Raw genomic sequence first — 115,343 nt, 5'->3', positions numbered from 1 at the left:
ATAATGGAGAAATGGCTATTAAGAAAACTGAGCAATTGCTTCCTGATGTTTTAATTGTTGATTTGAATATGTCAGCTCCAGATGGCATAACTGTGACAGAAAAAGTAGTTTCAAGATATCCCAATATTCCAACAATAATCATAAGTGATAGAAGAGACTTAGAATATTTTAAAAAGGCTATGCAGGCCGGGGCTAAGGACTATTTAGTTAAACCATTTCTTGATGAAGAACTTACTGATTGTATTAGAAGAGTATATCATAATGAAAAAAAGAAATTGGCAGCTTTAGAAAATTCTAAAATTCTAAATGTTAAGCATAAACATAAAGCACCTCAAATCGTTACGGTATTTGGGACTAAGGGTGGTGCAGGGAAAACAACTTTATCAGTAAATTTGGCTATTCAAATAGCAAAGGAGACCATGAAAAAAGTTGTATTAGTAGATTTAGATTTGCAGTTTGGTGATGTAGCTGTATTTCTAAATATTTTACCAAAGAAAAGCATTTCTGAATTAGTGCAAGAGAGAAATAAAATTGATATTGACCTATTAGAAAGCTATTTAATCCCCCATCTATCTGGAATAAAAATATTACCTGCTCCAATTAGACCTGAGGATTCAGAACTAATAAATGCAGAAAATGTGCTCGAGATATTAACAGTACTTAGAAATCATTATGATTACGTGATAATAGATACTCCTCCTTTTTTTCATGAAACTACTTTAGGTGCCTTGGATATTTCAAATCAGATAGTTTTAATTATGTCTATGGATCTACCTGCAATTAAAAATATGAAGTTAAGCTTGGATCTTTTAGATACATTACATTATAAAGATAAAACAAAGTTGGTTTTAAATAGGGCTTCTGAAGATTTTGGGATTACTCCTCGGGATGTTGAGAATACGTTAGAGTTTAATTTAGCAAATCTTATGCCTAGCGATGGTAAACTAGTTGTAAAAGCTGCTAACAGAGGGGTTCCATTTATTATGAACAAAACAAATTCAAAGATTAGTAAGGCAATAGAGGATATCGCTAAAATGGTTATTGAGGACTACGGTTATCAAAAAGACTTAGAAGCTTCTAAGTCAAAACGATCTTTATTTAAGTTTTTTGGATAGGGGTGGAGTAGATGTCTTTATTACAGCGTATAGAAAAGCAAAAATTGCCAGACACACTATTATTAGATAAAGAGAAGAAATTAAATAAAGATGAAAAAAAGGATAAATATGAGGATTTAAAAATTAGAATTCATAAAGAAGTAATTGATGAGATGGATAAGGAGATTAAAAAGAACAATTATTCTGACGATTTGTTGGAGGACAATGTCAGGGATTTGGTTAAAACTATTTTAGATAGAGATGCTGGTTTTCTGCCATATTCGGAACGTCAAAGCATTGCATTAGAAATTATAAACGAAGTAATTGGATTGGGGCCCTTAGAGTCTCTAATTAATGACGAAACTATATCGGAAATTATGGTAAATAGTCCAAAACAAGTATATGTAGAAAAAAAAGGAAAATTAGTTTTAACTGACATAGTGTTTAGGGATAACAAACATGTGATGCATATAATTGATAAAATTGTGTCACCTATAGGAAGAAGAATTGATGAAAGTATGCCTATGGTAGATGCAAGATTACCAGATGGTTCCAGGGTAAATGCGATTATACCACCACTAGCTTTAAAAGGCCCAAGTATTACAATTAGAAAATTTTCTAAAGATCCATTAAGGATCCAGGATTTGATTAAATTTGGCACGTTAACACCAAATATGGCCCGTTTTTTAGAGGCCTGCGTTAAATCAAAACTAAATATTGTAATTTCAGGTGGTACAGGGAGTGGTAAAACAACTGCATTAAATGTCCTTTCTTCTTTTATTCCTAATGACGAAAGAATAGTAACTGTAGAGGATGCGGCTGAGCTACAGTTAAATCAAGATCATGTAATAACTCTTGAGACTAGAGCAGCAAATATTGAAGGTAAAGGTGCAATTACAATGAGGGATTTAGTTAAAAACTCTTTGAGAATGCGCCCAGATAGAATAGTAGTAGGTGAGGTACGCTCCGGGGAAGCCTTAGATATGCTTCAGGCTATGAACACAGGACATGATGGTTCATTAACTACTGGACATGCAAATACCCCTAGAGATATGTTATCTAGATTGGAAACTATGGTTTTAATGTCAGGTATGGAGCTTCCGGTAAGGGCTATAAGGGAGCAAATTGCGTCAGCGATTGATGTTATAGTTCAACAGAGTAGACTAAGAGATGGTTCAAGAAAAATCACACATATTACAGAAGTGGTTGGAATGGAAGGAGACACAATCGTCCTTCAGGATATATTTATGTTTATTCAAAATGGCATAGATACTAAAGGAAATATTGTTGGTCAACATAGAGCTACAGGAATTGTGCCAAAGTTTCTAACAAAGCTAGATGAAGAGGGAGTAAAGCTACCAAGAGAAATATTTTTACCATCTTAAATAGAAAAGGGGGAGAATATGGAACCAATTATTTCAACTTTAGTTTTTATGACAGTACTATTGTCTCTATTAGGACTTTACTTAAGTATTGGAAGTAAAAAAAGCCCTATAGCATTACGGTTAAAAAACTATTCGGAGCTCCATAAAAATGCCTTTATCGAGGAATCAAAGGAGAATCAAAAAATAAGTAAAAAGAACATCTTGCGTATTATTGGTAAATTCTTTGTTACAGTAACCTTGACTAAAAAACTAGAAAATCAACTGTTAAAGGCTGAAATTCCTATGAGAGGCGAAGAGTTTTTAGGGTTAAACATTTTAGGTTTAATCTTTAGTGTAATTATTGGGGGCGTTATACTTGGAGGGGTAGGTCCTATTTTGATATTATCTATTCTATGTGTTTCAGTTCCTCAAGTAATTATACAGAGAAAAAGACGAACTAGAGCTGAAAAGATAAATCTTCAAATTGGAGATTGCTTAACGGTTATGGCTAATTCTTTAAGAGCAGGGTATAGTTTTCAACAAGCTATAGACTTAGTAGGTAAAGAAATGAATGGCCCTTTAGCAAATGAGTTAAGAAAAACAAATAGAGAAATAAATTTAGGAACTACAATAGATGATGCACTAATTAATTTAACAAAAAGGGCAGAGAGTGAAGATTTAGAATTGCTTATCACCGCTGTGTTAATTCAAAGACAAATAGGTGGGAATCTCGCAGAAATTCTAGATAATATCTCATTTACAATAAGGGAGAGAATTAGAATTAAAGGTGAAATTAAAACACTTACAGCACAGGGACGAATATCAGGACTAATTATTGGATTAATGCCACCTATTTTATTTGCTATCTTAATGCTTATAAACCCGTCATATATGAATGTAATGGTAAAATCTAGAGTAGGTTTAATGATACTATTTGGTGGGTTACTTTCTGAGATAGTTGGAGTTATTTTAATTAAAAGAGTTGTTGATATTGAAGTATAGGAGTGAGGATAAATGCTACTAATAACAATTTCAGTTTTTATTTTTATCTCGAGTTTAGTCTATTTATTATTAGTATTACTCTATAAAGATAAGATTAATATGAATACACGATTAGAACGTCTAAAAGTTTATAGTTCTTCTAAAAACTCTACCTATGATGAGGAATTACAAAAATCCTTTGCAGACAGGATTGTTAAACCCGTTATAAGCTGGTTGGCGAATATAACTCAGCGAGTTGTACCTATTAGAAAAAAAGATATACTAGAGAAAAAGCTAATGCTGGCTGGTAATCCATGGGATTTAACTTCAAGTGAGTTTCTGACACTTTATTATGGGTTTACAACTATTTTAGTTATTTGTGTATTTATACTAGCTTATTTAAGTAAAACTGATTTAATCAATCAAGTATTAAGTGTCTTATGGGGGCTAGTGTTTAGTCGTGTAATATTTGATTTATTCATTAGAATTAAAATTAAAAACAGGCAGGGGGATATGTCTAAAGAGCTACCAGATGTATTAGATCTTTTAACGGTTAGTGTGGAATCAGGATTAGGGTTTGACGCGGCAATTCAGAAAGTTGTAAAGAAAACAAAAGGACCAATTTCCTATGAATTTAGCAAAACACTCCAGGAGATAAAGATGGGTAAAACTAGAAGAGATGCTCTTAAAGATTTAGGAGATAGAACTGGAGTTGAGGATTTGAATACTTTTATTGGTGCGATCATACAAGCCGACCAATTAGGAGTAAGTATTGGTAATGTTCTAAGAATTCAGTCTAAACAAATGAGGCAGATTAGAAAGCAAAGGATAGAAGAGAAAGCAATGAAAGCTCCTATAAAGATGCTTCTTCCGATGGTATTTTTTATATTTCCAACATTATTTTTAGTACTTTTAGGGCCAGCTGCAATACAATTAATAGAAAGTTTGGGGTAGTAGATATGGAAAAGACAAAATATAAAATATTAAATAGCAGAAATGGCGAAATATTAGCAAGTAAAGTGGTATTAGCAGACACCTTTTGGCTACGACTAAAAGGACTTATAGGTAGAGACAATATTGAAGATGAAGAGGCTCTAATTCTATACCCTTGCTCTGAAATCCATTGCTATGGAATGAAATTTAACATTGACATTATTTTTTTAGATAAGGATAAGAAAGTAATTAGCTGTATAGATAATATAATACCTGGTTCAAGGGCAAGGGTTAAAGATGCGAAGTATGCCATAGAATTTAAGGCAGGGTTAGTAAAGAAAAAACAAGTAAAGAAAGAGGATATACTTGTTTTTGAAGAGTGTTTATTTTAATATATAAAGTAATATGAATTAAGCAAACCGCTAATATTGTATTTTGCCGATAATCTATGTAATAAGGTTTTAGCTTTTGAGAAATCCCCTTTGGCTATTAGTGTTTTGAGTAGTACTTTTTCTTTATACATGATTACATCTTCTAAATAGCAGTCAATAAGATTTAAAGCATTAATTAGACTTTCTTTTTTGACAGGAAGAGCTAATGCTTCGTCTATTAGTTCGTATAGTTTTAAGACCTCTCCATTATCTACAACCATAATACAATTCGAATAAACAGATTGACTTCGTTCAAGTACTGTAAATTTATATTTATTCCAGATTTTATTTATATCTACGAAATTTGAATTTACACAATTAATACATTTAATTGCTGATAGATCCTTATCTTTAACTTCTAGCATGATGTCTGGAGAAAAGGATAGTACTTCATTATAAAACTTAATAAAGTTAGATGTATCAACGAAGTCGGAGTGAGCACCGACTTTTTTGTTTTGCGCCATATCCGAATAGTGTAGTTTCATGGATCCATCTAAATTACTCCAGGTTTTACTAACTTTATGTAAAATTTCAGTTAGGTTCGTAGATAAAGATGGGTTTAAGTTGTGGTGGAGATTATCAAAAATAACTGGTATACCTATGCTATCACTTAATTGTAAAACATCAGAAATATTATAGGACCGCTCATCGTTTTCAATAACCAATCTTTTTTTTGAGGAGCTCGATAACAATTTAAAGTTTTGTTTAAATCGCATAAGGGACTCTTGTTTGTTATTATATACTCCTCCAACGTGTATTATTATTTTACAGCTGTAGTCTACGTTCAATGAGTCTAGAAAAGTACAGTGGTATTCTATGTCCTTAATTGATTTTATAACAGTTTGCTGGTCCGGAGAGTTTAATACAGTGTACTGGCCAGGATGCATGGATACTCTAATGCTATTATTTTTAATGAATTTTTCAATTTCAAGCAGCTCATCCTTAAAAGCCTTTGTCCAATTTATAGTATTAATTTCATGGCTCCCAAAGGGAATAATATCAGAACTTATTCTAAATAGGTAAATTCTATTGTCTATGTTGTATTTTAATATTTTATTTAAGTCCAAAAGATTCGACCTACTAGTTTCTAAAAACTTATCAACTGTAAAATTTTTTAAAATAAATCTTCTATTAGTTTTATAATTAACACCAAGAGAAATACAAGCATAGCCTATTTTCATACAAAACACCTCTTTATTTACATATGAACATAGTATATACAGATTTAATTATATTTAACGCTAAGAATCATATAGGATATTTCTCTTATTATGAACTCCCGCAGGTTTGAAGATTCTCAAGTATTAATCGTATATTATAGCTTTCCCTTGTTCCCTTAGTTTTTTTAAAGTTGTAAGCATATTGTTTATCTCTTCATCGGAATGTCTTTCCCATGAACCTAATTCAGCTACTATTTTTAAAGGAGATTTAGACCTATATGATCGTGTAGGATTACCAGGAAATCTTTTGTCAGTTAAGTTCGGATCATTTTCGAAATCTTCTAACGGTTCGACAATATAAATCCTTTCCTTTAAGTCAGATGTTGCTAATTCAGCACCCCATTTAGCCGCATCTAATGTTGCAGTAAAGTATATATAGTTGGACTTTTTATCTTGGTAATTTGATAAGTGTTGTGGTACTAATAGATCTCCAATTTTTAGTTCTGCTTTAGTACCATGAAAGAAAGGTCCATTATCTAACACATCCTGTTTGTTATGCATATTGATCCACCTCTTATTTTAGTTTATGTATAACATTATAGTGTAGAAATTATAAGAAAAGTAGTCTCGAAATAATATGTAAATAATGGTATAATATTAGTAGAGAGTGTTTTGAACGGCAATTACCAATTCAATTAGTGATTTATGCACATTCTTATCCAGATGCGCAATTGATCACACTTATTGTAGTTGCACACTTATAAATAGACTTTTAATAAGTTGAAGGTGTAGTAATTTGAGAAAACTTAAGAGGAATCCCAGAACACCTTATTTTATAGTAATGGATTCTACTGTGTTGTGATGTGAAACTTTTAAATCATAGTGAGATATTGTATTTCTTTCTCACATTCTTATAAACTGCTCTCTTTTTTCTCTATTAGGTTCTTGTTTAATTCTGTATGCATCGATATTATGAAAAGTAATATCAGAATCTTCATCAATACCTGCACCTGCTACCATATGAAAACTTCTACTTACCACCCTAGCTCTACTTTTGCAGGGATTTCGCAACTCATAAATTGACACGTTACCAATTCCACTCATAAGATATATCATTAGAGTTGAGTGGTGGATTCACTATCACAAATGAAATTGAAAGTATAGTAATTATAAGAATTGAAATTAATATAGTAACTTAATTATAGTTAATCGACTATATTAACAGAGTAATTATATCTAACTTTTCAGACTATATATAGTAACAATATTTTCTTATTTTAGCTATATCACACTTAATTGTTTAAAAGAAAATGAATTTATTTTCTTAAAATAAATAAAAAAGAAGTCCTGCATTATTGCAAGACTTCTCGTTAACCACCTAAGGTTATATCTTGTTCGCTATACCATTTTAAAGCATCATGCACATGTTGTTCTTTAAAGTCAGGCCAATATTCATCTACTACGAAGAAATCCGCATATACAGATTGAACGGGTAGAAATCCACTAAGACGTCTTCTACCACCCCATCTAATAATTAAATCAATTCTTGAAATATCATTAGAATTAATATATTTATAACAGTTTAGCTTGGAGTTATTTGTTTCTTCATTAAGCTTAGCTAAGTCCCATTGCCAACCGTAGTTAACTAGGAAGTTGACTTTAATACTCCCTTTACCAAAGGTTTTACGCTCCCTAAAAGGTAGCAGTTCCTTAGGAAACATAGGGGAGTCTGAGTTTCCTAAAACTAATAAAGCAGCATCCTCTTTTGCTAACATTTGAACTGCCTTAATGCATGCGTTAGTAAATGCCAGTCGCTGAACTGTTGGACGCTTTGTATTATCTACAGTAAAGCCATAGTATGTAATTTCTTTAACACCCAATTCTTTACATATACGAAACATGTCCATACCAGGGTCTAGTCCTAAATCATAGCCTTTTTCTTTTGTTAGACCTTGGTTTTCGGCCCATCTTCTATTGCCATCAGGTATAATGCCGATGTGATTAGGTATTCGCATTACTTATCCTCCTAAAAATTAAAATATATTTCTATTATTGACATATATTTCATTAAGATACATATCAATAGAAAATTTAATAATTAATACTAATAAGAATATTAAAAAAATTGTTGAAATAATACGGTAAAAGTCTTAGAATATATTATAATTAGGTTTAAAACTATTATAATTATTATAGGACAGGGGACTTTATTTTATGAACTTATCTAGCAGGATTATATCTATGCAGGAATCACCAATAAGAAAGCTAGCACCATATGCTGTTGCTGCTAAAAAAAGTGGAAAAAAGATTTATCATTTAAATATTGGACAGCCAGACATACTAACACCGCCCGCCTTTATGGAAACTGTAACAAACTACAGTGAAAAAGTACTTGCGTATTCGCCATCGGAAGGAATACCGGAGCTAATCCAATCAATTATTCAATACTACAAAGGATACGAAATCGATTTCGAAGAAGACGAAATATTAATTACAAATGGGGGATCTGAAGCACTACAATTTTCTATTATCGCCATAGCAGATGCTGGTGATGAGATTTTAGTTCCTGAACCTTTCTATGCCAATTATAATAGCTTCTGTTCTGCAGTAGACGTTAATATAGTGCCGGTTACCTGTAGAGCTGAGGAAGGATTTCATTTGCCACTAAAAAGCTATATAGAAGGTTTCATAACTCCCAAAACGAAGGCTATAATGGTATCACACCCTGGAAATCCAACGGGGGTAGTATATACTAAGGAAGAAGTAAAATTATTGTGTGAAATAGCTATAGAGCATAATCTTTTTATTATTTCTGATGAAGTTTACAGGGAATTTGTTTATGATGGTTTAGAATTCTTCAGTTTTGCAAATGTGAAGGAAACAGAAGATAGAGTAGTTATAATTGATAGTATTTCTAAAAGATTTAGTGCATGTGGGGCTAGAATAGGGTGTATAGCCAGTAAAAATAAGCAACTAATAGCACAAATATTAAAGCTTTGTCAAAGTCGTTTGTGTGCACCAACACTTATGCAAATAGGAGCTATACAACTTTACAATACACAAGAGAACTATTTTAAATCAGTAAATAAGGAATATGAAAAGAGAAGAGATATTATTTATCAATCTTTGAATAATATACCTAATGTAATATGCAGAAAACCTACAGGTGCATTTTATGTAATAGCAAAGCTACCTATAGAAGATGCAGAAGACTTTTCAATTTTTCTTTTAAAGGACTTTAGTATTAACAATGAAACAGTAATGCTGGCACCAGCCAAAGGCTTCTACTCAACACCAGGATTAGGGAATGATGAGGTTAGAATTGCATATATATTAAAGGAAGAAGACTTAATTAGTGCTATGGAAATACTCAACAAGGGTTTGATTCAGTATTTAAATAATAAAAACATGTTACCTAAATAGGAAACATGTTTTTTAACATTTATTATAGAATAATTACATTTTTTTATAGAAAAATGTCTTTATAGGGGCTAGATTGTATCTATTAGGTAATATGATTTGTTCTGTACTTCCAACAAAAAGAATGCCATCCTTTACTAAGGAATCATGGAATTTATGATAAATTTCATGCTTAGCTTCTTCAGTAAAATAAATCATAACATTTCTACAAATTATTAAATCACAATTTTTTGGGTACGTATCCTTTAATAAATTGTGCTGCTCAAATGTAACTCTACTCTTAATACTTTCACTTATTTTATAGCTATCGCTTACTTGAGTAAAGTATTTATCAATATGTACTTTGGGTAGGTTCGCAACACTCTTTGCAGTATAGAGGCCTACTTTTGCCTTATTTATTGCACCTAAATCAATATCCGTAGCTATAATATTAATTTGATTCAAAGGTAGAAATTTTGTTAATAGCATAACTAAAGAATAAGGCTCTTCTCCAGTTGAGCAGGCTGCACTCCATATTTTAATATTTGATTTATTTTTTAATAGAATCGGGAATACTTCAGCTTCTAGAACATCCCACTGTTGAGGATTACGATAAAACTCAGATACGTTTATAGTAAGGTAATTTATAAACTCATCAAATATCTTTGAATTAGTAAATGCATTAAAATAGTTATCGAAATCATTAAATCCATTTCTTTGCATTAGAGACTCAATTCTTCTTTTCATTTGACGTTCTTTATAGGAAGATAAATCAATCCCCGTTTTTTTGTATACCTTCTGTTTAAAAATTTCATATCCGTCCATAAAATCTCCCCTTTTGAACATGGTTTTATTGTATAAATCAATTATAGCATAAAAAAATAAAGAGTCTAGGACTCTTTATTTCTTTATAACATCACCTATAGTAACTGATGTATCATCATTATTATATTCAATTTTTTCTTCAACAGGTTCGTTAGCTGCAGTAATACTTAAGCTTATACGTTTATCTGTTGTATTAATGTCTAGTACCTTTACTTTAACTGATTCACCAACTTTTAATCTATCTGATGGCTTAGCAATATGGTCTGTACTAATTTGAGAAATATGAACTAGTCCATCTAATCCAGGCTTAAGTTCAATAAATGCACCGAAGTCTGCTAGTCTAACAACTTTACCTGTTACAATATCGCCTACGTTAAGTTCATTTTGGATATTGTCCCATGGTGCTACTAGCGTGCTTTTAATACTTAAAGAAATTTTATCTTTTTCTTTATCAAAATCTAGTACTTCAACTTTAACTTGGTCACCAATTTTTAAAATTTCAGATGGATGTTTAACTCTTCCCCAAGATAATTCAGAGATATGAACTAAACCGTCAAGTCCGCCTAAATCAATAAAAGCACCAAAGTTAGTTATTTGTCTAACAGTACCTAATAAAACCTTGCCTTTTTCTAAAGTACTATAAATTTCTTTTTTATTCTTTTTGTTTTCTTCTTCTAATACTGCTTTTCTTGTTAAAACTACTTTATTTTTCTTTCTATCTATCTCAGTTACTTTTGTGTTAAAAGTTTTTCCTACAAATTCATCAAGATTTGAAACATATCTATCAGATAATTGACTTGCTGGGATAAAACATCTTACATTTCTTGCTATAGCAATAACTCCACCTCTTACAGCTTCAGTTACTTTTGCTTCAACTATAGATTGAGATTCTTGTATTTTTTGAAGGTCTTCCCATCCTTTTTCTGCATCCACTCTTTTTTTAGAAAGTAAGATGTTTCCTTCCCCATCATCACTTTTAATTACATAAACTCTTATTTCATCACCTGGTTTAACTAATTCTCTTGGGTCTACAGAATCGTCATTTGAAATTTCATCCCTTGGAATAACACCGTCAGATTTATAACCTATATTTACAGCTATTTCATTAGCAGTTACGTTAATAACCTTTCCTGTTATTATTTCTCCACGACGAGGAACACGCATAGATTTTTCTATTTCCTCCATAAAGCTTTCCATTTCGTTAATCATGAGATTGCCTCCTTATTATAATAAATATGTAACTTACACATAAATTAACATACTTATAAATTTACTATATTTCTTTTAATATTTCAACAATATCTTTTATTATCCAGCTAGGTGCAGAGGCACCAGCTGTTACACCAATAACATTATATTTTTTTAACTGATCTATTGGAAGTTCATCCTTTGACTGAATAAGAAAGGCAGCGTCTGGATTAATACTATGACAAATTTCCAATAACTTCTTAGTGTTAGAGCTATGATTATCTCCAATTACTACCATTGCATCTACTTCTTTAGCTAAGTTTCTCGTAGAATCTTGTCTACGCTTTGTTGCTGTGCAGATAGTATCGAACTTTTTAATATCATTAGTTTTATTTTCTAAGTCTTTACTTATCTCACAAAACAGTTCAATTGGCATTGTAGTTTGGGATACTAAACATATCTTATCTATAAATGAAATATTTTTTGTCTGGTCAATAGAGTTTATTATAATTGCCTCGTTATTGCACCATCCATTAATACCAATAACTTCAGGATGATCTGGACTTCCAACTATAATTATAGTATAACCTATTAAATAATAATCTTTTACTATATTTTGAATTCTTTTAACATAAGGGCATGTAGTATCTACGATTTCTAAGCCTTTTAATTTGGCTTTTTCATAAACTTCCTCAGGAACACCATGGGAGCGAATGATAATAATACCATTACTAATATCATCTAAGTCATCAACCGCTTTAATGCCTTTTTTTTCTAACTCATTTACTACATGGGTATTATGAATTAATGGTCCTAAGGTATATAATCTCTTATCTATATTTTCTTCATTCATTTTAGAAAAAACAGTGTTAATTGCCTTTTCAACTCCAAAACAAAATCCCGAATGCTCAGCTAATATAACTTTCATATGTCCTCCTTAAAATACAACTTTTACAGTATTCGATAAAAAAATAATAAATCCTTCAATTTTTAATAGTATTGTTAGAATTTTAATAAATTTTATTACAGTAATAATTATATCTAATTACTAAGTATTAAACAAATAATGATATAATATAAATATGTTAAATGTTAAAGGGGAGGAATAATATATGATTTTGAAAGAACTTTTCGAAAAGGGTGTAGATTTCCAAACATTTATTAATCTTGATGGGGATATTAACAGGGACTTAATCCTTAACACATATAATAATATTATTATAGATGGTACATTAATTAATTCTATTAAGCTTATTAAGAAAAGAATAAATGTATTAAGTTTTGCTGAAATATGGTGTCCTGATTGCAAGATAAACGTACCCTGCCTTTTTAAGTTAACAGAAATTAATTCTAATATACAGATGAGAATTGTCCCTAGAGAAGGGAATGAAGAAGTGATGGAAAAATATAAATATGAAGGTAAGATAAGAATACCAACTTTTGTGGTGTTAGATGAGGAATTTAATGAGTTAGGTGCCTTTATAGAAACACCTAAAACACTAAAGAGGGTAATTAATACAGGTAATGAACTACAAGTTATTATAGCTAAGCGGAAGTATAATAAAGGGGGATACTCAATAGATACTATTGAGGAAGTATTAAGTATAATAGTATAAAGAAAAAACTAACCGATTTTAAAGAACAAATCGGTTAGTTAGGACTTATTTAGCTAAATAATATTTCTAAAGAAAATGTGAATTATTATAAATACGAAAAGTAAAGGAATTAAAGTCTTATGTAGTTTCAACCAAGTTTTACTAAAAAGTATTTTTTTTCTTCCGAAAGTAGTAATGCATCCCATAAAAATTACCGTAAAGAGTACTAAAGTGCCCGTATGTAGTCGTATAGTTCCTAATGCCATAAAACCATGAATTAGTCCTATTAGTACAATAGTAAAGCCTAGAAGAGGATGATAATTTCGAGCACTTTTATAAAGGGCTAATAACTCTGGTTTTCGTTTTTTTAGATACATTCTTTTAAGTGGATATATAAGTACCATAAAAATAATTAGTACTGAATTTAGCCAACCTAGAGCGTCTACCATATAAAGCCTCCTTTCAGGTAATAAATAGTTATTTAAAGGGCTAAGATTAATTATTTTGAAAGAATAATTTAGCAAACAATGTAACAGAGGTAACTACATTAATACATATTCAAAAGAAAACTTTTTTATGGCTACATTAGTAAAAAACAGTCAATTATTTTTATTCTAAAAATATGACATAAAAGTAATAGTGCTGCATGCCAATAGACAAAATTTTACATATGTGTTATTATAGTAACGGATTTAAAAAATGGGGGGGAATATAATGTTTAACAAGAGAAAAATGTTATCATTATTTGTTGCTTTACTAATGATAACAACTGTATTAGTTGGGTGTGGGAGCAAAAGCACTAGCGGTGTCGTGAAAACTCCAAAAGAGATGGTATATGATGCTTTTATGAATGATTTAGATGTTAAAACACAAGAATTCAAAGTAGATATGTCAATGAGTTTAAGTGGTACAAATGTTAATGATCCTCAGTTTGACTTTATTTCAAATATGCTTAATAACTCAAGAATTGTACTAAATGGTAAAACTGATACTGCTGCGAAAAAAGCTGAAATTAATGCAAATGTAAACATTGGTGGAATGTCATTTGAAGGTAAAATGTTTATTAATGATAGAGTTATTGCTCTAAATGTTCCAATTCTTGGTATGATGATGAATGATCCTAGATTAGCGACAGGATATGTTGTTATAGACTCTGATAAATTAATGGAAGAGCTTGGTCAAGAACAGGTGGATTTATTCGGAAATGATGAGGAAATGGTTAAGCTTGCAACAAAAATAGTTGAAATGTATTTAGATTTACTTGAAGAAAGTATGTTTAAAAATAATGGAAAAAAAGAAATAACTATTGCAAATTCAAATACTAATGCAACTGAAATTGATATTAATATTGGAGAAACCGAATTAAAAGATATTTTCACAAATGCATATACAATGATAAATGATCCTGAATTTGCTGACCTTTTATTTGAACTAGTAACTATTTCAAATCCATATATGACAAGAGCTGAGTTTGATAATGACTTAAACTCATTGAGAAGAGAAATAGACCAAAATTTTGACGGTGATTTCGATAAAGTATTTGAACAAATCAAAGAAGTTATCGATTTCGATAACACTTCTATAAAGATGAGTTTATATATTAATGATAAATCGAATATTGTTAAAGCGGTTTCTGATATTTCATTAAATTTTAGGGACAATGAAACATCTGTTTTATTTGATTTATTTGTTGAAACTGACGCATGGAATATAAATCAACCTTTAACTATAGAAATACCAGAATTAAATGAAACAAATAGTGTAGATTTTTATGAGTTGCTTTTTATGTACTTAGGAAATGTATACTACTAGACTAAATTTATATAGGGACTGGTTAACGCCAGTCTTTTTTTTATAGTAAATCTATTTATGAGGTGGGTAAATGCATCAAATTTTATTAATTGCAATGAAAGATATGAAAAGAGACGGGTTAAGGGCATATAAAAAGCTTTTGTTAGTTACTTTTGCAAGTCTAATCACAATAGTTTCTATTTCAAATGGTCTTAGTTTCCTTTTTAAAGAGGGATTATTTATAAATAAAGCTAATGTGGTTGTAGTAAATGAAGATGCACATCCTCTATCAAACCTTTTACTGCATCAAGTATCTGAGGATCAAAATATAAAAAACATTTTAGATATATTAGTTCTTCAGAATGTTGAAGAAGCTGAAAAAACTGTGGAAAATAATAATGCGATGGCAGCAATAATTATACCCAAGGGCTTTATAAATAGTTTAGAGGTTGGAAGGAATTATCCTGTACAGCTGATAACTAATAGTGCAAGTCCGGTTCAGTCAAAAGTAATTGAATCCTTACTTAATAGTTATATGAAAAGTGTATCAGCTGGTCAAAGTGCTGTAAATGCAGTGTGGGATTACTATGGAATGACAGACATGTCATATGAAGAGAAATCTAAAAAAATTGACTCAGTAATAAATGATATTACATTTAGAGTCTATTTAGCCAGAAGTAATGTATTGAATAAGGAAACTATATTGAGTATTAATAATATATCATCTATGGAATTTTATCTTTTTTCTGTTTTAGTACTTTTAACAATGTTTATTGCAATAACAGGTGGAAAAGAGGTAATCTATGAACGGAATAATTTAGTTTTTAAGAGATTACGCTTAGGTGGTGTTAGTGGATTCAAATATTTATTAGGAAAATATATATATTTATTTTGTAAAATATTGATCCAATCTTCCTTTATTTTAATAATTACATTGTTTATATTAAATACAAATATTAACAAAGAATTTCTATTATTAATTTTGTTATTTGTTCTAGTAAACTGTTCAGTTATTTCCTTAGGTTTATTTGCATCATTGTATATAGGCTCTGAAGATAAATATGTTACTATGGGTAATTCATTTATTTTAATTATGGCAATTATAGGTGGTAGCTTCATACCTACAATATATTTACCTGATAATATAACAATACTATCTAGATATACACCTAATTATTGGGCTTTGAATGGGTTTATAGGGATATTTACAAATAATCAGAAGGATGTTCATACATCTTTAATGGTACTAGCATTAGTAACTATTATGTTCTTCATTGCTTCTATTACGACATTGACATATAAGGAAAGGTGTGGAAAAAGTTGAAAGCTCTACTTATTGCGAAACTAAGAATTAAGCTAATACTAAAATCACCTAGAAATATAGTCTCTCTATTTCTTTTTCCTTTAATATTGATATATTTAATTTCATATATTTATAGCCCTAATACTGTAAGCACAGTTCCGATAGCAGTTGTTGATAAGGATATTAGTGGATATTCTAAAATTTTGATTTCTCTTATTAAAGAAAATGATGTTATTTCTGTTTTGGAAACAAATGAAGAAAATGCTAGAGAACTAATAAGAAAAAATAAAATTGAGGGAGCATATATTATTGAACATGGGTTTGAAGAACTAATTAAAGGAGATAAATATCCTAAAATAACAGTGCTAAAGTCAGGAGCTGCCATAGGTGCAGATACAATTAGTGAAATAATTGCTAGTGGTGTTGTTAGATTATTGAGTAATGCTAGAGCAGCTAATATAGTTGTAAGTGAATATGAATGGAGAGGTATAACATATCTTAGTAAAGATGTACTGTGGCAAAATGTTTTTGATACTTCTGAGTCTTATTGGTATCCGGAACAACTAATGAAACTTAAACATAGGCAAATTAATGGTGCTGTTGAAATTGGTGGGGATAGTCTAGGGAATATGGGATTAGGCTCAGGATATATTGGTATAATTATAACTTTCCTAGTATTATCATTAGGGTATATATTTACAACAATAGTAACAGAAAAAAGAGAGGGAACTTTAATAAGACTATATTTATCCCTAAGTGAAATGGAAATTATACTAGGCTATCTATTATCAATGATGTTCTTTTTAATTGTTCAAATTTTAATTTTACATTTAATTTTTAGTAAGGTATTTAATATCTTCTATGGTATTCCGATTTACTCCTTTTTTATTATAATGCTTTTATATAGCATCTATATTTCGTCTATAGTAATGACTATAGCAATTAGGATGAATATTACAGAGAGTTTAAATAGTTATTATTCAATAGTAGTTATTCTAACATCAATTGTTGGAGGATGTTTTTGGCCAGTAGAACTTCTTTCCCGTCCATTTCAGTACATAGCTCTATTTACTCCTCAAGGTCTATTTTTATACATTATTAAACTTACTAGAATCGGGGCTTATTTTGAGGTAATAGCATATTCCCTATTAATAATTACTATTAGCATTCTACTTATTCGTTATAGCGCTAAAAAGCTTTCTATAATTATTCAAGGTGAAATATAATGTTTAAACTGCTATAATTATTATAATTTATTAAAGATAACGTCTAGCTTAAGGAGGAAGCTCATTTAATGATATTAATAAAATCAATAAAAACAGGATTTATAAAAGGGATAGAAACTACTTGGATGTTAGGAAAAGTGGTAGTCCCTGTATACTTAATAGTTACAATATTGAAATATACACCTGTAATTGATTGGATTACTATTCTGTTTACACCACTTATGACCCTATTCAATTTACCAGGTGAGGCAGCTATAATTCTGGTCCTAGGGAATGTTTTAAATATTTATGCAGCTATAGGTGCAATAAGTGCAATTAATCTAAGTACCATGGAAGTGACTGTAATCTCAATAATGCTTTCTTTCTCACATTCACTATTAATCGAGACGGCAGTTACTAAAAAATTAGGTATAGGGGTAAAAAAGGTTGTTTTAATAAGAGTTGGGCTAGCCGTGATATCAGGGATAGTTGTAGGTCAATTAGGAGGACTATTATGATTATTGAAATTTTAAAAGAAGGTATTATAGGAAGCTTTAACTCAGTTTACTCTATAGCAATGATTGTATTTCCAATTATGATAGGACTCCAAATATTGAAGGATTTTAAGGTTTTAGATAAAATAGCAAATATGTTTAGATTTGTGACAAAGCTATTTAATATTTCTGTAGATGCAGTATTTCCACTATTAGTTGGGGTCATTTTTGGTATTTCCTATGGAGCAGGAGTTATTATTCAAAGTTCTAAAGAAGGAGATATATCCTATAGAGATTTATTTTTAATATCTGTATTTCTAATTACTTGTCATGCTGTTATAGAGGATACTCTAATTTTCGTTGCAGTGGGTGCTAACGGCTATTTTTTATTAGGGGTCAGACTTATTTCAGCAATTTTATTAACTTATGTATTGGCTAAAAGAAAAATAGAGGATGAAGAGAATAGCATACAAAAGGAAGAATGCATAGTTATAAATGAATAATATGTGAATAATTCACAAATACTATATTGTCAAAAAGTATTTACATACAAAAAAAATTATTATATAATTTCATTTATGGGATTTGATTTGTCCCATAAATATATGTGCTGATGTAGCTCAGGCGGTAGAGCACTTCCTTGGTAAGGAAGAGGTTCGTGGGTTCAAGTCCCATCATCAGCTCCAATAAAATTCTCTAAAATGCGCCTTTTGATGAAGAGTATCATGGGGTGCATTTGCTATTTTTTGCTTACTAATCATACGTTAATTTAATTATACATGAGTTATGCAGTTGACTCCATATACTGGGAATTTTGCACAGTAAACCAACCTAACAATAAATTCTTCGGCCAAAATTTATCAATAAGTCTTGCAAATTGCCTAACTTCTGTGTCAAAATGTACTTGTATAGTTTGAAAGCATTGCTGTGCTTTTATAACGATACGGTATGTGGCGTTGAAAAAGTTTCGGACCATTTCGCCGTGGGTGAAGCCTTCTTCAGCGCCTTTATTATTGAGTTCCCATCTTGCATAGACAAGTAAAGTTTCTGCTGTAAAAATGAGCTCAATATGGGCGTAATGATGACTTTCCGACGTTGAGTGGCAAGAATTCAACCCCAGTTCTTGTTTTGCAGTTCTAAAAAAAACCTCAATGCTCCAACGCTTAATATATGCATCTAAAGCTTCTTCAGGATTATCGACCCTATTACTAATCAAAAGGTAAGCCCCACGATATGTAGCTGCAACCTCTTTGTTTTTCTCAAATTCATCCTTCATCATTTCAGTATCTTCTTTGAGTCTTGTAGCTACAACTGCTGCAATAGGCGTATAACGATACTTAGTTACTACTTTACCCTGCTTTCCAACTAAACGGTAGGGTAACTTGATATAAATATTAGGTATGGATATAGCACTTACTTTATCTTTGGCACCACTAATAAGAAGTTTGAAAAAAACTTCTTTAATAAGCATTGAAGGCTTTACAGGGATAAAGCGTTCTCGGCCTGTAATATTCTCAATTTCTTTTCGATAAAGTGCTGTATTACGTTTTGCCTTAGTAACCCAATCATATTGATGATCTGTGAGCCAATTAAAAAAGTCTTTGCATAAAAACCAGCGGTCCATGGCAACCCATAGTACCCCTGTGTAAATCCGGCGAATATCCATTAGCATTTCTTTTGAAAGATCTATTTTTGTCTGTTTTTCATCGCTATTTTCTACCTTACGCCAAATACGCCAAAACAATGGATATTTAAGTCCGTTCTTTAATACAACAGTTGTAGCAACTATATTCATACACCAGATATTTATTTTAATGGAGCTATCATATAACCAACAAAGGAAAGGGATTTTCTTTCCATGGGCATGAGCCACCTTTGTATCATCAAGTACAATAACATCTCCTTCAGTAAATGCAGTTTCTTCTTCTTGTTGTAGTCTTTGTACTCTTTTAAAACTAAATAAACCCCAATTATAATCAGTTGTAAAAAAGCGGCTAAAGGTATATTGAGCCATTTTAAGATTCCGAAACATCGGTTGTAATAAGCTATCCTTAGTAGCATAATCAGAAATACGTGAGACAGAATTTTTATTAGCAATAAGTCCTACCACATAAGCAAAAGCAATAAGCCAAGTGGGTACACCATTACGTTTTACAATACCCGATTGCGTAAGCAGAAGTGAAAAATCAAATTTATCCCAAATTGCTTTTAAAACTGGCGTTCCGCCCCCATTTCCTTGTTGTAAATTTCTATATTTCGGTTTCCCAAGAGTCATATTTATCACCCATTCATCAAGAGTAATGGCTATTAATACCATTCACTTTGATTATTGGGGCGGGTTTAAAAAGTCAAGTCTTTTTTGCTATTTCAAGACATATAAAACAAAAATATTTTTTAGTATATTATAATATACGATACATCAGTCTTATTTACATTTATTTACACGAACTGCATAACTCATGAATTATATACAAATATACCAATATATACCGATTTGTATCGACAAAATACGACAGATTTCTTAACTATTTTGATGTAAAATGTTGCTAAACTAGTTAATATTTAATATACTTAAAGTACACGATGAAAATAGCAAACTTATTGAAAGATAGGGACGCAAAGCCTTGGGTCTAAGGGTTATATTAGCCTATGATTGCCAGGTTGCCAAAACGTAAACAAAACTTTATTTAATATAAAATTTGTTTTGATATTTGGCACTGATTACAGTGCTTCTTTTTATAGTTAACTTAAATTTGATTGTACAACTCTACTAATAAGGGGAAAGAGCTATGTCAAAAGTTAATAACCTAAAAAACAGCACCGTAAATAAGAATAAATTAATATATTGGCCATTACTGATAGGGGTTATAGCTATTTTAACTGTAAGTTTAGCCAGTTATTTTATAAGCAAAAACCTACTAATTAAGCAATTAGAACAAGATGGTATAAATATGGCTAAGATAACCACTAAGAAAATAAGTAGTGGTATTTTATCAGTTGAAATAATTAATAATTTAATAGATGATAAAATTAAATTATCAGGAAAAACTGTTCTAAAAAATAGAGAAAATTTAAGTAATGAGCTCTTAATAAAGATTGCTGAGGATTTTAACATAGATGAAATAAATTGGTATAGCCCTCAGGGGAGTGTAGTATACTCAAACTTAAAAGAACACATCGGTTGGACTCCCCCAGCAGATCATAATGTACAATATTTTAAAAGTAGTGATGATTTAGAATTAGTTGAAGAAATAAGAGCCTGTACTATAATAGGAAATCATTTTAAATATGGATACTTTAAAGATAGTGAAGGAGCATTTGCTCAGGTAGGGATTATAGCTAGTAAAATTCAGGAGCTCACAAATTCATTTAGCTATCAGCAAATAGTAGATAGCTTAGCTAATGAAGATACGGTTCTTTATGCCCTTATATTAGACAAAAATTTAAAAGCTATAGCTGACTCTGATTATGAGGATATAGGACTTATATATGAAAATGATGAGGAATACATAAATGCACTTGATGGCAAACTTTCAGGGGTAATATGGCATTATGATAGAATAGGTCAAAATGTATTAGAAATTGCTGCTCCTATTTATAGGGGAAATGATATTATTGGTATTTTAGGTATAGGTTTATCTATGGAAAATGTTTATTCTTCCATATATTTTATCATATTAAGCTTTACAATTATTACAGTTATAATGGTATTGTTTTTTTATTGGATTCAAAAAAGAAATGTAATACAACCTATAAGACAATTAGACGAGAATATTAAGCAAATAGATATAGAAAACAATCTAGACTATATATTGCCATTACCAGAACGAGATACTTTTATTGGTCTATTCTCAACAATTAATAATTTAATTTATAGGGTTAATAAGTCTTTTCACCAATTAAAGGAGAAGGAAGAATATATAAGTCATATAGCCTATCACGACCCACTAACAAACCTACCTAATAGAAGGCTGTTTACAGAAAAACTGGAAAGTGAGTTAAACAGTAATAGAAGTGGTGCGGTAATGATATTAGATATTGATAATTTTAAAGGGATTAATGATACTTTGGGTCATATTTTCGGTGATAAGGTTTTACAAAAGGTAGCGGATAATCTTTTGGAAATAAAAGAAGAAAATATCTATTTATCTAAATTTGGTGGTGATGAATTTTTAATCCTTTTAACCGGTGAAGATGATATTACTAAAATAGAAAATTATGTTATAAGAATTATGGCTGCCGTAAGTACTAAGCTAGAAATAGAAGGTCACGATATTTACTTAACCTGTAGTCTAGGGGTTACTTTATATCCTATAAATAGTAATAATGTTGATCAGTTGATTATGAACGCTGATATGGCCTTATATAGCGTAAAAAGTACCGGTAAAAATAACTACATGTTCTTTAGTGAAGAGATGGTAGATAAAGTAAATCAAAAAATTACAGTTGAAAATATCCTTCGAAAGGCATTGAAAGACAATGGGTTTAAGCTTTTATATCAACCCCAAGTATGCACATTTACAGGAAATATAGTTGGATTTGAAGCACTACTAAGAATTAAAGATGAAAATGTATCCCCTGGGCAGTTTATTCCAGTAGCAGAAGAAACTCGAATGATTATTGAGATTGGAAGGTGGATAACCGAAGAGGTAATAAATCAAATTAATTCTTGGAAAATTAAAGGTCTAGATATTAAACCTATAGCAATAAATTTCTCAGCGGTACAATTAGATGATGAAGATTATTTCATATTTTTAAAGAATAAGCTAGAAGAAAACCGTATAGAAGCTAAATACATTGAAATTGAAATAACTGAAAGTCTATTTATGGAAAGAAAAGATAAGACAATAGAATTTTTAAAACAACTAAGGTCTCTAGGGGTTAAGATCGCATTGGATGATTTTGGTACTGGCTATTCATCTTTAAGTTATCTTACATTTTTACCTGTAGATAAACTTAAAATTGATAAAACTTTAAGCGATAGATACCTAGAACTAAATAATTCTAAAGTAATTGAAGGAGTAATTTCTTTAGCTCATAGCCTAGATTTAGAGGTAGTAGCAGAAGGAATAGAAGATTTAGAGCAATATAATCAGTTACAAATAAGCAAATGTAATTATATTCAAGGTTATTTATTTAGTAGGCCATTAGAAGTCGAAGCAGTTGAAAAAATATATTATGATAACCTTTTAGAAAAAATTAATTATTCAAGATAGTGTTAACTATAAAGAAAAGTAGTTGCTATTGGGGGGTAGCAACTACTTTTCAAAAACTTTAAATATGAATTTATGTTTGGTATTTAATAGTATAAACATTTTTAATTTATTCATTCTGTAAAATAAAAAAATTATAAATAAACATTAGGGTATCTATCAGTAAAGAATCAATATTTAGTATTTTTGAATAAAAACTAAATTTGATAACAAACTAATATAGTCAACAAATAGTTTTGTATCAAATTAATACGTAATAATCTTATTCACAAAATAAAAAACTTGTCTTTTTGTTAGTTATTTTGATAAAATTATAGTACATATTTCCTATTAATTGGATTAGGAATTTTTAAAATTTTTAGAATAGTAAATAAACTCACGGATCTCTATTGAAATTAAAGGGTTTGAAGGTTATAATAAAATATAGTGAAAATTTAACATGAAAAGTTGGGGACATTAAATGAAAGATAAATATATAGTTTATTTTATAAGTAAAACGAAGAAAAAGATGACAAAGTATATAGAAGAAAAATTGTATGAGTATGAAATTCATGATATGGTTCCATCCTATGGTAATATTTTAAGAGCCTTATATGAGAATAATGGGAAACTGAATATGAAAGAGATTGGTCAGTTAGTTGGTAAAGATAAATCTACTGTTACTGCTCTGGTTAATAAATTAATTAAGTTAGGATATATTAGAAAAGATGAATGTCAAGAAGATAGACGTATTTCCTATATTACCCTTTCTAAAAAAGGTAGAGAAATTCAAGGCAAATTCGAGCAGATATCGGCGGACGTTTCTGCCACTGCATATAAAGGCTTTACTCCAGAAGAAAAAGAAACCTTCTTAAGGCTTTTAAAAAAATTAAATAATAATTTTGGAACATCAAAATAGACCACCAGTTGTACTGGTGGTTTTTTAAAATATCAAAGATTAAAAATTCGTTTCTGGCGAGGTGATCAAATGCAGATTAAGGAAATAATGAGCAGTAAAGTTATGTACCTTAAAGATAGCAATACAATAGAAGATGCAATGAAACTGTTTGCTAAAGAGGATATAGATGTAATTTTTATTAATAGTGATAATAGTTTTAATTATGTTACGAAAAAAGATTTAATAAGCTTTATACTAAAGGGCTGCTCGAATAAAACTCTGTTATTAAATGTAAATTACAATGATTATGAGAAAGTGAATGAAAACACTAATATTAGGAAAATCAACAAAATAGAGAAAGAGTACATAGCTGTTATAGACAATAAGGGAAAGCCTATAGGAATAGTAAAGAAGGATGAAGTAAATAGGGTGAAACAGATGAAAATCCTTTCTTTTGAACTAGATGCAGTCATAGAATCATCCTATGATGGTATATATATAACTGATGGACAAGCGAATACATTAAAGGTAAATAAAGCATATGAAAGAATAACCGGTATTAATAGAAAAGAAATGTTAGGCAAAAATATGAAAGAGTTAGTAAAAAAGGGATATATTTCACAATCTGTTACCCTACTAGTCTTAAAAAGACAGGCAGTAACAACGATAGAGCAGGAATTTAGTACTAGAAAAAAAGTTCTTGCAACTGGTACCCCAATTTTTGATGAAGAAGGCAATATTTTAATGGTGGTAACTAATATAAGAGATGTAACAGAATTGGTAGAGCTTAGGAGTCAATTAGAAATTAATAGAGAGTTAACTGAAAAATATTACTCAACTATTGAAGAAATGAAGAAACAGATTACGAAGACTGATCATATGATTGCAGAGGATGAAAAGATTTTAGAATTACTTGAAATTGCTAAACGGGTTTCTCAGGTAGATATTACAGTTCTATTATTAGGTGAAACTGGAGTAGGTAAGGAAGAGGTAGCTAGATTTATACATCAAAATAGCAAGAGAAGAGATAAGCAGCTTATAAAGGTTAACTGTGGGGCAATACCAGAGACATTAATTGAATCTGAGTTGTTCGGGTATGAAAAGGGAGCATTTACAGGTGCAAATAAAGAGGGTAAAAGAGGTTTGTTTGAATTAGCGGAGGGTGGCACTCTTTTATTAGATGAAATAGGTGAATTGCCATTAGATCTACAAGTTAAACTACTTAGAGCATTGCAAGAACAAGAGATAGTTAGAATAGGTGGAGTTAAACCTATCAAAATAAATGTAAGAATTTTGGCCGCCACTAATAGAAATTTAGAAAAAATGGTTAAAGAAAATCTCTTTAGAGAGGACCTATATTATAGGTTAAATGTAATACCCCTACATATCCCACCACTAAGGCAACGAAAGAAAGATATTGTACCGTTAATTTATTTTTTTACTGATAAAATAAATAAAAAATATAATTTACATAAAAGATTCTCATCAGAAGCATTTCATAAGCTTATAAATTATGATTGGCCAGGGAATGTGAGAGAACTTCGAAATATTGTAGAGAGAACAGCTGTAATAACCTCAACAGATGAAATACAAGGCAGTGACTTGCCAGAAAAGATTTCTATATCCAGTGGTTATGTTGATGTCGATATTCATGATGAAATAGTTCCATTAAAAGATATTGTAGGGAAAATTGAAAAAAAGCTAATAGAAAGGGCTTTCGAAAAGTTTGGGAATGTTAGAGATGCAGCAAAGGCATTAGGGATTGACGCTTCAACATATGTAAGAAAAAGAAAGAAGTATCAAAAAAACACGTCGTTGCATAAATACAATTAGTTGCATTTTTACAACAACCTGACTAAACCGTTAAAACACAATGTACAAGTTGAAAATATTAAATATAAAAAAAGATTCGTTGCAAATATGCGGCGGGTCTTTTTGGTTATAAAAGTGTAATAAAAGTTCAGTGCATTAATATTATTTAATCTTCAACGTTTAAGTTTTATTCAGAATTTAAAATTAGTTGGCATAGTACTTGCTTTAATTAAGGTATAAGAAAATAGTTGTATTTTCATAAAAACTAAATATTTAATAATAAATATAAATATTGAAAGGAATGATTTAAATGCCATTAATGACTAAAGAGCAGTATATTGAAAGTATTAGAAAGCTAAAGCTTAAAGTTTATATGTTTGGTAAATTAGTTGAAAATCCTGTAGATGATCCAATTATTAGACCTTCACTAAATTCAGTTGCTATGACCTATGAACTAGCCCTAGACCCTATGTACGAAGATTTAATGACCGTAAAATCTAGTTTGAATGGGGAGAAAATTAATAGATTTACTCATGTACATCAAAGTGCTGATGACCTAGTGAAAAAGATTAAGATGCTTAGGCTATTAGGACAAAAAACAGCAGCCTGTTTCCAACGTTGTGTTGGTATGGATGCTTTTAATGCAGTGTTCAGCACGACATATGAGGTTGATGAAGTATATAATACTAGATATCATGAAAACTTTAAAAATTTCTTACAATATGTTCAGGAAAATGATTTAACAGTTGATGGAGCAATGACAGACCCTAAAGGAAATAGAGGTTTAGCCCCAAGCAAACAGGCAGATCCAGATTTGTTTTTAAGGGTTGTTGAAAGACGAGAGGATGGGATTGTAGTTAGGGGTGCTAAGGCACATCAAACTGGAATTGTTAATTCCCATGAAGTTCTAGTTATGCCAACCATAGCTATGGGACCGGAAGATAAGGATTGGGCTGTTTCCTTTGCAGTTCCAACTAATTCGGAAGGCATATTTATGATATACGGAAGACAATCTTGCGATACTAGAAAGCTAGAGGGTGGAGATATAGATGTAGGTAATAAGACATTTGGTGGACACGAAGCTTTAGTTGTATTTGATGATGTCTTTGTTCCTAATGATAGAATCTTTTTAAATGGGGAAACAGATCTATCTGGAATTTTGGTTGAAAGATTCGCTGGGTATCATAGACAGAGCTATGGTGGATGTAAAGTTGGAGTAGGAGATGTTTTAATAGGTGCTGCGGCTGTTGCTGCTGAGTATAACGGGGCAGATAAAGCCTCTCATATAAAAGATAAATTAATTGAGATGACACATTTAAATGAAACTCTCTATTGCTGTGGAATTGCTTGTTCTTCCGAAGGTCATGAAACAAAAGCAGGTAATTATCAAATAGACCTATTATTAGCTAATGTTTGCAAACAAAATGTAACTAGGTTTCCATATGAAATAGCTAGAATTGCAGAAGATATTGCTGGAGGTTTAATGGTAACTATGCCGTCAGAGGCTGATTTTAAAGATCCTACATTGGGTAAATATATAGATAAATACTTTAGAGGTGTTGATGGTACGCCAACTGAGCATCGTCTAAGAATATTAAGATTAATAGAAAACATTACTCTTGGTTCAGCGGCTGTTGGATATAGAACTGAATCATTACATGGGGCAGGCTCACCTCAGGCTCAGAGAGTAATGATAGCAAGACAAGGTAATTTAAAACATAAAAAACAGTTAGCTAAAAAAATTGCAGGCATTAACTAAGGAGGTTCCGTCGTGTTAGAGATGGTTAAAAGTGTTCTGGAAACTAAAATTAGACCGGAATTAATGAAACACTATGGTGATATTGAATTGGTAGATGTAAATGATGGCGTGGTTACAGTTAAATTACTTGGAAGTTGTAGTCATTGTCCTTCTGCCGTATTTACAATGGAAGACTTAGTTGAATCAACACTTAAAGATAGTATCCCAGAAGTTAAAGAAGTAGTTTTAGATAACTCAGTGAGTGATGAATTGATAGAAGAAGTACTAAATATTATAAGAAAAAATAGATAGGAGATTTCTCTTGAAAATTGGCATTAAATATTGTGGTGGCTGTAATCCAATGTATGATAGAAATGCTTTGTATGAAGCAGTTAAAGTTAAGTATAGTAATATATATACCTTTCATTCTGCTAATTCAAATAATGGTTTTGATTATATTTGGATAATATCAGGATGTAAACGGCAGTGTGTAAATGTAGAAGAAATCAAAGATCGCGGTTATAGGTATATTATTTCCACGGAATTTGATATACAGTTATTTTTCAATGGTTTTAAATGACATATAATACTTATATCCCCCATGTAAGTATTAGTATATAATTTTTTAAGTAACTTCCCTTTGGAAGCAATTTTCTACGATAAGTAGTAAAGTTGCTTTTTTATTTTATATCACCGAAAAAATAGATACACATAAAATATACTGACAATATAGGAAAACAAAAAAATACAACACTTAATATAGTAGGCAGGTGTAAAAGTTGACTATTACAAGAATAAAAAATTTAGTTAGCATTGTTATAACAAATTATAATAACGGAAGATATATTGAGGAATGTTTAAATAGCATTTTAAATCAAACATATAAAGAGATTGAAATTATAGTGATTGATGATGGATCAACAGACTCTTCTGAACATATTATTAAAAAATGGGAAAAGGAAAATTTAAGTAGGTTTCATAGGAAAGATATACTATATTATATTAAGTTGCCTAGAAATATTGGATTTGCAGGTGCGTTAAATCTTGGTTTTTTTATGGCAAAAGGTGAGTTTATTGCAGTACAGGATGCTGATGATATTTCACACGAAAAACGTATTGAAAAGCAAGTTAATTTTCTAAGTAAAAATAAGAATATTGCTGTTGTAGGAACTAATTATGTAGCATTTGAGGATGGGAATTTTAATAAGCAAACGAAAAATCTATGGCTTAAATATGGACTCAATAATATAAAGGAAAGCTATAGTAGAGGTAATCATTGTGTATGTCATGGTACTATTTTATTTCGTGCTGAAATTTTTGACAAGTTAGGTGGCCCGACAAGAAGGCTTGTAGGGGCTGAGGATTATGAGGTTATTTCTAAATTTATAGGTGAGGGTGTTGATAATATTCAAGAGGTATTATACTACTATAGAGCACATCCAAAACAACGTTCTAAAAAATTTTATAGTAAAAAAAAACTAAAAAATTATCAACATAAGGATATACGAGTATTGATGATATTAGATGGTATGGATGTGGGTGGTACAGAAACATATGTATTAACCTTATCAAAATACTTAGTCAAAATGGGTGCAAATGTAGTTATAGCTGGGAGAAATGGTAATCTTTATGGGGATTTTAAAAAAATTGGATGTCCCATATATCTACTAAAAAAAGAGAGGGAATCTTTTGAAAAACAAATTAGGAGTATTATAGAAAGCAAGAACATCAATATAGTGCATTTGCATCATCCAACTTCAGGTTTAGCAACTTTAAATTTATTAGGTAAAATTAAAATTCCAAGTATTTTTACTATACATGGTCTTTACTATAAGCATTTAATGCCACATTTAAAAAAATGTTCAAAGGTAATTAGTGTTAGTGAACCTGTAAAGAAATATTTATTAAACCACAATGTCAATTCTACTCTAATACCTAATGGCATTGATACAATGGAATTCTATCCTGAAAGTAATAGTACATTAAGGAATGAATTAAATATACCCTTAGATGCTTTTGTTATTTTATATGTAAGTCGCTTAGCATGGGGAAAATTGATTGCATGTAAAAAACTCATGCATGTATGTAACGAGCTAAGAAAAATCACTAAACGAGACGTACATTTGGTTGTTGTCGGTACAGGTCAAAATATGAATACTGTAGAAAATCTGTCTAAGCAAATTTGTTTTAGTTCTAATAGAAAATTTATACACCTGTTAGGTGAGAGATTAGATTTAAGAAATTGTTATACTGGTAGTGATTGTGTAGTCGGAGCGGGTAGAGTTGCATTAGAAGCTATGTTCTGTGGTAAACCTGTAGTAGCCATGGGGAACCATGGTTATTTTGGATTAGTAGAGCCTAAGGTTTTTAACGAAGCCTGGTTAAATTATTTTGGTGATCATAATTCCTGTGATGATTACAATACAAATAGATTACTTAAATGCCTGAAATTAATTATATCATCAAAGGAAAACTTATTATTTATAGGAGAATCCAGTCGTAAATGGGTTGCAGAAAAGTTTGATATAAAAAATATTGCTGATGATATATTAAAAGAGTATATATCCATAATTAAGTGATTAGTAAAGTTTTGCGTATCCTGTAAGAAGCACATAATAAATAATTAAGCATAGTATGTAGTGCAAAAAGATAAAGGGGAGATAAATGAACGTACAAAGAGGTCATATACCACCAAAACCACCTGTAAGTCCATGTCCACAGTTGCCAGGAATTGTATTAAGAATTTTCATTCCAGCGGGAGCAGTAATTAATCTTTTAAACCTTATAGTGCTAACATCACCTAGTGGAATATGCTTAATTATAAGACTACCATTACTAGGTGGCGGAAATTTCAATTTTGCAAGCATTCTAAACTCAGTGTAGCAGGCTGAGGGTAGTGTAGAAGTAGTTCAAGAATAAACATAGGTGGCTCGAGAAGCCACCTATTTATTTTTGGCATTAATATAATGATTTTGGTGTTCTATTTGTCACTCTTATATTGGGACAGCATAGTATGTAGTGCAAAAGAGAAAGGGGGAGAAAAATGAGAGTTCAAAAAGGTTATATACCACCAAAACCTGTAAGTCCATGCCCACAGTTGCCAGGAACAATATTAAGAATTTTCATTCCAGCGGGAGCAGTAATTAATCTGTTAAACCTTATAGAGCTAACATCACCTAGTGGAATATGCTTAATTATAAGACTACCATTACTAGGTGGCGGAAATTTCAATTTTGCAAGCATTCTAAACTCAGTGCAGCAGGCTGGGGGTAGTGTAGAAGTAGTTCAAGAATAATCAAAGGTGGTTCATACGAACCACCTTTAAATGCTAATAGGGTTTTAGATTAATTTTTATAATTGAAAATTTAAGAAAAAAGCTACTTTCTTCATATGTAACCTTTAGATTAAGTCAACATAGTATGTAGTGCAAAAGAGAAAGGGGGAGAAAAAATGAGAGTACCAGTAGGATCACCATTACCACCAAGTCATTGCCCTAAACCATGTCCACAGCTACCAGGAACGGTTCTTCGTATATTTATTCCAGCTGGAGCTGTAATTAATTTATTAAATTTAATTGAACTTACATCACCAAGTGGTATATGTCTAATTATTAGGCTACCATTTTTATGTGGGAGTTTTAAAGTTGCAGATATAGTTAATTCCGTTCAAAAAGCAGGAGGTACTGTTGAAGTACTATAGTAAGTTAGGATTAATTTAGTGGTTCTTGTTTAAGAACCACTTTTTTATAAATTATCTGTTTCTATAACTATTTATTGTGACATAATATTATTAAACTGAGAAATGAGGGATATTGATGAAAATCTCCTATACACTTAATGAAGAGGACCAATGGTACTATTTAAAATATATTTTAAAACACCATCCAGTTATGAGAAGAAGTTATATTTTTAATTTTATATTTACTATTTTGACCCCACCCTTATTATTAGGATTAATATTCATTGCAAATTTAATTACTGATGTATACAAGTTAATATTTTTATTTATTTTTACAGAGTTAGTATTGATATATTGGTATGTCACTTATCCTAAAAGACAATTAAATAAGTTGCTTAAAACCGGGCTTAGCTTACTGGGAAAATATGACATGGAGATTTCCTCTGAGGGTATAAGAGAAATTAAGATAAAAAAAGAAGTATTTGTTCCGTGGGATAATGTAAAAACCATTACACAGGATGTAAATAGTATATACATTTTTACAAGTGATACAGCTGGATATATTATTCCTAAAAGAGATTTTTCTGAAAGTGAGGCAACTGAATTACTTACTAAATTAAATACTATGTATAATAATAGCATTATCTGAATTAATAAAGCCCACTATTAGTGGGCTGAAATCCTATGCTTCCTGCAGATGTGTACTACTTAACTCCTCTAGATTCCCCGTAAGTTCTTTAAGCTGTTTATTAGCTTTATACCCTTTAAATATTGAGTACAGAGCCATTACGTGGAAAATAATACTTACATAATCCATTATAAAAACTAATAATAAAGTATCTAAGCCGTATAGGATAAACCCTACTATAAAGCTCCAGTTTCGACCTTTATTAGCAAATACCCCTAGAAGAACATATAATCCAATAATTATTAGATTTATTATAAGGCCGATAATAGTTACTGCACCACCTAATTCCAGCGATAGGTCATATGCAATATAATCTATTATTTGAGTAATACTTAGCCCAGCTACGAAACTCCAATCACTACTGAAAAGCATTAGAAGACTATTTATTAAAGATAATCCTGCAATCCAATAAAACCATCCTGCACCATTCTTTAGTGTGTCTTCGATTCTAAGCTTTTCTTCGATTAATTTCTCATTATTCAATTAAATTCCTCCTTGTATAATAATGATATAGCTATTATGGCTATACATAGTTAATCTTTTCAATATATTCAAGTAACTGAAGAAGGTATTCCTCCTTCATCAGAAGTTACTTATTAGTTATCATGTCTGACGGTTTCCAGATAGACCACCAGTTGTTTCATAAGGTATAATCTTCAAGGATAGGATTCCTCCTTGGGAAGTCAGTTTCTACTGACCCATACCTATGATTTAGTCAATTAGTCCATTCAATGAGGTTTTATGATTCGGCTGGTTGGGAGCCTCAGGCTATACCCGTATAACTCGCAAGGCTGTGTACTCATTAGATGGAAATGGATTCCTATCGGAAAGGAGCTTTTACTCATGTCAAATATTTTATTTGAAAACTTATTTATTTCGGTTGGTATTAATGTTGGTGCAGACTTCAGCTTTATGTCTATCGCACTTCCTAATCAAACCTTTGTAGCAAAACATTTTAAGATCCTACATTCTGACCTCAATTCCTTAAGCCTAGCTGTTTCTAAAATAAAAGAAGCAGAAGAGCTGTATTCCTTAGAAAGTCGCATCTTTCTGGAATCCACGGGAATTTATCATTACCCACTCTTCTGCTATCTTCGTGATAAGGTTTTAACTGCTCAGTTATCAATCCTATCATCACTAAGAATAGCACAAACATTAACATTAGAAAAGTGCATAATGACCGTTTTGATTTAAAAAAGGCTGCCTTAGTTGGTCTAAAGCCTGATTTAAAGGTATCTCTTATGCCATCTGACCTAGCCCTCAATTTAAGGAATCTTTCAAGAGAGTATTATGACCTGATGGATAACCGCTCTGCTTATGTGAATAAGTTAAACGGTGAACTGCGAATGGTATTTCCACAGTATTTAAAAATATTTTCTAAAATAACTACAAATACATCTCTAACCTTATTGGAAAACTATACATCTCCTGACGCATTTCTAAATGCCTCTAAAGATGAGATTATTAATTCCATACGTTCTACAGCTAGGTTTGGGCTTACATATGATACTAATAAGTATAATGACATAATTAAGGCCGCAAACGATGCCAATTCCTTTGGTTATTCCCTAAGCAGTAACTTTACACGCATTCGCTTATATATTCGCATCATCAGAAACTATGATGATGAAATATCATCCATTCTTTCTGATATGCATGAATTGGTTGATGCTAATGAAACTACTGATTTTGTAAAGCAAATCCATCTGATTGAGTCTTACAAAGGAGCTGGTTTTCTATCTGCTGTAAGCTTGATGGGCGAAATTGGAGATTTCTCCGCTTTTCGCTCACCTAAGCAACTTTTTGCTTGCTTTGGCTTGGATCCTGCTGTAAAACAATCCGGAAAGTTTGAAGGCTCTAAAATCACTATGTCAAAACGAGGTTCCCGTATTGCCAGAAGGGTACTTCATACAATGGCCTTAATTAGTATCAGTAAGAACCGAGATGGTTCAGCAAAAAATCCAGTGTTACGTGATTACTATTTAAAGAAATGTCAGTCGAAGCCTAAAAAGGTCGCCCTTGGTGCAGTTATGCACAAAGTCTGTAACATTGTATTTGCAATACTTCGTGATGAAAAAGAATTAAAATCATCACACCAGATGAACATCAAAAGAGTTACTTAAAAGCTAAATGCGATAAAGCTGCATAAAGTAAATCCATAGCCTTCCTTCCGCTTTTTGAGATAGTCTCAAAAGGCTATTAATTTTACCCTTTTTTAAGTTGAAAGAGTTGAAGAAATATCAAATATTTTTAGAATTTAACTATTGACATTTCTTAGCTGGACTATCAAAAATAATACATATAAATTTTATATCAAAAGCAATATATTATTAAGACATCAATAAATGGTAAAGATATATGTATGAAATAAAATTTTTATCTAAAGAGATAAATTGCTATGCTATAATACTTATATGCACAAATTTTTTACAAAACTTGGAGGGATAAAAATGAATTATGTAGAGTCTTCTAGATTAATAAAAAGTGAGGATTTAAATCATCATGGTACTTTATTTGCAGGCAGAATGGCAGAGTGGTTTGTTGAAAGTTCATTTTTTGGTGCTGCTAAAATAAAAGGTGAAGCTAACTTAGTATGTGCACAAATTCACGACATAAGATACCTTTTACCAGTTCATAGTGGTGAAATAATTACTTTTGCTTCTAAAGTAATTAAAGTTGGTGCAACTAGTATGTTTGTTTACGCTAAGGTTTTAAATATGAATGGTGATAAAGTGTTAGAGGGGATTGTGAGATTTGTTTCTGTTGATGAAAATGAGAATAAAATACCTCATAATATAACTTTGGATGAACCAGAAACAGATGAAGATAAGGAATTAATTAAAATGATTAAATAATATTGTTAAGTGTTTTAACTTTTTTACATATAGAATGAATGTGTTTAGGTGGTGTTGAGGTTGAATATTATTAGTTATAGCGCGATCATAGGTGGATTTCTTGGATTGTTTATAATAATGAAATGGAAAGATAATCAAAAGTAATTAAACCTGAATTATTCATGAGAAAAATTTAATACAACTTCTAATTCAAAAATGACTTGTTTGTTAATGTAAAAGGTCTCTACATTTATAAGAGACTTAAAAATGGGCAGACTTATCCCCGAATAGTCAATTATGATTTTTGAAGTTGTCAAAGAACTTTATTTTTTATTACTCTAGCTTAGGGATTTTCATTATGTTATCAAATATCTCATTAAACTCCTTTTGATACGGGCAGCTACTACACAGTTTAAATGTAAGGTATCTTGATGATTTAACGATTTTCGAAGCTATCTTAATAAGTTTTAAACGTATGGTATTTATCTGCATTTTTCTCATATGCTTAGGAAGTAGCAGCCGTCTAAACAAATTAAAAAGATTGGTATCTGAGTCCATACGGTTAAAAAAACGTGACAAAGTAGGCTGTGAAGCAAGACTCTCTTTATCTAAAATGCTTTTGAATACCGGTTCATTAGATAATTCGTCTGCGTCATTATCATTAAAATAACCTGCCAAGATTTGATAAATCATTTGACTAAGGTTTTCATCATCCTTATGAAAACGTGTAGCTTTATCTTTTGTTTTGAATATATTTTTAATTAGTTTATGAAATCCAAGTTTATGAGCAAATTCTTTAATTAAAGTAGCCCAGAATCAGAGGATAAATCTACCATCAAAATTAATTTTAATTTTTCTATTGCTTTCTAATCTAAGTGCACTTAAACTAGACATAAAGGGTTCCTCCTCTGTTATTGTTTTGGTTTGGTCACTTAAATTTTAACAAAGTTGGAACTCTTTTTCTATTGTTTTAGGTTCACTTTTTGAGTGAAAGAAATAATAATGCAAAACCACTGTAAATACTTTGATTGAGGTCTGTTTGGATAAGCGTCATGAATAATTAAGGTTAAATATAAAAAAGGATTTCTCATAAGAAGAAATCCTTTTTTATATTTTAAAACTCTTGTTATACGCTATCACTCCATACCCATACGATAGAAAAACCGATTAGAAATAGCATTGTAATTGGTATTGATATTTCGTGAGGAAATAGGGAGCGGCTTGATCCCAACACAATTCCAGAGAACAAATATGAAACTGTACTTCTGTGATCGTCATAAATTTTTGCTAAAAACTTTACTAAAAAAATTATACCTAATGCTCCACCTATTCCAAAACATAGAAGTCTCAAAACTCTCAATTCACTTATATAAAAGAGAATTGAGTCATAAATATCCAATAGTATTAAAACTGAACTCCCTGGTACACCGGGTATTATCATTGCAGCACTAGCGAGAGCCCCTCCTAAAAATAAAATTACATACGATATATCATTGTAGTTAGTTCCTATACCTAGGTTTTCCTGTACAGTTAACAACCCTAAGAAAAATCCACATAAAAGGATTAAAAAGCTATTCCTATTTATTTTCGGACAATTGTTAAGTATTGATTTAATTGAAGCCAGTAGGCAACCTAACAATAATGCTACTGTTGCATCTCGATGTGCTGAAAAAAACATAGTAAATACTTTTCCGCTTATAAAAATTCCACCAATTGCACCTAGCAATAAAGGGATATGGGGCTTGAAATTAAATTTCGACAAATCTTTTACGATTTTTTCGTAAATACCAAATATAAGCAAAACTGTTCCGCCGCTCATTCCTGGTAATACAAGAATAAAGCCTAAAATAAAGCCAAATACTACTTGATTCATATAAAAGCTCCTTAGAGAGAATTTTGTTGAATTAAAATTTTTAACTAACAACATTATAGTCGTTATAATTTTTTTATGCAATAAGAGAAGTATCTAAAAAAACATATAACCACGAACATATGTTTGATAAAAAGCACGTTTATGTGATATAATACTTTAAAAGACTAAGAAAGAGGTTAGTAGCCATGGAAATTTTGACTAAATTACAAATTTTGTCCGATGCTGCAAAATATGATGTATCCTGTTCGTCTAGTGGTAGCACAAGAAAAAATAGTAAGGGCGGATTGGGTAATGCTGCTGTTAGTGGAATATGTCACTCTTGGTCTGAAGATGGTAGGTGTATCTCGCTTTTTAAAATACTTTTTTCAAATGAATGTATATATAACTGTGCCTATTGTTCCAGTAAAATTACAAATGATGTTAGAAGGGCAACTTTTACTCCTGAGGAAGTAGTGTCACTAACAATGAATTTTTATAAAAGAAATTATATTGAAGGCTTATTTCTAAGCTCTGCTGTATACAAAAGTCCGGATTACACAATGGAGCTATTAATAAAGACAGTACAAATGCTTAGAGAAAACAAATTTAATGGTTATATTCATTTAAAGGGTATACCTGGTGCAGACAATACACTTATTAATAGGGCTGGACTATATGTAGATAGAATGAGTGTTAACATTGAACTACCTTCGGAAGCAAGCTTGCAAGCTTTGGCTCCGCAAAAGAAAAAAGAGAGCATTATTAAGCCTATGTCCTTGATTAAAAATGGGATAATACAAAACAAAGAGGAAAAAATGAATTATAGAAAAACCCCTTCCTTTTTACCAGCGGGACAAACTACTCAGTTGATTGTAGGTGCGAGTCCAGAGCCGGATTTAAATATTTTAAAGCTATCTGAGGGATTATATAAGCGGTTTACGATGAAAAGGGTTTATTATTCAGCGTATATACCTGTATTTGAAAGTAGTACTCTACCTAGTATTCAAACTAAGCCCCCTTTGTTAAGAGAGCATAGACTATACCAGGCAGATTGGTTATTAAGGTTTTATGGGTTTAATGCAGATGAGCTTTTAAATAGCAACAATCCAAACTTTGATTTAGAGCTTGATCCGAAATGTTTTTGGGCCCTAGAGAACATTCATATATTTCCGCTAGAGGTTAATAAAGCAGATTATACAGAGCTAATAAGGGTACCAGGTATTGGTATAAGGTCAGCTATGAAAATTGTTACAGCAAGACGAATGTCAAAGCTAGATTATGAGGATTTAAAAAAGCTAGGGGTTGTATTAAAAAGGGCTAAATACTTTATAACTTGTAAGGGTAAGTATTATGGAGGGATTTCTATAAATCCAATTTCAATTAAGCAAGTGTTATTAGATAGACCTGAAAGCTACTCAACACAATTATCTATATTTGATATGTTTCCTGATTCATTAGTACGAAAAGAAGCATCTAGTAATATAACGGGGGAGTTTTAATGATTGTGTATGTATATGATGGGACCTTCGAGGGCTTATTAACATCAATATATGATAGTTTCTATAGGAAAGAGATACCTACTCGTATAACTTATATGCAAGAGGAACAAAAGGATTTTTTGACCACATATATTAATATTACTACGGATGAAGTAAAGTTTAATAAAGTATATAATGCTATTAAAGATAAAATTTCATATCATTCTTTACAAAATATTTACTACGCCTTTTTATCTGAGCAGAAAGACTGTGAAATTGCAATATATAATTATTTAAGGTTAGGTTTTAAAATCGGAAAAAGTATTGATGGATATTTATCTAATAATAATGTTCTAATTATTAATGATTTCAGTAGGAAAGTACAAAAAGAGAGACATGCTATGTTAGGATTAATACGATTTATGGAATTAGATAAAGGTTTACTTTATGCTAAAATTCAACCAAAGTATAATATATTAAGTTTAGTATCCCCTCATTTTGAAAAAAGATTAGCTAGTGAAAACTGGGTTATTCATGATGAAAACAGAAATAAGGCATCTATTTATACTGATGGAGAATGGTATATAACAGAATTAAAGCTTGAAAATGAAATTGAAATTAGTAATAAAGAAAAGTTATTTCAATCCCTCTGGCAAAACTATTTTCATAGTATTTCGATTAAAGAAAGAAAAAATTTGAAGCTTCAACAACAGAATATGCCTAAAAGATATTGGGTAAATTTAATTGAAAAAAATATGTAGTCAACAGGTACTTGAAGATGCTTCACTAGTCTTGAACACTACGGTATATGATTAAAGATCTCTGATGGTTAGGAGATGTGTTGTATGCAAACCTTAGATAACATTGGCGAAGTAAACCTACTCTGAAAGGAGGACTATTGCACAAAAAGCTAGGAAATTACTCAAAGATGGCAAAGCAAAAGTAATAACAGTTAAGCCCTTTACTATTCAGTTGCTTATTGCTACAGGTGAAACCAAGCAAGATATAACCCTTGGTATTGATTCTAGGTACTTGAATATTGGTTTTAGTGCAACGACAGAAAAAAAAGAATTAATATATGGCGAAGTTAAGTTACTAGAAGGTATTAGTAATAGAATTACTGAAAAATTACAATATAGACGGATTAGAAGACAAAGGCTGAGATATAGAAAACCCAGATTTGACAACAGAAAAAGAAATGAAGAAAACATTTTGAAGTGATGGCTACTTTGCTTGTAGTACAGGGAATATATCGAAGGATGCTATTGAAAAATATATATAAGATATGGAATAAAATAAGTACAAACCGAATATAATTTATTAAAGCTTGTCCTAAATGGGTAATAATATAAAAAATAATTTTTATATATTACTCTTTACACAGAACATGTGTTCTGTTAAAATTAAAGCATGAATAAATTTTATTATTACGAGGAGGAGAAACATGAAGATTTTCTTTTTTTCCGGTAAAGTTAAAGATTTAAGAGACTATTTAAAAAACTTATCAACAATTAGATAGGATTGATTTTTATTATGAAAATTGTAGCTAAACCCATTGAAATGGTAGCGTGGTTTTCGGAGGAAGGAATACCTAGACCACTAAAATTCAAAATTAAAGAGCAGGATGATATTTCAAATATTATAAAAATAGATCATGTTATTGAAAGAGGAAAAACAAATATTGCAGGTATTCAAGCTTTTGTGTATAAATGTCAAAGTGTTATTAATGGGGTTGAAAAAAGATACGAATTAAAATATGAGTTAGACAAGTGCAAATGGATTTTGTTTAAAATATAATGCCCCTTAATATAAGGGGCATTATTAATATTATTATTTTTCTAATTCATTTTTTATTGTTTCATATACCCGTACAACTGTCGATTTTTCTGTATTATCAGTATTCGAGTAGATAGGTTTTCCAACAGTAATTCTAACATTTGCAGGTTTGACACGATTGTTATTACCTTCGTAGATTTCGTAAGAATTATGAATGGTTATGGGAATTATTGGAACACCAGCTTTCTCAGCTAGCTTTAAGCTCCCTGGTTTAAAGACACCTAATTCATTACTTTTGCTTCTAGTACCTTCAGGAAAGATAACCATTGAATGACCAGATTTTAAAATATCACTGGCAGCATTAATAGCCTTTAATGATTGTCTGATATCCTTTCTATCAATAAATACACAGTCTCCAAATTTAAGCCATGTACTTAGTAGTGGTACCTTTGCTAACTCGACTTTAGCAACAAAACCAATTGGTTTTGGAAGATAACCGAGTAAAATAGGAATATCAAAATTACTTTGATGATTACTCGCAAAAAGCACAGGAGTATCAACTGGTATGTTTTCTAGTCCAGAAATATCTACTGAACTACCAGTAATTCTAACTAAACTCTTAGCCCAACGGTTAGAAATTTTATATGTAAGGCTGCGTTTTTCCTTTAACATATTATGTTTAATATAGTATTTTACTCTTGGGATATAAATACAAGAATATAGAAGATGTAGACTTAAGTAGACATAAAAATATATTGTACGCATCTATTGTTCCTCCTGAAAATTCAATTTTAGTTGCTTTTATACTACCATAAAAATAATAGAAATTAAAGCTATGATTGTATATATATATGAGTAGGAAATATCAGAATAGTATAGAATTTGTATAAGTATAGTATTTTTTAGAAAGTTGGTGGAGTGATGAGTAAGTTTAATATAGCTATTTGTCAAATGAATGTAACAGATAGTAAGCGGAAGAATCTTGAAAATGCGAGAAAAATGGTATGTGAAGCAGTAAAAGAAAAAAAGGCAGATATTATTGTTTTGCCGGAAATGTTTAATTGTCCCTATGATACAAAGGTGATGAGTGAGTATGCAGAGGAGTATGATGGTGAAACATCACAAGTACTAGCAGCTTTAGCTAAGGAGTTAGACGTATATATTATTGGAGGATCTATTCCGGAGAAAAGTGAAAATAAACTATATAATACTTCTTTAATATTTGATAATGAGGGAGCAATTATTGGAAGGCATCGAAAAGTGCATCTGTTTGACGTAGATATAGAAAATGGAATAAGATTTAAAGAATCTGATGTATTATGTCCAGGTAATGAAGTAACAGTAGTAGAAACAAAGTATTGTAAAATTGGAGTAGCCATATGTTTCGATATTAGATTTCCAGAGTTAATGAGATCCATGGTTTTAAGTGGTGCTGAAATTATTGTAGTGCCTGGAGCATTTAATATGATTACTGGTCCTGCTCATTGGGATGCCTTAATAAAAGTTAGAGCTATAGATAATCAAGTTTATTTCATTGCAGCATCTCCAGCCAGAAATGAGAAAGCAAATTATATTGCTTATGGTCATTCAGCAATTGTAAATCCTTGGGGAGAATTTATAGCTTGGGCGGAAGAAAGGGAACAAATAATATGTAGTGAAATTGATTTGAAATATATTGAAAAGGTTAGGAATGAACTGCCTTTATTAAAAAATAGAAGAGAGTCTGTATATAGTATAAATAGTTAAGAACGAATTCCAAAACTTACAAAGGGTATACACATATACACGAAATAGTTTATATGGTAGTATGATTATGCAAACTAACGAGAGGACGTGTATATATGAATCACCTATTTTATAGTAAAAAAAATATATATTTATTCGTTTCTGTAGTTCTAGTTTTTGTATTGTCAGCTATACTTATATTGCAGGACATAAAAACAGTTACGGTTAATGAATTAATAGATAATGGAGAGAATTTATATAGTTTTGACTATAAAGATATGCTTATAGAAGGGGAATATGATATTAAGCTAATCGAAACATATGGGCAAGAAGGTGTGGACGTAGTCTTGCTGGATACTAGTACATACGAAGAGGTTAAAAGACCTAATGAATCTAGTACTAAAAATAATTTAGCACCAATTAATTCAGAAAGGTATATAGTAAGTAGAGGAGATACTTTATACTTAATTGCAAGTAGATCTAGTATGACTGTAGAAGAACTAAAATCTATTAATAACTTGGCTCAAGTAGATACCATATATGAAGGTCAGGTTTTGCATACAATATCGAACGGTAATGAAAACAATAATAGCGATAATAGTAGTAGCCCTTCGTCAAGAGAAGATGATATTTACTGGCTAAGCAGAATTATTCATGCGGAAGCACAGGGTGAGCCATACGAAGGAAAAGTAGCTGTTGGTAACGTTGTATTAAATAGGGTTGCTCATAGGGATTTTCCAAATACTATACGTGGCGTAATCTACGATAAACAATATGGATATGTTCAGTTTTCTCCTGTTTTAGACGGTAGTATAAATAATACTCCTAATGAGGAGAGTAGAAGAGCAGCTATTGATGCATTAGATGGGTATAGACCTGTAGGAACTGCCTTATATTTTCTTAATCCAAGGAAGGCAACAAACTTTTGGATTGTCCACAATAGAAGATATTTTATGACAATAGGTGACCATGATTTCTATTATTAATTAAGGTTAAAGTTGACAGTCTAATTAAAATGTGATAATATTTGTTAAATATAAGTTGAAACTAAATATAGATAAGATTGATAAATAGAGGTGCGCTGAAGATGAGTATATAATAGGTGCTAAGAGGGAAACCCTCAAAACTATTATAAAAAGGCTGATGTGCCGAAGTTGTTGAATAGTTATCGATTCAATAGCTGGGGGTTTTGTGAATAACAACGCCACTGTCATGGTATTCCATGGAGCACTATTTGTTAAGGCGCGATAAAACCAACGTTTAATTTGTCATACCCTTGTCGTCGCATAACAATTATTACTCCTGGCATATTATTCTAGGAGTTTTTTTATTTTCAAAAAATTAAAAGTACGTATGTAATAAGTATATTTATTTAAAATAGGTATACATATATAAAATTAATGGAGGGAAATGTTATGGGATTAATAGTTGGGGTTGTAGGTGCTACGGGTGCAGTTGGAAGAAAAATGTTAGAGGTTCTTGAAGAAAGAAATATTGATATTGAAAAATTAAGAGTATTTGCTTCTGCAAGATCTGCTGGAGAGAAGATAAATTTTAAAGATCAAGTTGTGACTGTTGAATTACTTACTGAAGAAGTTATGAAAGATAAATTTGATTACCTATTGTTTTCGGCAGGTGGAAGCGTATCTGCCCAGTATGCTCCGATAGCAGCGGAAGCAGGAAATACGGTAATTGATAATTCATCACAGTGGAGAATGACGGAAGGTATACCTCTAGTTGTACCTGAAGTAAATGCCCATGTGCTTAAGGGGTATAAAGGTATAATTGCAAACCCAAACTGCTCAACTATACAAATGGTTGTTGCACTAGCCCCATTACACAAAAGATATGGAATTGACAAAGTCGTAGTTTCAACTTATCAAGCTGTTTCTGGAAGTGGACACAAGGCTATTGTTGAGTTAGAAAATCAAATGAAGGATGCTAACTATCCTAATAATGTTTATCCTAAAAGGATTGCAACAAACTGCATTCCACACATAGATGTATTTAACGATAATGGCTTTACAAAAGAAGAATTGAAAATGGTATACGAAACACAAAAAATACTTGAAGATAATAAAATAAAAGTAAACTCAACTACAGTAAGAATTCCTGTTTTCTTTTCACACAGTGAATCAGTATATGTTGAATTTAAAGAAACTCCCGAGGTATCAGAAGTTAAACAAATCTTAAGTGAAGCTCCTGGAGTTATAGTTTTAGATAATCCAGAAAAAAATGAATATCCAACTCCTTTAGAGGTAGCAAATTCAGATGATACCTATGTAGGTAGAATTAGAAAGGATTTATTTAATCCTAATGCTTTATCTATGTGGGTAGTTGCGGATAACTTAAGAAAAGGGGCTGCTACAAATGCAGTTCAAATATTAGAAGCTTTGGAAACTTTAAAATAAGGGAGGATACTTTATGTTCAGTGGGTCGGGAGTTGCTATCGTAACACCTTTTACAAATGGAGAGGTAGATATTGAGAAGTTTAAGTCGTTAATTGACTTTCAGCTTAAAAATAACACTCAGGCATTAATTGTATTAGGCACAACAGGTGAAGCTTCAACGATAGATTTTAAAGAAAGAGAATTGATAGTAAAGACAGCAGTACAACATGTAGCAAAAAGAATTCCTGTTATTATAGGTACCGGAGTTAATAGCACATTAACTTCAATTAAATATACAAAGCAGGCTGAAGAATTAGGGGCTGATGGGGTTTTAGTAGTAACGCCATACTACAATAAGGCAACTCAAAAAGGTTTAATTATACACTACACTGAAATAGCTAATTCAACAAAACTACCAGTTATTTTATATAATGTACCAGGAAGAACTTGTGTGAATATTGCTCCAAAAACTGTTGCTGAATTAGCCAAAGTAGATAACATAGTTGCAATTAAGGAAGCCTGTGGAGATATGTCTCAAATACTTGAAATAAAAAGGTTAGTACCTGAGGATTTTATGATATATTCTGGTAACGATGATAATGTCGTTCCTATACTGGCTTGTGGTGGGCAAGGAGTAATTTCTGTTGCGGCAAATGTTGTTCCAAAGGAATTCCAGCGAATGTGTGAGCTATTTATGAATGGCAATATGAAAGAGGCATTGGAGCTTCAATTAAAGTATAAAAAGCTAGTAGATTTATTATTTATTGAAGTAAATCCGATACCAGTTAAAGCTGCAGTAAGTGCTCTAGGTTTTATAGAAAACGAATTAAGACTTCCTTTGACTTCTATAGAAGATAATAATATGATATTATTAGTGGAAGAAATGAAGAAACTACAAATTATATAGGGGTGGAAATAGATGAAGCTATTAATTTGGGGTAAGAGTGGTAGAATGGGTCAACTTATTTATAATTCAGCTGTAAAGGACAGTTTCTGGACTTCGGTTGAAGGTGTAGATATGGAAAAGACTATTAATATGATAGACTATAAACCGGATGTTGTTATTGATTTTTCTCATCCTACAGCTTTGGATTCTGTACTAGACTATTGTCAAAAAAATAAATTGCCTTTAGTTATTGGAACAACGGGTTTTGAAAATGAACATATCGAGAAAATAAAAGTAGCATCAAGTAATATACCTATAATGCAAGCTACAAATATGTCTTTAGGAATGAATCTATTATTTTCTTTAGTAGAAAAAGTAGCATCAGTGCTAAAAGATAAAGTTGACATAGAAGTAATTGAGGCACATCATAATAGAAAAGTTGATGCACCATCAGGTAGTGCCGTTACTATAATAGAGTGTATAGAAAAAGGTTTGGGCAGAGTAGAAAAGCATGCCCATGGAAGAGTTGGTCAATGCCCTAGAGAAAAGGGTGAAATAGGAGTTCATGCTATCCGTGGTGGAAATATTGTAGGTTTTCACGAGGCAAACTTCATTAATGATTTAGAGACTATAAAAATAACTCATGAGGCCCATGATAGATCAGTATTCGCTGAAGGGTCTTTAGTAGCAGCAAAATTCATATTAAACCAAAAAGTGGGCATATATAATATGAAGGATGTATTAGGTATTCAATAGTCTTCGGGTCCATGGGCCCGAAGATTTATATTAATTAAAAATCTTTAACACAAATGAGGAGGATTATGAAAATGGACGCTAGAGAAATTATACAATATATTAAGGATAGTGAGAAAAAAACACCTGTAAAAGTGTATTTAAAGGGAAATCTAAACGAAATCGATTGGGCTAAATATGAATGTAAAAACTTTATTAACGATAACACTGGTGTAATATTTGGTGAATGGAAATTTGTTTCACCTTTACTAGAGGAAAATAGCCATCATATAGAGGATTATGTTGTTGAGAATGATAGAAGAAACTCAGCTATTCCGATGCTTGACATCAAAGACATTCCAGCTAGAATTGAACCAGGGGCAATTATTAGAGAAAAAGTAGAGATTCAAGCAAATGCAGTTATTATGATGGGTGCATCAATTAATATAGGAGCAATTATTGGGGAAGGTACAATGATTGATATGAACGTAGTTGTTGGAGGTAGAGGGATTATAGGAAAGAACTGCCACATTGGGGCAGGATCTGTTATAGCAGGGGTTGTAGAGCCACCTTCAGCTACTCCAGTAATTATCGAGGATGATGTAGTTATTGGAGCTAATGCAGTTGTACTAGAGGGAGTAAGAGTAGGTACTGGTTCTGTAATAGCAGCGGGAGCTATAGTAACTGAAGATGTACCAGCAAATGTAGTTGTAGCAGGTGCGCCAGCAAAGGTTATTAAAGAGATAGACGATAAAACTAAGTCAAAGACAGAGATAGTTAAAGAACTTAGAGATTTAATGGGAGCTTAAGATATCTAAACAGATTGGAATGATAAATGTGATACAGTATAAAAATAAAGAGTTACATCTAGATAATATATCCGTGGGGCAGTTATCTAAAGATAAAGCTACACCATTTTACTTATATTCTTTTGATCAAATTAAGAAAAATGTTAAAATGGTTCAAGAGGTTTTTGAGGGAGTAAATTACCATATATCCTTTGCTACTAAGTCAAATAATAATCTATATTTATTAGAAGAATTAAAGAACATGAATATAGGTGTTGATATAGTATCAAAAGGAGAATTTGAAGCAGCTAAGTTAGTTGGATTTCATAATGATGAAGTTATAGTAAATGGAAATGGAAAAACATTAGAGTTTCTATCTGAATTAGTAGATTTTCAGCCTAAGGCTATAAATATTGATTCTAAGGAAGAAATTGAAAGATTAGAGCAGATAGTAAATACCAGACAAAAGGAAGTATCTGTTGCTATAAGAATTAATCCTGATGTTGATCCTGTAACTCATCCATATATTTCAACTGGCCTGAAGAAAAATAAATTTGGTATAGATATGGACAGTGCAAAAGGGATAATTGAAAAGTATAACTCACATCCATATATTAAAATTAAAGGGCTACACCTTCACATTGGGTCTCAGCTATTATCTGTTAGTCCATATGAGGATGCCTACCAGAAAACTCACGAGTTTATGCTAAGTCTGAAAGAACATGGACTAGAGTTTGTTAATATTGGTGGTGGATGGGGTATCGACTATGAAAAAAATGGAAATAGTTTCCCTCTTGATGAGTATAAGGATAGGGTTATACCAATTCTAAAGAATATTAACCTTGAAATCATTTTGGAGCTTGGAAGATTTATAATTGGAAATGCAGGTGTTCTAGTTAGTAAGGTTGAATATGTTAAAGAGACTCCATATAAAACTTTCGTTGTTACAGATGCGTCTATGGCATCCCTAATAAGACCTAGCTTGTATAATGGATATCATCATATGTATCCTCAATTTGAAGGAGATAATACTGAAAAAGTTGACGTTGTAGGCCCTCTGTGTGAAACAGGGGATAGATTAGCGGAGGATAGGGATTTAAGTATTCCTAATCACGATGATCTATTAGTTATATGTGATGCCGGTGCATATGGTTATTCCATGAGCTCAAATTATAATTTTAGCTTTAGACCAGCAGAGTATCTTTTAAAAGATGGAGAAATTAAGGAAATTCGTCCTCGAGAAGATATTAATGACTTAGTAAAATATTATAAGGTAAATAAATAGTATAAAAAATAATAGGGTACATTAGTATCCTATTATTTTTAAGTTTATTTAATTCTATTTAATTTTTAAATTATTTTTTAGCATTACAATACAATCAGATTTATTAGAATAGCCTTGAACTATATCCTCTGCCAGTGCTTTACATGAAGGTGAACCGCAAGCCCCGCAATCTATATTAGGAAGATCCTTCACTACTTCTTCAATCAACTTCATTTTTGCAATAGCCTTAGATAAGTCTTTATCAAGCTTTAAGACATTAAGCGGCTCAATTGGCTGATCTAATAGGAATTTTTCAGGCTGAAAAAGGTCTTCTGGAATATATTTATAAAATTTTTGGGATATCTGCCTTATTCTATTTCGAGCTACAAAGGAGTTTTCTATAGTTAAGCAACCCCCAACACAACCATTTGTACATGCTTGACATTCAAGAAAGAGCAAATCATTAATTTTATTATTTTCTATCTCTTCAAGTACACTTATTACATTCTCTATACCGTCAACTGCAAGAAATTCACTAATTTCTAGGGCTTGACTCTGTCCCCCTGCCCTTGCCCATCCTATTGCCTTACCAGAGGAATAGAAATCTACAGTTTCTTTGATATTATCCATTAGCTTGCTAATATCTAAAAATAAAGAACTAATTGAAATAGTCCCTGTTATATTAGTGTATTTTATCCCAACTGGATGTTGAAAACTATATATTCTTGCAGAGCATGGTGAAATATAAAAAACTCCGATATCGGTACAACTAAACTTTGTAGATTTAATGGCATTTTGCCTAGCCATATATGCTGAAATTTCAACTGGTGAATCTATTGGAAGTATGTTGTCGATTAGTTCTGGAAATCTTAGTTGGATTAATCGAATAATCGTTGGGCACGATGATGAAATAACGGGTTTAGAGCTAGCTGATTTAATATACTTTTTTGTGAAGTTTGTGATTAAATCTGCTCCGTGGGATGTTTCAAAAACTTCGTTAAAGCCTAAATCTTTAAATACAGAAATTATTTTTACTGGGTCTGTTACTAAATCAAACTGGCTATATAAAACAGGGTCTATTAAAGCTATGCGATATGGAAAATTAAATATAGAATTAATATCGTCTGTTATTCCTGATAAAGCCCTATGGGGGCATACATTCACACAGTGTCCACAGTTAATGCACCTAGAATCTATGATATAACATTTACTATCTTTAACTCTAATGGCCTCGATGGGACATCTTTTCATACAAGTTGTACAACCTATACATTTTTGTGGATCTATAGAAATAGAATGAACTAGTGGATCCATATAATATCCCTCCGAACTACTTACGTTATATAAGATAACACTATATATATTATACTATTAAACCAGTATTATTTCTTGATTTTTCGGAAAATTAAATATTTAACAAAGGAAAATCTAGAGAGTAGTGAAAATATATATTGAAATGAAATTTTTTGTTGTTAAAATTGCAAAAAACATGTATAATACTTTTATGTTTTTAAAGCGGTTGACAAAGAATTCTGTTATTAGCACGATGGAATAATTTACTAAAAATTTAATTAAAAATGAGAATGCAATTACAAAAGAAAAATATACCATAACAACTAGGAGGAAAGACATTGGCGAATAAAAAGAATAAATTAACAACTAGAATTTTATTGGGCTTAGCCTTAGGATTGATTACTGGAGTAATACTGTATAATGTTCCTTCACACACTATTAAAGATGATGTAATTATAAAAGGAGTATTCTATATTGTAGGACAGGTGTTTTTAAGAGCTATAATGATGATGGTAGTACCCTTAGTATTTGTATCCATAGTAAATGGGGCTTCAAATATGGGGGACATAAAGAAAATCGGTAGAATTGGAATGAAGACTCTTGTATTTTATTTAGCGACTACTGCAATTGCAATATCAATAGCTATAGGTTTGGCTAGTATAGTAAATCCAGGTTTAGGACTTGATATGGCAAGTATTGTTACTAAAGAACCAACAATTAAAGATGCAGTACCTTTGGCAGAAGTTATAGTTGATATAATACCTAGAAACCCAATTAATGCTATGGCTTCGGGTAATATGCTACAAATAATTGCATTTGCCTTATTTATTGGAGTTGGACTTTCTGCATTAGGAGAAAAGGTAAAAATCCTTTCAAGTATTTTTGAACAGTTAAATGAATTAATGATGAAACTCGTAAGCTTTGTAATGGAGCTAGCACCTGTTGGGGTATTTTGTTTAATAGCTACAACCTTTGCGACGGAAGGATATGCAATTATGGTTCCTCTTTTTAAATATATGATAACTGTAATTGTTGCATTGATAATTCATGGAGTTGTAACCTATGGCTCTTTATTAAAAGTATTTACTGGTTTAAGCCCACTTAGATTTTTTAAGCAATTTTTTCCTGCTTTTTCCGTAGCTTTTTCGACTGCAAGCAGTAGTGCAACCCTTCCAGTTACGATTGAAACGGTTGAGGATAATATTGGAGTATCTAAGGATATTGCATCCTTTACTTTACCTTTAGGGGCAACAATAAATATGGATGGTACAGCTATAATGCAGGGTGTAGCAACAATATTTATAGCACAGGTATATGGGATTAATTTAGGTTTTAGTGAAATAACTACAGTGATTATTACGGCTACTTTAGCATCAATTGGAACTGCTGGAGTTCCTGGGGTTGGACTGATTATGTTATCAATGGTGCTTCAATCGGTAGGACTACCAGTAGAAGGAATTGCCCTTATTATGGGTATTGATAGAATATTAGATATGTCTAGAACGGCGATTAATATTACTGGTGATGCTGTATGTACAACTGTTATAGCAAAATCAGAAGGTGAGTTTGATGAAGAAATATTTAATTCAACAAAGGAATTACAACTAGCTTAAAAAAATCCCTCAATGAGGGATTTTTTATTATAAAAATTTTTCAATTGCTTTAGTCCAAAAATTCGAACCTTTTAATTTTAATAATTTCAGTTTAATATCAGACATCCTAAATGAAATTTCACTTATACCAAAATATCTATGCTCTAAACCATCACTTACGATAACTATAGAATCTTCAAAGTGGTATTCGGGATGAACTTTAATTGTTGCATCCGAAGGTACAATAACACTGGAGGTAAAGCATCTGTAGGCATTTGTATTAATTGGTGCCAGTGGAGTTACCTGTAACGCATTAAGTCTAGGATCTACGATAGCACCACCAACAGAGTAGTTGTAGGCTGTACTACCGGTAGAAGTAGAAATAAGTATTCCATCGCCGCTAAACCTTTGTATAAGATGATCTTCAACAGAAATATCTAAGTGTAGGGTACGGGATTTATCCCCTTTTACTGCGATTTCATTTATCCCTAGGGCTTCTATACAATCATTTCTAGTGCATATTTCACCTATAACAGGATTAATAATCTCTATGTAGTAATCTCCAGTTATATATTTTTCTAGGAAATAATCTATTTCGTTTGGATTAATTTCTGTAAAAAATCCGAGATGACCAGTGTTAATTCCTACTATAGGTATGGAAGGAAAGTTGTTATGATGTAGAGTTCTTAAAAAAGATCCATCTCCACCGATACATATTATGAGTTCCGCATTTTGATCAAAGGTATCAGATATTTTGTAACCTAGTGATATGAGACGTTCCTTTAAGTATTTTGCTGTATTTAAAGAAAAATTAGAGTCACTGTATACAATATTAATAATTCTACTTGTATCCAAAAGAACACTCCTTCCTGGGCAAAGACTTATATATATTTTTTGTCAATTTCTATTATTAATAAACATATATGTAAAAAAAAAAAAAGTCAATCAAAAACAGTAAAAAATTTAAAATAATATAAAAATTATGATAATACTAATATATAATATTTGTAGTAGATTAGGAAGTAGGTGCTAATATGAATTACGAAGAACAAAACGAGAATTTAATTACTTTTAAAGTTGATGAAAAAAATCATGGCAAAGAAATAAAGTATGTATTAAAAAATGAGCTAAATGTATCAAGTAGATTGTTAACCAAATTGAAAAAACAGGAGTCAGTTTTACTAAATGATAAATATGCCAAGAATCATACTATTGTAAATATGGGTGATATTATTAAAATAAATATGGATGAGCCGGATAATCAATTTGAGCCACAGGATATTCCACTTAATATAGTCTATGAAGATATAGACGTAATTATAATTAATAAACAACCAGGCATAGTAGTACACCCTACAAAAAGTCATCCGACAAATACAATTGCAAATGCACTTACATATTATCTAAAGGAGAAAAATATTAAGTGTAGAATAAGGTTTGTTAATAGACTAGATATGGATACTTCAGGCTTATTAATCATTGCAAAAAATGCATTTACTCACCATGTAATTTCAGAGCAAATGCAAAGGGATCTTGTAAAAAAGAAATATTTAACATTTGTTGAAGGTATAGTATCCAGTGAGGAAGGTACTATTGATGAACCAATTTATAGGCCTTCTGAAGATGAGGTTAAAAGAGTAGTTGACCCTCGGGGGCAACGGTCGATCACTAAGTATAAAGTGATAGAGAGATTTAACACCGCAACATTACTTGAAATCGAATTATTGACAGGTAGAACTCATCAAATTAGGGTACACTTATCCCACTTAGGACATCCATTAATTGGAGATAGTTTGTATGGTAAAGAAAATGACTTAATTAATAGACAGGCACTACATGCCTATTATTTAGAATTTTTTCAACCTAGATTTAAAAATATTGTAGAATTATATACTAATATGCCAAAAGATATGGAAAATCTTCGAAATATATTGAAAAACACAGAAAATATTCTATAGAATATAACAGGAAATTAAAGGAATTTCTTGATTTATATAGAATAATATACATATATAGTATTAGAAAAATATGTATAATATTATATTAAAATATGGTTTGAGGGGGATTCCAGTGGACTATTTTAATGATGAACTTGAGGATACAACTGAAAAGGAGTTAGAAGGTCTCTGTATTCAGTTTATAGAGATGCTTAAGAGTTTAAAAAACACAGGTAGAATTACTGAAGAGGAATTTCACAGTCATATAAAATTAAAGGAAGAATATGTAAAATATAGAGTTAACAAAAGATATTAAGTATTATATACGGATAGGTATTATTATAAATGAAGAATAAAGTCTAAATTAGGCTTTATTTTTTTTTTATATCGTGTTAAAATATTATGTAAACCTCCGGTGAAATTAAAATACATACCAAATTTTAAATCTAAATACTAGGAGGTTAATAAAATGAATAAATTTAAAAATAAAAAGATTTTAATTGGTATTTACTCATTGATTTTAATGAGTATAGTAGGTTATTTGTTTATAACGAATTACGTTTATAAGGCTGATAACTTAGAGCTATCATATTCAACTTTTCTAGAAAATTTAAATAATGGAAAAGTTGAAAAAGTTTATTTAACTGATACACCAAAATTAAAAGGGGTAATGGCTAATGGACAGATATTTTATACTGATAACCCACGGCTCAATAACCTTAAGGAAACCTTATTAGTTAACAATGTAGTAGTTGATGAGGTAAATGAGCAAATTAGCGCAAGTAACCTATTAACTTTTGTTTTACTAATTGGTGCATTTGTAGGGATAGGCTATTATTTATCTAAACAAGGAATGCGTCAAACATCTAAAGAATATGACAAAATGTCTTCAATTGAATTTTCTACAGAAAAAGATTCTAAAGTAAGTTTTGGTAGTATTGCAGGTAATGAGGAAGCGAAAGAAAACATGATTGAATTAGTAGACTTTTTAAAGCAACCTGAAAAATATGAACGATATGGTGCTAGAATGCCCAAAGGAGTAATCCTATATGGACCTCCTGGAACAGGTAAGACATTAATGGCAAAGGCCCTAGCTAGTGAAGCTGGTGTAGATTTCATTGCAGTATCAGGATCTGATTTTGTGCAGGTTTATGCTGGGCTAGGGGCAGGGAGAATAAGAAACCTATTTAAAAAGGCAAGAGAAAAGGGAAAATGCGTTATTTTTATAGATGAAATAGATGCTATTGGTAAGAAGAGAGACCGTGGTGGATTAGGCGGTAGTGATGAATCAGATAGGACATTAAACGCACTTCTAACAGAAATGTCTGGGTTTAAAGGAAGTGAAGGGATTATTATTATGGCAGCTACAAATAGGCTTGATATACTTGATGAAGCCCTGTTAAGACCTGGTAGATTTGATAGACAAATTGAAGTGGGATTACCAGATTTAAAGGCTAGAAAGGATATATTAAGTTTATATGTAAAAAATAGGCCAATGTCTCCAAATCTTAGTATTGATAGCTTAGCTCAACAGACTGTTTACTTCAGTGGTGCAAAAATCGAAAATTTAATAAATGAAGCAGCGATATATGCAGCAAAGGAAAATGCACAATATATAACTGAAGACCATTTAGATAGAGCATTTTATACTGTTGTAGCCGGGGAAGCAAAAAAAGATAGAAGTGGAATAAAAAAATTAGATAAGAGAATTACTGCATACCATGAAGCAGGGCATGCAGCAATTACTAAGCTACTATGTCCTGAAAATAAAGTAACTAAAGTGACAATTATTCCAAGCACTAAAGGGGCTGGGGGCTTTAGTATGAATATCCCGCCGGATAGAATGTATCATACTAAAGTTGATATGCTAAACAACATAAAAGTTTCTTTAGGTGGACGAGTAGTTGAGGAACTAGTATTTGGTGAAGATAATATTACGACTGGGGCTAGTAACGATATCCAAAAAGCAACAGAAATTCTAACAGCTATGATAAAACAATTTGGTATGAATGAAAAAGCAGGTATGTTAAATTACGATATTTTACAAGGTCATCATAGTGGAGTAGATGGAGAATTAAGAAAGCTTATAATGGATGAAATGAAAAAACTCTATGATGAGACTAAGACATTATTAGAAGCTAATATCAACTTAGTCAAGGAAATTGCTGAAGAGCTATTAATTAAGGAAACATTAAACGAAGAACACATAAATGAGATTTTTGATAACTACTGTAAACAGGAACAAAAGGAAAAATGTTCGTTTTGTAATTAGTTAATTTTAATGTATAATATTATTATGATCGAGGTTGTTAGTTATAACATCGTAAAATTCAACCGACAAATTATATCCGGGAGATTGTATTTTTATTTGGAAGAGATGCCTCTTTAAGTGGACCTCAGATGAATAATTGAAATCACCCACCTAGTTGAATCTCGGGTATGAATTTTACGATGACACGGCATCCTGGGTAAAATAGCCCACCTGGTAACAGGGGGCTATTTTTATATTCTTAAGATCTTAAGCTTTCTACAAAGGGTTTAATTTTTAATGTGTTTGTTAAATCTAGGGATATTACATATGTTAAGCATCCTATGGCACAGGATACAAGAGTGCTCCAACTATTTCTATTTGTTACGGAATACATAGCTTTATAAATTAAAATCATTAAAGCTATCATAATTGTAGAGCACAAAAGTGGTTTGATATAGGTTTGTAGTATTGGTAGATTTAATTTGAGATGCTTTCTTAAGGTTATCATATTAAGTACAGCGATTAGACATGTTGAGATTATGAAACCTATAAAAAATCCATTAATACCATACTTGGGATTCGCTATTAAAAAGTATGTGCAGTATAGCTGAATCAACATTCCTAATAAATAATTAACCGATGTAATTACCTGTTTGCCCATTCCGTGCAGTATGCCAGAGGAAGTATGTTGAATGCACATAAATATAGTTGCATAGCTAATTATAGATAAATATTTTCCAACATCCCCGTTATTATAAATTAGGTATCCTAGATGATCCCCAAACATAACTAGTACTATTGTGGTTGGTATTGCTACAAGCATAGTTACTTTCATAGCAAGACCAGATTTATATTTAACATCTGAAATGTTATTTACAGCCAATTGTTCTGATATATTTGGGATAATATTTAAAACTAAAGCTGTAGTAACTGTAAAGGGTAGAAATAATAAGGGCATTGCCATACCGGATATCTTACCAAAGATTTCTACTGATTCTATTGCACTTATACCAGATATCTCTAATCTCTGTGGAATTAGGATTGAATTTGCTGATTGCATCCCTACAGCAATTAATCTACTCAAGGTTATTGGTACGGATATAAACAATAAATCATTAAGTATATGAATAGACGGGGTTTTATAAAATTTCACAATTGTAGACCTAGATGTAAGCTTTTTAAAGTTAAACTTAAATATTAAAAAAAGCAAACTTCCTAGCTCTCCTAAAGTTACCCCTATAATAGCAATGTTAGCAGCAGAGACTGGATCTGTAGGTCTAACATAATATAGGTATGACAAAACAAAAACTATTCTGAACACTTGCTCAATTATTTGTGCATTTGCAGCGGGTTTAATATCCTTAAGTCCATAAAAGAATCCTCTCATAATACTTGAAAGTGTAATAACGCTTATAGCTGGTACGGACCACACAAGAGGGTAATAAAGCTTTGGATTTTTTAGTATATTATTTGTAATAAATTTTAGCTCAACGGAAACAAGTATGGACAACAATACTGATATGGCTCCACCTAAAAATAAAGCTATGGCTAGTACTTTATAAACTCCATTTCTATTGTTAACAGAGTTTTCTTTTGCAATCATTTTAGAAACTGCTATTGGTATGCCTGCAGTTGTTATAGTTATAACTACCATTAAAAAGGGAAAGACCATTTGATATAGACCTATAGCCTCAGCTCCAATGAGTCTGGATAGTATTATTCTATAAATAAAGCCTAGACACCTGACTATAAAATTAACAACTGCTAAAATAAATGTACTAAATAAAAAAGAAGAAGACTTTTTCAATATATCACCTTGTATAATGAAAACATAGGGGAAGTCATTATACATTTTCCTTTCTAGATTATTTTCTATATAATCTTTATAGGCGCTGTGGATTAGTTTGTTCACCTACGGCAGCTGTCCCTATACAGCCGACTGTTTCTTTTGAGGCTATAACCACAGCTCTATGTTCATTTGTTAATTAGTTAGATAACGCTTTGACGTTTTATATATAGCAAGGATACATTTAACATAGGGTTTGTGGAAACATAGCGTACTATATTTAAGGAGTTGATTACTATGTTATTTGTGGGCATTGATGTTGCCAAAGCTAAACACGATTGCTGTATCTTAGACTCTGATGGTGTTATTCATACTAATTCTTTACGTATTTCTAATTCTAAGGAAGGTTTTGATACCCTATATTCTTCTATCCTTTCTGCTCTTGGCTCCAAGAGTATTAACAACGTAAAAATAGGACTTGAATCAACAGGTCATTACAGCACAAATATCACAAATTATCTGTATTCCAAAGGCTTTCAGGTCACCATCCTAAATCCATTGGCTACTAATCTTTTCCGTAAGGCTCAAACCCTTAGGAAAACTAAAACAGATAAGACCGACGCTAAGGTCATTGCAACTATGCTCTTTACTGATGAATCTAAATCCTATTCACCAGTATCATATCAGATTCAGGAGCTAAAGTCACTAACAAGACACCGTCATAGAATGGTTAGTTACCGTTCTAGACTTAAACTTTCAGTTAGTCGCTTAATAGATATCATTTTTCCTGAATTGCCAAGCTTATTTTGGTCTATACACCAAAGTTCCAAATATGCATTATTAATTGAATTACCAACCCCCGATAGTATTTACAACTGCAATCTGACAAAGTTGACAAACCTAATAAGAACAAACCTCTAAAGGTAAATATAGCAAAGAGAAAGCAATTGCTTTAAAAGAGCTTGCTATCAAATCTATTGGGTCAAGCAATCGCTCTACCTTCGAATTACAACAAACTATTCGCCTCATACAATCTGTACAAACAGAAATAGATGCATTAGATAATCAAATTAAATTAGTCGTACAAGAACTCAATACCCCACTCATTACTATTCCTGGCATTGGATATACTCTAGCTGCCATTATATTAGCCGAAATTGGTCATATTGATCGTTTCTCCAACCCACTAAACTTCTTGCATTTGCAGGTATGGATCCTTCTACTTACCAATCTGGGACTTACAATGCATCTAAAACTCCATTGGTTAAGAGAGGCTCTACATACCTTAGGTGGGCTATTATGCAAGCATCTAGACTTGTTGCTATGCGCGATAAAGTCTTTAGTGATTATATGGTCAAAAAGCGTTCTGAAGGCAAACACTTCAATGTTGCCAGATGCCATGTCGGTAAAAAGTTAATTAGGGTAATTTACTACCTCCTAAAAAACAATACTGCATTTGTTCCACAAGTCTAATTTAATCTATTTTTTTCAGAGCAACTGAGTTGCTCTGTTTGTCATGCATTTTTTTGTAATAGATGTCTTTAAAATTATTTTCTTCATGACTTCTTTAAATACGAAATTTTTCTTGACTTCATATAGTTAGTCTCATGTGATCAAGATAATAATAAATATTCTTTTGCTATTTCCTTTATTACAACATAGGACTATAAATCAAAAAAACATTTGAAAATATGTGAATAATTCATTAATATGGGTACATATATATGAACATAAATATGATTTTTTAATGGGGTGTTTATTTTGATAGAAAAAATAGATGGAATATTATCAAAAGAACAATTTACGGAAATTATGGAAGACAAAATACAAAATTCATTGGAATCTTTTACATTGGCTATAATAGATATAGATAATTTTGAAAAGGTTAACAATTATTATGGAGAATCAGTGGGAGATAAGGTGATTGAAAAGATTGCTTCAGTGCTTAAGCAGAATCTATCTGCAAATGATTTTGTTTGTCATAATAATAAAGATGAATTTAATGTTCTATTTAGCAGTACATCCGCTGAAACGGGCTTTATAATGGTAGAAGAGATTAGAAAGTATTTAGATACAAATACATTTCAATTAAATGGCAGTCCTAAAAAAGAGGTTAATATAAAAATCAGTGCAGGGGTTGCGAATTTTCCTAGACATGCAAAAAATTCTATTGAACTATATAGAACAAGTGATAGTGCTCTATTTAGGGCAAAACGGGAAGGTAAGAATAGAGTGTGCTTAGGAGAGAGTGAAAATATGATTTTAAAATCCAATTACTATACAAAAACTCAACTTGAAAGATTAAGTGATCTATCAAAGAAGACTGAAAAAACCGAGGCATTTCTTTTAAGAGAGGCATTAGATGATTTATTTGAGAAATATAGTAAATAGTTATATAATGTAGATATATTAAGCAAAAGAGGTGATTAATATGGATCAACAGAAAAAAGTGAAATTTGTACCGGAGATTAAGGGAGTATATAGAAGTAACTATATTGAACTACCTAAATGTATTGCTGATGCAAGTGGAATAAAAATATTTGGAAAGAGAATAAAATCTGTACTTTTTAGTACGGATGTTGCCATAATTAAAAATACTAATGCAGATGCAGTTATAGCCGTATATCCCTTTACACCCCAGTTAGTTATTACCCAGGCTTTGATGTTGGCTTCTGATGTCCCTGTTTTCTGTGGTGTTGGAGGTGGACATACTACTGGTAAAAGAGTAATTAACATAGCCCTGCATGCTGAATTCCAGGGGGCTATAGGTGTAGTAGTTAATAAGCCTACTCCAAATGATATAATTAGAGAATTAAAAAATACTGTAGATATTCCTATTGTTGTTACTGTAACCTCAGAGGATGAAGATATTATCTCTAGATTAGAGGCAGGGGCAGATATTTTAAATGTTTCTGGAGCTGCTTCAACACCTGCCATTGTAAGAAGAATAAGGGAGATACATGATAGTGTTCCGATTATTGCAACAGGTGGGGATACGGATGAATCTATAATTAGAACAATTGAGGCAGGGGCAAATGCTATTACCTTTACCCCGCCGTCAACAGCTGAGATATTTTCTGTTTCTATGAAGAAGTATAGAGAATTAAAATAGACTGTCTATAGAATTAAACTTAGGAATCATTTTATCAAATGTTGTAATATATTTAAAACCCATGTCTTTTAAATGTTTTGCAGCATTTTTAAGTTCAAATCCCACGTGTTTTTTTGAATGTGCATCAGAACCTATGGTAATTATTTCGCCACCCATTTCTAGGTAAAGTTTAAGGATATCTATAGATGGGTGGTAATCTCCTAGCTTGTATCTTATTCCCGAAGTGTTTAGCTCAATACCTTTTCCCTTTTCTATCAATTTCTTTAAAATTGTAATAGTAACCTCTTTATAATCTTCTAAGGGTAAGATTATGTCATAGCCACCGTAACGTTTTATCATGTCTAAATGTCCAAAGACACTGTAATTATCGTAGTTATCGATAACATAGAGTAATTCTTCGAAATACTTCAAATATGCTTCTTTCTGTGTAATATTATCAAACAGGTTTCCTGAGTATAAATCCTCCTTATTAACACTATGTATTGACCCTATAATGAAGTCCAAGTCTTTGTTAGCAACATAATCTTTACATTCTTTAATTATATGGGGTTGAAGACCTACTTCAATACCTTTTTTTATTGTTATTCTATCTTTATATTGTTCTATATAACTATTTAGTACGCTTAAATAATAATCATAGTTAAAAGCTATATCATGACCTTTTCCATCAAAGTCAAAATCTAAATGGTCAGTGAAACATATTTCTTTTGTCCCAATGGATATAGATTGTTCTATAGCATCCTTCATAGATAAGGAAGAGTCCGGAGAAAATGTACTATGCATATGATAATCAAACATAAAATAATGCCTCCTTTATAGTTTTAATTTACCCATTTATTTTACATCGTATTATTTGAGAAGTCAAAAGTATGGATTAAAGGAAATTATTTTTAATAAAAATTACTTTAAAGATAATGAGTAATAATGACATTAAAGGCAAAACTATAATTAAAGTATTGTTTTCAATACAGTATTAGTTTATTAGTAAAATAATGTGAGGAGGTGGGTCAGAATGAATCTTGATACTAAAGATATGATTACTAAAAAACTTTTAGATGCTCAAGAGATGGTTAGAGACTATGAAATGTTTTCTAAACATACAAATGATAAGGAAGTTTCAAAAGCCTTTAAAAACTTCGCAGAAGAGAGTGGCCAACAGGCAAGAAGTTTACAAAGTTTAATTGATAAATATAAAAGAAATTAATAATAAAAAAATATAGGCGCTTTTGCGCCTATATTTTTAGTCTATTTTCTCACTAATTTGTTTAAGATCTATCATTTTACATTTACCTTCGAAAAATGCGTCTTCATCAACAATAATTGATTTAACAGATACATCTCCGACTAATCTACCATTCGATGTTATTCTAATTTTATCAGAAGCATTAATATTTCCTTCAACTAATCCAGAAATGACAATGTTAGTTGCTGCAATATTACCTATTATTTTAGAGCTTTCTCCAATAAATACATCTCCACTAATAATTAATTCCCCATGCAGCTCCCCATCGATTCTGATTGTACCCGTAGCTTTTAGAGTTCCTTCAAAAGAACTATTTTTGCCGATAAGCGTATCAAATTTATCGAATTCGACATTGCTTTCTTTTACTTGGTTTTTACTAAACATATATATCCCCCTCAAATTAATTTACTAACATAGTGTTTGGATTAATCGGCTTTCCATTTTTTCTAATCTCAAAGTGTACGTGTGGGCCTGTACTACGGCCAGTGCTACCAAGTTTTGCTATAACATCTCCTTTAATAACTCTATCTCCTACGTTCACTAGATTTTTAGAGTTATGAGCATATATAGTGGTGTATCCATTACCGTGCGAAATCATTATCATTCTCCCGTAGCTTCCGTTATACCCTGAAAAAGTAACTATACCACTTGCTGATGCATAAATATCTGTATTGGTTTTATTTGCTATATCTATACCATTATGAAATTCCCGTCTTCTATTAATTGGTGAAATCCTAAAACCAAAGCCTGAGGTGATTCTTCCATTAGCAGGACGACGGTCTGGAATAGACTCTAAATGTGCCAATTGTTTTTCTACGTCTTTAATAAGCTGCTTCATATGAGTAGTTTGATCTTCTACTAACTCGTGTAGAATGTCTATACTATCTTCATAATTTTCGTCTAGTACAAATGTACGAAAGTCAGACCTTGATACAATAAATTGATCACTTTCCATAATCAGATCACCTTCAAGTCCTACTAAGTCCATTACTTGACTTTCTAATTGCACTAGGTTCTCTAATTTACTATGGACTTCCTCAGATTTTTTTACGAGGGTATTTATTCTTTCTTGTTGCATGGAATTCTCATTCTGAAGAACAGAAAGATTACGCTTTGTTATAGAAAGGGACTGATTGACATAAAAAAAACTACTACTAAAAGTAATTAGACATATTAGCGCAATTATAGATGATGATGCAACCGTAATTAAAGACCTGTATGAGAATGTAAATTGTATAATTTTGTCTGTTGTGTTTGGTATTATCATAAATGTGTATTTTTTATTTCTTTTTATATTATCTATTATTTTCTTATAGATTTCCATTAATTTGTTCCTCCTAATAAAAACATCACGTTATATATATTCTACTAAAATAAAAAAAAACCTTTTTATGATTTAAAATATATTTAAATTAATCTGACAACTATGATAGAATACTTATGAGATTTATTTAGAAGTTATTGTTATTCTAATAAATTATAAAGGAAGTGACACAGATGAAGTTGATTAACAATAGGTATAGAATACTAAATTGTATTGAAAGTGATTCAAACTATAGTAAATATATTGTTAATGATTTAATTAAAAGGAATGAAGTTGTATTCCTTAATATAATTAATGCTTCTGATGTTACTAGACCATTAATTGACTTTTGTGTGAACAACTTCTATAACATATCCCCCTGTAACCATCCGAATATTCTTTCGATCTATACCTTTGGAATCGTAGAGCATATAGATGATAAACCGTGTAATGAACTAAAATATTTTTATACAACAGAATACTATGAAAATAATATAATAGATTCTATGGACAAGCCACTTAATAATGAAGAGATACTTGAAATATACATTGAAATTGCAAGGGTTTTAGATTACTTAAACTTTAATGGAGTAATATACAAATTTCTAGGGTTAGATACATTGATTATTAATAAAACAGATGGAGTATATAGTGTTAAGCTTGTGGATTTAATATCTTTACAACATAAAGCATTAAATAAACAATTTGATGACAATATAGCTCTAAACTATTTAGCCCCTGAAATTGTTAGTGAGGGTGGCATTGGAGAATATACTGATATTTATTCTGTAGGTATTATTTTATTTTATCTAAAAACGCTTGAGAAATATAAACCTAGTAAGCTTTCAAAAAAAATAGAAACATGTATAATTGACAACCTAAAGTGGGATCTAAGTTTTTATAGATTAATATATAATTTGACTAATAGCGAATATAGAAAAAGGCCTCAGACAATCCATGAAGTTAATATAAAAATCAAGGAAATATTCTCTTATGAAAGTGAAATTGATGATAAAAAATATATAGATAATTTAAATTTCAAAACACCAATAGTTGGTAGAGATCTTGAGTTAAAAGAAATTCTTTCATCTTCGTTCAATTACGATGAAAAACAGAATGTTTTTCTTGTAGTCGTACAGGGTTATAGAGGCATTGGCAAAACTAGACTTTTAAGTGAAGTACATTATAAAATGCAACTCAAAAGAATAAAAAGTATTTATGTTAGTATTAGTGATGATGAATCTAGTTTTTATAAAATAGTTCCTAAGATATTAAAACAATTATATAAAATAGCTCCATTAAACATTTTAGATAAGTATAGTAAAGAATTAGTAAAGCTTACACCTGAAATAGGTTCAAATATTGCTGTTACGCCTACTAAAGAATTACATAGGGATAAGGAGCTATTAAGGCTATATGATAGGGTATCAAATTTTATAATTGAGGTTTCCCAAATAAGACCAATTTCTTTGGCTTTGGATGACTTTCATTTTTCGGATAATAGCTTTTACAAGTTTTTGGAGTATTTGGTTAATGTAAATCAAATCAAAAAAGCCCCTCTACTAATAATAGTTGCTATTAGCGAGGATTCAATTAAATTAACAGAAAGTCAAGAGTTTATTAGTAAATGTTCCAAATACATTAATATATTAAACTTAAGGTTAAGTAGACTATCATTAGAAGAGACTGGACAAATGGTAAATAATATTTTGGGTTACTTAAGAAATCCGATAGATATCGCAACCCAAATATATAATGAAACCGAGGGAATACCAAGCTTTATTGAAGAGATATTAAGGCAATTGTATTCTCAAAATATATTATATATAAACTTTAATGATGAAACCCAAACTTACGAATGGAAGATAAATCCAAAAATCTACAGTGAATTTAAGCTTCAAAATAATATTGACGAAGCTATTGTACAGTTAATAAATAATTTTAGTAATACAAAACGCTCACTACTAGAGATAATTTCGATCTTTAATACATCAACGTCTATTGATTTAATAGGTAAGATGTTAGATTTAAACGTTGATTTATCTACGGAATTTTATGAATTAACCAAATTGAAAATCTTAAATGAAAAGTTAGAGGATTGGGGTTATACCTACGGATTTCATAGCGTTGAAGTAAAGAATTATATTTATAATTCTATAGATAATGAGAAGCTCCTATTATTACACAAAAAGGCTAGTGATTTGATTGAAGAGCTATACAAAAGAGAAGGAAGAGAGAATAAGGATGAACTGATTTTCCATCTATTAAAGTCAAATCAATTAGATAAAGTAATAGACTATTGTATTGAGTCAGGGGAAAACATGTTTAGACTCCGAATATACTCTCAAGCTATAGAGTTTTACAAAAGGGCCTACGAACTTGTTCAAGACAAAAAGGATTATCGGGCTCTAGAAATTATTATGAAAATAGGGCAGACTTATCAAAATCTAGGAAAGAATAACGAAGCTATTGAAGCCTTTGAAGAAGTAATAAATATATCTAGTATTATTGGGGATAAGGAGAGGCCTATTGATGCGAAAAACATTATAGGATATATTTATTTCTTAAGAAATGACCTAGATAAGGCTGTGGATTATTTTAAACAATGCATTAAAGATGCGGAATATATAAATTATCTAGAAGGGCTTCTGCGAGCAGCATATCTATTGAGTAAAACTTATATTAATACTAGACAAATACTAGATATGGATAGTATTAGTGTTAGATATCTAGCTTTGGCCCATAAGCATAATAGATTTGACTATGTAGGAATTTTCCTAAGTCAAAAAGGTATTGCAAAACATATTAAGGGATACTCTTTAGAAGCTATAGAGTTTTTCAATGAGAGCATTGAATATTTGGAAAAAGGTGAAAAACCTCAGGAGACTTCAGGACCCATTAATAGTATTGGACTTATTTACTTAGAGCATTTTCAAGATGTAAAAACTGCAAGAAGGTATTTCGAGCGGGCTCTAAGTATCGCTCAGTTATATCATAAAGTAGAGGATATGGTAAGGGCGTATAATAATATTACAGATTCCTATATGATGGATGGAGAGTATGAATTAGCTGTAAACGTCTTAAATAAGAATATCTCTTTATCAATAGAATACGAAGATGAAATAGCTAGGTTTATTTCATATGTTAAGTTGGTAGAATGTTATATTAATTTAGAGGAATATTCTAAAGCATATAGTAGCTTAATTAAGGCTCAAAAAGAATCAAAAAACTATTTATTACATAGTGAGTATAATGAGAAATTTCTAGAGATTTCAGCAAGATTTTATAATGCTATGGGTAATTATGAGAAAGTTCTAGAAATTCTAGAGAGCTTTAATTTTGATCAACTTGATATTAGGATGAAACAAAAGGTAAGGTTAATAAGATTTATTGCAAAGGCAAATTTAGGCCTATTTGTTTATGATAATGAGTTATTAGCCATAATAGAGGCTTATAGAAAAACTTCTTATGTTATAGATAGACGGGTAGCTCTTTTTACGGCTAATCTATACTTTATTTTAAATGGGGATTTTGAGAAAAGTTTAAACATTTATAATGAAGATATTGAGCTGTCGAAGGTTTTTGATAACGATTTCTTTAGAATAAGACATAAGTTTTTAGGTGCTTTAACTAATAATCATGAAGAGGCGATTGATAATCTTGAATTATTGCAGACTGAAAGCTTTAATGTTAGACATGATGAGATTAAGTGGTTAATCTACTACATACTAGGTAATCTCTATTTACACAAGAAGGAATTTTTTAAAGCTACAAATTATTTCTTAAATGCCTTAGATACGATTAACCGATTGTACAGTAACGTTCCTGAGGATTTTAAGGATAATTATTTATTAGGTGGTGGAAAACCCCTAGTTAAACAAAAGCTATTGTTTATGGAGAGTTTAATAAGCGATAAGACACAAAATAATAGCACGAGTCAAAGAAGGAATGATTTAAGTAACTATTTCGATGTTTCCCCATTAAAGTCTTTAATTAAAAATCCAGAGTTTTACAAACTTGCATTGAATCAATACAAAGAGCAATTTCCACTACATATTGATTCAATAGAGGGTTTAATTTCTAAGTTATCTAGTGATACTTTAAATAATCTAGAGTTAACAATAGGGTTAATATCAAGAAATATATTAGCTACAAGCAGCCATATTATTATGAAGTTAGATAACAAATATGATAAGGTTGTATCCATCGGTAAAGACATAGAGCTAAATGAAATATCTTATATGTTAGAAAAGATAGAATTGAGTAGACAACCCATATATATCAACAATACAGATAGTATGGAAAACAACCAAAAGAATATTTTATATAGGGATGCTAAAGCTATAGTTTGTTTACCTATATTTAGTAGGGATAATAGTGAGTGTGAAGGGATAGAACGTAGAAAGGACTCTGATATTAATACTATACTAGGATTCTTATATTTAGAATCAGACATAGTGTTTAATAACTTCTCTACTGAACGTATTGAAGAGTGCAAGAAGCTTATACCATTACTATCATCGCTTTTAGATACATACTATCTAAAGATATATTCTTCAATTGATAAATTAACAGGTGTTTATGAACGAAAGTTTTTCGAAAAATTATTTAAGGAGCAAGTGAGCAAGGCTACTCTATCAAATCAGCCATTTTCAATTATTATGTGTGATGTTGATCACTTTAAGAAGGTTAATGATACTTACGGCCATCAAAAGGGTGACAAAATTTTAGCTGAGGTAGGAAGTGTAATAAAAGGCAATATTCGAAGGACTGATTTTGCTGCAAGATATGGAGGAGAAGAATTTATAATTTTACTTCCAAATACTACAAAAGATGATGCTTTTTTAGTTGCAGAAAAAATAAGAAAAAAGTTTAAAGAGGAAAACCTTCTAGGTAGGGAAAGTCAGTTAACAATTAGCTGTGGTATAGCATCATTCCCTCAAGACAGTACCAGTCACGAAAAAATTATAGAACGAGCAGATCAGGCGCTATATAAAGCAAAGGATGAGGGTCGTAATCGCTCTATAAAATGGAAAGAAGGTATGGATTTTGCTAAAAATCGAGTAGATAAATTAGCTGGAGTAATTACAGGGAATGTTGTAGAGGATCAAAGAAATGCACTGGTCTTAGTAAAGGCTATTGAAATGGTTAGTAGTCAGGGTACATTAGAGGATAAGCTGTATGAGATATTAGGAAGGTTAATCGACATATTAGAGGCAGAAGAAGGAACAGTTTTTGAGCTAGAAGATAATATGCAAATTACAAACCGTTACTGTCGAAGACGACTAGTAGAAGGCTGGATAAAAGGATTAGAATACAATAATAGATTAATCGAAAAAGTTATTGATATGAAGCAGGGTGAATATTTGATTGATTGGGAAGATACTTCTAGCATCGATGTTTTAACTGGGAGCCCAAATTGGAAATCAATTATAATCATGCCGATAATGCATAATGGTAATATTAAGGGAATTATGTATTTTACTGCATTCACTAAATATAGGGAGTTTGATTACAATTCCTATAACTTAGTTAAATTGACCAGTGGTGTAATAGCAGCCCTGCTGACATAGGTAAAAGTAAAAACAGTGCTCACATTAAAATGTGTGAAGCACTGTTTTTTTTTAATAATTATCTAAAGCTTTCAAAACATTCGCTAACTTAGATTTTTGCTCTTCATTTAAAAACGGCATGATTTTGTCGATAACTTCTTGCTCATTTTTCACAAATTTCCTGAGCATGCTTAACTCTTTTAAAATTTCTTCCTCAGATTTTTGACTATATTCATTAAAGATATTAACTGCTTTTTGATAATCTTCATCAGAAACCATTGATTTTACCTCTTCTAACTTTGAATAGTCACCTCTTTTAGCTGCATTCATTAGTTCATTAATCTTATTAAAATCCATTAATCTTTCCCCCCAATTTATAAAATGACATGAAAAAATAACTTCTATATAAAGTATGCAATTGTAATAAAATTTGTTACTAAAATTTAAAGTTTTAATAAAAAGAAAACCTATGAATATATTATTAATAAATAAATAAGTCCAATAGGAGGTAAAGAATGTATAACAAAATAGAAAAAAATAATGATAGTGATATATTAAATATACTTGTATTAGGATTTTTTTTATATCTTTTTCTTTCAAGAGATAAATCTAAATTAAATATTACTAAGAAGTTGAGTTTTAAAGAAATAGATACGGATAGTATTGATAAAAAAGCGAAATTACTCAATAGAATAAAAGGATACATGGATACAGATGAACAAAAAATTATTCATAGGGCAGAAATAATACTTCAGCTTATTGGAAATGCAAAACTATTATTCCAAACGGATGAAATTGTAAACGCAAATATTAGAAACAGTTCCCTAACTTTAGATGATAGAAAACGAAATATGTTAATTGATTTAAGCGAGTTTATAGACGATGAAAAAAGAGATGTTATTCATCAGGCCATTGATATGGATGTTCAAGTTAAAAAATTTACAAATAAATTAAAAGATTTACAAACCATAAATAGTCAAGGTACAGGACTAACAATGGATCATATTGAAAAATATATTGATGTTATTGAGCCGTTTTTAGATAAAGAAATTTCTACTAAAATCAGTGAGGGTAAAAAGCTCTTATCTATGCTAAAGTTATATAAATCTATAGAAGAAAAGGGCACAATTAACGAAATAGATATAATTGAGATGTTAAAACCTTATATAGCCGAAGAACAAAGAGAAAACTTATCTAGAATGGTTAACATTATGAAAGTTGTATCAAGTATTAGTATGGACGACAAACCCAAAGAAAACGAACAATTAATAGAAAGTCAACCTAAGCCTGAGGACAAAAAAGATGACTCTATTAATATAATTAGCAGCTAAAATAATTTATAGTATATTAATATTTGACAATATTATAGTATAATAGTATAAATATAAATATAATTAGTGAGAATTAAAGGAGTGTTTTAATGTTACCAAATGATAAGCTCAATAGACTTAATTTTTTAGCAAAAGAATCAAAAGCAAGGAATCTATCTGAGTCAGAAAAAGATGAGCAGCAAATACTGAGAAAAGAATATATAGAAGCTTTTAAAGAGAGCTTTAAAAAACAGTTAGATAGGATAGAGTTTACAGATTAACGTGGGGGGATAAAAATGGGTGAAAAGCAATTTGTAATTTTAAAGATAAATGGTGAGGAATATGGGGTTAATATCGAAAATGTAAAAGAAATTAGTGAATTTAGAGATATTACAAGTATACCTAATTCACCAGAGTTTATTGAGGGAATAATTAATTTAAGAGGCGTAATAACACCTGTAATCAATCTTAGAAAAAAATTTAATCTGCCTTTTGAGCAAGTTAACAAGAAGAATAGTAGAATAATAATAGTAAATGTTAATGATATGCAAGTAGGTTTTTTTGTTGATGATGCATCCTATGTATTGACAATTAATGATAAGGATATAGAACAAACACCTGAATTAATAGTTAATGATGACGTTAGATACATAGCTGGTATAGCTAAGGTTGAAGAAAGAATGATAGTTTTAATAGATTTAGAATATATATTTAAGGATGATGAAAAAAAGCAGTTAGCATCGATTTAACTTAGAAGTTGAATTAATATGTAGTTAAATAATATGTAATGCCTGTCAAAATAAACTAAATTTTTTACCCTCTATTATTTATAATTAAGCTTATCACAAGCCATAGATAAATAATTAGGGGGTAAATTTATGCGTCTTTCATTAGTTGTAGTTATAACTATTGCTTTTTCTTTATTTTTTATACCGTTCAATACTTACAGCGAAGTTACTGTTGGTCATTATTCACTTGAGTCTCATATTGAAAGTTTATTTCAAACAAGATCAGATATATGGAATTCTTTTGTCTTAGGAGGTTATGAATCTATGGAGCTCTTGAAGTCAGATTTAAAACAAAATACAACAGAGCCATTACTTGAAAGTGATTTAGAAATATATAGCCATATTAGATATAATCCAACATCATATGAGTTAATTGATGACGTAAAACTAGAAAATTTAGAAATTATTACTGTTCAAAAAGAGAAAATAAAGGCTAATGTAGAATTAAGATGGACTGTTCAGGATATTATGCAAACATATACAGAGAATGTTTGCTACACAGTATATTTAGAAAAGATTAATAATAACTGGATGTTAAGCAATTACATAACTCAGAATTAATTGACGGCGTATGCCGTTTTTTTATTCTATAGGAAATTATAAAATTAAAAATCTGTGGATAACATATGGTATGATTGAGATATGAATAGAAAAAAGATAACAGTTAAAGAGATATTGGTAGATAGATATGAGGACTTTAAAAACACATACTGGTCTAGAGTTCCTAAGGTTATGAGAGAACATATAGATGATCTAGTAAATAAGGCTATAAATTGTAGCGATGTTAAAAATGGATATGCCGAATATATATGTGAGGATTGTTTTAGTGTAACGAAAGTACCATTTACATGTAAAAGCAAGTTTTGCAATAAATGCGGAAGAGTATATACACTAAAATGGGCTGAAAAGCAGCAACAGAACATGTTAAGGGTAGGGCATAGACATAGTGTATTTACAATGCCTAAGGAACTGAGAAACTTCTTTTATGCAAGGAGAGAATTATTAAAAGAATTGCAGGATGCAGTATACAACGTAATTTCATATTGGTATAAAAATAATAGGAAATGTGATTATGAAGTAGGTATAATAGCTGTAGTGCACACCTTTGGAAGAGATTTGAAATGGAACCCACATATACATGCATTAGTAACAGAGGGAGCAATAGATAGAAATAATAATTGGTGGAAGAGTGTTGAATATATACCATATCCATTTTTGAAGAAAGCATGGCAGAAGGTGCTACTAGAAATAATTAAGAAATATTTTAATAGTTATGAAACCAGGCAGCTAATAAGTGAGATGTATAAAAGATATCCAAATGGGTTTTATGTTAATGCAAAGAGAAAACTGAATGATACAAGACAAGCAGTAAAGTACATAGGAAGATATCTTGCTAGAGCAAATATAGCAGAATATAGAATAGAGGAATATGATGGAGAAAAGGTTACGTTTTGGTATGAAGATCATAACGATGGAAAAAAAGTAAAGATAACTATGGATGTGTTAGAATTTATAGGAAAAATAACACAACATATAGTACCTAAAGGATTCAAGACAGTAAGAAGATATGGACTGTATTCAAGGAGAAGAAATAAGATATCCAAGGATATAGTGCATCTATATAATTTTATGAAGGAAAAGTCTATAGAAAAATTGCTTAGGGATAAGAGAAAAAGTTTTGAAAAGAAAAAGACCTGGAAAGAGAGGATTATAGAGAATTTCGGAAGAAATCCACTTTTATGTGTAAAATGTACCACTGAAAAATTTTATGGAGAATATGGCATAAAGACTATGGGGTGATATATGATATAAGAGAATCTAGGGATATGGAGGAAATATTATATGAGCCCATTAGTAGAGCGCCATTACAAAGAAAAGTTGTACAAATATCATTGTTTGAAGTGTAAGTATTTGGAGTGGGCTCCCGCAGATATTGTGGATGAGTTTGCAGATTTGGATACCTACTGTGACGAAGAGTACGACGAAGAACAAAATAAAAATAGAAAAGGTATGCCGATTATGGTATGCCCTAATTGTAATGAGGATTTTTATTATTTTGGTGAACAAAAAGAAGAAAAACACTCATACCTAGAAGAAGATGATGAGTGTATTCCTTTTTAAACACAGTCCCCGTCAGGGGATTTTTTTATTCCATTTTTTACATATATATATGGATAATTAGTAGGATTAACAATAGCAAATTACTTTGATATAATAAAGAGGATAATCAGAAAAAATGTCGAATTGTAGTAGTATAGATTGAGGTGGTATAAATGAATCATATGATTAACACACACAAAATGAATGATATATTGAGTAAGGTTACTGCAGCCATAGATGAGAGTAAGCGAGAGATTTTTGATATTGCTGAGAGTGCGAGAAATGAATATAATGACTTAAAAAAGGAATTAATTGAAATTCAAAAAAGCATTCAAACAGTTATTAGTGAAGTAGATAAGCTAGAAGTATTAGAAAAAAAGTCTAGAAAAAGATTAGTTGATGTTAGTAAGAATTTTATTGATTACAATGAAGAGGATATAAGAGAAGCTTATGAGAAGGCAAATGAATTCCAAATCAATCTTGTTTTAAGAAGACAGCAAGAGAAAGAATTAATAAAGAAAAGAACAGAAACAGAATTTAGACTTAAGAATGCGGCTCAAACTTTACAAAAAGCTGAGAATCTAACATCTAAAATGGGCATAGTACTTGAGTTTTTAGATGGGAATATACAAGATATAACCAGCACTCTAGAAGACATACAACAAAAACATGTTCTAGCAAAAAGAATAATTCAAGCCCAGGAAGATGAAAGACAGAGAATTGCAAGAGATATACATGATGGTCCTGCCCAGTCATTATCAAATGTTGTAATTAAAGCAGAGGTTTGTGAAAAACTGATTGATATTGACACAAATAGGACTAAGATTGAAATAGACCTACTTAAGAAAAATTTAAGAGATACAATTAAGGATATACGCAAAATAATATATAATCTAAGACCGATGTCATTAGATGATTTAGGTTTTGTACCTACTATTCAACAATACATAAAGAATTTTCAAGATGAGACAGATATAGAAGTAGATTTTGTTATACTGTCGAAGCAGTGGATAGAAGATAAGGTTAAAAATCTTTGTATTTTTCGTGTAATACAAGAAGCACTTAATAACGTTAGAAAACACTCTAACGCTAGCTTAGTAAAGCTTAGGATAGAGATGACTAAAGAATATACTACCATGAGCATTATTGATAATGGTCTAGGTTTTAATATAGAGGAAGTTGAGTCTAAAGATAAAATCGAAGGTGGTTTTGGTTTAATGAACATGGAAGAACGTGTAAAGCTATTAAACGGAAACTTTGAAATAAAAAGTACGAAAAATAATGGTACAAGGATTTTTGTACATATTCCCCACGATAACTAAGGAGGAGTAAAAATGGAAAAGATAAGAGTATTATTAGTAGATGATCATAGTTTAGTTAGACAAGGATTAAAGCAAATAATAGAATTAGAGGAAGATATCTTAGTTATTGGACAGGCTAGTAATGGAGAAGAGGCCCTTGAGTTAATTAGTAAAGTTAAACCTAATGTAATATTACTTGACATTAATATGCCTAAAATGAATGGGATTCAGACATTAAGAAGAATAAAGGATATGGATAAGACAATTAAGGTTATAATGCTTACTTTCCATGAAGACAGAGAATATCTATTTGAAACAATTAATTTAGGTGCTAATGGATATGTTCTAAAGGATGCGGAAAGTGCAAGTCTCATTAAAGCAATAAGGGATGTTAATAAGGGTGGGTCATATATACACCCAAATATAACGACTGAAATCGTAAAAGAACTTAATAATAAGTATAAAGGTAATGATGGTGTTGATGAATTAACAAGAAGGGAATTCGAAGTACTATCTCTAATTGCAGAGGGTCAAAATAATAAGGAAATAGCAAATACTCTGTTTATTAGTGAAAAAACCGTTAAAAATCATGTATCAAACATCTTTAAAAAGATCGATGTTAATGATAGAACACAAGCGGCAATTTATGCATATAGGAACAATGTTAAAAAATTATTATAAACTACTTGGGGCACAAGAAACCTCCGTTGTTATCTCGGAGGATGAATTGTGCCTTGTAATTTTTGATGAACTTAATGGCCATTTTTCTTCTCTTCAGTACAGGTATCACAGTCTTTAGAGTGTTCCTTATAGCATGGGTTTACATGAATTAGAACATCCTGAATATATTCGTTTGATTTGATAATATTTTCTTTTGCCCTAGCCGCTGCCCCATGGCCTTCAGAGACTGTAATATTACTATTAACACAAATTTTCATATCTACAAATAACTTTGAACCATGTTTTCGTACTTTAATATCTTGTACTCCTTCAACTCCGTTGGCTTCATAGGCAGCATCTTTTAATTCGTTTATAATCTCATCGCTTGGTGCTGTATCCATCAAATCTCTAACTGCACTAATATATATTTCAATTCCCGTTTTAAGAATAAGAATAGATACAAAAATACCAGCCAATGGGTCCATAATTGGATAACCTAGTATTGCTCCGCCCACTCCTATTAGTGCTCCAATCGATGAAAATGCATCAGATCTATGATGCCATGCATCAGCAATGACTGCATCACTTTGAATGAGTTTACCTATTTTATAAGCATATCGATACATACCTTCTTTAACTATTATAGATAAAATAATAATGTAAATTGCAAAAGTTTCTGGTGGGGTCACATTTGGTGATCTTATGATTCTAAATGAACTGTAACCTATACCTAGAGCAGTTATTATTAAAATAATAGCTAATATTTTGGATGTAATTGTTTCTGCCCTATGATGCCCATAGGGGTGGGACTCGTCTGGGGGCATATGAGCAATTTTTAAGCCTTGTAGTAAAATGATTGTGCCAATAAGGTCTGAGGCTGAGTGAAAGGCATCGGCTACTAAAGCAATACTTCCAGATAGAAGTCCAATAATTACTTTAAAACCAGTTAAAAGAATATTTCCTATTATACTTAAAATTGATGCTTTTCTAGAATATTCATATCTTAATTTATCATTCATATGTACCTTCCTTTTAATTAGTATTTGCACTATTTCTTACACAACATTATTTTTAACAAATTATAAACAAAATAGTTATACTGAGATCTAAAATAAAATGTCATTTTTCACTAGGTAAAAAACTATAGTTTTTATTATAATGCATTTTTAATTGATAATCAATTAATAATTTGATTTAAGATTCTTAATATTTACTAACTTTTTAAAAATAAAGAGCTTTAAGGTTTACTTCGGGAATAATTGTGATATAATAAACAATGTGTTAAATGTTTCCAATTTTCAGCTTTATTTATTTTGTATATATCTTGCCCTTGTAGATTGTATTATATAATCAGTAGGAGCAAGCTATATAAAAAGGCTGCCAAAGAAGTTTGACAGTAATGTATTTAAAAAGGAGAGGATTAAATGAAAAAAATTTCTATCATCTTGCTATTACTAATCACTATGTTAGTAACAACTGGTTTTACAACTGCAGAAGCATCATACTGGGAAGGCATGAAAGAGATTTACAAATGGGATGCTTTAGAAGGACACTCAGAAATTGATTTAGTTATATCTATACCCAATGTTAGCCAACAGTATAAATTAAGATTGCATTCACAAAGCAACTTAAAGGATGTTATCTCATATACCGAGATAGATGTTTTAGATGTTAACGGACAAATAGAGTTACCAATTATTAAAATGTACGCTAGCGGCACAGATGTATACATAAGTAGAGATGCTATTGTAGCTCTTCTGAAGACTTTGGGGGTAAAAGACGAGATAGATATAAAAGAAGAGTTTATTCTATTAAAAAATGATCAAAATAATATTCAAATTAATGGAAATTTCTTGCAAGACATGATTAAATTTATTGATGAAATGGATTTAGGAATAGATCTTGGCATGATTAAAGAAGGTAATACCTATAAATTAACCTTAGATTCAAATAAGATTGTAGATTTATTCGATGCTTATATCAAATATATTATTAATAATATGGATAAAATGCCTGTTGGAATGTTACCTGAAGAAATGAAGTTAACGGAAGAACAAAAACTTGAAGCTTTGGAACAATATAATATTATGATTGCCCCACAACTTGAAATGGCAAGGACATTTATAGCAGGAAGTTTTTACAATCAATTAAGTGTATTTGAGAAAGATTCATATAAGGAAGAGGCTGAATTATTTATTACAAGTCCACTAGTTGAAAATATGAAAATAGAAGTAAAAATGACCTCAAAAACAAAAAGATCAGATGGATTAAACATTAAACTACCAACATCAGTAATGACTATTGGTGCAGAAGAATTAAATAATTTAATAATAGGTCATTTTGCACCTAAAAATGTTACTGATGCACAGTCATTGTTAGCGGTAGTTGATTTAGAAGGAAATTATGCAAAACTTGGTCGTGAAAAAGTAGAAGAAGGTAAAGTTAAACTTTATATTAAAGAAGGTAGGGCTTATATTGCTAAGGAAGATGTGATTAAACTAGTTGATATTAGTTCTTCGGCTTTTGAAGAGTTAATATGGATTAGAGATTTAAATAATTATGGTTATATAGTTAATTGGAGCGATGTATATAATAGAATTGAGATATATAAATAGAAATTTAGTATAAAAAATTGAAGTTTTTTAGAAAAAAAGTCCTTTACGTAAATGTTAAAGGACTTTTTTTATTTTTGAGATGATTTTTAAATGACTGATAGTGAGTTAATATGAGTATAAAATATATTCAATATTAAATACATGAAATAATTACAAATCTACTTCTAGTATTCCACAAAATTGAGCCACATATTATTGACAAAAGTGCAAAAAATAAAAGCAAGGAGGCTCAAACATGGCACAAATTATAGAACTAGATAATTATAGGATATTAAAACAGACTGAAATTATAGCCAAGATATATAACTTATTAAATAAATCTTTAAATAATAGATTAGATAGTGTGGTTTGGCAATTTGATGATTCCTTTTATTCTATATGTAAAAAATATGAATTAGATTTAAATTTAATAAAATATTTCAGAATACCTGTAATAACATTTATAGTTACTCTTTTAATTAAAAATAGCGTCATAAGTGAATATTTTCCAAAAGATGTACTCCTTGAAAATGACGATAATTTATCTATGTTTAAGGCAAGTCTAATTAAAATAATCGAATCAGTTGATAAAAACTATAGTAGTAACTATAATAAAATTCTAGTAGAGTATCAATTAGAAAAATTAATTAATAAACAATTTGATTATCTAATGTTAATAATTCCCCAAAGAATAAAAATTAATTAAACAAAAACAAAAAAATACTTCCTTTTCATGGAAGTATTTTTTTGTTGGTGCCGTGGAAGGGAATCGAACCCCCACGATGTTGCCATCGGCAGATTTTGAGTCTGCTGCGTCTGCCAGTTCCGCCACCACGGCATATTGAGTTACTGATTAATAATATCACAAATAAATACAGTTGTCAATTTTTAAAAATAAATGTTAAAATAAATGGTGTTCTGTTTTCAAAAAGGGAACTAATGTAATATATGTTACGTCATAATAAATGAGTGGGTGAAGGGAGTGGGTAGTTTGGATGAGAATTTGTTAATTCAAAAATCTCAAGCAGGAGATATAAAAAGCTTTGAAATGCTAATAGAGACATATCAAAAAAAAGCATTTAATATAGCTTATAGAATGTTGGGGAATTTAGAAGATGCAAACGATGTTACTCAAGAGGCATTTGTAAAGGTATACAAGTCTCTTGGTAAATTTAAAGGAGATAGCAAGTTTTCAACATGGCTTTATTCTATTGTAACTAATGCTAGTATAGACTATATGAGAAAAAATAGAAAGACAGATGTTGTTTACTTAGACAAAAAGGAAGAAGATAAAATGAAAATAGAAGTTCCTGACAATATAAATACACCTGAACATTTGTTTGAGAAAAAAGAAATAAAAAGAGTTATACACGATTCAATTAATAAACTAAGTAAAGAACATAGAACAGTAATAATATTAAGGGATATACAGGGTTTCTCATATGATGAAATTGCAAATATATTAAACTGTTCAGAAGGTACCGTTAAATCTAGAATAAGTCGAGCTCGAGGGCAATTAAAGAATATATTAAGTCAAAACGTGGCATCAACAACTTGTTGAAAGGAGGGAACGTAATGAAATGCAATGATATTAAACTGAGAATATCTGAATACATTGATAATATGCTAGAAGAACAAGAAAACATAGAATTTCATAATCATTTGTTACAATGTGATGAATGCAATATGTATTTTCAAAACTTTAAAATGATGATAGAAAGTCTAAATGAAATAGATTTAATAGACCCACCTATAAACTTCAATGAGCAATTAAATAAGAAATTAGTAAAAGAACAAAAAAGTATTGTCAGGGGACTAGGGACTTATAGAAAGCCGTTACTAGGGATTGCGGCTATGTTATTGGTTGCTGTAGTTTCAGTTCAAATGATAGGTAATTTGGGTAGTCCCAAAAATGCTCAGAACAAATCTAATATGGAACTGGCATCTGAGGACAGTGGTAGATATGGTACGAATGGGGAAGAGTCCTTGAAAATTACTTCTTACAACAGAGCTCTACCTCCAAACACTACTCAAGATATGGATTTAAGTAATAACGAATTTTCTGTTTTAAGTGATAGTGAGGAGCCGGTAAGATCAAGCTTAATTCCTGAAGAAATGAGCATTGAGAGAAAAATTATTCGAAATGGTAGAATGTCTATAGAGGTTGAAACCTTTGATGACATATATAATAGCATTATTAAAGATATAGAAAGTAAAAACGGATTTATCCAGAGCTCAGAGATCTTTAACTATACCTTAAATAGAAATAAACCTGAGGAGACATTAAAGAGTGCACAAATAGTGATACGAATACCAAGTCAACTGTTTCTAGAGACTTTTGAGAGTATAAAAGGTTTAGGAACAGTTACTGATGAACAAATTAACGGTCAAGATATAACTAGAAGTTATATTGATATGGAAAGTGATAAGTTTAATTTAAAAATTCAAGAGGAAAGACTAAGAGAAGTATTAAAGAAAGCTGATAAGGTAGAAGATATACTAAGGATAGAAAACGAGTTATCTAGAATAAGAGGTCAAATACATCAGATAGATTCAAACCTAAGTAATTATGATAATTTAGTTTCTCTATCAACTATAAATCTATATATTAGACAGGTAAAACCAGACCAAGTACAACTACAACACATGAGCACAGGAATTGTATCAAAGGCTAAAAATAGTTTTATCGATTCATTAAATAAAATAATTGTAGTTGGTGAAAAGATATTTGTTGGTATATTTTCAATACTGCCAATCGCAATAGTATTAGCTTTGCTTGGAATACCGTTATGGAGTTTTATTAAAAAAAGAAAAAATGGTTCAAATATGTAGTTGATAATATTAAATAATACCCTTTGAGTAGCTACTTAATCTCAAAGGGTATTATTTTGTCAAATAGTAAGTAGTATTTTGTAATTAGCTAATACTATATTAGACCCTTAATTTACTAATTAATCAAGTCGTGCTAAAATAGATACAGTATATATTTGAAGGGAGAATATTAATGATTAAAGACCGTATAGTAATTATAGATGGGAATAGTTTAATAAATAGAGCTTTTTATGCACTTCCTCCTCTAACTACAAAGGAGGGGAAGCACACAAATGCCATATATGGTTTTTTAACAATGCTAATTAGGGTACTGGAGGATTACAAACCAGAATATATAAGTGTAACCTTTGATAAAAAGAAACCTACCTTCAGACACGTTGAGTATGATCAATACAAAGCTGGAAGGAAAAAAATGCCTATGGAGCTATCTGAGCAAATGGAGCCCCTAAAGGATGTTCTTGATATTTTAAATATACATAGATTAGAGCTAGATGGCTTTGAAGCTGATGATTTAATAGGAACAGTTGCGAAAGAATCGGAGGGCTTAGGCATGGAGGTCCTTATTGTAACAGGCGATAAGGATGCTCTACAGCTTGCTAGTGACAAAATAAAAGTATTAATTACTAAGAAAGGAATTTCATCACTTGAGATTTATGATGAAAGTAGAATTAAAGAAGAATACGAATTAATTCCTAATCAATTAATTGATCTTAAGGGACTTATGGGGGATAAATCAGACAATATACCAGGAGTGCCGGGTGTTGGAGAAAAAACAGCCCTTAAGCTAATTAGAGAGTTTGGTTCCATAGAAAATTTAATTAATAATATAGATAAAGTTGATGGAGTAAAATTAAGAGAAAAGATTGAGAACAATATGGCACAAGCAGTTTTAAGTAAACGACTAGGAACAATCGTTACTCAAGTCCCAATTGAGCTAAATATAGACGAATTAAAAAGAGGGTCTAGCGATATACATAGGGTCACTAAAACTTTTAGTGAATACGAGTTCACGAGCCTTTTAAATAAGGTAAGTCTCTTCGCTACAAAAAAAGATGAAGAGTTAGTACAAGAAAAAAATAGTTTAAGTCTCTTAATTGATAACAGAGAGGATATCGATATTTTAGTTAATAAAATACTAGAAAACAAGAAGATGTCAATACTGTCAATTACAGAGGAAAACAATGTGATTAAAGACAAAATTTTAGCTATAGCTATTAGTCTAACTGCTGAAGAACAATTTTTTATTGATCTAAGAAATAAAAGTGATGAAGAGTCAGAGTATATTTTTGCTGGATTGAAAGAGGTATTAGAAAACGACGAAATTAAAATAATAAGCCATGATATTAAAAAAGAAATAATACATTTTAGTAAACATAATATACACTTAAGTGGTGTTGCCTTTGATATAATGGTTGCAGAATATTTATTAGACCCATCTAGGTCAAGCTATGGGTTAAAGGAGTTAGCAGCAAAATACTTTGGAGAAAATCTAATGGATGAAGAGGAACTATTAGGCAAAGGAAAATCTAAAACCAAAATCGTTGAATTAGCTTCAGAAGATTTTAAGGAATATCTTTGTAAACAAGTAAATACAATATTACTTCTTCAAAGCTATATAGAACATAATTTAAAGGATATGGAGATGGAGTCACTCTATTACAATGTAGAATTGCCATTAATTGAAGTGCTAGCTTCTATGGAGTTAGTCGGAATTAAAGTTGATAAACAAATGCTTTTAGATTTTCAGGAGGAATATAATAAAAGTTTATTTATGCTTACGGATGAAATATATAAATTAGCTGGAGAACAGTTTAATATTAATTCACCGAAACAGTTAGGAGAAATATTGTTTAATAAATTAGGACTTCCTGTTATTAAAAAAACAAAAACGGGATACTCAACTAATGTAGAGGTTTTAGAAAAACTATATGATCAGCATGAAATTATAGGAAAGATACTTGAATATAGACAAATTAATAAGGTAAAAACAACATATGTTGATGGTTTGCTGAATATAATTAATCCAGTGACTAACAGGGTACATTCGAATTTTAATCAGACTGTAACAGCTACAGGTCGAATTTCTAGTACAGAACCAAATCTTCAGAATATTCCAGTTAGGTTAGAGATGGGAAGACGTCTTAGAAAAGTATTTGTAGCAGAAGGTAATAATCAGCTTATCGATGCGGACTATTCTCAAATTGAGTTAAGGGTCTTGGCACATATATCTGGAGACAATAATTTAATTGAAGCATTTAGACTTAATCAAGATATACATACAAGAACAGCCTCAGAAATATTTAATGTTCCTATAGAGGATGTTACTTCATCTATGAGAAGTGATGCAAAAGCAGTGAATTTCGGTATTGTATATGGTATTAGTGATTTTGGCTTATCTGAGAATTTAAATATATCAAGACAAAAAGCTAAACAATATATAGACAATTACTTAGAAAGATATGAATATGTTAAAAAATACATGAATGATTCAATAGAAATGGCAAAAAACAATGGATATGTAGTAACTATATTGAATAGAAGACGTTATTTACCAGAGGTACAATCGAAAAATTTTAATATTAGGTCTTTTGGAGAAAGGGTTGCGATGAATTCACCAATCCAAGGTAGCGCAGCTGATATTATTAAAATTGCTATGATTAATGTGTATAGAAAGCTAAAGGAACAGAATTTGAAATCTAAACTTATATTGCAAGTACATGATGAGCTAATTGTTGAAAGTCCTATTGAGGAAGTAGAAAAAGCTTCAGCAATTTTAAAGGAGTCTATGGAAGAGGCTGTTAAATTAGATGTAGAGTTAAAGGTTGATTTATCTATAGCACAAAATTGGTATGATGCTAAGTAAGGAGTAATTAAGAATGAAAATAATCGGTTTAACAGGCGGAATAGCAAGCGGAAAAAGTACTGTATCAAATTATTTAGATGAATTAGGCGCAATAATAATTGATGCAGACAAAGTTGCTAGGGATATTGTAGAAAGAGGGAAACCTGCTTTAAAAGAGATTGTAGATGAATTTGGTATTATAGTTTTACAAGCAAATGGTGAACTAAATAGGAAGAAGCTTGGAGAAATAGTATTTTCTAATAAGGATGCTTTAGAAAAATTAAATGCTATTACTCATCCCAAAATAAATGAACAAATAAAAAATGAAATAAATTGGCATAAGCACCATTCAAAAAACTCTGTTATAATTTTAGATGCAGCACTTATGGTTGAATTAAATCTACACAAGCTAGTTGACGAATTATGGATAGTTTATGTCCCTTTAGAGATTCAGCGAATTCGATTAATGAATAGAGATAATATTACAATAGAAGATGCAAATAAGCGCATCAGTGTACAACTATCTAATGAGGAAAAATTAAAATTAGCAAACAGAATCATATGTAATTCAGGAACATTAGAAGATTTGAAAAAACAAGTACTAGAGCATTGGCTAGACCTTAGGGATAGTAGGATTTGAGGTGATCTGTTGGTTATGAGAAAAAGGCGCAGGTTTAGTTGGTTAAGGTTAATTATATTTTCTCTTATATTAATCTTATCAATAGTTATTGTAGCATTTCATAGTTTTAGTTGGATAGTTAAAGCTATATATCCTACACACTATATAGATATAGTTGAAAAATACGCAGAGGTTTATAACATTGATCCTTATTTAGTATTATCAATTATAAAAAACGAGAGTAAATTTAATCCTGAGGCAGTATCTAGAAAGGATGCTAGGGGGTTAATGCAAATAGCACCAATTACAGGTCAATGGGCATCAGAAAAGCTACCTATAGAGAGCTATTCCCAAGATATGCTCTTTGATCCTGAGCTTAATATACAGATTGGTTGTTGGTACTTGAGTATATTGAATAATCAATTTGCAAGCAATTTTGAATTGGTAGTTGCAGCGTATAATGCAGGGAATGGTAATGTTTCAAGATGGTTAAGTAATCCGGAGTATAGTGCTGACGGAAAGAACTTAGATAATATTCCTTTCGGTGAGACTAGAATTTATCAACAAAGAGTTTTAAGAGATTATGAAAGATACAAAAGAATATATGAATAGGGGGGCATCTAATGAAAAGGGTAAGTATTTCAATCTTATCTTTGGTATTATGCTTCGTACTGCTTTTAGTTGGGTGTACTAGAGAAAAAATTGATGATAGCCAGCAAGAAAATGATGACATTGTTACGACCATAGAACCAGTTGAGGGAGGGTCATTAAATCTTTCAGTTACTAGATTTAATACTTTAAATCCGCTATACAATCAAAACTATAGTGTATTTCAAATGCATCACTTAATTTATGAAAGTTTAGTAACTTTTACTGAAAATCTTGATATTGAGCCATTGTTAGCTAGGAGTTGGGTTGTTGCACCTGATGGACAAAGTATTGATATTAAACTAAGGGAAGGAGTTAAATGGCATGATGGTACCCCATTTACTTCCCAAGATGTTATTTTTACAATAAATCTTATTAAGGGTAATATAAAAGAAGTAAAAGGTAGGACTATATATACAACGAATTTACAACACTTATCAGAAGTAAAAGAGATTGATTCAAACACTATTAGAGTTACATTTTCAAAACCATATTCTAATATTTTAGAAGTACTAACTTTTCCAATTTTACCAGCACATTACTTTACAAAGGCTAATCTTGAGAATATGCAAAGTAATAGTTTTGAAATGATTGGTACTGGTCCATTTAAATTAAACAATTATGACAGTACTAGAGTTATTGAGTTAAGGAGAAATGTGCAATATTGGAGATCTAAACCGTATATAGAGGCTATAAATGTTTTAATTGTTCCAGATCAAGAAGCACAATTATCTTTATTTGAAAATAAAGATGTAGATATAGCTCAGCCAAATTCTCTTGATTGGGCAAAATATCTAGACGATAGTAGTGTTAATTTATTCGAATATATCTCAAACCACTTTGAGTTTATAGGGTTCAATTTTAAGAATTTCCTTTTACGTGATAATAATGTAAGAAGGGCGATTGCTTATGGTATAGACAGACATAGGCTTGTTAAAGATGTTTATTTAGATCACGGAACAGTGGCAGACTTACCTATTAACCCTACATCATGGCTATACGATGAAGGAAGTATACAAATTGGTAATGATTTAAATTCAGCTATACAATTACTTGAACAAAGTACGTTCAGTACAGTTAATCAATCTAATATACGTATAAATGAAGATGGTACACCATTGAAATTTAAGTTACTATTAAACAATGATAATACTTTGAGAGAGAAGAAAGCTTATTTTATAAGAGATGAGCTTAGAAAAATAGGAATTGAACTAGAACTAGTTATTGCAGATTGGGATAAGTATCAAAATGATGCTAAAGCAGGTAATTACGATTTAATTTTAGGAGGATGGGAATTATCATATATACCAGATTTAACCTTTGCCTTTCACTCATCCCAAGTAGGTAATACAAACTTTATTTATTATAGCAATGAGGTAATGGATGAAATTCTTCAAAATACAAATAGTGCCCGTAATAGAATACAAAAATTAGAAGCCTATAATGAATTACAGGGCTATTTACTTGAAGAACTTCCATATGTAACATTATTCTTTAAAGACTCTTCAGTTTTAATTAGAAATAAAGTGCATGGAAATATAAGACCTACACCATATAACATATTTTATAAAGTTGAAGAATGGTTTATTGCAGAATAGGGGCCTAGGCCCCTTGATTCTCATATTGACAGTTGCGCAGTAAAGTATTATAATGTCTAGGTAACCCTAAAAATGCGGATGTGCTGGAATCGGCAGACAGGCACGTTTGAGGGGCGTGTGTCAGTAGACGTATGGGTTCAAGTCCCATCATCCGCACCAAATATATGCGAGATTAACTCAGCTGGTAGAGTACTTCCTTGACGTGGAAGGAGTCATGGGTTCGAGTCCCTTATCTCGCACCAGTTTAGGCTTCTAATAAATAAATTAGAGGTCTTTTTATTTTACTCATAGTATTTCAACTACATAAATTAAAAAGTAACAGAACTAACTCTGTTACTTTTTTTAACTTATTTTGATTTCACCAGAATTATTAATTGTTTCAGTTACAATTTCTTTCTCGTTGAATGGTATTTCTTCTGTACCAATTATTTGTGTTGTCTCATGACCTTTGCCTGCAATAAAAATAATATCGTCTTTTTGGCTAATACCAATGGCATATTTAATGGCTTCCTTTCTATCTACTATAGCTTTAAATTCACCATTATGGACTTTTATAGACTCTACAATATCCTCAATTATGGATACAGGATCCTGTTCTTTAGGGTTGTCCGACGTAACAATAGCTATATCAGCATATTCGGCTGCAACCTTACCCATTCCCCATCTTTTATCTGAACCCTCCTCACCAGGGGCAGCATATACTCCAAATACAAGTATTATTCTTCCTTTAGCAAATTGTTTGACAGTTGTAAGGGCTTTTTGCAAACCATCTTCTGTGTGAGCAAAATCGATTATTACCGTAAAGTCTTTATTTGTAGGAACAATTTCAAATCTTCCTTTAATACCTTTTACAGAACTTATACCAGTCTGAATATCCTTAAGACTTATATTATTGCAGTAAGCACAAGCGATAGCAGCCAAGCTATTGTAAACATATATAACTCCTGGAATATTTACTTTTATTGAGATTTGGCCCTTAGGGGTATTAGCTATATAGGTTACGGAGTCTGATGAGTATTCAATATTGGAGGCGTAGATATCAGCTTCGTTATTTATACCATAGGTAATTAGCTTCGTATTAAGGTTACGGACCTCATCTGCTAATCTCTTACCATATGGATCATCAACATTAATAATATTAAAATCAGTTGATAAGTAAAATAGTTTAGCTTTAGCTCTAAAGTATTCTTCCATACTTTTGTGTAATTCTAAATGATCAGGCGTCAAGTTAGTAAAAATTCCAACATTAAAATTACTATAAGCAACTCTATCTAGGCTTAAGGAATGTGATGAAACTTCCATTATACAATCACTAGTATTTGCGGCGACCATATTAGAAAATAATTGCTGTAAATCTAAAGATTCAGGTGTAGTATTTTTATTTTTAATAGACTGATTTTTAATTATAGTGCCGTTAGTGCCTATTAATCCAGTAGTTCTATTGGCTCTATCATAGATTGCCTTAAGAAGATAGGTAACAGAGGTTTTTCCGTTAGTACCCGTAACTCCAATTAGATTGAATTTACTAGTAGGGTTATCAAAAAAAAGAGCAGATAATTTGGCAAGTACATTTCTCGTATCCTTAACTTTTATAATTGTGACATCTGTTTCTACACATATATCTTTTTCAACTACTATAGCCTTGGCACCATTTTTTATTGCCATATCAATAAATTTATGGCCATCAACAGAAAAACCTGTTACAGCAACAAAGATAGAATTTTCAGCTACTCTTCTGGAATCATATGCAATAGATGATATTTCAACTTCTAAACTACCAGAAGTCAAAGTATATTCGAGATTATTTATTAGCTTCGATAATAACAAATTAATCAACTCCGTTCTACAGTCAAAATGGCTGTGTTCCATATTATAATTATTGCTCAGTACTGAAAGTTTAAACAGAATAGCAGTTTATATATCAACTTATATTACTATGTACCTTTAATTTAATTTATGTTCTGTTTAAGAGCAATAGATAAATTTTAAAATATTTTATTGATCACAAATGAAAAAACTGGCATTGGATCGCTCCAGTCCCATAGAGCATAGGCTTTGGGTTTAAGTAGAGATATTAGGACCTCCTTAAGTGTGAGTTGTCCAGTTTTTAAATAGTCTCTTATTGCAAGAAAGTCTTCAAATGCGTACCAAAAGGCAAGGTTAGTATTTTCTTTAACCGACTTAGGCTCTAAAGGATTTCCGGTCAGCTCCATGTAGGTTATATATGGAAAATTAACTCCTAATTTAAATAAGAGATTGTTTAAATTAGTTATACGCACATTTATTTCAATTAAGTAAAACTCTCCTGTTTCTGAGTCTTTTTTAAATTCTATCTCTGCAAACCCTTTATAACCAACTTTCTCAAGAAATTTTGCACCTATGTCATATAACTCAGGTACGTATTTTTGGCCAGTGTAAACAGAGGCCCCAAAGTTAATTGGAAATTGTCTAAACTTTTGGCAGGTAACCCAATGGGTTACCTTTGAGGTTTGATTTAAATAGGCATCAAAGGTATACATATGGTCATCAAAACCTGGGATAATTCTTTGAACTATAACCTCTAATCCAGCACTTTGAGCTTGATTTAGAGCATGATGAAGCTCCTGGAGATTATGGACTTTAAATAGCTTCTTCCTAAAAATAGAAACGAAGGAAGGTGAGTCGACCGGCTTCACTATACATGGGAATTTAATTTTAGTTTCAATCTTCTCGTTAAAATTATCCTCATTTACCCTAACTGTTTCTGGTACTGCAACACCTTTTTCTAATGCTAACTTTTGTAGAGTTTCCTTATTCATAAGTTTAGTATATAAACCAGGCTCGGTTTGAGGGATAAGGAAGCATTCTTTTAGTTCTTCTAAGTATTGATCAACGATTTCAACGTAAGAATCATGGCAGGGAATAAGGACTGGCTTAAAATCCTGCTTACCTGCGTAATTTTTTAGAAAAGCTATGAAGCCTTTCGGATCATTTCTATAATATGGGGCAATTAGCTGCTCAGAACAATATTTTGATTTTGCTCCATATGTACCTTTAGTTGAATAGTCAACAGCTACTGTTTTAATCCCGTGAATTCCTAAACAGCGTATAGCGCTTAAACCAATATAATAGTTAGAACCTAAAATTACTGCATTATTCATATAGGTTACCTCTTAAACAGTATAATTTTCAACAAATATTATTAAAAAACTACAATGTTCTTTTAATATTTTACTTTAATATGATATATAAATCAAACGGATTTTATAAGTATATAAATCAAGTATATTTTTAGTTATTCCCATATTTTTTTAAATTTAGCCTAAAGGAGAAATAAAAAAGAGTAACAGTTTTAAGTTGTTACTCTAATATCTTTTCTAAATTAATTATGCATTTTTTGGGGCGTTGTTTAAAACTGGTTTAGATGTAGGAGCAACTGTTTTCATAGAAATAAGTGCACCTAGTAAGCTTAATACTGCTGAAACTAAATAACTAAAAGCGTAAGTTCCAGTTGCATCTCTTACTATACCACCAACAAGAGGTCCGAAAACTCCACCGATACCCCAAGCTGTAATTACTAATCCATAGTTTAAACCTAAGTTTTTAATACCATAGAAGCTAGCAGTAATTGATGGGAACACAGTTAACATACCACCAAAAGTGAATCCTACTACAGCGATACCAGCCATTAATGTTAATGGTGTTTTTAGGTATGGCATTAATAAGAAAGCAACAACTTGTAATATGAACATACTTGTCATAGAAGTCTTAGTTCCGATTCTGTCAGAAATAATTCCCCAAATAATACGTCCACCAGCATTACAAATAGCATAAAGTATAGTTAGTGTGAATGGGTTAGGTATACCTGCTTGCTCAATACCGATTGCAGATAATTGACCAATTACTAATAGTCCAGCAAAAGTACCGAAAGCGAAAGTAGTCCAAACCATAAAGAATTGTTTTGATTTAACCATTTCTCTCCAATTCCAATCTTCAGCTACAACTTTAGGTTTGTTAGAATTAGCGAAATCCTTTGGTTCTGCAGGAACATAACCAGCTGGAGGATTTGAAATAATTTGAGATAAAATCATAATACCAATTAAAAATGCAGTTCCTAAGAAATAAAATGTTTTAGAAATTCCAAAGTTATCTAATAAATAAGTTGTAAGAGGTGCAACATAAACTGGTGCAAGACCAAATCCACTTACTACGATACCTGATATAATTCCTTTTTTACTTGGGTGATACCACTTAATAGCTGCTGGTGTAGGTGCTGAATAACCCATACCCATTGCAATACCGAAAATAAGACCAAACCCAATAATTAAAGCAGGTAATGTTAAAACGTATCCAGAAAATACAAGACCTATACCAGCTAGAACTGCAGCAAGCATAATTACAGGCTTTGGACCTAATTTATCCTGAGCTTTACCCCCAGGAATCATAGAGAAGGCGAATAAAGCACATGCTACCATGTATGGTATTTGCGTTTGTGTAGCTGACCAACCAAATTCAGCTCTTAGCGCTTTTGCGATTACTCCCCAAGCATAAAGCGTTCCAAGCATAAGGTTAACACCAAGACCTGCAAGAACAACAATTAATCCTTTGTTTGTTGTTTTATTCATTTTTCTCATCTCCCTTTTATTATATATTTTAAACACATATGTGAAAATGTCATTTTTTTAACAAGCGCAGCCTCACATATGATTAAATATCTACTTTTATTTGTAGAAATTCATAATGTTTATTTTTCCTACCAATAACATTTTAAAAAGTAATAATAAAGACATAATATGTTATGCTGGTAGGTAATAACCTCTTGGACTTTTAGAACTAAAAGATTTTCTGATGAACTAGATATCTTTGAAGCATCAATTTGTGATATTCAATGATTTGTTCAAGGAAATTATAGACATTTGCCGATAGTTGAATTATTCGGCGCTTTGATAAACCTCAGTGAAGTTTTAGAAAAATCAATTATTGGATATAATCGAAATTTGCTTATATTTACAGTGTTACGGCCGCTTATAGACGGTAACAGTAATATAATATCAGAAATTTAGACAAAATGAAAGGAAAAAATTTTGGTAGATTAGATATTTTATATATTTAATGCTAATTATATATTTTATGCTCATAAAGCATATGAAATTCCATTGGGTTGCACATAATAATTATTATTACATATTATATTATAAGTTGTTTTTTAGTTGAGGAGGGTAAATATGGAGAGTAAATCAAGTAGGATTAAAAGGCTTTTTCCTGGGGGTAATACCTCTGTAGGATTCTATTCCTATTACCAATATGTTATAGATGTTAAAAATGCGAATAGAATTTTCTTTCTAAAAGGTGGACCTGGAGTTGGAAAATCTAGTATGATGAAAAAGATTGGTCAAAGGATGTTAGAAGAGGGATATAATGTAGAGTTCCACCATTGTTCAGCAGACCCTGATTCTATTGATGCTGTTGTTATACCCGAGCTTAATATAGGGATGATTGATGGAACAGCACCACACGTAATAGATCCTAAATACCCTGGTGCCGTTGACGAAGTAGTAAATCTCGGTGAGTATTGGAATGAGGATTCTCTAAGATCCAGTAGGGATGAAATAATTACAGCTATTGAAGGGAATAGCAATATATATAAAAGGGTATATAAATACCTAGGAGCGGCAAAGTTAATTCATGATGATATAGAATGGATTTATTGTAAGGCTATGGATTTCGATAAATTAAACGATGTGACATATGACTATTTAGAAGAAGTGTTTCGAGAAGCAAAAAAACAAAATAAACAGTCAGGAGTTAGACATCTATTTGGCAGTGCATATACTCATAAGGGACATATAGATTTTGCCGATACATTTGTGGGTACAATGAAAAACATACATTATATAAATGGTAAAGATGGCACAGGGAAATCCACTATTCTAAAAAAGGTAGCTGAAAGAGCCATTGAATATGGATATAATGTTGACGTCTATCATGAGCCTTTAGAGCCATTAAAAATAGAATCTGTAGTTATTGAGGAGCTAGATCTAGCAATAACTACTAATGAAAGATTTATAGATAGAGAAAAATTAAATCTAAATACATTATTAAACACAGAAATTCTAGAAGCATATAAAGAAGAATTAAGAGAAAGTGAAGAATTGTTTAATGGAATGTTAGATGATGCAAGAATAAACTTAGGAAAGTCTAAGAAAAACCATGATATAATAGAGTCTTATTATATACCTAATATAGACTTTGAAGGTATTAACAAGTTAACATCTGAATTAATAGAAAAGATATTAAATAGTAAGTAAACAAAGAAAAACATAAGTGTCCTCTATTAAACACTTATGTTTTTTTATAATATAATTTACTGTTCACTTAAATTTCTAAATAAATTACCAAATTTATTTTTATTTAAATAAGTTACTTCACCATTTTCAGAAAGTACTTTTAAGTTATTATTTTTAATCCCAAAGAGGTTTTCTATTGAATTATTCATATCCTTTATAAGGGCTAAATCCTTTAAAAATCTATCTTTAGTGACTTCACCTAATATAAAAGAATTATATTTATTGCTCCAATAAACACATTGATTAAAGCTATAGGAGTTTTCAAGAACGTACTCCTTGATATTTGGTTGCTGAATTGAGTAAGCTATATATTTTTTTTGATCTGTATAAGTATTAAACTTTGAATTATCTATAAAATCAAATTCTATCACAGTTTTTTCAATAACCCTATTCCATTTATTGCTCTTATCATCTGGATTTATCCAAGATTCCTTATAGGTTTCTTCAAAGTAGATAGTCTGTTCCCATAAATTTTTAAATTGATTATCTTTATATACGTATATCTCTAAAAATTCCTTATAAAAAAAGGCACCTAAATATTCGTCTATTTCTTGATAGATTAACATTAAGTTTCTATCAAATATCTTATTTTCTAAAAAAGCAATATTTTTAACTTTACTAATATTTTCTAACTTATCTTTATAAATATATTGATTTTGGGTATCTTCTAAAATAACGATTGTAGCTAAATCCTTTGATAGATTTAAAACAGCAACTAATTGTTCACTATTACTTGAATTTACGTTGTTCAAGTACATCCTAAGTTCAATATAATCTATATACTCTTTCCACTGCTCATATCCTAGGTTATTTAACAGAGTTAATTTAATATTATATTTGATTTCATCTATATTATTTTGATTTCCGTTGAAATAGGAATTTACAAGTTCTTTTGATAATCGATGGCTAGGAGCACTGTATTGCTTATACGTAGAAATAGATTCTGGAGAATTAAAAAAATTAAATGTAAAGAAGTATATTAATAGTAAACATATAAAAAATAAGCTATATAGGGTTTTTCTTTTCATTAAACTCACCTCGATAAATTATATGGTTAGAAAAGATTATTATTATTGTTTTTGGGTTAATAGAGTAAAATAAAAGTTATATATTTAATAAAATTAATCTTTGAAAAATAAGGATTTGTTGGTATAATAGTTTTTATTAAAAATTTTCTTAATTTATCGACAATTAATTTAAAAGAGGAGGATACAAATGAAAGAGGATAAAATTATAGTAACAGTTTTAGGCTCAGATAAGGTAGGAATAATTGCTACAATAACAAGAATACTTGCTGACACAAATGCAAATATATTAGATATTAGTCAAACAATTCTACAACAATACTTCACAATGATTATGGTTGTTGACATATCTAAAACTACTGTAGATTTTACTGATTTAAGAAATCAGCTAGTAACTGCAGGAGAAAAAATGGGTGTTCAAGTAAATGCTCAAAAATCTGAAGTATTTGATTTCATGCATCGAATATAGGGAGGTGTAAAGATGCCTATTTCATCAGCAGCAACTGGTCAAGAAATTCTAGAAACCATTAGAATGGTTGAGATGGAGAATCTTGATATTAGAACAGTAACAATGGGAATAAGTTTAAGAGATTGTGGACATACGGATCCAAAGATAGCTCAACGAAAAATTTACGATAAAATCACTAAATATGCAGAAAAACTTGTTTTAGAAGGAAATAAAATCGAGCTAGAATATGGTATACCAATTGTTAATAAGAGAATATCAGTTACACCAATGGCAATGGTAGCTGAATCAAGTGATATAGATACATATGTGGATTTTGCAAAGGTTTTAGATAAAGCAGCAATAGAGGTAGGAGTAAACTTTATAGGTGGATTTTCTGCCATGGTTCAAAAGGGATACACAAAGGGCGATCTAGCTCTTATAAATTCTATACCGATGGCTTTAGCTGAGACAGAAAGAGTATGTTCATCTGTAAATGTTGCCAGTACTAAAGCTGGAATAAATATGGATGCTGTATATCACATGGGAAAGATAATTAAGCAAACTGCAGAATTAACTAGGGATAGAGATAGTTTAGGATGTGCAAAGCTTGTGGTGTTCTGTAACGTTCCTGAGGACAACCCTTTTATGGCCGGTGCATTCCATGGTGTTGGAGAACCAGAATGTGTAATTAATGTGGGTGTTAGTGGCCCGGGAGTTGTTTTAAATGCAATAAGAAAGCATCCTAATGTGGATTTAGGGGAACTATCTAACATTATTAAAAAGACTGCTTTTAAAATAACTAGAATGGGTGAATTAGTAGGTAGAGAAGCATCAAGAAGGCTAAATGTACCATTTGGAATTATGGATCTCTCTTTAGCACCTACACCAGCAATTGGAGATAGTGTTTCTGATATATTAGAGGCCATAGGTTTAGAGAGAACTGGAACTCATGGTACTACAGCTGCATTAGCAATGCTAAATGATGCAGTTAAAAAGGGTGGAATTATGGCATCTTCATATGTTGGGGGCTTAAGTGGAGCATTTATTCCAGTTAGTGAGGATGCAGGGATGATAGACGCTGTAGAAGTAGGTGCCCTGTCATTAGATAAGCTTGAAGCCATGACATGTGTATGTTCAGTAGGTCTTGATATGATTGCAGTACCAGGAGATACAACAGCTGAAACAATTGCTGCTATTATAGCTGATGAGTCTGCTATAGGAATGATTAATAGAAAAACAACTGCTGTTAGATTAATTCCGGTAGCTGGTAAGTCAGTTGGTCAAATGGTTGAGTTTGGTGGTCTTTTAGGTAGAGCTCCAATAATGCCTGTAAATAAATTTAGTTCAGATGCTATAATCAAAAGAGGAGGTAGAATACCTGCCCCACTTCAAGCATTTAATAATTAGTAAACTAAAAAGGTTATAAATTAATTTTAAAAAAAGGATGGTATTGTTCAAAATGACAATAACCATCTTTTTTTCTGTAAGTAATACTATAAATGAGATATTGACACTTGAATGTTATAGGAATTTTAACTATAATAAATTAGAATTAAATGTATAAAATGACTTTTCGAATCCATCTTCTTAAGGCTTTAGTTAAGTCTTTTTTTTTTAAGTAATACTAATAAATGTTTGGAGGCAATGAAATTGACAAAATTCAAAATGACTATAAAAAGAAGAATGGTTTTACTTGTTTTAATTGCACTTATACCATTGATATTATTACAGCTTATAGGAATTATGAGTCAATACAGCGAAAGAATAGAAGAGGAATTAGAATCAAGCCTCAGCATTGCCCAGACAGTAGAATTAACCTTTATGAATTATCTTGAAGAGAATTGGTCTCAGCAATATGCGATTGGGATGGCAATAATAGCCAACCCAGAGTGGAAGAGAGAGGACATTGATAAATATATTAATAATGTGCTTTCTGGTAAGCAGAACTTAAAAAGGTATTCCTGGATTAGTCCTGATGGTATAGTTTTAGCTAGCTCTAATGAGGAGATTGTTAATGTAAATGCTAGGGGTATGGAATTTTACAGGAGAATACTAAGTGGAGAACAAAAAGTAGTTTCAAATTTAAGAGAGGATATAATTAATGATAATAATTTAATTATACATATTGCAAGAGGAATATATGCTGATGGTGAGTTAAAAGGTATAATGTTAGGAATACTGGATGTAGAAGCCTTGAGTGAAATTTTAAATATTCAATATACTGGTAGGTCTGTGAAATACGGTTTAATTGATAAAGCAGGAATGCTAGTACATAGGCACAAAGAACCTAATATTCCCTTAAGCGAAAGAAAAATAGAAACAGAATCTCGCTTATTTAAAGCATTTTCAGAAAAAAACGTAAAGTTCAATTATCCTTCTCAATTTGATTCAACTAATAGGCTTGGAGCCGCTACTTTAATCGAAGATATCGGATGGTTAAGCTATTATAGTATATCCTCAGCAGAGGTATTAAGCAGCTTAATGAGGTATGCTAGAAGAGATATAGCTGTGTTATTTTTAACATCCCTTTTCTCTATTTTAATAGCTCTATTCGTAGGGAATAAATATACAAGTTCATTGGAGAGATTAAAAGATGCGGCAGACGAGATTAGTAAAGGGAACCTCTCCTTCGAGACAAATTTTACTGGTAGCGATGAAATTTCAGCTACAAACGAAGCATTTAATCGCATGACGAGGGAGATTAACAATCAGATAAGTCAAAGAGATGAAGTTGTTATGTTAAAAACTAATTTCTTTTCAACAGTTTCCCACGAACTTAAAACACCAATTAATATAATATTAGGTGCTGTTCAGCTCATGGATAAAATGGAAGACATTAGTAAGGCATCTATACAAAAGTATATAAAAATGCAAAAACAAAATAGTTATAGATTACTTAGACTTATAAATAATCTAATAGATATAAATAAGATTGAGAACAATCAATTTAAAATTAAGCCAGTTAATTATGATATAATCAGTCTAGTTGAAGATATAACCACATCTGTAGTCGAATATACAGAACTTAAAAATATTGAAATAGTTTTTGATACTGAGGTAGAAGAAAAAATAATGGCTGTTGACCCAGATAAGATAGAGAGAATGATATTGAATCTTATATCAAATTCCATAAAGTTTACAGATTCAGGTGGGAAGATAGAAGTCATTATATATGATAAGGAAGATAAGGTTCAAATTTCTGTGAAGGATACTGGTATTGGAATACCCGAACATATGCAGGAGTCAATATTTCAATACTTTACTCAGGTTGACGACTCCCTCCATAGAAAAGCTGAGGGCAGTGGAATTGGTTTGGCATTAGTTAAGTCTTTAGTTGATATGCATGGTGGAACTGTAAGGGTTGAGAGTACAGTAGGTGAAGGTAGTGAATTTATTATAGAATTACCAGTAATATTATTAGACAATTCTAGTGATACGATAGAGCATACTTCTTTTACTAATGTTGAGAGAATAAATATTGAATTTTCAGATATATATTTGAAAGTAGAAAAGACTCCTAATTCTTGATAATAATTCTCCTAAATTAGCTATATTAAATGGTGGGATAACAGAATGCAATAATAACCCATTACAATATGATTATGGTGGGAGATTAGGAGCAGTTTGCCTTATTAATGATATCAATTGTGTTAGTTTTTATGGTGTTTCTTCAGAAGATGTATTTGACAAGGTTTCATTAAATGCGAATCAGCACATTATGATATTAATAATTACATTAATATTATCAATATGTTTTGCAATTGAAATTGGTAATAGATATTCAAATTTTTTCGATCAGCTAAAAGATGTGGTGGAAGAGGTATCGAAGGGTACTCAGGTTGAGATAATTCCTTCCATAGAAAAGTTGAGGGTAGTGGAATTGGTCTTTCGATGGTGAAGAGTCTTGTAGAAATGCATGAGGGAACTATTAGAGTAAATAGCACCCTTGGGGAAGGTAGTGAATTTATTATTGAACTTCCAGTGGTTTTAACTAATGACATAAGTGAAGCCATTGAAGAGATATCTGATATCTACGTAATTAAATAAATTATAGAAGGAATGGTTGACCATTCTTTTTTTTCATTATAAGTCAAGTGAGTGAAGACTCGATTAAAAAAAGAAGGATTTTGTACTTTAGAGCAGAATAATAAATTAACATATTTTACTAATTAATAACTGAGACTTTGTAACTAGGGGGTATAGAGTTGTTTAAGTTTACTTCAACATTAAAACAGAGATTAATTTTATTGGTATTAATAACATTAATGCCATTAACAATTGTACATTTGGGAGGCCTTAAACATAGATATAATTTGACCATACAAGATGAATTGCTTTTAAGCCAAAAACATGCTAAAACAGTAGGACTAACATTTATGAACTATATTGAGGAAAATTGGGTAAAGCAAAATGCAATTGGCACTTATATTGTTATTAATGATCATTGGACTAATGAAGATATTGATAGATATTTAGCTGATATACATTATGTTAAACAATTAAAGGGGTACTCGTGGATAAGCCCAGATGGAATAACACTAGCAAGCTCTAATGAAGCTGCAATTGGAGTAAGTGTCGAGCAAATGGAGTTCTTCGAGCGTGTTATTAGTGGGGAAAAGAACGTGGTATCTAATTTAAGAGAAAGTATTTTAGATGATAGCTTAGTATTCCATATTGCCACAGCAGTCTATAGTGATAACGAGCTAAAGGGGATACTACTTGGAATTGTTGATATATCTAGTCTAAATTCTATCTTTGGAATTGAAGTCACTGAAACAACAATGTTCGGAATAGTTGACAACTCCGGTAGACTTGTTTATAACTCAGGAGAAACAAATAATATGTCTTTTAACGAAAGACTTATTGATAGCAACTCTCTTTTAAGAGAAGCTATTGAAGGGAAAGCTGGTTCTAGTAGTAAATTTTATTCGAAGTTTGATAATGGTAACCGTTTAGGATCAGTTCAACCTATTGAAGATATTGGTTGGGGGAGTTTTTATAGTGTTCCTGCAGGTGAAATAATTAGTGATCTTATTAAATTTCTAAAGTTTGAAGTAGTGATATTTTTACTTACTCTATATATTTCGGTCCTTATAGCTATAGTTATTGCAAATAAATACTCAAGCTCGATTGAACTTTTAAAAGATGCGGTTGAGGAAATATCTAAAGGTAATTTAACTGTAAAGACTAACTTTAGAGATGAACTAGCATCAACTAGTGAAGCATTTAACAAAATGACTAAAGAGATTAATAATCAAATTACACAGAGAGATGAAATTACTACAGTAAAGACCAAATTTTTTTCAACGGTTTCTCATGAACTTAAAACTCCAATAAATATTATTTTAGGAGCTGTGCAATTAATGGAAAAGACAGAGGATTTAGATAGGTATTCAAGGAATAAATATTTGAAAATGCAAAAACAAAATAGTTACAGATTGTTAAGGCTTATCAATAATCTTATAGATATAAATAAAATTGAATCCAATCAGTTTAAAATTAATCCTGTCAATTGTAATATTGTTGAGCTAGTAGAGGATATAACGTTATCGGTTTCTGATTATGTAGAATTAAAAAATATTGAAATAATATTTGATACTAATGAGGAAGAGATAATTATCGCTGTGGATCCAGATAAAATAGAGAGAATTTTACTTAATCTTATTTCAAATGCAATAAAATTTACAAATCCAGGTGGTAGAGTTGAAGTAACTGTTTTAGCTAAAGAAGACAAAGTAGATATATCTGTAAAAGACTCTGGAATAGGTATACCTGAGAATATGCTTGAAGCTATATTTAGTTATTTTACCCAAGTAGGTATCTCCTCCCATAGAAAGGCAGAAGGGAGTGGTATTGGACTTTCGTTGGTGAAGTCACTTGTAGATCTTCATGGTGGAAGTGTCAAAGTATTTAGTATTGAAGGTAAAGGCAGTGAGTTTATTGTTGAATTACCTTTAATAACTATAGAGAACACTGAGAGTCAAACAGAGGAAAAGTCCTTCCCTAATATTGAAAGAATTAATATTGAATTCTCTGATATCTACTTGAAATTAGTAAATGCCCCTAATTACTAGGGCTTATTTTGTTGACTATTATATGCCAAATAGTATAATTAAGAAAGTATTATGGTTTGATAGGAGGTAAGTAATGGTAAATGTTTTTAAAGATTCATGTAATGACTTAACTGATAAACTAGTTGGACAATATGGTCTAACTAAAGTAGATTCTCTTATATGGATATATTTGAATCTTTATATGTATAAAAATATTGATAAAAAAGTTTGTTGTGATAAATTTGAGTTCATATACTTTCTTAATAATAGTCGTAATTTTAGTGGCTATTTAAGTGTTTTTGAATCTATAGATGATGAGTATTATAAAAATATACATGAAACAATCTTAAGGAAACTCTCTTTCAATTTTAAAGATTACATACATTGCAATATCTCCTTGAAGGATATGGAAGAAGTATACGAGTCTTTTTTACAGGAAGAAATAAAAAATAAGACAGGATCATATTATACTCCTATCCCTATTGTAAAATTTATTACAAAGAAGTCTATTATTGAATATTTAAAATCTCAGTTAAATGAGATAAATATACCAATAGAAAGCTTTTTAGACAATAAAAACCTTAGTATACATATAGAAGATGTTATGAATGTAATAAGTACTCTTGAACAAATTAAAATAATTGATATCGCCTGTGGGGGTGGAGTTTTCCTTAGAGAAGCAGTAGGACAAATATATAATATGCTTACTATTTGCTATGATTATTTAGGTATACCCTACGAAAGGGAAGATTTAATAAGCTCAATTTTGTCTAACAATATATTTGGAATTGACATTCAAAGGGCCTCTGTTGATATTTGTAAACTTCTATTATTAATGGGTACAAGTTTAGAGGTGGAGTTAAACATTACTACAGGCAATGCGTTATATTTAAATTCAGAAGTAAAGTATGATATAGTACTAGGTAATCCCCCTTATATTGGTGAAAAGGGTAATAGAGCAATATTTGAATCCATTCGCAATGAGGAATTTGGGATTAAATACTATGAAAAGGGAATGGACTATTTCTATTTCTTTATTTATAAAGCGGCAGAAATTTTAAAAGATAAGGGCGTATTAGGATACATAACAACTAATTATTTTGTAACTGCTGATAGTGGTAAAAAGTTAAGAGAATTTATGAAGGATAATTTTCAATTTACTTGGCTAATAAACTTTGATGAAATAAATATTTTTCAGAATGCAAAGGGACAACATAATTTAATTTACATTGCAAATAAAAGTAAACTACAGAAACAGGTAAAACTTTTTTCGTTAAAAGATGAAAATTTTAAACTTAATAATTTTGACACCTACTTAAAGGATACAATCGAAAGAAAGGATAATAGAGAATATAAAGTTTTAAATAATAGGGAGCTATATACAAACAGAGGTCATATATTAATACAATGTGATAATGAGCTAGGACTGTTAAATAAAATAGAAGATAACAGTAACTTTCTTTTACGGGAATTATGTAATGTTAATCAAGGTATCGTTAGTGGTGCTGATAAAGATTCTAAGACTGGTAAAGGCATATTTGTACTTACTAGAGAAGAACTTGAAGAATTAAACTTATTAAAAGATAAGTATATAAAATTTATTAAGCCTTTTTATAAAAATAGTCAAATAAAAAAATATTTAACTATAGAAAAAGATGATTTATTTATTTTATATATTGATGATGATAGCTTAAGTACGGAAGAAGAATATCCCCATTTAATAGCACACCTAAGTAAATACAAAACTATATTATTAAAGAGAAGAGAAGTACAAAAGGGTACTAGAAAATGGTATGCCTTGCAGTGGCCTAGAAATATTAATATATTCGAAGAAGAAAAGATTGTTTCACCACAACGTTCTTTAGATAACTCATTTGCATATTCTATGGAGCCTTTATATGCCAGTGCAGATGTGTACTATATTACTAAAAAGACTAGTGATGTTTCACTTATATATATACTTGGCATTTTAAATTCCTCATTAATGTATTACTACCTATTTAATAGAGGAAAGAGAAAGGGAAAATATTTGGAATTATATGCAACTCCGCTTAAAGAACTACCAATAGTATATACGAAGGATAAAAACAAAATAAGTTTGTTGGAAAACTATGTAAAAGAGTTACTGAATTCTAATATTGATAGTACTTCAAAAGAGAATATGGAGTCTAACATAGACAATTTAGTATTTGAGTTATACAAGACTACTAGTATAGATAGGAAGGAAATTTTAAGCTTCAAAAAACCAAAGTAGTTATTCTGTTAATTTGGGTAAGAGTATGGTTTATTATTTGACCAAATCTCTTTCCCATTACTTTTAATAATGACTGTTCCATTGTAATCAGTTCTATAAATATTAATAGCCATATTTTTTAGACGATTCATAACTTCATCATGGGGGTGACTGTATGAGTTGTTATAGCCACAGGATATTAAAGCTACATCTGGATTTATAGTGTTTAAAAAAGAAAGAGATGAGGAGCTACTACTTCCATGATGTGCAATCTTTAGTAAATGAGAACGTAAAAATCTATGCTCATAATGATTTATAATATCTTGTTCTGCCTCATATTCTATGTCGCCTGTAAAAAGAAATGATTTTTCTAAATAGTCTAGCTTTAAAACTATACTCCAGTTATTTAGGTCCTCACCGTAATTCTTCAAAGGGGATAGAAAGTACAAACTAATTTCCTCATCAAAGTCTATCTTTGAGCCAACAGGCAGAGTTGATATTTTTAAACTATGATTTTTGGCAGTGATAAGCATGTTTTCGAAAGTTTTAGATGTGTGAGCAACTGGCGGTATATAAAAACTTTCTATGTTCGTGCTTTCGATTATTTTATGCAAACCACCAATATGATCACTATGAGGATGGGTACCTATTAGAACATCTAGGGATTTTATTTTATTTTTTTTCAGGTGTGCTAAAACCTTAGGACCATTACTTGTATCCCCTGCATCAATTAATATAGTCTTTTTATTTGGAGTAACAATTAGAATACTATCCCCTTGTCCCACATCTAACAAATGAATTTCAAGTAATTTTTCTGCATTATTATTATATAAATTAAATAATAGTATAGTAGACAGTATAAAGGTGCATATAATTATGCCATATTTTTTTATATTATTCATTGTTTCCCTCCATAAAAATGATAGAATATTAATAAATATTAGATTGATGATAATTTTTGAATGTAGTATTATATAGAAAGCGAATGGCCCTTTCGAGAGGAGGTTATATTATGACATTTAATATTTTCTTTGCTACAGCAGATGAGAGAAAGAGCTTTCTTAATTTTGATTGTAATATAAATTTAGAATCTATTAAAGACAAAAAAACGATAGTTGTTGAAAATAAATGTATTAAAATTATTAGACTTAAAACTGTCTATAAACATATACCAGGTTTTTGGGCTGAGGTATCTCTGCAAAATAATACTTTAGGTAAAGAGTTATATAAATCTATAACAAATAATTATGGTGAAAACAGTATTAATGAAAATGTTTTCTTTCCACAAAACAATATGTCTATTAAAGAATTAAATCTATCATGGATAAAAAAATATAATATTTTAAAGAATAGATTATCTGAGGATATGTGGAAGGTCTTTTTTCAGGAGATAAAGCATCATTTTGAATATAACAGTGTTGAGGTTGCTTATAATGGCGTATTGTTGATTCTTAAATACAATCCTTTTTTCCTAAAAAAATATAAGAGATACTATATTTTAGAAGACTTAGCTTATTATTTTGAAGAAGTGGGGAATTTGGGAAAAGCTCTTAAATGCTTGAAAATTCAATCTGTACTATGTCCAGAATCTATGGAACCCTATTTAAATATGAGTAGTTTCTATATAATTAACGGAATGGAAACAGATGCAATTGAAGTATGTGAAAAAGCTTTACTTAAAAGTCCGAAAAACCAATACTTAATGAGTAATTTAATTATTGCTGCTTCTAATATGGGTAACTTTGAGTATGCAACAGATTACTTAAGAAAGGTATTATCTGATGAACCGAATAATCCATATTACTGGAAGCTACTAGGTGATATTTTTTATGAACTTGAAAATATTGATGAAGCAATCAAGTGTTTTAAAAATTCCCATGAAAAAGGAAAGAGTGAAAATTTAGAAGACCTACAGGCTGATGTTTGTTTGAGTATTGCCACTTGTTACTATGACAAAAAAAATTATAAGGAAGCAGTTAAGTATTTTAGGAAAGTTCTTAATTACACTCCATTTGATTCTGTAGCTTTACTAAACTTATCACAGATATACTACTTTCAATTAAAAGATATTAAGGCTTCACTAAAGTATACAAAAATATTAACTGATAAAATGCCGGAAAATGGCTATGGCCAGTTTCAATTAGGATTAATATATTCACAAATGAATAGCTTTGAAAAAGCTAAATGGCATCTATATAGAGCGAGACAAATCATGCCTAATTTTTTACCAGTACAGGACGCAATTAATTCTTTGAAAAAAATAAAGTAATAAATATGTATTCCTTTAAAAATACTATAATATATAAAAGTTTTGAGGAGTGATATTTTGAAGTTAACTGTACTAGGTTGCTATGGTCCATATCCAAAAGCAAGAGGTGCTTGTTCAGGATATTTATTAGAGGATGATGATTCGAAAATATTAATCGATTGTGGTAATGGAGTCCTTTCAAAGCTTTTTGCTATAATGAGTGATCTGAACAAGTTAGATGCTATTTTCATTAGCCATTTACACTCTGATCATATGGGGGATTTATTAGTTCTTAGATACGCTATAGGTATAGGACAATTAATGGGAAAAGTTAGAAAATCAATACCTATTTATTTACCTTCTAGTCCAAAGGATGAGTATGACAAAATTCAATTTAACAATGCCTTTATTAGAAACATTATAAATGAAAAAACTACTGTAAAAGTAAATAACTTTAACGTATCTTTCAAAAAAACAGACCATTCAGTGGAATGCTATGCTATTGCATTTGAACATAGCGGAAAAAGATTTGTATATTCTGGAGATACAAAGGTTTTTGATGGATTTATAGATTTTGTAAGAGGTAGCGATTTATTTCTATGTGAAGCAAGTGTTTTAGAAAAAGATAGAACTGAAAGCATGGCTCATCTTTCAGCAAAGCAAGCAGCAGAAATCGCACTAAATGCAGGGATTAAGAGACTGCTATTAACTCATTTATTACCTGAAATAAAGCCAGATAGTCTATATACTGAAGCTAGAGAGGTTTTTCCATATATTTTAGAGATGGCTGAGGAAGGAAAAGGATACTTTATATAAATTCTCATATTATATCATTCTCTTTGTTGGGGAAAATACTATTAGCAGTAAATATATCATAATTGAGGTGATTTAATGCTAAATAGTATATTTGAACGAAGAGTTAGACATGAGGATGGTTATGACTTAATTTTAGAAATTCCTGAAAGAGAATTTTATCAGATATATGAAAATTTAGATGAGGAATCAGCAGGGGAAGTAATATCAACCTTTTTAGAATATCACCAGGATGATGGGTCTCCGAGTGATATTGAAATTAAGCATAATAAAAATACACACATAGTTACGATTTCTGCTATGTTGAATTATTTAGATAATGATCATACACCTGAACATGTCCTTCCTCATTATTTAAGAGATATATAAAATTTGTAATAGAAAGTCATATTTATTTGGCTTTCTATTTTTTTATTACACGCCTACTAAACAAAAAAGTATGTTAAAATATTACTAAATTAAACGGGATTTTAGAGTGTAGTTATAAAATTAGCTTAAGGGGATGTTAACTTGAAAAGGCCCTTTGTGTACATATTTTTTAGCTTGCTAAGTGGTATAATGATTGCATATTTCTCTAACTTTAGATTGAAGACTCCAATAGCTATTTATATGTTAATAGCTATTGTTGCTATGCTATTGGCTATGAAAAAGCATGAAAAATTTTTCATTATAGCTTTATTTATTATACTCGGAGGCATGCTTTACAACTTTTCAGTTAATGAAGAATCCATTACCTCATATGTTAATTTGAATAATCCTATCGAGGTTCTAATTATTAATGATGGTATACAAAAGGGTAGTTTCAAAACATATATGGAGTATGAGACAATAGTTAAAATAACAAATGAAAGATCTTTAATAAGAGTATATAATTCGAGTAGCTCTTTATTTGAGGTAGGAGATATAATTAGACTATATAAATATAAAGTGAATCCTATAGATTCATCTAATGAAGTTATAGGTAGCTTTTATAATATATATAAGAGCAGAGGAATTAAAAACATTATTGATGTAAACATGGATAATATATACAGAGTCGGTGCGAAAACCTTTGGATTTAGGTATTTTGGTAATAGTTTAAGAAGGTATGTAGAATATTATTTCGATCAATCCTTTTCGAATCGAGAAGGAAGTCTGTTGAAGAGTATTATATTTGGTAATAGAGGATATATGCCACCTGAAATGATTGCACATTTTAGTAAAAGTGGTACCGCACATATTATTGCAGTTTCAGGTTTGCATATAGGATTATTAATTGTCTTTTTAGATCGTATATTAAAGCTTATAAAAATAAGAAAGACATATATAAAAATAATAACTGTTTTTATATTGCTTTTATATTCATATGCAGTTAACTTTCCAGTATCTATAGTACGGGCTAGTCTAATGTATTATTTATATATAGCTGCTTTTTTTCTAGAAAGAAAATATGATGCAATAAATACTATGATGCTAATAGCAGTCATACTATTAATTTTAAATCCACATATTATTTTTTCAGTTTCATTCCAACTGTCATTTTGTGCAACTTTCGGAATACTAGTGCTTTATCCTTTAATTTATTCTAGATTAGAAGGATTTGTTCATAAGAGTATATGTGGTCTACTTGCGGTTACATTGTCTGCACAAATAGCCACGTTACCAATATTAGTTTTTCATTTCAATTACTTATCAATTATTTCTATAGTTGCTAATTTATTAATAGTACCTGTAATAGGAGCTTTGATTTCTATAACATTAATTAGCATTATATTAAGCTTATTACCTATAAATATTGCTATTTTTTTAAACTTTCTAATTAATTTACTATTAAAGTATATTCTTAAAATTGCAGAAATTAGTAGTGAATCTCTTTTTTCAGGTATTACTATTGAATTTATTCAGCTATATCATGTTATAATTTACTATGTAGTTATTGTTTTAATCTACATGTTAGTAAAAAGTAGAAAACAATTTGGTATATACACTTGGAGGATTAATAATGAGTTATAAGGAAATTGCGAAAGATATAAAAAATAATAATTTAAAGAAAATGTATTTATTTCATGGTGAAGAGAGTTATTTAATGAACCACTATATAAATGAAATTAAAAATAAATTTATTTCTAAGGATTTTGAGGATTTAAATTATATTAAAATGGATGAAAAAGAATTCACAGTAGATAAATTAATAAATTCATTAGAGACATTACCTTTCATGTCTGAAAAAAAAATAGTAGTAGTTAAAAACAGTGAATTATTCGGGACTAAGAAAAAAATGCTATCAGAGGACGAGGAAGATAAGTTAATTAAGTATTTAAATAACTTGCCAGATACTGCTTGTTTAATATTTGTTACTTTTGATGCTATTGACGCAAGAAAAAAAATAAGTAAGGAAATTAAAAAAAATGGAACGGTAATTAGTTTTGACAAACTACAATTAGCTGAACTTAAAAAGTGGATTGAAAAAATATTAAGAAGCCATAAAAAAGAAATGAATCAATCTGATATTACATATTTTATAAATAATCTTAACTACTTTGATAAAAGTGGTAATCAGGATTTATATAATATTGAAAATGAAATTAGAAAACTAATTGCTTTTGTTGGGGATAAAGATGTAATACATGAAGGTGACATAAATTTAGTTTTCGTATCCACATCACAGAATAATATATTTAAGCTTTTAGATGAAATAGAAAAAAATAATGTAAAAAAAGCAATAAATATTTTAAATGAATTAATTAATGAAGGTGAACCAATTATTAAAATATTAGTTGTTTTAAGTAATCATATAAGAAATTTATTTAAGACAAAATTACTTTTAGTTCAGGGGTATTCCTCTAAGATGATAGCCCAGGAATTAAAGATTCATCCATTTGTAGCTGGAAAATTAGTAGATCAATCTAGAAGATTTGACGAAAGAAGGTTAAGAAAGCTTATAGACATATGCTTGGAATTTGATGCAAAGATAAAATTGAGTAAGATAAAGCAACAAATTGCTACAGAGCTATTAATAATAGAAATGTGTAAAAATAATAATAATTAAGCAAATATAAAAGCGTACCAAAAGGTACGCTTATTTATAATAAACCTGAGACACGGTTTTTTTTTAGATAAAATTAAACTGCTTTGTTGATTTTTTGCGCTAATCTTGAAACTTTTCTTGAAGCTTTAGATTTGTGAATTACATTTTTAGCAGCAGCTTGATGTAATTTTTTCTCAACAGTTTTAAGTAAAGCTTTAGCTTCTTCTAAGTTACCTAGGCTTAAAGCATCTTCAAATCTTCTAATAGCTGTTTTAAGTTGAGATTTTACCATTTTGTTTCTCAAAGTTTTTTTAGCAATAACTTTGATTCTTTTTTGTGCTGATTTTATATTTGCCAATTATTTCACCCCCTTAAATGGTCGCTAACATCGATAATTTTACCAAAAAAAAGTATGGATTGCAATAAGAAATATTGTATATTATATATTCATTTATTTCCTTTATTAATTTCCATTATTCATTATTCATTACTTTTTTTAACAAAACCTCTATATTAGCGGGTTATAATTTAATACATTAAATTATTTATTTTTAAAAATTATATATAAATATCTAAATAAAATCAAATAATAATAAAAAATATAGAGAATAAAATTTTACATTAGGAAATGAGGTATATTGATGTTTAATGTAAGAACTGATTTAGCTATGGAGGTTAGAGAGCTATATAAAGAGAGAACTAAACAGGAAGTTGAAGGGGTATCCGTTGATGTAGAAGAAATGGGGAATGTTAATATAACCAGAGTCGATATTATGAATGATTATGGGGCTCAGGTAATGGGTAAGGCCAAAGGGAAGTACATAACTTTAGAATGTAAAGCTTTACGTAGGGCAGATGCTGATTTAAAGGATGAAGTAAGCCAAACCTTAGCTAAAGAACTTAAAAAATTAGTAGTGATAAAGGAAAATCCTAAAATTTTAATAGTAGGACTAGGTAATTGGAATATCACTCCTGATGCATTAGGCCCAAAGGTTGTTTCTAAGGTATTTGTTACTAGACATCTATTTAAAATGTATAATAAGGAAGGCGATAAGGATTTAGCAGAGGTTAGTGCGATTTCCCCGGGTGTAATGGGTACAACAGGGTTAGAAACCTCTGAAATCATTAGAGGAATAGTAGAAAAGTCAAAACCAGATATGGTTATAGCTGTAGATGCATTAGCTTCTCGTAAAATGGAAAGGGTAAATACAACTATTCAAATTTCTACTTCTGGAATTAGTCCGGGTTCGGGAGTTGGGAATAAGCGAATGGCTCTTGATAAGGAAAGTTTAGGAATACCTGTTGTTGCAATTGGGGTTCCAACCGTTGTTGATGCTGCTACATTAACTAGTGATACAATAGAGATGGTAATAAACGAATTTTCAAACGAAGCTATTGTTGGCTCTCAGTTTTATAATATGCTTGGGGAACTTAAGGAACAAGAAAAATATAATTTAATTAGAGAAATATTAGAACCATATGGAGCAAATCTTGTGGTTACACCTAAAGAGGTAGACGAAGTAATTGTAAACATGGCACAAATCATTGCAAATGGAATTAATATAGCTGTTCATCCATCCATAGATTTAAAAGATGTTAATAGATATTTAAACTGAAAATAAGGAATAATTAACGCCCACCTTTCATATTAATCAATAGATACTTAAGAAGGTGGGTGACACTTTTGGGTAAAAAACCTAGAAATAGCTTTAGTGATGACCATTACAATTTAATAATAGCAGTACTTCTAATAGTAATCTTTTTCTTTTTAATGAAGATAGTAATACAATATAACTTTAAGGATTTCATTTCTAATAACAATCAGTCAATATTTATGAAAGGTACAATTAGTCATGCTTTTCCAGCATCAACAATTAATGATAACAATAATATTAGTACTTTTGGAAGCGTTAATAAATCCTTGTTTAAAAGTATTTTTCGGGTTGATTTAAGTAATCCAGTGACATATGCTCAAGCGCAATTCCCCGCAAGTTATCTTCATCAAAATAACTTTAGTAGTCAAAGTGCCTTCAATCAAAGGAAGTTAAATGATGAAACGAGCAATAATAATCCTGTTATATACTTTACGAATTTTGATGGTACAGAAATTGATATTACGGAAGGTGACGAAGATGACTTAGGAGAGCTTAGGTCTGGTGGTGTGTATTTACTTGAGGAAAATAACGTAGTAGATAGTATAAATAATAATGAGGTGGATTTAGGGAATATAGATAAGCCGAGACCTATTACTTTTGAAAAAGGAAAACCACAGATTTTAATTTATCATACTCATGGTACCGAGTCTTATTATCCTGCTTCAGAAGGAAATTACCATTCCTTAAGAACTCAGTACACTGTAATACATGTATCTGAAATAATTACTCGAGAGCTTGAAAAAAGAGGATTTGAAGTTATCCATGATCAAACATTACATGACTATCCATCATACAATGGTTCATATAGTAGGTCTCTAGAAACGGCCAAAAACATACTAGATAAAAATCCTACTGTTAAAGTAGTACTAGATATTCATAGGGATGGATTTGATAATGTTGATGCTACACCAAATAGACAGAATTTAATTAATAATAATACTGTTTCAATTAATGGAGAGACTGCTACACGATTTCAGTTTGTTATAGGGCCTGATAGTAAGAATAGATCAGAAGTAGAAAAGTTTGCAAAGCTTGTTAAAGCTGTTAGCGATAGTAAGTACCCAGGGTTTAGTAAGCCGATTTTAGTTAAGCCTCTAGGAAGATACAACCAGTTTTTATCGGATTATTATGGGCTAATTGAGTTAGGTAGTAATGCAAATACAATTGAGCAGGCAGAAAGAACAGCTAAATATTTAGCTGATGTATTAGCTACATCCCTAGAATTATTAAGTCAATAATAATGAATAATAATATTGCCTTTAATAGTTTAAAATTTTTAAAAACGCTTAAACTAGTAAGGGTGATTTTTTTATGGGCCGGATGGCAAAAAAACAATTAAGAAAAGAAAAAAATATTAAAGTGACATATATATTATTAGCCATATTCATTTTATTGATTGTAGGTCTATCTCTTGTAGATAAAACTATAGGACATATAACAGGAAATAATGACATTAGGGCTATTGACATAGAGGTTGAAAATGATATAGCTATAGTACATTTCCTAGGCAATGAGTATGATATAGATTATGTAGACATAGCAGTAGAGATAAGAAGTAAACTAGAAGAGGCTTATGAAGTTACATTGGATAACATTATAGCTATAAAGGAAAGAATCCTTTCTATAAATGTCGGAGGTTAACCGACATTTTTTTCAAATTTATATAAAAAATATACACACTAAAATATTATTGTGATATAATTTAAAAAGTTAACCTAAGATGAAGTTTAAAGGAGCGATTTGAATGCCAAGCGAGAGACTAAGTAAAATAAGAAATTTTTCAATCATTGCTCATATCGATCATGGAAAATCAACCTTGGCTGATAGACTTATTGAATATACAGGCCTAGTCAGTGAAAGAGAAATGCAAGAGCAACTATTAGATAATATGGATTTAGAAAGAGAACGTGGAATTACTATAAAACTACAAAATATTAGACTTATATATAAGGCTAAGGATGGTAATGAGTATTACTTAAACTTAATTGATACTCCTGGTCATGTTGATTTTACATATGAGGTATCCAGAAGTTTAGCTGCTTGTGAGGGTGCAATTTTAGTAGTTGATGCAGCGCAAGGAATTGAGGCTCAAACCTTAGCGAATGTTTACTTAGCATTAGAGCAGAATTTAGAAATAGTACCAGTTATAAATAAAATAGATTTACCTAGTGCTAGACCAGATGAAATTAAGAGGGAAATTGAAGATGTTATTGGTTTAGATGCTAGTGATGCCCCATTAATTTCTGCTAAGGAAGGAATTAATATTATTGATGTATTAGAAGCCATAGTAGCAAAAGTTCCTGCCCCTTCGGGTGATGAAAATGGACCACTAAAGGCCCTAATTTTTGACTCATACTATGACAATTATAAAGGTGTAGTTGCATATATACGTGTGGTAGAAGGAACCCTTAAAAAGGGCATGAAAATAAAAATGATGGCTACAAATAAGGAGTTCGAGGTAACAGAAGTAGGAGTTATGTCACCGGGACAAATTCAAGTAGATGCATTAATGCCAGGAGATGTTGGCTACGTTGCCGCAAGTATTAAGGATGTTAAAAATTGTAGGGTTGGGGATACAATTACAGATAAGAATAACCCAACGGCTGAGCCACTGCCGGGATATAGAAAAGTTACCTCAATGGTATACTGTGGAGTTTATCCTGCTGAGGGTGAAAAATATGAAGATATTAGGGATGCATTAGAAAAGCTTCAAGTAAATGATGCGGCTTTAGTATTTGAGCCAGAGACCTCTGCAGCCCTAGGATTTGGTTTTAGATGTGGATTTTTAGGATTGTTACATATGGAGATAATACAGGAAAGATTAGAGAGAGAATTTAATCTAGACCTTGTAACTACAGCTCCTAGTGTAATTTATAGGGTTACAAAGACAAACAATGAGGTAGTAATGATACAAAATCCAGCAAACCTTCCTAAGCCACAGGAAATATACATGATGGAAGAGCCTATAGTTAAGGCAAGTATAATGGTTCCAAATACCTATGTAGGAGCAGTTATGGATCTATGCCAAGATCGTCGTGGTGAAATGAAGAATATGGAGTATATTGAAGAGACTAGAGTAATACTTCATTATGAACTACCATTAAATGAGGTTATATATGACTTTTTTGATGCTCTTAAGTCTAGAACTAAAGGATTTGGTTCTCTGGACTACGAATTTTTAGGATATAGAGAGTCTGACCTTGTAAAACTTGATATTCTAATTAATTCAGAGCAAGTAGATGCGCTTTCTTTTATCGTTCATACAAGTAAGGCTTATCCAAGAGGAAAAGCAATGTGCGAAAAGCTTGTAAATGAAATACCAAGACATCAATTCCCAATACCAATTCAAGCTTCGATTGGAACTAAGGTAATAGCTAGGGAAACAATTAGGGCTTTAAGAAAAGACGTTTTAGCTAAATGCTACGGTGGAGATATAACAAGAAAGAAAAAGCTTCTTGAGAAACAAAAAGAAGGTAAGAAAAGAATGAGACAAGTAGGAAGTGTAGAGGTACCTCAAAAGGCCTTTATGTCTGTGCTTAAGTTAGATTAATAAATCAAAAGAATCTTCGTTAGAAGATTCTTTTATACTTTAATTATATATTACTTTATTTATATATTTTATTAATGGGCGGGCGGTGAAAAGTTGGAACCTGTAAGTATATATATTCATATACCTTTTTGTAAGCAGAAGTGCTTTTATTGTGATTTTAATTCATATAGCGGTAAAGAGCCATTGATGGACACTTATGTAGATATGTTAATTAAAGAAATAGAGTTATATAGGCATAAGCTTTCTAAATATATGGTAAAGACCATTTTCATCGGTGGAGGAACTCCGTCCTTATTAAATAATGAATGTATTACAAAAATAATAGATGCTTTAAAGAAAAACTGCAATATAGAAATGAATGCTGAAATTTCTATAGAGGTTAATCCTGGCACTGTTAATAAGGAGAAGTTAGAGCTATATTATGATTTAGGCATTAATAGATTAAGTATTGGTCTACAGTCCTGTTACAATGAGACCTTAAAGCTTATTGGTAGAATTCATAGCTATGAGGACTATTTGAGAAATGTTAGAGAGGCTAGGGAAGTTGGTTTTACAAATATTAACACAGATTTAATCTTTGCTTTGCCTGGCCAAACTGTTGATCAGTGGATACACTGTTTATCTGAGCTAATAAAACTAAAAATACCACATATATCTACTTACAGCCTTATAATCGAAGAGGAAACTCCTTTTTATACTTGGGTAGAAGAAAAAAAGATTGCACAGCAGGATGAAGATACAGATTTAAAGATGTATGAGGAGGGTATTAGATTTTTAAGAAATAGTGGATATAAACATTATGAAATATCTAATTTTGCACTTCCAGATTATGAATGTCGGCATAATATAAATTATTGGTTAAATGGTGAATATATTGGGTTTGGAGCAGGAGCCCACTCTAATGTAAATAAGGTAAGGTATAGTAATATCAATGATATCACTGGATATATGTTGTCTTTAAAAGATAACAGACTTCCGATAATGGAAGAGATTAAAACTACATTAAATGATGAAATAAGTGAAACTATGTTTTTAGGACTTAGACTTCTTGAAGGTATAGATATATCAGATTTTAAGAGGAGATTTGGTAAGACTCCACAGGATATATATGGAGATATATTATTAGAATTAAAAGAGAAAAAACTAATAGCATATGACAATGAAGTTATTAAATTGACTGAATCAGGGCTGGTTTTATCTAACATTGTTTTCCAACAATTATTATTGGATTAAAAATTCTAATTTTAGTATTGACAAATAATTTCTGAAATGATATTTTATAGTCAGAATAATTAGCACTCAACAAATAAGAGTGCTAATAAAAAATAGGGTGATAATATGAAACTAAATGATAGGAAGCTAACTATATTACAAGCTATTATTCATGATTACATCCAAACGGCAGAGCCTGTGGGTTCAAGGACATTATCTAAAAAGTATGAACTTGGAATAAGTCCAGCCACCATAAGAAATGAAATGTCTGACCTAGAAGAGCTTGGTTTTTTAAAGCAACCTCATACCTCTGCAGGGAGGATACCTTCAGATAAGGCCTATCGATTGTATGTGGATGATTTAATGGAGATTAAAAGAATAGCAGAGTACCATAGGCAACAAATGAAAGTGGATTTATTGAAGAAGTTTGGTGAGGTAGAACAATTACTACAGTATAGCTCAAAGATAATTTCTCAACTTACTAATTATACTTCTGTTGTTTTGGCACCTCATATTAAGGAAAATAAAATTAAACATGTGCAGCTTGTCCCAATAGATAGTGAAAAGGTTCTTGCAGTAATGGTTACAGATACAGGAATTGTGAAAAATCCAATTTTAAAGCTGAGTGAAAAGGTAAATAATAATACATTAGAACGAATATCAAATATTATAAATGCAAAGATACAGGGCAAGACTATAAAAGAGATAGAAAACGATATAGTTCTAAACATAAAAACAGAGATGGGCGAATTCGAAAGCTTAGTTCAATCTATTTTCCCTGATATATTCAGTGGTTTAGAATCTGGGGATGAATTTGAATTGTTTATGAGTGGAGCAACAAATATCTTTAATTTTCCTGAATACAATGACTTAATAAAAGCAAAAGCCTTTTTGAAGTTGTTAGAGGAAAAACAAACACTGTCAAGCTTAATAACTGGTTCTAGTGATTCGGGATTAACGATTTCTATTGGAAGTGAAAATAGCTGTGAAGAGGCGAAGGAATGTAGTTTAGTTACAGCCACATATAAATTAGATGGTAGTACTGTCGGATGGTTAAGTGTTATTGGCCCAACTAGAATGGATTATTCAAATGTTGCAGGAGTAATGCTTCAAGTTAGTCAGTATATAAATGATTTATTAAGAAAAAGATATAAATAGATTTGTTTATTAAAGTAATTGGAGCTTCTGCCATAAATTAGGCAGTAAGCTATAAATAATAAGTGCGAAGTGCATTGCATTTTGCACTCTATCTTTGTATTATAATTTGAAAAGGGTAGGTGAATGTTTAGCAATGTTTGAGGAAAATATTAAAGAGGATAATCAGATATCAGTAGAAGAAATGGATGCTGATAGCAATTTAGAGGCTTTTCAAGAAGAGATGAAGGATCAACAGGAGGCAGAAAGTATTGAGAATCTAAAGAATTTACTTAAGGAAAAGGAATTAGAGAGTATAGATTTTCAAAATAGACATCAAAGGCTTCAGGCAGATTTCATAAACTATAAAAAAAGAGTTGAAAAAGAAAAAAGTGAAATATATCAATATGGAGTTGAAAAACTTGCTATTGATTTGTTAAATATTATTGACGGCTTAGAAAGGGCATTAGACTCACAAAAAGACACTACAAATAGCTTTACTGAAGGAATACAGTTAATATTAAAGCAGTTTTTAGATATATTAGATAAACATGGTATTAAGGAAATTGAGGCCTTAAATAAGCCCTTTGATTTAAATCTTCATCATGCAGTTATGAAAGAAGAGTCAGATGTAGAATCTAATACGGTTATAGAAGTGTATCAAAAGGGTTATACAATACATAGTAAAGTGTTAAGGCCTGCAATGGTTAAAGTATCAGCATAATAACTTAGTTAAATTTTAAAATATAAAAATATATAAATATATAAATATATAAATATATAA

At 30.6% G+C, this 115,343-nt stretch carries 105 protein-coding genes, 4 tRNA genes, 1 other RNA gene, 4 pseudogenes and 2 riboswitches (1 of these 116 cut by a window edge); of the genes and pseudogenes, 86 read left to right on the top strand and 28 right to left on the bottom strand.

Annotated features, from left to right (window positions below; all coding sequences use genetic code 11):
- The 5 genes in view from HZR23_RS15650 to HZR23_RS15630 are tightly spaced (at most 18 nt apart) and all read left to right on the top strand, a layout consistent with a single transcriptional unit that may run on beyond the window.
- Positions 1-1,115, top strand: the 3' portion of a protein-coding gene (locus HZR23_RS15650; RefSeq protein WP_165913718.1) for a response regulator. It extends 106 nt beyond the left edge of the window; 1,115 of the gene's 1,221 nt are visible here — the last part of the coding sequence; the start codon falls outside the window, past its left edge; it ends in the stop codon at positions 1,113-1,115.
- A gap of 11 nt (positions 1,116-1,126) precedes the next feature.
- Positions 1,127-2,479: a CpaF family protein gene (locus HZR23_RS15645; protein WP_132848930.1), complete on the top strand. Its 1,353-nt coding sequence runs from the start codon at positions 1,127-1,129 to the stop codon at positions 2,477-2,479.
- 18 nt (positions 2,480-2,497) lie between these two features.
- Complete coding sequence (locus HZR23_RS15640; RefSeq protein ID WP_132848929.1) at positions 2,498-3,460, top strand: type II secretion system F family protein; 963 nt, start codon at positions 2,498-2,500, stop codon at positions 3,458-3,460.
- A gap of 12 nt (positions 3,461-3,472) precedes the next feature.
- A complete protein-coding gene (locus HZR23_RS15635; RefSeq protein WP_243098241.1) occupies positions 3,473-4,393 on the top strand; it encodes a type II secretion system F family protein in 921 nt (306 codons plus the stop codon).
- A 5-nt stretch (positions 4,394-4,398) separates the two neighbouring features.
- Complete coding sequence (locus tag HZR23_RS15630; RefSeq protein WP_132848928.1) at positions 4,399-4,764, top strand: DUF192 domain-containing protein; 366 nt, start codon at positions 4,399-4,401, stop codon at positions 4,762-4,764.
- Here the strand turns inward: HZR23_RS15630 and uvsE are convergent.
- The 4 genes from uvsE to HZR23_RS15610 all read right to left on the bottom strand — a co-directional run bounded on the left by uvsE (position 4,761) and on the right by HZR23_RS15610 (position 7,978).
- On the bottom strand, positions 4,761-5,984 hold the full coding sequence (gene uvsE, locus HZR23_RS15625) for a UV DNA damage repair endonuclease UvsE (protein WP_132848927.1): 1,224 nt from the start codon (positions 5,982-5,984) through the stop codon (positions 4,761-4,763). The genes HZR23_RS15630 and uvsE overlap by 4 nt on opposite strands.
- Before the next feature lie 123 nt (positions 5,985-6,107).
- Complete coding sequence (arr, locus tag HZR23_RS15620) at positions 6,108-6,524, bottom strand: NAD(+)--rifampin ADP-ribosyltransferase (protein WP_132848926.1); 417 nt, start codon at positions 6,522-6,524, stop codon at positions 6,108-6,110.
- A gap of 342 nt (positions 6,525-6,866) precedes the next feature.
- Entirely contained in the window at positions 6,867-7,004 is a 138-nt protein-coding gene (locus HZR23_RS15615) for a hypothetical protein (RefSeq protein WP_213050278.1), read from the bottom strand.
- A 329-nt stretch (positions 7,005-7,333) separates the two neighbouring features.
- Positions 7,334-7,978, bottom strand: a complete 645-nt coding sequence (locus tag HZR23_RS15610) for an undecaprenyl diphosphate synthase family protein (RefSeq protein ID WP_132848925.1) — start codon at positions 7,976-7,978, stop codon at positions 7,334-7,336.
- A gap of 199 nt (positions 7,979-8,177) precedes the next feature.
- On the opposite strand from HZR23_RS15610, the gene HZR23_RS15605 reads away from it, so the two are divergent.
- Complete coding sequence (locus tag HZR23_RS15605) at positions 8,178-9,386, top strand: pyridoxal phosphate-dependent aminotransferase (protein WP_132848924.1); 1,209 nt, start codon at positions 8,178-8,180, stop codon at positions 9,384-9,386.
- A 33-nt stretch (positions 9,387-9,419) separates the two neighbouring features.
- Here HZR23_RS15605 and HZR23_RS15600 read toward each other — a convergent pair whose 3' ends face one another.
- The 3 genes from HZR23_RS15600 to ispH form a co-directional block, all read right to left on the bottom strand.
- Complete coding sequence (locus HZR23_RS15600) at positions 9,420-10,187, bottom strand: CheR family methyltransferase (RefSeq protein WP_132848923.1); 768 nt, start codon at positions 10,185-10,187, stop codon at positions 9,420-9,422.
- A 75-nt stretch (positions 10,188-10,262) separates the two neighbouring features.
- Positions 10,263-11,396, bottom strand: a complete 1,134-nt coding sequence (rpsA, locus tag HZR23_RS15595; protein WP_132848922.1) for a 30S ribosomal protein S1 — start codon at positions 11,394-11,396, stop codon at positions 10,263-10,265.
- Between the two features lie 64 nt (positions 11,397-11,460).
- The gene (gene ispH, locus HZR23_RS15590) at positions 11,461-12,303 is read right to left on the bottom strand and encodes a 4-hydroxy-3-methylbut-2-enyl diphosphate reductase (RefSeq protein ID WP_132848921.1); all 843 of its coding nucleotides are present in this window, start codon (positions 12,301-12,303) and stop codon (positions 11,461-11,463) included.
- A gap of 184 nt (positions 12,304-12,487) precedes the next feature.
- Between ispH and HZR23_RS15585 the strand changes: the two genes are divergently transcribed.
- On the top strand, positions 12,488-12,991 hold the full coding sequence (locus HZR23_RS15585) for a thioredoxin family protein (protein WP_132848920.1): 504 nt from the start codon (positions 12,488-12,490) through the stop codon (positions 12,989-12,991).
- A 53-nt stretch (positions 12,992-13,044) separates the two neighbouring features.
- Here the strand turns inward: HZR23_RS15585 and HZR23_RS15580 are convergent, their stop codons facing one another.
- Complete coding sequence (locus HZR23_RS15580) at positions 13,045-13,419, bottom strand: hypothetical protein (protein ID WP_132848919.1); 375 nt, start codon at positions 13,417-13,419, stop codon at positions 13,045-13,047.
- Positions 13,420-13,684: 265 nt separating this feature from the next.
- On the opposite strand from HZR23_RS15580, the gene HZR23_RS15575 reads away from it, so the two are divergent.
- The 6 genes from HZR23_RS15575 to HZR23_RS15550 all read left to right on the top strand — a co-directional run bounded on the left by HZR23_RS15575 (position 13,685) and on the right by HZR23_RS15550 (position 18,449).
- Positions 13,685-14,782, top strand: a complete 1,098-nt coding sequence (locus HZR23_RS15575; protein WP_132848918.1) for a DUF6583 family protein — start codon at positions 13,685-13,687, stop codon at positions 14,780-14,782.
- Positions 14,783-14,852: 70 nt separating this feature from the next.
- Complete coding sequence (locus HZR23_RS15570) at positions 14,853-16,085, top strand: ABC transporter permease (protein ID WP_132848917.1); 1,233 nt, start codon at positions 14,853-14,855, stop codon at positions 16,083-16,085.
- Positions 16,082-17,290: an ABC transporter permease gene (locus tag HZR23_RS15565; RefSeq protein ID WP_165913716.1), complete on the top strand. Its 1,209-nt coding sequence runs from the start codon at positions 16,082-16,084 to the stop codon at positions 17,288-17,290. The genes HZR23_RS15570 and HZR23_RS15565 overlap by 4 nt, the downstream gene beginning before the upstream one ends.
- 68 nt (positions 17,291-17,358) lie before the next feature.
- Positions 17,359-17,787, top strand: a complete 429-nt coding sequence (locus tag HZR23_RS15560; RefSeq protein WP_132848915.1) for a nucleoside recognition domain-containing protein — start codon at positions 17,359-17,361, stop codon at positions 17,785-17,787.
- Positions 17,784-18,266, top strand: coding sequence for a nucleoside recognition domain-containing protein (locus tag HZR23_RS15555; protein ID WP_207667900.1), 483 nt, complete (start codon positions 17,784-17,786; stop codon positions 18,264-18,266). The genes HZR23_RS15560 and HZR23_RS15555 overlap by 4 nt, the downstream gene beginning before the upstream one ends.
- A 106-nt stretch (positions 18,267-18,372) precedes the next feature.
- A tRNA-Thr gene (locus HZR23_RS15550) sits at positions 18,373-18,449 on the top strand.
- Positions 18,450-18,547: 98 nt separating this feature from the next.
- On the opposite strand, the gene HZR23_RS15545 is transcribed toward HZR23_RS15550, so the two are convergent.
- Entirely contained in the window at positions 18,548-20,080 is a 1,533-nt protein-coding gene (locus HZR23_RS15545) for a transposase (RefSeq protein WP_249536699.1), read from the bottom strand.
- Positions 20,081-20,344: 264 nt separating this feature from the next.
- Positions 20,345-20,432: riboswitch (cyclic di-GMP riboswitch) on the top strand.
- Between the two features lie 120 nt (positions 20,433-20,552).
- Here HZR23_RS15545 and HZR23_RS15540 point away from each other — a divergent pair.
- The 11 genes from HZR23_RS15540 (at position 20,553) to HZR23_RS15490 (ending at position 31,730) form a co-directional block, all read left to right on the top strand.
- The gene (locus HZR23_RS15540) at positions 20,553-22,979 is read left to right on the top strand and encodes an EAL domain-containing protein (protein ID WP_243098244.1); all 2,427 of its coding nucleotides are present in this window, start codon (positions 20,553-20,555) and stop codon (positions 22,977-22,979) included.
- Positions 22,980-23,436: 457 nt separating this feature from the next.
- Positions 23,437-23,874, top strand: coding sequence for a MarR family winged helix-turn-helix transcriptional regulator (locus HZR23_RS15535; RefSeq protein WP_132849014.1), 438 nt, complete (start codon positions 23,437-23,439; stop codon positions 23,872-23,874).
- Between the two features lie 69 nt (positions 23,875-23,943).
- The gene (locus HZR23_RS15530) at positions 23,944-25,686 is read left to right on the top strand and encodes a sigma 54-interacting transcriptional regulator (protein WP_132849013.1); all 1,743 of its coding nucleotides are present in this window, start codon (positions 23,944-23,946) and stop codon (positions 25,684-25,686) included.
- Positions 25,687-25,975: 289 nt separating this feature from the next.
- On the top strand, positions 25,976-27,424 hold the full coding sequence (locus HZR23_RS15525) for a 4-hydroxyphenylacetate 3-hydroxylase family protein (RefSeq protein ID WP_132849012.1): 1,449 nt from the start codon (positions 25,976-25,978) through the stop codon (positions 27,422-27,424).
- A 21-nt stretch (positions 27,425-27,445) separates the two neighbouring features.
- Positions 27,446-27,715 carry a NifU family protein gene (locus tag HZR23_RS15520; RefSeq protein WP_132849018.1) on the top strand — a complete coding sequence of 90 codons (270 nt, stop codon included), beginning with the start codon at positions 27,446-27,448 and terminating at the stop codon, positions 27,713-27,715.
- 10 nt (positions 27,716-27,725) lie between these two features.
- Positions 27,726-27,983 carry a hypothetical protein gene (locus tag HZR23_RS15515; RefSeq protein WP_132849011.1) on the top strand — a complete coding sequence of 86 codons (258 nt, stop codon included), beginning with the start codon at positions 27,726-27,728 and terminating at the stop codon, positions 27,981-27,983.
- Positions 27,984-28,182: 199 nt separating this feature from the next.
- Positions 28,183-29,982 (top strand): glycosyltransferase, encoded by a 1,800-nt coding sequence (locus tag HZR23_RS15510; RefSeq protein ID WP_132849010.1) that lies wholly within the window; start codon positions 28,183-28,185, stop codon positions 29,980-29,982.
- An 85-nt stretch (positions 29,983-30,067) separates the two neighbouring features.
- Complete coding sequence (locus HZR23_RS15505; protein ID WP_132849009.1) at positions 30,068-30,286, top strand: hypothetical protein; 219 nt, start codon at positions 30,068-30,070, stop codon at positions 30,284-30,286.
- Between the two features lie 160 nt (positions 30,287-30,446).
- On the top strand, positions 30,447-30,698 hold the full coding sequence (locus HZR23_RS15500; RefSeq protein WP_132849008.1) for a hypothetical protein: 252 nt from the start codon (positions 30,447-30,449) through the stop codon (positions 30,696-30,698).
- Positions 30,699-30,853: 155 nt separating this feature from the next.
- Positions 30,854-31,102, top strand: coding sequence for a hypothetical protein (locus tag HZR23_RS15495; RefSeq protein ID WP_132849007.1), 249 nt, complete (start codon positions 30,854-30,856; stop codon positions 31,100-31,102).
- Between the two features lie 115 nt (positions 31,103-31,217).
- Entirely contained in the window at positions 31,218-31,730 is a 513-nt protein-coding gene (locus HZR23_RS15490; RefSeq protein ID WP_132849006.1) for a YcxB family protein, read from the top strand.
- Between the two features lie 33 nt (positions 31,731-31,763).
- Here the strand turns inward: HZR23_RS15490 and HZR23_RS15485 are convergent, their stop codons facing one another.
- Positions 31,764-32,252, bottom strand: a complete 489-nt coding sequence (locus HZR23_RS15485) for a hypothetical protein (RefSeq protein WP_132849005.1) — start codon at positions 32,250-32,252, stop codon at positions 31,764-31,766.
- A gap of 360 nt (positions 32,253-32,612) precedes the next feature.
- Here HZR23_RS15485 and HZR23_RS17885 point away from each other — a divergent pair, with 360 nt between their 5' ends.
- The 3 genes from HZR23_RS17885 to HZR23_RS15475 all read left to right on the top strand — a co-directional run bounded on the left by HZR23_RS17885 (position 32,613) and on the right by HZR23_RS15475 (position 34,624).
- Positions 32,613-32,963 carry a hypothetical protein gene (locus HZR23_RS17885; RefSeq protein WP_330571465.1) on the top strand — a complete coding sequence of 117 codons (351 nt, stop codon included), beginning with the start codon at positions 32,613-32,615 and terminating at the stop codon, positions 32,961-32,963.
- On the top strand, positions 32,891-33,892 hold the full coding sequence (locus HZR23_RS15480) for a transposase (RefSeq protein WP_330571466.1): 1,002 nt from the start codon (positions 32,891-32,893) through the stop codon (positions 33,890-33,892). Before HZR23_RS17885 ends, HZR23_RS15480 begins: the two co-directional genes overlap by 73 nt.
- Before the next feature lie 327 nt (positions 33,893-34,219).
- The gene (locus HZR23_RS15475; RefSeq protein WP_132849004.1) at positions 34,220-34,624 is read left to right on the top strand and encodes an acyl-CoA thioesterase; all 405 of its coding nucleotides are present in this window, start codon (positions 34,220-34,222) and stop codon (positions 34,622-34,624) included.
- A 312-nt stretch (positions 34,625-34,936) separates the two neighbouring features.
- Here HZR23_RS15475 and HZR23_RS18150 read toward each other — a convergent pair.
- Positions 34,937-35,497 (bottom strand): annotated as a pseudogene (locus tag HZR23_RS18150) (transposase).
- A 232-nt stretch (positions 35,498-35,729) separates the two neighbouring features.
- On the bottom strand, positions 35,730-36,530 hold the full coding sequence (locus tag HZR23_RS15465; RefSeq protein WP_132849017.1) for an undecaprenyl phosphate translocase family protein: 801 nt from the start codon (positions 36,528-36,530) through the stop codon (positions 35,730-35,732).
- A 131-nt stretch (positions 36,531-36,661) separates the two neighbouring features.
- Here HZR23_RS15465 and HZR23_RS15460 point away from each other — a divergent pair, with 131 nt between their 5' ends.
- The 4 genes from HZR23_RS15460 (at position 36,662) to HZR23_RS15445 (ending at position 39,730) form a co-directional block, all read left to right on the top strand.
- The gene (locus HZR23_RS15460) at positions 36,662-37,954 is read left to right on the top strand and encodes a putative DNA modification/repair radical SAM protein (protein ID WP_132849003.1); all 1,293 of its coding nucleotides are present in this window, start codon (positions 36,662-36,664) and stop codon (positions 37,952-37,954) included.
- Positions 37,954-38,694 (top strand): TIGR03915 family putative DNA repair protein, encoded by a 741-nt coding sequence (locus HZR23_RS15455; protein ID WP_132849002.1) that lies wholly within the window; start codon positions 37,954-37,956, stop codon positions 38,692-38,694. The genes HZR23_RS15460 and HZR23_RS15455 overlap by 1 nt, the downstream gene beginning before the upstream one ends.
- A 136-nt stretch (positions 38,695-38,830) precedes the next feature.
- Entirely contained in the window at positions 38,831-39,154 is a 324-nt protein-coding gene (locus HZR23_RS15450; RefSeq protein WP_132849001.1) for an RRXRR domain-containing protein, read from the top strand.
- A gap of 312 nt (positions 39,155-39,466) precedes the next feature.
- Complete coding sequence (locus HZR23_RS15445) at positions 39,467-39,730, top strand: hypothetical protein (protein ID WP_132849000.1); 264 nt, start codon at positions 39,467-39,469, stop codon at positions 39,728-39,730.
- Positions 39,731-39,763: 33 nt separating this feature from the next.
- Here the strand turns inward: HZR23_RS15445 and HZR23_RS15440 are convergent, their stop codons facing one another.
- Positions 39,764-40,474, bottom strand: coding sequence for a lysophospholipid acyltransferase family protein (locus HZR23_RS15440; RefSeq protein WP_132848999.1), 711 nt, complete (start codon positions 40,472-40,474; stop codon positions 39,764-39,766).
- 156 nt (positions 40,475-40,630) lie between these two features.
- Between HZR23_RS15440 and HZR23_RS15435 the strand changes: the two genes are divergently transcribed.
- The 7 genes from HZR23_RS15435 (at position 40,631) to lysA (ending at position 47,515) form a co-directional block, all read left to right on the top strand.
- Positions 40,631-41,455 (top strand): carbon-nitrogen hydrolase family protein, encoded by an 825-nt coding sequence (locus HZR23_RS15435; RefSeq protein WP_132848998.1) that lies wholly within the window; start codon positions 40,631-40,633, stop codon positions 41,453-41,455.
- 95 nt (positions 41,456-41,550) lie between these two features.
- Positions 41,551-42,420, top strand: a complete 870-nt coding sequence (locus HZR23_RS15430) for a cell wall hydrolase (RefSeq protein ID WP_207667904.1) — start codon at positions 41,551-41,553, stop codon at positions 42,418-42,420.
- Between the two features lie 77 nt (positions 42,421-42,497).
- A riboswitch (Lysine riboswitch) is annotated at positions 42,498-42,675 on the top strand.
- Between the two features lie 174 nt (positions 42,676-42,849).
- On the top strand, positions 42,850-43,845 hold the full coding sequence (locus tag HZR23_RS15425) for an aspartate-semialdehyde dehydrogenase (protein WP_132848997.1): 996 nt from the start codon (positions 42,850-42,852) through the stop codon (positions 43,843-43,845).
- Between the two features lie 13 nt (positions 43,846-43,858).
- Positions 43,859-44,731: a 4-hydroxy-tetrahydrodipicolinate synthase gene (gene dapA, locus HZR23_RS15420; RefSeq protein ID WP_132848996.1), complete on the top strand. Its 873-nt coding sequence runs from the start codon at positions 43,859-43,861 to the stop codon at positions 44,729-44,731.
- Between the two features lie 12 nt (positions 44,732-44,743).
- Positions 44,744-45,466: a 4-hydroxy-tetrahydrodipicolinate reductase gene (gene dapB, locus HZR23_RS15415; protein ID WP_132848995.1), complete on the top strand. Its 723-nt coding sequence runs from the start codon at positions 44,744-44,746 to the stop codon at positions 45,464-45,466.
- A gap of 71 nt (positions 45,467-45,537) precedes the next feature.
- A complete protein-coding gene (gene dapD, locus HZR23_RS15410) occupies positions 45,538-46,251 on the top strand; it encodes a 2,3,4,5-tetrahydropyridine-2,6-dicarboxylate N-acetyltransferase (RefSeq protein WP_207667903.1) in 714 nt (237 codons plus the stop codon).
- Positions 46,252-46,270: 19 nt separating this feature from the next.
- Positions 46,271-47,515, top strand: coding sequence for a diaminopimelate decarboxylase (gene lysA, locus HZR23_RS15405; RefSeq protein WP_132848994.1), 1,245 nt, complete (start codon positions 46,271-46,273; stop codon positions 47,513-47,515).
- Positions 47,516-47,569: 54 nt separating this feature from the next.
- On the opposite strand, the gene HZR23_RS15400 is transcribed toward lysA, so the two are convergent.
- Positions 47,570-48,808 (bottom strand): [Fe-Fe] hydrogenase large subunit C-terminal domain-containing protein, encoded by a 1,239-nt coding sequence (locus HZR23_RS15400; protein WP_132848993.1) that lies wholly within the window; start codon positions 48,806-48,808, stop codon positions 47,570-47,572.
- A 317-nt stretch (positions 48,809-49,125) separates the two neighbouring features.
- Here HZR23_RS15400 and HZR23_RS15395 point away from each other — a divergent pair, with 317 nt between their 5' ends.
- Positions 49,126-50,400 (top strand): dicarboxylate/amino acid:cation symporter, encoded by a 1,275-nt coding sequence (locus tag HZR23_RS15395; RefSeq protein WP_132848992.1) that lies wholly within the window; start codon positions 49,126-49,128, stop codon positions 50,398-50,400.
- Between the two features lie 27 nt (positions 50,401-50,427).
- Here HZR23_RS15395 and HZR23_RS15390 read toward each other — a convergent pair whose 3' ends face one another.
- Positions 50,428-51,234 (bottom strand): NAD(+)/NADH kinase, encoded by an 807-nt coding sequence (locus HZR23_RS15390; RefSeq protein ID WP_132848991.1) that lies wholly within the window; start codon positions 51,232-51,234, stop codon positions 50,428-50,430.
- A gap of 179 nt (positions 51,235-51,413) precedes the next feature.
- Here HZR23_RS15390 and HZR23_RS15385 point away from each other — a divergent pair, with 179 nt between their 5' ends.
- The 4 genes from HZR23_RS15385 (at position 51,414) to ssrS (ending at position 54,791) form a co-directional block, all read left to right on the top strand.
- Positions 51,414-52,337, top strand: a complete 924-nt coding sequence (locus tag HZR23_RS15385; RefSeq protein WP_132848990.1) for an RluA family pseudouridine synthase — start codon at positions 51,414-51,416, stop codon at positions 52,335-52,337.
- Between the two features lie 112 nt (positions 52,338-52,449).
- Positions 52,450-52,632 (top strand): hypothetical protein, encoded by a 183-nt coding sequence (locus HZR23_RS15380; RefSeq protein WP_132848989.1) that lies wholly within the window; start codon positions 52,450-52,452, stop codon positions 52,630-52,632.
- Positions 52,633-52,785: 153 nt separating this feature from the next.
- Positions 52,786-54,588: an ATP-dependent metallopeptidase FtsH/Yme1/Tma family protein gene (locus tag HZR23_RS15375; protein WP_132848988.1), complete on the top strand. Its 1,803-nt coding sequence runs from the start codon at positions 52,786-52,788 to the stop codon at positions 54,586-54,588.
- 23 nt (positions 54,589-54,611) lie between these two features.
- Positions 54,612-54,791, top strand: a non-coding RNA gene (ssrS, locus tag HZR23_RS15370) — 6S RNA.
- Between the two features lie 35 nt (positions 54,792-54,826).
- Here ssrS and spoVB read toward each other — a convergent pair.
- Positions 54,827-56,419 (bottom strand): stage V sporulation protein B, encoded by a 1,593-nt coding sequence (gene spoVB, locus HZR23_RS15365; RefSeq protein ID WP_132848987.1) that lies wholly within the window; start codon positions 56,417-56,419, stop codon positions 54,827-54,829.
- A 231-nt stretch (positions 56,420-56,650) separates the two neighbouring features.
- On the opposite strand from spoVB, the gene HZR23_RS17385 reads away from it, so the two are divergent.
- The 4 genes and pseudogenes from HZR23_RS17385 to HZR23_RS15350 all read left to right on the top strand — a co-directional run bounded on the left by HZR23_RS17385 (position 56,651) and on the right by HZR23_RS15350 (position 59,465).
- Positions 56,651-57,274 (top strand): IS110 family transposase, encoded by a 624-nt coding sequence (locus HZR23_RS17385; RefSeq protein WP_249536698.1) that lies wholly within the window; start codon positions 56,651-56,653, stop codon positions 57,272-57,274.
- Between the two features lie 25 nt (positions 57,275-57,299).
- Positions 57,300-57,826 (top strand): annotated as a pseudogene (locus HZR23_RS18145) (transposase).
- A gap of 288 nt (positions 57,827-58,114) precedes the next feature.
- Complete coding sequence (locus HZR23_RS15355) at positions 58,115-58,744, top strand: diguanylate cyclase (protein ID WP_249536696.1); 630 nt, start codon at positions 58,115-58,117, stop codon at positions 58,742-58,744.
- Positions 58,745-58,784: 40 nt separating this feature from the next.
- Entirely contained in the window at positions 58,785-59,465 is a 681-nt protein-coding gene (locus tag HZR23_RS15350) for a beta/alpha barrel domain-containing protein (protein ID WP_132849684.1), read from the top strand.
- Here HZR23_RS15350 and HZR23_RS15345 read toward each other — a convergent pair.
- Positions 59,457-60,263: a histidinol-phosphatase HisJ family protein gene (locus HZR23_RS15345; RefSeq protein WP_132849685.1), complete on the bottom strand. Its 807-nt coding sequence runs from the start codon at positions 60,261-60,263 to the stop codon at positions 59,457-59,459. The two genes, HZR23_RS15350 and HZR23_RS15345, sit on opposite strands and share 9 nt — an antisense overlap.
- A 214-nt stretch (positions 60,264-60,477) precedes the next feature.
- On the opposite strand from HZR23_RS15345, the gene HZR23_RS15340 reads away from it, so the two are divergent.
- Positions 60,478-60,669 carry a hypothetical protein gene (locus HZR23_RS15340; RefSeq protein ID WP_132849686.1) on the top strand — a complete coding sequence of 64 codons (192 nt, stop codon included), beginning with the start codon at positions 60,478-60,480 and terminating at the stop codon, positions 60,667-60,669.
- A 36-nt stretch (positions 60,670-60,705) separates the two neighbouring features.
- Here HZR23_RS15340 and HZR23_RS15335 read toward each other — a convergent pair whose 3' ends face one another.
- Together HZR23_RS15335 and HZR23_RS15330 are read right to left on the bottom strand one after the other, a co-directional pair.
- Positions 60,706-61,092, bottom strand: coding sequence for a bactofilin family protein (locus tag HZR23_RS15335; protein WP_132849687.1), 387 nt, complete (start codon positions 61,090-61,092; stop codon positions 60,706-60,708).
- 16 nt (positions 61,093-61,108) lie between these two features.
- Positions 61,109-62,032 (bottom strand): M23 family metallopeptidase, encoded by a 924-nt coding sequence (locus tag HZR23_RS15330; RefSeq protein ID WP_132849688.1) that lies wholly within the window; start codon positions 62,030-62,032, stop codon positions 61,109-61,111.
- Positions 62,033-62,205: 173 nt separating this feature from the next.
- Between HZR23_RS15330 and HZR23_RS15325 the strand changes: the two genes are divergently transcribed.
- Entirely contained in the window at positions 62,206-67,584 is a 5,379-nt protein-coding gene (locus HZR23_RS15325; RefSeq protein ID WP_132849689.1) for a diguanylate cyclase, read from the top strand.
- Between the two features lie 51 nt (positions 67,585-67,635).
- Here HZR23_RS15325 and HZR23_RS15320 read toward each other — a convergent pair whose 3' ends face one another.
- A complete protein-coding gene (locus HZR23_RS15320; RefSeq protein ID WP_132849690.1) occupies positions 67,636-67,920 on the bottom strand; it encodes a hypothetical protein in 285 nt (94 codons plus the stop codon).
- Between the two features lie 158 nt (positions 67,921-68,078).
- Between HZR23_RS15320 and HZR23_RS15315 the strand changes: the two genes are divergently transcribed.
- The 8 genes and pseudogenes from HZR23_RS15315 (at position 68,079) to HZR23_RS15280 (ending at position 73,743) form a co-directional block, all read left to right on the top strand.
- On the top strand, positions 68,079-68,894 hold the full coding sequence (locus HZR23_RS15315; protein ID WP_132849691.1) for a hypothetical protein: 816 nt from the start codon (positions 68,079-68,081) through the stop codon (positions 68,892-68,894).
- A gap of 89 nt (positions 68,895-68,983) precedes the next feature.
- A complete protein-coding gene (locus tag HZR23_RS15310) occupies positions 68,984-69,154 on the top strand; it encodes a DUF896 domain-containing protein (protein ID WP_132849692.1) in 171 nt (56 codons plus the stop codon).
- Positions 69,155-69,169: 15 nt separating this feature from the next.
- Positions 69,170-69,622: a chemotaxis protein CheW gene (locus HZR23_RS15305; protein WP_132849693.1), complete on the top strand. Its 453-nt coding sequence runs from the start codon at positions 69,170-69,172 to the stop codon at positions 69,620-69,622.
- A gap of 129 nt (positions 69,623-69,751) precedes the next feature.
- A complete protein-coding gene (locus HZR23_RS15300) occupies positions 69,752-70,222 on the top strand; it encodes a hypothetical protein (RefSeq protein WP_132849694.1) in 471 nt (156 codons plus the stop codon).
- An 81-nt stretch (positions 70,223-70,303) separates the two neighbouring features.
- Positions 70,304-71,568: pseudogene (locus tag HZR23_RS15295) on the top strand (IS91 family transposase).
- Positions 71,569-71,572: 4 nt separating this feature from the next.
- Positions 71,573-71,782 carry a hypothetical protein gene (locus HZR23_RS15290; protein WP_213050207.1) on the top strand — a complete coding sequence of 70 codons (210 nt, stop codon included), beginning with the start codon at positions 71,573-71,575 and terminating at the stop codon, positions 71,780-71,782.
- A 152-nt stretch (positions 71,783-71,934) separates the two neighbouring features.
- Positions 71,935-73,083, top strand: a complete 1,149-nt coding sequence (locus tag HZR23_RS15285; protein ID WP_132847345.1) for a sensor histidine kinase — start codon at positions 71,935-71,937, stop codon at positions 73,081-73,083.
- Between the two features lie 12 nt (positions 73,084-73,095).
- Complete coding sequence (locus HZR23_RS15280; RefSeq protein ID WP_132847344.1) at positions 73,096-73,743, top strand: response regulator; 648 nt, start codon at positions 73,096-73,098, stop codon at positions 73,741-73,743.
- 71 nt (positions 73,744-73,814) lie between these two features.
- On the opposite strand, the gene HZR23_RS15275 is transcribed toward HZR23_RS15280, so the two are convergent.
- Positions 73,815-74,741: a cation diffusion facilitator family transporter gene (locus HZR23_RS15275; protein ID WP_132847343.1), complete on the bottom strand. Its 927-nt coding sequence runs from the start codon at positions 74,739-74,741 to the stop codon at positions 73,815-73,817.
- A 405-nt stretch (positions 74,742-75,146) separates the two neighbouring features.
- Here HZR23_RS15275 and HZR23_RS15270 point away from each other — a divergent pair, with 405 nt between their 5' ends.
- Both HZR23_RS15270 and HZR23_RS15265 read left to right on the top strand, forming a co-directional pair.
- Positions 75,147-76,337: a hypothetical protein gene (locus HZR23_RS15270; protein WP_132847342.1), complete on the top strand. Its 1,191-nt coding sequence runs from the start codon at positions 75,147-75,149 to the stop codon at positions 76,335-76,337.
- A 235-nt stretch (positions 76,338-76,572) separates the two neighbouring features.
- On the top strand, positions 76,573-77,022 hold the full coding sequence (locus HZR23_RS15265) for a hypothetical protein (RefSeq protein ID WP_132847341.1): 450 nt from the start codon (positions 76,573-76,575) through the stop codon (positions 77,020-77,022).
- Positions 77,023-77,067: 45 nt separating this feature from the next.
- On the opposite strand, the gene HZR23_RS15260 is transcribed toward HZR23_RS15265, so the two are convergent.
- Positions 77,068-77,154 (bottom strand) — tRNA-Leu (locus tag HZR23_RS15260).
- Between the two features lie 144 nt (positions 77,155-77,298).
- Between HZR23_RS15260 and HZR23_RS15255 the strand changes: the two genes are divergently transcribed.
- The 8 genes from HZR23_RS15255 to HZR23_RS15220 all read left to right on the top strand — a co-directional run bounded on the left by HZR23_RS15255 (position 77,299) and on the right by HZR23_RS15220 (position 85,097).
- Positions 77,299-77,877, top strand: coding sequence for an RNA polymerase sigma factor (locus HZR23_RS15255; RefSeq protein ID WP_243098149.1), 579 nt, complete (start codon positions 77,299-77,301; stop codon positions 77,875-77,877).
- A gap of 14 nt (positions 77,878-77,891) precedes the next feature.
- Positions 77,892-79,148, top strand: a complete 1,257-nt coding sequence (locus tag HZR23_RS15250; protein ID WP_132847340.1) for a DUF4349 domain-containing protein — start codon at positions 77,892-77,894, stop codon at positions 79,146-79,148.
- Between the two features lie 172 nt (positions 79,149-79,320).
- A complete protein-coding gene (polA, locus tag HZR23_RS15245) occupies positions 79,321-82,011 on the top strand; it encodes a DNA polymerase I (RefSeq protein ID WP_132847339.1) in 2,691 nt (896 codons plus the stop codon).
- A gap of 13 nt (positions 82,012-82,024) precedes the next feature.
- Positions 82,025-82,630 (top strand): dephospho-CoA kinase, encoded by a 606-nt coding sequence (coaE, locus tag HZR23_RS15240; RefSeq protein ID WP_132847338.1) that lies wholly within the window; start codon positions 82,025-82,027, stop codon positions 82,628-82,630.
- 15 nt (positions 82,631-82,645) lie between these two features.
- Positions 82,646-83,221 (top strand): lytic transglycosylase domain-containing protein, encoded by a 576-nt coding sequence (locus tag HZR23_RS15235; RefSeq protein WP_132847337.1) that lies wholly within the window; start codon positions 82,646-82,648, stop codon positions 83,219-83,221.
- 11 nt (positions 83,222-83,232) lie between these two features.
- Positions 83,233-84,855 (top strand): peptide ABC transporter substrate-binding protein, encoded by a 1,623-nt coding sequence (locus tag HZR23_RS15230; protein WP_132847336.1) that lies wholly within the window; start codon positions 83,233-83,235, stop codon positions 84,853-84,855.
- A gap of 74 nt (positions 84,856-84,929) precedes the next feature.
- Positions 84,930-85,014 (top strand) — tRNA-Leu (locus HZR23_RS15225).
- Between the two features lie 7 nt (positions 85,015-85,021).
- Positions 85,022-85,097: transfer RNA gene (locus HZR23_RS15220), tRNA-Val, on the top strand.
- A 100-nt stretch (positions 85,098-85,197) separates the two neighbouring features.
- Here the strand turns inward: HZR23_RS15220 and HZR23_RS15215 are convergent.
- From HZR23_RS15215 to HZR23_RS15205, 3 genes are all read right to left on the bottom strand, one after another.
- Positions 85,198-86,682 (bottom strand): UDP-N-acetylmuramoyl-L-alanyl-D-glutamate--2,6-diaminopimelate ligase, encoded by a 1,485-nt coding sequence (locus HZR23_RS15215; RefSeq protein ID WP_213050276.1) that lies wholly within the window; start codon positions 86,680-86,682, stop codon positions 85,198-85,200.
- A 158-nt stretch (positions 86,683-86,840) separates the two neighbouring features.
- Positions 86,841-87,995: a carboxylate--amine ligase gene (locus HZR23_RS15210; RefSeq protein WP_132847334.1), complete on the bottom strand. Its 1,155-nt coding sequence runs from the start codon at positions 87,993-87,995 to the stop codon at positions 86,841-86,843.
- A gap of 225 nt (positions 87,996-88,220) precedes the next feature.
- Positions 88,221-89,459, bottom strand: coding sequence for an L-lactate MFS transporter (locus tag HZR23_RS15205; RefSeq protein ID WP_165913588.1), 1,239 nt, complete (start codon positions 89,457-89,459; stop codon positions 88,221-88,223).
- A gap of 600 nt (positions 89,460-90,059) precedes the next feature.
- Here HZR23_RS15205 and HZR23_RS15200 point away from each other — a divergent pair.
- The gene (locus tag HZR23_RS15200) at positions 90,060-91,142 is read left to right on the top strand and encodes a PRK06851 family protein (RefSeq protein WP_132847332.1); all 1,083 of its coding nucleotides are present in this window, start codon (positions 90,060-90,062) and stop codon (positions 91,140-91,142) included.
- A 56-nt stretch (positions 91,143-91,198) separates the two neighbouring features.
- Here the strand turns inward: HZR23_RS15200 and HZR23_RS15195 are convergent, their stop codons facing one another.
- A complete protein-coding gene (locus HZR23_RS15195; RefSeq protein WP_132847331.1) occupies positions 91,199-92,209 on the bottom strand; it encodes a hypothetical protein in 1,011 nt (336 codons plus the stop codon).
- 187 nt (positions 92,210-92,396) lie between these two features.
- On the opposite strand from HZR23_RS15195, the gene HZR23_RS15190 reads away from it, so the two are divergent.
- The 6 genes and pseudogenes from HZR23_RS15190 to HZR23_RS15165 all read left to right on the top strand — a co-directional run bounded on the left by HZR23_RS15190 (position 92,397) and on the right by HZR23_RS15165 (position 100,961).
- On the top strand, positions 92,397-92,675 hold the full coding sequence (locus HZR23_RS15190) for an ACT domain-containing protein (RefSeq protein ID WP_132847330.1): 279 nt from the start codon (positions 92,397-92,399) through the stop codon (positions 92,673-92,675).
- 12 nt (positions 92,676-92,687) lie between these two features.
- Positions 92,688-94,061: a PFL family protein gene (locus HZR23_RS15185; RefSeq protein WP_132847329.1), complete on the top strand. Its 1,374-nt coding sequence runs from the start codon at positions 92,688-92,690 to the stop codon at positions 94,059-94,061.
- 243 nt (positions 94,062-94,304) lie between these two features.
- Entirely contained in the window at positions 94,305-96,182 is a 1,878-nt protein-coding gene (locus HZR23_RS15180) for a sensor histidine kinase (RefSeq protein ID WP_165913587.1), read from the top strand.
- A 336-nt stretch (positions 96,183-96,518) separates the two neighbouring features.
- Positions 96,519-96,701 (top strand): annotated as a pseudogene (locus HZR23_RS15175) (ATP-binding protein); the annotation flags it as partial.
- Between the two features lie 158 nt (positions 96,702-96,859).
- Positions 96,860-98,728 carry a sensor histidine kinase gene (locus HZR23_RS15170; protein WP_132847326.1) on the top strand — a complete coding sequence of 623 codons (1,869 nt, stop codon included), beginning with the start codon at positions 96,860-96,862 and terminating at the stop codon, positions 98,726-98,728.
- A gap of 73 nt (positions 98,729-98,801) precedes the next feature.
- Positions 98,802-100,961, top strand: a complete 2,160-nt coding sequence (locus HZR23_RS15165; RefSeq protein WP_132847325.1) for an Eco57I restriction-modification methylase domain-containing protein — start codon at positions 98,802-98,804, stop codon at positions 100,959-100,961.
- An 8-nt stretch (positions 100,962-100,969) separates the two neighbouring features.
- On the opposite strand, the gene HZR23_RS15160 is transcribed toward HZR23_RS15165, so the two are convergent.
- Positions 100,970-101,842 (bottom strand): ComEC/Rec2 family competence protein, encoded by an 873-nt coding sequence (locus HZR23_RS15160; protein ID WP_132847324.1) that lies wholly within the window; start codon positions 101,840-101,842, stop codon positions 100,970-100,972.
- A gap of 110 nt (positions 101,843-101,952) precedes the next feature.
- Between HZR23_RS15160 and HZR23_RS15155 the strand changes: the two genes are divergently transcribed.
- The 5 genes from HZR23_RS15155 (at position 101,953) to holA (ending at position 107,029) form a co-directional block, all read left to right on the top strand.
- Entirely contained in the window at positions 101,953-103,209 is a 1,257-nt protein-coding gene (locus HZR23_RS15155; protein ID WP_165913586.1) for a tetratricopeptide repeat protein, read from the top strand.
- 57 nt (positions 103,210-103,266) lie between these two features.
- A complete protein-coding gene (locus HZR23_RS15150; RefSeq protein WP_132847322.1) occupies positions 103,267-104,004 on the top strand; it encodes an MBL fold metallo-hydrolase in 738 nt (245 codons plus the stop codon).
- 75 nt (positions 104,005-104,079) lie between these two features.
- Positions 104,080-104,370, top strand: a complete 291-nt coding sequence (locus HZR23_RS15145; protein ID WP_132847321.1) for a hypothetical protein — start codon at positions 104,080-104,082, stop codon at positions 104,368-104,370.
- A 141-nt stretch (positions 104,371-104,511) separates the two neighbouring features.
- Positions 104,512-105,993: a ComEC/Rec2 family competence protein gene (locus HZR23_RS15140; protein ID WP_132847320.1), complete on the top strand. Its 1,482-nt coding sequence runs from the start codon at positions 104,512-104,514 to the stop codon at positions 105,991-105,993.
- Entirely contained in the window at positions 105,983-107,029 is a 1,047-nt protein-coding gene (gene holA, locus HZR23_RS15135) for a DNA polymerase III subunit delta (RefSeq protein WP_132847319.1), read from the top strand. The genes HZR23_RS15140 and holA overlap by 11 nt, the downstream gene beginning before the upstream one ends.
- 73 nt (positions 107,030-107,102) lie before the next feature.
- Here holA and rpsT read toward each other — a convergent pair whose 3' ends face one another.
- Positions 107,103-107,366: a 30S ribosomal protein S20 gene (gene rpsT / locus HZR23_RS15130; RefSeq protein WP_132847318.1), complete on the bottom strand. Its 264-nt coding sequence runs from the start codon at positions 107,364-107,366 to the stop codon at positions 107,103-107,105.
- A 283-nt stretch (positions 107,367-107,649) separates the two neighbouring features.
- Between rpsT and gpr the strand changes: the two genes are divergently transcribed.
- The 7 genes from gpr (at position 107,650) to grpE (ending at position 115,283) form a co-directional block, all read left to right on the top strand.
- Entirely contained in the window at positions 107,650-108,624 is a 975-nt protein-coding gene (gpr, locus tag HZR23_RS15125) for a GPR endopeptidase (RefSeq protein ID WP_207667821.1), read from the top strand.
- A 68-nt stretch (positions 108,625-108,692) separates the two neighbouring features.
- Entirely contained in the window at positions 108,693-109,901 is a 1,209-nt protein-coding gene (spoIIP, locus tag HZR23_RS15120; protein WP_132847316.1) for a stage II sporulation protein P, read from the top strand.
- Positions 109,902-109,983: 82 nt separating this feature from the next.
- Positions 109,984-110,304 carry a hypothetical protein gene (locus tag HZR23_RS15115; protein ID WP_165913585.1) on the top strand — a complete coding sequence of 107 codons (321 nt, stop codon included), beginning with the start codon at positions 109,984-109,986 and terminating at the stop codon, positions 110,302-110,304.
- 103 nt (positions 110,305-110,407) lie between these two features.
- Entirely contained in the window at positions 110,408-112,213 is a 1,806-nt protein-coding gene (lepA, locus tag HZR23_RS15110; RefSeq protein ID WP_132847314.1) for a translation elongation factor 4, read from the top strand.
- A gap of 93 nt (positions 112,214-112,306) precedes the next feature.
- Positions 112,307-113,446, top strand: a complete 1,140-nt coding sequence (hemW, locus tag HZR23_RS15105) for a radical SAM family heme chaperone HemW (protein WP_132847313.1) — start codon at positions 112,307-112,309, stop codon at positions 113,444-113,446.
- Positions 113,447-113,551: 105 nt separating this feature from the next.
- Complete coding sequence (gene hrcA / locus HZR23_RS15100; protein ID WP_132847312.1) at positions 113,552-114,583, top strand: heat-inducible transcriptional repressor HrcA; 1,032 nt, start codon at positions 113,552-113,554, stop codon at positions 114,581-114,583.
- A gap of 133 nt (positions 114,584-114,716) precedes the next feature.
- A complete protein-coding gene (gene grpE, locus HZR23_RS15095) occupies positions 114,717-115,283 on the top strand; it encodes a nucleotide exchange factor GrpE (RefSeq protein WP_132847311.1) in 567 nt (188 codons plus the stop codon).
- Positions 115,284-115,343 lie beyond the last annotated feature (60 nt).

Source organism: Serpentinicella alkaliphila (genome assembly GCF_018141405.1).
Taxonomy (GTDB): domain Bacteria; phylum Bacillota; class Clostridia; order Peptostreptococcales; family Natronincolaceae; genus Serpentinicella; species Serpentinicella alkaliphila.
Note: the sequence above shows the minus strand (reverse complement) of the source record. Positions and strands in the feature narration are given on the sequence as shown.

What these genes read in the sequence shown, in the direction of transcription:
- HZR23_RS15320 (WP_132849690.1), bottom strand. Translation starts at nt 67,920, where the DNA reads ATGGATTTTAATAAGATTAATGAACTAATGAATGCAGCTAAAAGAGGT.
- HZR23_RS15160 (WP_132847324.1), bottom strand. Translation starts at nt 101,842, where the DNA reads ATGAATAATATAAAAAAATATGGCATAATTATATGCACCTTTATACTG.
- HZR23_RS15435 (WP_132848998.1), top strand. Translation starts at nt 40,631, where the DNA reads ATGAGTAAGTTTAATATAGCTATTTGTCAAATGAATGTAACAGATAGT.
- HZR23_RS15385 (WP_132848990.1), top strand. Translation starts at nt 51,414, where the DNA reads ATGAATTACGAAGAACAAAACGAGAATTTAATTACTTTTAAAGTTGAT.
- HZR23_RS15635 (WP_243098241.1), top strand. Translation starts at nt 3,473, where the DNA reads ATGCTACTAATAACAATTTCAGTTTTTATTTTTATCTCGAGTTTAGTC.
- HZR23_RS15560 (WP_132848915.1), top strand. Translation starts at nt 17,359, where the DNA reads ATGATATTAATAAAATCAATAAAAACAGGATTTATAAAAGGGATAGAA.
- HZR23_RS15520 (WP_132849018.1), top strand. Translation starts at nt 27,446, where the DNA reads ATGGTTAAAAGTGTTCTGGAAACTAAAATTAGACCGGAATTAATGAAA.
- HZR23_RS15610 (WP_132848925.1), bottom strand. Translation starts at nt 7,978, where the DNA reads ATGCGAATACCTAATCACATCGGCATTATACCTGATGGCAATAGAAGA.
- HZR23_RS15275 (WP_132847343.1), bottom strand. Translation starts at nt 74,741, where the DNA reads ATGAATGATAAATTAAGATATGAATATTCTAGAAAAGCATCAATTTTA.
- dapB (WP_132848995.1), top strand. Translation starts at nt 44,744, where the DNA reads ATGAAGCTATTAATTTGGGGTAAGAGTGGTAGAATGGGTCAACTTATT.
- HZR23_RS15530 (WP_132849013.1), top strand. Translation starts at nt 23,944, where the DNA reads ATGCAGATTAAGGAAATAATGAGCAGTAAAGTTATGTACCTTAAAGAT.
- HZR23_RS15335 (WP_132849687.1), bottom strand. Translation starts at nt 61,092, where the DNA reads ATGTTTAGTAAAAACCAAGTAAAAGAAAGCAATGTCGAATTCGATAAA.
- HZR23_RS15210 (WP_132847334.1), bottom strand. Translation starts at nt 87,995, where the DNA reads ATGAATAATGCAGTAATTTTAGGTTCTAACTATTATATTGGTTTAAGC.
- HZR23_RS17885 (WP_330571465.1), top strand. Translation starts at nt 32,613, where the DNA reads ATGTCAAATATTTTATTTGAAAACTTATTTATTTCGGTTGGTATTAAT.
- HZR23_RS15375 (WP_132848988.1), top strand. Translation starts at nt 52,786, where the DNA reads ATGAATAAATTTAAAAATAAAAAGATTTTAATTGGTATTTACTCATTG.
- HZR23_RS15455 (WP_132849002.1), top strand. Translation starts at nt 37,954, where the DNA reads ATGATTGTGTATGTATATGATGGGACCTTCGAGGGCTTATTAACATCA.
- HZR23_RS15400 (WP_132848993.1), bottom strand. Translation starts at nt 48,808, where the DNA reads ATGGATCCACTAGTTCATTCTATTTCTATAGATCCACAAAAATGTATA.
- HZR23_RS15580 (WP_132848919.1), bottom strand. Translation starts at nt 13,419, where the DNA reads ATGGTAGACGCTCTAGGTTGGCTAAATTCAGTACTAATTATTTTTATG.
- HZR23_RS15425 (WP_132848997.1), top strand. Translation starts at nt 42,850, where the DNA reads ATGGGATTAATAGTTGGGGTTGTAGGTGCTACGGGTGCAGTTGGAAGA.
- HZR23_RS15465 (WP_132849017.1), bottom strand. Translation starts at nt 36,530, where the DNA reads ATGTTGTTAGTTAAAAATTTTAATTCAACAAAATTCTCTCTAAGGAGC.
- HZR23_RS15115 (WP_165913585.1), top strand. Translation starts at nt 109,984, where the DNA reads ATGGCAAAAAAACAATTAAGAAAAGAAAAAAATATTAAAGTGACATAT.
- HZR23_RS15300 (WP_132849694.1), top strand. Translation starts at nt 69,752, where the DNA reads ATGCGTCTTTCATTAGTTGTAGTTATAACTATTGCTTTTTCTTTATTT.
- HZR23_RS15645 (WP_132848930.1), top strand. Translation starts at nt 1,127, where the DNA reads ATGTCTTTATTACAGCGTATAGAAAAGCAAAAATTGCCAGACACACTA.
- grpE (WP_132847311.1), top strand. Translation starts at nt 114,717, where the DNA reads ATGTTTGAGGAAAATATTAAAGAGGATAATCAGATATCAGTAGAAGAA.
- HZR23_RS15545 (WP_249536699.1), bottom strand. Translation starts at nt 20,080, where the DNA reads ATGGTATTAATAGCCATTACTCTTGATGAATGGGTGATAAATATGACT.
- HZR23_RS15155 (WP_165913586.1), top strand. Translation starts at nt 101,953, where the DNA reads ATGACATTTAATATTTTCTTTGCTACAGCAGATGAGAGAAAGAGCTTT.
- HZR23_RS15190 (WP_132847330.1), top strand. Translation starts at nt 92,397, where the DNA reads ATGAAAGAGGATAAAATTATAGTAACAGTTTTAGGCTCAGATAAGGTA.
- HZR23_RS15540 (WP_243098244.1), top strand. Translation starts at nt 20,553, where the DNA reads ATGTCAAAAGTTAATAACCTAAAAAACAGCACCGTAAATAAGAATAAA.
- HZR23_RS15195 (WP_132847331.1), bottom strand. Translation starts at nt 92,209, where the DNA reads ATGAAAAGAAAAACCCTATATAGCTTATTTTTTATATGTTTACTATTA.
- HZR23_RS17385 (WP_249536698.1), top strand. Translation starts at nt 56,651, where the DNA reads ATGTTATTTGTGGGCATTGATGTTGCCAAAGCTAAACACGATTGCTGT.
- rpsA (WP_132848922.1), bottom strand. Translation starts at nt 11,396, where the DNA reads ATGATTAACGAAATGGAAAGCTTTATGGAGGAAATAGAAAAATCTATG.
- HZR23_RS15505 (WP_132849009.1), top strand. Translation starts at nt 30,068, where the DNA reads ATGAACGTACAAAGAGGTCATATACCACCAAAACCACCTGTAAGTCCA.
- HZR23_RS15145 (WP_132847321.1), top strand. Translation starts at nt 104,080, where the DNA reads ATGCTAAATAGTATATTTGAACGAAGAGTTAGACATGAGGATGGTTAT.
- HZR23_RS15440 (WP_132848999.1), bottom strand. Translation starts at nt 40,474, where the DNA reads ATGCGTACAATATATTTTTATGTCTACTTAAGTCTACATCTTCTATAT.
- HZR23_RS15495 (WP_132849007.1), top strand. Translation starts at nt 30,854, where the DNA reads ATGAGAGTACCAGTAGGATCACCATTACCACCAAGTCATTGCCCTAAA.
- HZR23_RS15330 (WP_132849688.1), bottom strand. Translation starts at nt 62,032, where the DNA reads ATGGAAATCTATAAGAAAATAATAGATAATATAAAAAGAAATAAAAAA.
- HZR23_RS15350 (WP_132849684.1), top strand. Translation starts at nt 58,785, where the DNA reads ATGGATCAACAGAAAAAAGTGAAATTTGTACCGGAGATTAAGGGAGTA.
- HZR23_RS15340 (WP_132849686.1), top strand. Translation starts at nt 60,478, where the DNA reads ATGAATCTTGATACTAAAGATATGATTACTAAAAAACTTTTAGATGCT.
- HZR23_RS15250 (WP_132847340.1), top strand. Translation starts at nt 77,892, where the DNA reads ATGAAATGCAATGATATTAAACTGAGAATATCTGAATACATTGATAAT.
- HZR23_RS15430 (WP_207667904.1), top strand. Translation starts at nt 41,551, where the DNA reads ATGAATCACCTATTTTATAGTAAAAAAAATATATATTTATTCGTTTCT.
- arr (WP_132848926.1), bottom strand. Translation starts at nt 6,524, where the DNA reads ATGCATAACAAACAGGATGTGTTAGATAATGGACCTTTCTTTCATGGT.
- HZR23_RS15490 (WP_132849006.1), top strand. Translation starts at nt 31,218, where the DNA reads ATGAAAATCTCCTATACACTTAATGAAGAGGACCAATGGTACTATTTA.
- ispH (WP_132848921.1), bottom strand. Translation starts at nt 12,303, where the DNA reads ATGAAAGTTATATTAGCTGAGCATTCGGGATTTTGTTTTGGAGTTGAA.
- HZR23_RS15500 (WP_132849008.1), top strand. Translation starts at nt 30,447, where the DNA reads ATGAGAGTTCAAAAAGGTTATATACCACCAAAACCTGTAAGTCCATGC.
- HZR23_RS15265 (WP_132847341.1), top strand. Translation starts at nt 76,573, where the DNA reads ATGGCACAAATTATAGAACTAGATAATTATAGGATATTAAAACAGACT.
- polA (WP_132847339.1), top strand. Translation starts at nt 79,321, where the DNA reads ATGATTAAAGACCGTATAGTAATTATAGATGGGAATAGTTTAATAAAT.
- HZR23_RS15475 (WP_132849004.1), top strand. Translation starts at nt 34,220, where the DNA reads ATGAATTATGTAGAGTCTTCTAGATTAATAAAAAGTGAGGATTTAAAT.
- HZR23_RS15630 (WP_132848928.1), top strand. Translation starts at nt 4,399, where the DNA reads ATGGAAAAGACAAAATATAAAATATTAAATAGCAGAAATGGCGAAATA.
- hrcA (WP_132847312.1), top strand. Translation starts at nt 113,552, where the DNA reads ATGAAACTAAATGATAGGAAGCTAACTATATTACAAGCTATTATTCAT.
- HZR23_RS15585 (WP_132848920.1), top strand. Translation starts at nt 12,488, where the DNA reads ATGATTTTGAAAGAACTTTTCGAAAAGGGTGTAGATTTCCAAACATTT.
- holA (WP_132847319.1), top strand. Translation starts at nt 105,983, where the DNA reads ATGAGTTATAAGGAAATTGCGAAAGATATAAAAAATAATAATTTAAAG.
- HZR23_RS15235 (WP_132847337.1), top strand. Translation starts at nt 82,646, where the DNA reads ATGAGAAAAAGGCGCAGGTTTAGTTGGTTAAGGTTAATTATATTTTCT.
- HZR23_RS15525 (WP_132849012.1), top strand. Translation starts at nt 25,976, where the DNA reads ATGCCATTAATGACTAAAGAGCAGTATATTGAAAGTATTAGAAAGCTA.
- HZR23_RS15345 (WP_132849685.1), bottom strand. Translation starts at nt 60,263, where the DNA reads ATGTTTGATTATCATATGCATAGTACATTTTCTCCGGACTCTTCCTTA.
- lysA (WP_132848994.1), top strand. Translation starts at nt 46,271, where the DNA reads ATGATAAATGTGATACAGTATAAAAATAAAGAGTTACATCTAGATAAT.
- HZR23_RS15460 (WP_132849003.1), top strand. Translation starts at nt 36,662, where the DNA reads ATGGAAATTTTGACTAAATTACAAATTTTGTCCGATGCTGCAAAATAT.
- dapA (WP_132848996.1), top strand. Translation starts at nt 43,859, where the DNA reads ATGTTCAGTGGGTCGGGAGTTGCTATCGTAACACCTTTTACAAATGGA.
- HZR23_RS15230 (WP_132847336.1), top strand. Translation starts at nt 83,233, where the DNA reads ATGAAAAGGGTAAGTATTTCAATCTTATCTTTGGTATTATGCTTCGTA.
- HZR23_RS15285 (WP_132847345.1), top strand. Translation starts at nt 71,935, where the DNA reads ATGAATCATATGATTAACACACACAAAATGAATGATATATTGAGTAAG.
- HZR23_RS15640 (WP_132848929.1), top strand. Translation starts at nt 2,498, where the DNA reads ATGGAACCAATTATTTCAACTTTAGTTTTTATGACAGTACTATTGTCT.
- uvsE (WP_132848927.1), bottom strand. Translation starts at nt 5,984, where the DNA reads ATGAAAATAGGCTATGCTTGTATTTCTCTTGGTGTTAATTATAAAACT.
- HZR23_RS15200 (WP_132847332.1), top strand. Translation starts at nt 90,060, where the DNA reads ATGGAGAGTAAATCAAGTAGGATTAAAAGGCTTTTTCCTGGGGGTAAT.
- HZR23_RS15445 (WP_132849000.1), top strand. Translation starts at nt 39,467, where the DNA reads ATGAAAATTGTAGCTAAACCCATTGAAATGGTAGCGTGGTTTTCGGAG.
- HZR23_RS15570 (WP_132848917.1), top strand. Translation starts at nt 14,853, where the DNA reads ATGCATCAAATTTTATTAATTGCAATGAAAGATATGAAAAGAGACGGG.
- lepA (WP_132847314.1), top strand. Translation starts at nt 110,408, where the DNA reads ATGCCAAGCGAGAGACTAAGTAAAATAAGAAATTTTTCAATCATTGCT.
- HZR23_RS15205 (WP_165913588.1), bottom strand. Translation starts at nt 89,459, where the DNA reads ATGAATAAAACAACAAACAAAGGATTAATTGTTGTTCTTGCAGGTCTT.
- HZR23_RS15270 (WP_132847342.1), top strand. Translation starts at nt 75,147, where the DNA reads ATGAAAAAAATTTCTATCATCTTGCTATTACTAATCACTATGTTAGTA.
- coaE (WP_132847338.1), top strand. Translation starts at nt 82,025, where the DNA reads ATGAAAATAATCGGTTTAACAGGCGGAATAGCAAGCGGAAAAAGTACT.
- HZR23_RS15305 (WP_132849693.1), top strand. Translation starts at nt 69,170, where the DNA reads ATGGGTGAAAAGCAATTTGTAATTTTAAAGATAAATGGTGAGGAATAT.
- HZR23_RS15325 (WP_132849689.1), top strand. Translation starts at nt 62,206, where the DNA reads ATGAAGTTGATTAACAATAGGTATAGAATACTAAATTGTATTGAAAGT.
- gpr (WP_207667821.1), top strand. Translation starts at nt 107,650, where the DNA reads ATGTTTAATGTAAGAACTGATTTAGCTATGGAGGTTAGAGAGCTATAT.
- spoVB (WP_132848987.1), bottom strand. Translation starts at nt 56,419, where the DNA reads ATGTATAATGACTTCCCCTATGTTTTCATTATACAAGGTGATATATTG.
- HZR23_RS15185 (WP_132847329.1), top strand. Translation starts at nt 92,688, where the DNA reads ATGCCTATTTCATCAGCAGCAACTGGTCAAGAAATTCTAGAAACCATT.
- HZR23_RS15315 (WP_132849691.1), top strand. Translation starts at nt 68,079, where the DNA reads ATGTATAACAAAATAGAAAAAAATAATGATAGTGATATATTAAATATA.
- HZR23_RS15165 (WP_132847325.1), top strand. Translation starts at nt 98,802, where the DNA reads ATGGTAAATGTTTTTAAAGATTCATGTAATGACTTAACTGATAAACTA.
- HZR23_RS15535 (WP_132849014.1), top strand. Translation starts at nt 23,437, where the DNA reads ATGAAAGATAAATATATAGTTTATTTTATAAGTAAAACGAAGAAAAAG.
- HZR23_RS15280 (WP_132847344.1), top strand. Translation starts at nt 73,096, where the DNA reads ATGGAAAAGATAAGAGTATTATTAGTAGATGATCATAGTTTAGTTAGA.
- HZR23_RS15605 (WP_132848924.1), top strand. Translation starts at nt 8,178, where the DNA reads ATGAACTTATCTAGCAGGATTATATCTATGCAGGAATCACCAATAAGA.
- HZR23_RS15600 (WP_132848923.1), bottom strand. Translation starts at nt 10,187, where the DNA reads ATGGACGGATATGAAATTTTTAAACAGAAGGTATACAAAAAAACGGGG.
- HZR23_RS15555 (WP_207667900.1), top strand. Translation starts at nt 17,784, where the DNA reads ATGATTATTGAAATTTTAAAAGAAGGTATTATAGGAAGCTTTAACTCA.
- HZR23_RS15310 (WP_132849692.1), top strand. Translation starts at nt 68,984, where the DNA reads ATGTTACCAAATGATAAGCTCAATAGACTTAATTTTTTAGCAAAAGAA.
- HZR23_RS15575 (WP_132848918.1), top strand. Translation starts at nt 13,685, where the DNA reads ATGTTTAACAAGAGAAAAATGTTATCATTATTTGTTGCTTTACTAATG.
- dapD (WP_207667903.1), top strand. Translation starts at nt 45,538, where the DNA reads ATGGACGCTAGAGAAATTATACAATATATTAAGGATAGTGAGAAAAAA.